The organism is Streptomyces sp. NPDC020422 (assembly GCF_044386705.1).
GTDB lineage: Bacteria > Actinomycetota > Actinomycetes > Streptomycetales > Streptomycetaceae > Streptomyces.
Genome location: NZ_JBIRVJ010000016.1, coordinates 57,672 through 160,326, shown reverse-complemented (window position 1 = coordinate 160,326; position 102,655 = coordinate 57,672). Strand labels below are relative to the sequence as shown.

At 67.8% G+C, this 102,655-nt stretch carries 83 protein-coding genes and 5 pseudogenes (1 of these 88 running past the window's edge); 47 read left to right on the top strand and 41 right to left on the bottom strand.

Annotated features, from left to right (window positions below):
- Nucleotides 1-189: 189 nt before the first annotated feature.
- The gene (locus ACH414_RS33335; RefSeq protein WP_391768440.1) at nucleotides 190-381 is read right to left on the bottom strand and encodes a hypothetical protein; all 192 of its coding nucleotides are present in this window, start codon (nucleotides 379-381) and stop codon (nucleotides 190-192) included.
- Between the two features lie 643 nt (nucleotides 382-1,024).
- Here ACH414_RS33335 and ACH414_RS33330 point away from each other — a divergent pair.
- The 3 genes and pseudogenes from ACH414_RS33330 to ACH414_RS33320 form a co-directional block, all read left to right on the top strand.
- Nucleotides 1,025-1,897: a hypothetical protein gene (locus ACH414_RS33330; RefSeq protein ID WP_398944773.1), complete on the top strand. Its 873-nt coding sequence runs from the start codon at nucleotides 1,025-1,027 to the stop codon at nucleotides 1,895-1,897.
- Between the two features lie 1,011 nt (nucleotides 1,898-2,908).
- Nucleotides 2,909-3,649, top strand: a complete 741-nt coding sequence (locus ACH414_RS33325) for a hypothetical protein (protein ID WP_398944771.1) — start codon at nucleotides 2,909-2,911, stop codon at nucleotides 3,647-3,649.
- Between the two features lie 287 nt (nucleotides 3,650-3,936).
- Nucleotides 3,937-4,056, top strand: a pseudogene (locus ACH414_RS33320) (AAA family ATPase); the annotation flags it as partial.
- Between the two features lie 445 nt (nucleotides 4,057-4,501).
- Here ACH414_RS33320 and ACH414_RS33315 read toward each other — a convergent pair.
- Nucleotides 4,502-5,062 carry a YrhB domain-containing protein gene (locus ACH414_RS33315; protein WP_386567144.1) on the bottom strand — a complete coding sequence of 187 codons (561 nt, stop codon included), beginning with the start codon at nucleotides 5,060-5,062 and terminating at the stop codon, nucleotides 4,502-4,504.
- Nucleotides 5,063-5,288: 226 nt separating this feature from the next.
- Between ACH414_RS33315 and ACH414_RS33310 the strand changes: the two genes are divergently transcribed.
- Nucleotides 5,289-5,642, top strand: coding sequence for a DUF6896 domain-containing protein (locus ACH414_RS33310; protein WP_398944769.1), 354 nt, complete (start codon nucleotides 5,289-5,291; stop codon nucleotides 5,640-5,642).
- A 185-nt stretch (nucleotides 5,643-5,827) separates the two neighbouring features.
- On the opposite strand, the gene ACH414_RS33305 is transcribed toward ACH414_RS33310, so the two are convergent.
- Nucleotides 5,828-6,400 (bottom strand): DUF4240 domain-containing protein, encoded by a 573-nt coding sequence (locus ACH414_RS33305; RefSeq protein ID WP_398944767.1) that lies wholly within the window; start codon nucleotides 6,398-6,400, stop codon nucleotides 5,828-5,830.
- A gap of 489 nt (nucleotides 6,401-6,889) precedes the next feature.
- On the opposite strand from ACH414_RS33305, the gene ACH414_RS33300 reads away from it, so the two are divergent.
- The gene (locus ACH414_RS33300) at nucleotides 6,890-7,135 is read left to right on the top strand and encodes an alpha/beta fold hydrolase (protein ID WP_398944765.1); all 246 of its coding nucleotides are present in this window, start codon (nucleotides 6,890-6,892) and stop codon (nucleotides 7,133-7,135) included.
- Nucleotides 7,136-7,149: 14 nt separating this feature from the next.
- A complete protein-coding gene (locus ACH414_RS33295) occupies nucleotides 7,150-7,674 on the top strand; it encodes an alpha/beta fold hydrolase (protein WP_398944764.1) in 525 nt (174 codons plus the stop codon).
- 164 nt (nucleotides 7,675-7,838) lie between these two features.
- Here the strand turns inward: ACH414_RS33295 and ACH414_RS33290 are convergent, their stop codons facing one another.
- The 4 genes from ACH414_RS33290 to ACH414_RS33275 form a co-directional block, all read right to left on the bottom strand.
- Nucleotides 7,839-8,054: a hypothetical protein gene (locus tag ACH414_RS33290; RefSeq protein WP_398944763.1), complete on the bottom strand. Its 216-nt coding sequence runs from the start codon at nucleotides 8,052-8,054 to the stop codon at nucleotides 7,839-7,841.
- Between the two features lie 577 nt (nucleotides 8,055-8,631).
- Nucleotides 8,632-9,003 carry an ankyrin repeat domain-containing protein gene (locus ACH414_RS33285; protein ID WP_398944762.1) on the bottom strand — a complete coding sequence of 124 codons (372 nt, stop codon included), beginning with the start codon at nucleotides 9,001-9,003 and terminating at the stop codon, nucleotides 8,632-8,634.
- 959 nt (nucleotides 9,004-9,962) lie between these two features.
- Nucleotides 9,963-11,081 (bottom strand): VanZ family protein, encoded by a 1,119-nt coding sequence (locus ACH414_RS33280; protein ID WP_398944760.1) that lies wholly within the window; start codon nucleotides 11,079-11,081, stop codon nucleotides 9,963-9,965.
- Nucleotides 11,082-11,174: 93 nt separating this feature from the next.
- The gene (locus ACH414_RS33275) at nucleotides 11,175-11,426 is read right to left on the bottom strand and encodes a hypothetical protein (protein ID WP_398944758.1); all 252 of its coding nucleotides are present in this window, start codon (nucleotides 11,424-11,426) and stop codon (nucleotides 11,175-11,177) included.
- 313 nt (nucleotides 11,427-11,739) lie between these two features.
- On the opposite strand from ACH414_RS33275, the pseudogene ACH414_RS33270 reads away from it, so the two are divergent.
- A pseudogene (locus ACH414_RS33270) lies at nucleotides 11,740-12,068 on the top strand (transposase); the annotation flags it as partial.
- 365 nt (nucleotides 12,069-12,433) lie between these two features.
- Here ACH414_RS33270 and ACH414_RS33265 read toward each other — a convergent pair.
- Nucleotides 12,434-12,712 (bottom strand): hypothetical protein, encoded by a 279-nt coding sequence (locus tag ACH414_RS33265; RefSeq protein WP_398944756.1) that lies wholly within the window; start codon nucleotides 12,710-12,712, stop codon nucleotides 12,434-12,436.
- A 402-nt stretch (nucleotides 12,713-13,114) separates the two neighbouring features.
- Here ACH414_RS33265 and ACH414_RS33260 point away from each other — a divergent pair, with 402 nt between their 5' ends.
- From ACH414_RS33260 to ACH414_RS33250, 3 genes are all read left to right on the top strand, one after another.
- Nucleotides 13,115-13,867: a hypothetical protein gene (locus ACH414_RS33260; RefSeq protein WP_398944754.1), complete on the top strand. Its 753-nt coding sequence runs from the start codon at nucleotides 13,115-13,117 to the stop codon at nucleotides 13,865-13,867.
- Nucleotides 13,868-14,229: 362 nt separating this feature from the next.
- Nucleotides 14,230-14,364 carry a hypothetical protein gene (locus ACH414_RS33255; RefSeq protein ID WP_398944752.1) on the top strand — a complete coding sequence of 45 codons (135 nt, stop codon included), beginning with the start codon at nucleotides 14,230-14,232 and terminating at the stop codon, nucleotides 14,362-14,364.
- 317 nt (nucleotides 14,365-14,681) lie between these two features.
- Nucleotides 14,682-15,356, top strand: a complete 675-nt coding sequence (locus tag ACH414_RS33250; protein ID WP_398944750.1) for a DUF1963 domain-containing protein — start codon at nucleotides 14,682-14,684, stop codon at nucleotides 15,354-15,356.
- Nucleotides 15,357-16,107: 751 nt separating this feature from the next.
- On the opposite strand, the gene ACH414_RS33245 is transcribed toward ACH414_RS33250, so the two are convergent.
- Nucleotides 16,108-16,317 carry an SMI1/KNR4 family protein gene (locus tag ACH414_RS33245; RefSeq protein ID WP_398944748.1) on the bottom strand — a complete coding sequence of 70 codons (210 nt, stop codon included), beginning with the start codon at nucleotides 16,315-16,317 and terminating at the stop codon, nucleotides 16,108-16,110.
- 293 nt (nucleotides 16,318-16,610) lie between these two features.
- Between ACH414_RS33245 and ACH414_RS33240 the strand changes: the two genes are divergently transcribed.
- Nucleotides 16,611-17,006, top strand: coding sequence for a hypothetical protein (locus ACH414_RS33240; RefSeq protein ID WP_398944747.1), 396 nt, complete (start codon nucleotides 16,611-16,613; stop codon nucleotides 17,004-17,006).
- Here ACH414_RS33240 and ACH414_RS33235 read toward each other — a convergent pair.
- Together ACH414_RS33235 and ACH414_RS33230 are read right to left on the bottom strand one after the other, a co-directional pair.
- Nucleotides 17,003-17,590, bottom strand: coding sequence for an SMI1/KNR4 family protein (locus tag ACH414_RS33235; RefSeq protein ID WP_398944745.1), 588 nt, complete (start codon nucleotides 17,588-17,590; stop codon nucleotides 17,003-17,005). The genes ACH414_RS33240 and ACH414_RS33235 overlap by 4 nt on opposite strands.
- A gap of 43 nt (nucleotides 17,591-17,633) precedes the next feature.
- The gene (locus ACH414_RS33230; RefSeq protein ID WP_398944744.1) at nucleotides 17,634-19,238 is read right to left on the bottom strand and encodes an ISL3 family transposase; all 1,605 of its coding nucleotides are present in this window, start codon (nucleotides 19,236-19,238) and stop codon (nucleotides 17,634-17,636) included.
- A gap of 220 nt (nucleotides 19,239-19,458) precedes the next feature.
- Between ACH414_RS33230 and ACH414_RS33225 the strand changes: the two genes are divergently transcribed.
- Nucleotides 19,459-19,629 carry a hypothetical protein gene (locus ACH414_RS33225; RefSeq protein ID WP_398944742.1) on the top strand — a complete coding sequence of 57 codons (171 nt, stop codon included), beginning with the start codon at nucleotides 19,459-19,461 and terminating at the stop codon, nucleotides 19,627-19,629.
- 72 nt (nucleotides 19,630-19,701) lie between these two features.
- On the opposite strand, the gene ACH414_RS33220 is transcribed toward ACH414_RS33225, so the two are convergent.
- Nucleotides 19,702-21,729, bottom strand: a complete 2,028-nt coding sequence (locus ACH414_RS33220; protein ID WP_398944740.1) for a tetratricopeptide repeat protein — start codon at nucleotides 21,727-21,729, stop codon at nucleotides 19,702-19,704.
- Between the two features lie 163 nt (nucleotides 21,730-21,892).
- Here ACH414_RS33220 and ACH414_RS33215 point away from each other — a divergent pair, with 163 nt between their 5' ends.
- Nucleotides 21,893-22,018: a hypothetical protein gene (locus ACH414_RS33215; protein ID WP_398944738.1), complete on the top strand. Its 126-nt coding sequence runs from the start codon at nucleotides 21,893-21,895 to the stop codon at nucleotides 22,016-22,018.
- 350 nt (nucleotides 22,019-22,368) lie between these two features.
- On the opposite strand, the gene ACH414_RS33210 is transcribed toward ACH414_RS33215, so the two are convergent.
- The 3 genes from ACH414_RS33210 to ACH414_RS33200 form a co-directional block, all read right to left on the bottom strand.
- Complete coding sequence (locus ACH414_RS33210; protein WP_398944736.1) at nucleotides 22,369-22,500, bottom strand: hypothetical protein; 132 nt, start codon at nucleotides 22,498-22,500, stop codon at nucleotides 22,369-22,371.
- Between the two features lie 89 nt (nucleotides 22,501-22,589).
- Entirely contained in the window at nucleotides 22,590-23,078 is a 489-nt protein-coding gene (locus ACH414_RS33205) for a helix-turn-helix domain-containing protein (RefSeq protein WP_398944735.1), read from the bottom strand.
- 276 nt (nucleotides 23,079-23,354) lie between these two features.
- Nucleotides 23,355-23,690 carry a hypothetical protein gene (locus tag ACH414_RS33200; RefSeq protein WP_398944733.1) on the bottom strand — a complete coding sequence of 112 codons (336 nt, stop codon included), beginning with the start codon at nucleotides 23,688-23,690 and terminating at the stop codon, nucleotides 23,355-23,357.
- A gap of 486 nt (nucleotides 23,691-24,176) precedes the next feature.
- Here ACH414_RS33200 and ACH414_RS33195 point away from each other — a divergent pair, with 486 nt between their 5' ends.
- From ACH414_RS33195 to ACH414_RS33180, 4 genes are all read left to right on the top strand, one after another.
- Nucleotides 24,177-24,461 (top strand): hypothetical protein, encoded by a 285-nt coding sequence (locus ACH414_RS33195; RefSeq protein ID WP_398944732.1) that lies wholly within the window; start codon nucleotides 24,177-24,179, stop codon nucleotides 24,459-24,461.
- Between the two features lie 272 nt (nucleotides 24,462-24,733).
- A complete protein-coding gene (locus tag ACH414_RS33190; RefSeq protein ID WP_398944730.1) occupies nucleotides 24,734-25,063 on the top strand; it encodes a hypothetical protein in 330 nt (109 codons plus the stop codon).
- 46 nt (nucleotides 25,064-25,109) lie between these two features.
- Nucleotides 25,110-25,871, top strand: coding sequence for a hypothetical protein (locus ACH414_RS33185; RefSeq protein WP_398944728.1), 762 nt, complete (start codon nucleotides 25,110-25,112; stop codon nucleotides 25,869-25,871).
- Between the two features lie 87 nt (nucleotides 25,872-25,958).
- Nucleotides 25,959-26,186 (top strand): hypothetical protein, encoded by a 228-nt coding sequence (locus tag ACH414_RS33180; RefSeq protein WP_398944726.1) that lies wholly within the window; start codon nucleotides 25,959-25,961, stop codon nucleotides 26,184-26,186.
- Between the two features lie 111 nt (nucleotides 26,187-26,297).
- Here ACH414_RS33180 and ACH414_RS33175 read toward each other — a convergent pair whose 3' ends face one another.
- Nucleotides 26,298-27,530: a hypothetical protein gene (locus ACH414_RS33175; RefSeq protein ID WP_398944725.1), complete on the bottom strand. Its 1,233-nt coding sequence runs from the start codon at nucleotides 27,528-27,530 to the stop codon at nucleotides 26,298-26,300.
- 37 nt (nucleotides 27,531-27,567) lie between these two features.
- Nucleotides 27,568-28,425, bottom strand: coding sequence for a hypothetical protein (locus tag ACH414_RS33170; RefSeq protein ID WP_398944723.1), 858 nt, complete (start codon nucleotides 28,423-28,425; stop codon nucleotides 27,568-27,570).
- Between the two features lie 796 nt (nucleotides 28,426-29,221).
- Here ACH414_RS33170 and ACH414_RS33165 point away from each other — a divergent pair.
- Complete coding sequence (locus ACH414_RS33165; RefSeq protein WP_398944721.1) at nucleotides 29,222-30,559, top strand: HEAT repeat domain-containing protein; 1,338 nt, start codon at nucleotides 29,222-29,224, stop codon at nucleotides 30,557-30,559.
- A 623-nt stretch (nucleotides 30,560-31,182) separates the two neighbouring features.
- Here the strand turns inward: ACH414_RS33165 and ACH414_RS33160 are convergent.
- The gene (locus tag ACH414_RS33160; protein WP_398944719.1) at nucleotides 31,183-31,470 is read right to left on the bottom strand and encodes a barstar family protein; all 288 of its coding nucleotides are present in this window, start codon (nucleotides 31,468-31,470) and stop codon (nucleotides 31,183-31,185) included.
- Between the two features lie 595 nt (nucleotides 31,471-32,065).
- Here ACH414_RS33160 and ACH414_RS33155 point away from each other — a divergent pair.
- Nucleotides 32,066-32,458: a hypothetical protein gene (locus ACH414_RS33155; RefSeq protein ID WP_398944777.1), complete on the top strand. Its 393-nt coding sequence runs from the start codon at nucleotides 32,066-32,068 to the stop codon at nucleotides 32,456-32,458.
- A 74-nt stretch (nucleotides 32,459-32,532) separates the two neighbouring features.
- Here the strand turns inward: ACH414_RS33155 and ACH414_RS33150 are convergent.
- Nucleotides 32,533-32,664 (bottom strand): annotated as a pseudogene (locus tag ACH414_RS33150) (CsbD family protein); the annotation flags it as partial.
- A 350-nt stretch (nucleotides 32,665-33,014) separates the two neighbouring features.
- On the opposite strand from ACH414_RS33150, the gene ACH414_RS33145 reads away from it, so the two are divergent.
- Both ACH414_RS33145 and ACH414_RS33140 read left to right on the top strand, forming a co-directional pair.
- Nucleotides 33,015-33,596, top strand: coding sequence for a Dps family protein (locus tag ACH414_RS33145; RefSeq protein WP_382542344.1), 582 nt, complete (start codon nucleotides 33,015-33,017; stop codon nucleotides 33,594-33,596).
- 2,327 nt (nucleotides 33,597-35,923) lie between these two features.
- Nucleotides 35,924-36,295, top strand: coding sequence for a hypothetical protein (locus ACH414_RS33140; protein WP_398944717.1), 372 nt, complete (start codon nucleotides 35,924-35,926; stop codon nucleotides 36,293-36,295).
- Between the two features lie 13 nt (nucleotides 36,296-36,308).
- Here the strand turns inward: ACH414_RS33140 and ACH414_RS33135 are convergent.
- Nucleotides 36,309-36,788 (bottom strand): annotated as a pseudogene (locus ACH414_RS33135) (IS5 family transposase); the annotation flags it as partial.
- 235 nt (nucleotides 36,789-37,023) lie between these two features.
- On the opposite strand from ACH414_RS33135, the gene tap reads away from it, so the two are divergent.
- The 9 genes from tap to ACH414_RS33090 all read left to right on the top strand — a co-directional run bounded on the left by tap (nucleotide 37,024) and on the right by ACH414_RS33090 (nucleotide 53,515).
- Nucleotides 37,024-39,288 (top strand): telomere-associated protein Tap, encoded by a 2,265-nt coding sequence (gene tap / locus ACH414_RS33130; RefSeq protein WP_398944715.1) that lies wholly within the window; start codon nucleotides 37,024-37,026, stop codon nucleotides 39,286-39,288.
- Between the two features lie 10 nt (nucleotides 39,289-39,298).
- A complete protein-coding gene (gene tpg / locus ACH414_RS33125) occupies nucleotides 39,299-39,859 on the top strand; it encodes a telomere-protecting terminal protein Tpg (protein WP_398944713.1) in 561 nt (186 codons plus the stop codon).
- A gap of 199 nt (nucleotides 39,860-40,058) precedes the next feature.
- The gene (locus ACH414_RS33120; RefSeq protein WP_398944712.1) at nucleotides 40,059-40,457 is read left to right on the top strand and encodes a hypothetical protein; all 399 of its coding nucleotides are present in this window, start codon (nucleotides 40,059-40,061) and stop codon (nucleotides 40,455-40,457) included.
- Nucleotides 40,458-40,550: 93 nt separating this feature from the next.
- Complete coding sequence (locus ACH414_RS33115; RefSeq protein WP_398944711.1) at nucleotides 40,551-40,913, top strand: DUF6009 family protein; 363 nt, start codon at nucleotides 40,551-40,553, stop codon at nucleotides 40,911-40,913.
- A gap of 458 nt (nucleotides 40,914-41,371) precedes the next feature.
- A complete protein-coding gene (locus ACH414_RS33110; RefSeq protein WP_398944710.1) occupies nucleotides 41,372-44,998 on the top strand; it encodes a LamG domain-containing protein in 3,627 nt (1,208 codons plus the stop codon).
- A gap of 192 nt (nucleotides 44,999-45,190) precedes the next feature.
- Nucleotides 45,191-51,547 (top strand): RHS repeat domain-containing protein, encoded by a 6,357-nt coding sequence (locus tag ACH414_RS33105; RefSeq protein ID WP_398944708.1) that lies wholly within the window; start codon nucleotides 45,191-45,193, stop codon nucleotides 51,545-51,547.
- A gap of 69 nt (nucleotides 51,548-51,616) precedes the next feature.
- Nucleotides 51,617-52,045 (top strand): hypothetical protein, encoded by a 429-nt coding sequence (locus tag ACH414_RS33100; RefSeq protein WP_398944706.1) that lies wholly within the window; start codon nucleotides 51,617-51,619, stop codon nucleotides 52,043-52,045.
- A gap of 424 nt (nucleotides 52,046-52,469) precedes the next feature.
- Complete coding sequence (locus ACH414_RS33095; RefSeq protein ID WP_398944705.1) at nucleotides 52,470-52,667, top strand: hypothetical protein; 198 nt, start codon at nucleotides 52,470-52,472, stop codon at nucleotides 52,665-52,667.
- A gap of 18 nt (nucleotides 52,668-52,685) precedes the next feature.
- A protein-coding gene (locus ACH414_RS33090) for an IS5 family transposase (RefSeq protein WP_398944703.1) occupies nucleotides 52,686-53,515 on the top strand; the annotation gives its coding sequence in 2 pieces (ribosomal slippage) (nucleotides 52,686-53,040 and nucleotides 53,040-53,515; 831 coding nt in all).
- Between the two features lie 14 nt (nucleotides 53,516-53,529).
- Here the strand turns inward: ACH414_RS33090 and ACH414_RS33085 are convergent.
- Complete coding sequence (locus ACH414_RS33085) at nucleotides 53,530-53,886, bottom strand: hypothetical protein (protein WP_386570599.1); 357 nt, start codon at nucleotides 53,884-53,886, stop codon at nucleotides 53,530-53,532.
- 41 nt (nucleotides 53,887-53,927) lie between these two features.
- Between ACH414_RS33085 and ACH414_RS33080 the strand changes: the two genes are divergently transcribed.
- The 8 genes and pseudogenes from ACH414_RS33080 (at nucleotide 53,928) to ACH414_RS33045 (ending at nucleotide 60,329) form a co-directional block, all read left to right on the top strand.
- Complete coding sequence (locus ACH414_RS33080) at nucleotides 53,928-54,395, top strand: hypothetical protein (protein WP_398944701.1); 468 nt, start codon at nucleotides 53,928-53,930, stop codon at nucleotides 54,393-54,395.
- A gap of 946 nt (nucleotides 54,396-55,341) precedes the next feature.
- Complete coding sequence (locus ACH414_RS33075; RefSeq protein WP_398944700.1) at nucleotides 55,342-55,797, top strand: hypothetical protein; 456 nt, start codon at nucleotides 55,342-55,344, stop codon at nucleotides 55,795-55,797.
- Between the two features lie 163 nt (nucleotides 55,798-55,960).
- Nucleotides 55,961-56,197 (top strand): hypothetical protein, encoded by a 237-nt coding sequence (locus ACH414_RS33070; RefSeq protein WP_398944698.1) that lies wholly within the window; start codon nucleotides 55,961-55,963, stop codon nucleotides 56,195-56,197.
- 239 nt (nucleotides 56,198-56,436) lie between these two features.
- Nucleotides 56,437-56,595: a hypothetical protein gene (locus ACH414_RS33065; protein WP_398944697.1), complete on the top strand. Its 159-nt coding sequence runs from the start codon at nucleotides 56,437-56,439 to the stop codon at nucleotides 56,593-56,595.
- A gap of 30 nt (nucleotides 56,596-56,625) precedes the next feature.
- Complete coding sequence (locus ACH414_RS33060) at nucleotides 56,626-57,090, top strand: DUF402 domain-containing protein (RefSeq protein WP_398944696.1); 465 nt, start codon at nucleotides 56,626-56,628, stop codon at nucleotides 57,088-57,090.
- Nucleotides 57,091-57,353: 263 nt separating this feature from the next.
- Nucleotides 57,354-58,211: a DUF4253 domain-containing protein gene (locus ACH414_RS33055; RefSeq protein ID WP_398944694.1), complete on the top strand. Its 858-nt coding sequence runs from the start codon at nucleotides 57,354-57,356 to the stop codon at nucleotides 58,209-58,211.
- A gap of 831 nt (nucleotides 58,212-59,042) precedes the next feature.
- Nucleotides 59,043-59,971: pseudogene (locus ACH414_RS33050) on the top strand (transposase).
- A 52-nt stretch (nucleotides 59,972-60,023) separates the two neighbouring features.
- On the top strand, nucleotides 60,024-60,329 hold the full coding sequence (locus ACH414_RS33045) for a hypothetical protein (RefSeq protein ID WP_386570645.1): 306 nt from the start codon (nucleotides 60,024-60,026) through the stop codon (nucleotides 60,327-60,329).
- 161 nt (nucleotides 60,330-60,490) lie between these two features.
- On the opposite strand, the gene ACH414_RS33040 is transcribed toward ACH414_RS33045, so the two are convergent.
- The 3 genes from ACH414_RS33040 to ACH414_RS33030 form a co-directional block, all read right to left on the bottom strand.
- A complete protein-coding gene (locus ACH414_RS33040; protein WP_398944693.1) occupies nucleotides 60,491-61,384 on the bottom strand; it encodes a hypothetical protein in 894 nt (297 codons plus the stop codon).
- Between the two features lie 145 nt (nucleotides 61,385-61,529).
- A complete protein-coding gene (locus tag ACH414_RS33035; protein ID WP_398944691.1) occupies nucleotides 61,530-62,393 on the bottom strand; it encodes a hypothetical protein in 864 nt (287 codons plus the stop codon).
- A 336-nt stretch (nucleotides 62,394-62,729) separates the two neighbouring features.
- Nucleotides 62,730-64,367: a Helicase associated domain protein gene (locus ACH414_RS33030; protein ID WP_398944690.1), complete on the bottom strand. Its 1,638-nt coding sequence runs from the start codon at nucleotides 64,365-64,367 to the stop codon at nucleotides 62,730-62,732.
- A gap of 473 nt (nucleotides 64,368-64,840) precedes the next feature.
- Between ACH414_RS33030 and ACH414_RS33025 the strand changes: the two genes are divergently transcribed.
- The gene (locus ACH414_RS33025) at nucleotides 64,841-65,482 is read left to right on the top strand and encodes a hypothetical protein (protein WP_152369432.1); all 642 of its coding nucleotides are present in this window, start codon (nucleotides 64,841-64,843) and stop codon (nucleotides 65,480-65,482) included.
- Between the two features lie 34 nt (nucleotides 65,483-65,516).
- Here the strand turns inward: ACH414_RS33025 and ACH414_RS33020 are convergent, their stop codons facing one another.
- The 8 genes from ACH414_RS33020 to ACH414_RS32985 form a co-directional block, all read right to left on the bottom strand.
- Nucleotides 65,517-67,886, bottom strand: coding sequence for a hypothetical protein (locus tag ACH414_RS33020; RefSeq protein ID WP_391098141.1), 2,370 nt, complete (start codon nucleotides 67,884-67,886; stop codon nucleotides 65,517-65,519).
- Nucleotides 67,887-68,055: 169 nt separating this feature from the next.
- Nucleotides 68,056-68,505, bottom strand: coding sequence for a hypothetical protein (locus ACH414_RS33015; RefSeq protein ID WP_382548725.1), 450 nt, complete (start codon nucleotides 68,503-68,505; stop codon nucleotides 68,056-68,058).
- A 55-nt stretch (nucleotides 68,506-68,560) separates the two neighbouring features.
- Nucleotides 68,561-69,301, bottom strand: a complete 741-nt coding sequence (locus tag ACH414_RS33010; RefSeq protein ID WP_382548723.1) for a hypothetical protein — start codon at nucleotides 69,299-69,301, stop codon at nucleotides 68,561-68,563.
- A gap of 438 nt (nucleotides 69,302-69,739) precedes the next feature.
- Entirely contained in the window at nucleotides 69,740-70,942 is a 1,203-nt protein-coding gene (locus ACH414_RS33005; protein ID WP_152369428.1) for a hypothetical protein, read from the bottom strand.
- Complete coding sequence (locus ACH414_RS33000; RefSeq protein WP_167309075.1) at nucleotides 70,939-71,478, bottom strand: DUF4365 domain-containing protein; 540 nt, start codon at nucleotides 71,476-71,478, stop codon at nucleotides 70,939-70,941. The genes ACH414_RS33005 and ACH414_RS33000 overlap by 4 nt, the downstream gene beginning before the upstream one ends.
- Before the next feature lie 570 nt (nucleotides 71,479-72,048).
- Nucleotides 72,049-72,669 carry a hypothetical protein gene (locus tag ACH414_RS32995; protein ID WP_152369426.1) on the bottom strand — a complete coding sequence of 207 codons (621 nt, stop codon included), beginning with the start codon at nucleotides 72,667-72,669 and terminating at the stop codon, nucleotides 72,049-72,051.
- A 388-nt stretch (nucleotides 72,670-73,057) separates the two neighbouring features.
- Nucleotides 73,058-74,194, bottom strand: a complete 1,137-nt coding sequence (locus tag ACH414_RS32990) for a hypothetical protein (RefSeq protein WP_382548717.1) — start codon at nucleotides 74,192-74,194, stop codon at nucleotides 73,058-73,060.
- Between the two features lie 531 nt (nucleotides 74,195-74,725).
- Nucleotides 74,726-74,875, bottom strand: coding sequence for a hypothetical protein (locus ACH414_RS32985; RefSeq protein ID WP_382548715.1), 150 nt, complete (start codon nucleotides 74,873-74,875; stop codon nucleotides 74,726-74,728).
- 1,255 nt (nucleotides 74,876-76,130) lie between these two features.
- Here ACH414_RS32985 and ACH414_RS32980 point away from each other — a divergent pair.
- Complete coding sequence (locus ACH414_RS32980) at nucleotides 76,131-77,363, top strand: DUF4041 domain-containing protein (RefSeq protein ID WP_398944687.1); 1,233 nt, start codon at nucleotides 76,131-76,133, stop codon at nucleotides 77,361-77,363.
- 119 nt (nucleotides 77,364-77,482) lie between these two features.
- Here the strand turns inward: ACH414_RS32980 and ACH414_RS32975 are convergent, their stop codons facing one another.
- Nucleotides 77,483-78,937, bottom strand: a complete 1,455-nt coding sequence (locus ACH414_RS32975; RefSeq protein ID WP_391115719.1) for a DUF2971 domain-containing protein — start codon at nucleotides 78,935-78,937, stop codon at nucleotides 77,483-77,485.
- A gap of 180 nt (nucleotides 78,938-79,117) precedes the next feature.
- Nucleotides 79,118-81,604, bottom strand: a complete 2,487-nt coding sequence (locus ACH414_RS32970) for a hypothetical protein (protein ID WP_398944685.1) — start codon at nucleotides 81,602-81,604, stop codon at nucleotides 79,118-79,120.
- Between the two features lie 668 nt (nucleotides 81,605-82,272).
- Here ACH414_RS32970 and ACH414_RS32965 point away from each other — a divergent pair.
- Nucleotides 82,273-82,449 carry a hypothetical protein gene (locus tag ACH414_RS32965; RefSeq protein WP_382548707.1) on the top strand — a complete coding sequence of 59 codons (177 nt, stop codon included), beginning with the start codon at nucleotides 82,273-82,275 and terminating at the stop codon, nucleotides 82,447-82,449.
- 188 nt (nucleotides 82,450-82,637) lie between these two features.
- Here the strand turns inward: ACH414_RS32965 and ACH414_RS32960 are convergent, their stop codons facing one another.
- Nucleotides 82,638-86,966 (bottom strand): AAA family ATPase, encoded by a 4,329-nt coding sequence (locus tag ACH414_RS32960; protein WP_391115721.1) that lies wholly within the window; start codon nucleotides 86,964-86,966, stop codon nucleotides 82,638-82,640.
- Nucleotides 86,967-87,119: 153 nt separating this feature from the next.
- Between ACH414_RS32960 and ACH414_RS32955 the strand changes: the two genes are divergently transcribed.
- The 5 genes from ACH414_RS32955 (at nucleotide 87,120) to ACH414_RS32935 (ending at nucleotide 92,962) form a co-directional block, all read left to right on the top strand.
- A complete protein-coding gene (locus ACH414_RS32955) occupies nucleotides 87,120-87,977 on the top strand; it encodes a hypothetical protein (RefSeq protein ID WP_391115722.1) in 858 nt (285 codons plus the stop codon).
- Nucleotides 87,978-88,784: 807 nt separating this feature from the next.
- Nucleotides 88,785-89,972 carry an ABC-three component system protein gene (locus ACH414_RS32950; RefSeq protein WP_391115723.1) on the top strand — a complete coding sequence of 396 codons (1,188 nt, stop codon included), beginning with the start codon at nucleotides 88,785-88,787 and terminating at the stop codon, nucleotides 89,970-89,972.
- Nucleotides 89,973-90,020: 48 nt separating this feature from the next.
- On the top strand, nucleotides 90,021-90,506 hold the full coding sequence (locus ACH414_RS32945) for a three component ABC system middle component (protein WP_391115724.1): 486 nt from the start codon (nucleotides 90,021-90,023) through the stop codon (nucleotides 90,504-90,506).
- 4 nt (nucleotides 90,507-90,510) lie between these two features.
- Nucleotides 90,511-92,463 (top strand): DUF3732 domain-containing protein, encoded by a 1,953-nt coding sequence (locus ACH414_RS32940; protein ID WP_391115725.1) that lies wholly within the window; start codon nucleotides 90,511-90,513, stop codon nucleotides 92,461-92,463.
- A 187-nt stretch (nucleotides 92,464-92,650) separates the two neighbouring features.
- The gene (locus tag ACH414_RS32935; protein ID WP_391115726.1) at nucleotides 92,651-92,962 is read left to right on the top strand and encodes a hypothetical protein; all 312 of its coding nucleotides are present in this window, start codon (nucleotides 92,651-92,653) and stop codon (nucleotides 92,960-92,962) included.
- 84 nt (nucleotides 92,963-93,046) lie between these two features.
- Here the strand turns inward: ACH414_RS32935 and ACH414_RS32930 are convergent, their stop codons facing one another.
- Nucleotides 93,047-93,673 (bottom strand): hypothetical protein, encoded by a 627-nt coding sequence (locus ACH414_RS32930; RefSeq protein WP_391115727.1) that lies wholly within the window; start codon nucleotides 93,671-93,673, stop codon nucleotides 93,047-93,049.
- Nucleotides 93,674-94,068: 395 nt separating this feature from the next.
- On the opposite strand from ACH414_RS32930, the gene ACH414_RS32925 reads away from it, so the two are divergent.
- Nucleotides 94,069-95,682: a DUF4041 domain-containing protein gene (locus ACH414_RS32925; RefSeq protein ID WP_398944681.1), complete on the top strand. Its 1,614-nt coding sequence runs from the start codon at nucleotides 94,069-94,071 to the stop codon at nucleotides 95,680-95,682.
- 316 nt (nucleotides 95,683-95,998) lie between these two features.
- Here the strand turns inward: ACH414_RS32925 and ACH414_RS32920 are convergent, their stop codons facing one another.
- From ACH414_RS32920 to ACH414_RS32900, 5 genes are all read right to left on the bottom strand, one after another.
- Nucleotides 95,999-96,280 (bottom strand): hypothetical protein, encoded by a 282-nt coding sequence (locus ACH414_RS32920; RefSeq protein WP_391115171.1) that lies wholly within the window; start codon nucleotides 96,278-96,280, stop codon nucleotides 95,999-96,001.
- Nucleotides 96,281-96,768: 488 nt separating this feature from the next.
- Entirely contained in the window at nucleotides 96,769-97,785 is a 1,017-nt protein-coding gene (locus tag ACH414_RS32915; protein ID WP_398944678.1) for a hypothetical protein, read from the bottom strand.
- Between the two features lie 154 nt (nucleotides 97,786-97,939).
- A complete protein-coding gene (locus ACH414_RS32910) occupies nucleotides 97,940-98,716 on the bottom strand; it encodes an AAA family ATPase (protein ID WP_398944676.1) in 777 nt (258 codons plus the stop codon).
- Nucleotides 98,713-100,233: a Mu transposase C-terminal domain-containing protein gene (locus ACH414_RS32905; RefSeq protein ID WP_398944775.1), complete on the bottom strand. Its 1,521-nt coding sequence runs from the start codon at nucleotides 100,231-100,233 to the stop codon at nucleotides 98,713-98,715. The genes ACH414_RS32910 and ACH414_RS32905 overlap by 4 nt, the downstream gene beginning before the upstream one ends.
- Before the next feature lie 543 nt (nucleotides 100,234-100,776).
- Nucleotides 100,777-102,655 carry the 3' portion of an AAA family ATPase gene (locus ACH414_RS32900; RefSeq protein ID WP_398944674.1) on the bottom strand. The gene runs 1,337 nt beyond the window's last position, so only the last 1,879 of its 3,216 coding nucleotides appear in the window; the start codon falls outside the window, past its right edge; the stop codon is at nucleotides 100,777-100,779.

The window sequence follows — 102,655 nt, the reverse complement described above, 5'->3', positions numbered from 1 at the left end:
CGCGCCCGCCCTCCGTCCCGTCCCCGCTCCCCGTCCCCCCGCCCCCTCCCCCCCGCGGCGGGGGCCGCCCCCCCCCCCCCCACGCCAGTCCAGGACGGGAGTCAGGGCGGTGGTGGCCTGGCCGCGCCGAGGAACCAGGCCAGGCGTCCGTGGACTTGGGCCAGGGCGATGGCAGGGGCGGCGAGTGCTTCACGCAGGGTGCCCCAGCCGCTCGACCGCGGACAGCTCCTCCTGCACCTGTGCAGCGCTGACGGCAACGTGCAGATCGGCAGCCGTCCTGGCGGCCCCAGCGCTCTCACCGGTGGTGGGGATCCACACCTGTTCACGGATCAGCCGTTCGGCTTCGTCGGCCAGCGCCGCGATGACCGTCTGCATACTCATGATCGCCCACCCTACGAGGTCGACGCGCTCACGGCCCCGGCGCAACCGCAGTGATCACACGGCGGAGCCGGCCTAGTACCAAGTCTGGCTCGGCGCCCCCGGGCCAGGTCCGCGCGATCCCGGGTATCGGCTACAGCTCGATGCCGGCAGCCCACCTGCCGAAGCCGTCCTCCATCAAGGAGGTCCTGGGGGAGCGGCGCCTGTCCTGCTGGGTCATGCAGGGCCGGGAGCATGACCAGAGCGGTCGTCCACGCACTGGACTGCGCTGAATCACCTGCCCGGGGCCGTCACGCTGCCCCGGGGGGGGGGACTGGTTACTGACGTTTGCGGTGCGGCCAGCGGTCCGCGGTCTGGGTGTGCTCGGTGTGCGGCGCCGCAGCGGAACCCCGTTCCTGCGCGGCTTCGACTGACCCGTCGTGTGCCCGTTGTCGGCGTTCGGGCTTGTTGCCCCAGCCCGGTACGCGCGAATCTCCTGGGCTGCCCGGCCGCAGCATGGCCGGGGCCGGCCGATGCCCGGCCGGTCTCGGGACGAGGCGGTCGGTTAAGGGCGGTCGGTCCGGGGGGCGAGTTGCGAGGCAGTCGGAGCTGCGGTGGAATCGGGCGGGCCTGTGCAGCTGCGGCCCGGGCGGGGAGGGGTCGGTTGATGGACACATCGACAGCGCTGGACAGCGTGTTGCGGCAGGCGTATGTGGTCCGGGTGAGTCCGGCGAGCGGGGCAGGCGTCGACGGAGAGATCCGGGTGGACCTCTCCGATCCGGCGGAGTCGGCCCGCCTCAGGGCGGCCATGGCCGTGGAGTCGCTGCCCGGGTTTGCCTGCATGTGCCTCGGGGACGTCCGGTTCGAGATGCTCGACCGGGCTGGTGGGCGGCTGGCGGTTGTTGTCCTGCACCACGGGGCGACCGTGAGGTGGGGGCGATGGGAGAGCGACGCCGTCCTCGCCGACGGACGCCTGCTCCTGGCGTGGTTGGACGAGCACGGCATGCCCGGCCCCATGCAGCAATTCGAGGCCGACCGGCAGCGAGCGGAGAAGGAGGCCGAGGAGGAGAGCGACTGGCTGGCCGCGATGCCCGCCGGCCTGGAGGGGCTTGCCGAGCGGATCCTCGCCCTGTCCCGTACGGCCGGCAGGCCCTCACCTGAATTGCTCGCGGAACTCACCGACCGGCTGCGGCTGACGCTGCCCGACCCGGTGGAGCGGGTGTTGGCCTTGCTCGCCTGGCACGGGTCCGGCAGCGGGCGCTGCTCCGGCTACCCCCTCCACGAGAGAGTCCCTGACGAACTGCTCGGCCGGGTGCCGATCGACGACCTGCTCGCCGCCCTGACCGGCCGGCAGGCCGAGGACCGGCACGATGCCGGGGCCGTGCGGCATCTGCTGGGCGGGAAGACCCGCCCGCGCCAGAAACAGGACATCGCCGGCCTGCCCGGACCACTGCGCGCCCGACTGCTGGCGCACGCCCGCCGCTCTGGAGACTCCGACAAACAGCGGCGCGCCGAACGGTGGTTCTCCCTGCGGGCCTGAGAAGCCGGGTGTCCCTGGCTCCCCGGCATGCGCACGGCCACCTTCAGGGTGGGGCGTATCGCTGTACGGCGCAGATCTGTCCGCTCCCGGTCGTCGGCTGCAGCTCGGTGCCGCCGGTCTACCTGCCGAAGCCGTCCTTCAGTAAGGAGGTCCTGGGGGAGCGGCGCCCGTCCGGCCGGGTCATGCAGGGCCGGGAGCATGACCAGGGCGTCGTCCACGCGCCGGACTGCGCCGAAGCACCTCCCGAGGCAAGCATGCTGCCCCTGGGACGGTGCGTTGACGCTTGCGGTGCTGCCCGCGGTCCGGCTGTGCTCGGTGTGCGGCGCCGCTGCCGAGCAACTCCGCTCCTGTGCGGCTTCGAGGACGGCTTCGACTGACCCGTCGCGCGCCCCTTGCTCGATCGGGCTGCGCCGGCGCGGCACCCAGGGCCTGTTGTGCTCGCCTGTGAACAGAAAGGACCCCGCACCTACGGCGCGGGCTCCTACCATTTGCGTCGCCGTGGGCGGCATCGGGCGCCGGGAACTCACCGCAGAATCGGTGCGCCTGCCCCAAGCCGCAATGACGCCCGAGGCTGCCACCTGTCCCCAGACCACCACGTGCTGAACCTCGGCTAGCAGAGACCGTCGTGGCCCAGCGCTCACGTTCGCTTCGGCTGCTCAGGGTATGGGGGTGGTCGGGGAGGTCGGGGTCGGCGGCCGGGTTGTCCGCCTGACCTGTGTAGTGCGCGGGGCTGCGGCGGCTGTTCAGGGCCCACGCGATCGCCCGTCCGTCCGCGAAGGGAACGGCCGGTGCATCAGTGATCTGCTGACGGCATTGGCCCAGCGGGCCGACCTGTCCGGCCTCTTTTCACCCGCGCCGCATCCTCGATGAGCCTTTCACCCGGCCGGCTGAGGGCGGGCGTGCCGGGCCACTGAGTGATGAGCGCCTCACGCTCTGTCGAGCAGATGGTCGGTTGCGCGCGCGTCCGGCGGGAATGGACAGGACATCTCAGCCACGAGCGAGTGGGGGGTCATGACGCAGGAACAGCAGGAACCGGACAGCGGCAGTCAGGCGGGAAGCACTGCACCAGAACCGGACGGCGGCAGTCAGGCGGGAAGCACTGCACCAGAACCGGCGGGGGAGACGGCCCTGGACCCGAGTCGGCGGCCGTGGTGGCGTAATCCGGCCCTGACCGTCCCGGCAGCCGCCACTGTACTGGCTGCGGTCATCGCCGGCGTCGTACCTGGCTTCCGCGACAAGCCTCCCACCCCGCCCGTCAGCAGCGCTCCGGCCGGGCCGACAGCGACCGCGCCGCACGTCGCCCCGACCACGCCCGCATCCGGTGTGCCCGACACACCGGCTCCGGCGCCCAGCTCCACTCCGCCCACGACCGCGCAACCCAGCGCGGATGCGCCGACCGTTCGACGCGCCCAGGACGGCCTGCTGATCCAGGGCGGCTACACGATCGACCTCGACGAGCTGCCCAAGGACGACCCCAGCTGGGGCTACAGGGAGAGCATCTTCACCAGCGACGTTCACCTGTCCACCGATGGGACCCTGTGGGCCGACTACCTGCAAGTGCCGACCGCGCCCACCAAGGCGGACTGCGAACAGCCCGGCTACCTCAACGACGGCCAGATCGCCGACGACGACATCACCGAAGGCATGGTCCTGTGCGTCAAAAGCAGCGAAGGACGCTACGCCCGGGTGACCGTCCGGCAGGTCAGCCGTAAGCCGCACAGCATCCGCATCGACGTACTCGTCTGGAAGTAGACGGCCCCAGGCCTGGCCCCCCTGCCGCGCCTGTCCTGGTCGGCACGCGCCGCGCCGTCTGCCGACGGCCGGTTCACCACCCGCCTGTATCGATGAGCGTCGTCAGGCGGCGCGGGTCGACACGGGGGTAACCGGCATGCCCACGGCGGCCGTGGGAGTTCTCCGGCAGAGACCGAAGATCGCGCCGTGGACACCTGCCTCCTTGTCTACCCGTGCCGTCTGCCGCTGCCCACGCGGACCGTCAACCACGTCGCCGATCAGCTGCGGCACCGCCGTGATGCCAGCCGGCGGTTCGCGAGAAGCAGCTGAACAAGTACATCGCCCGCTACGGCCGCGTCGACCTGCTCACCACCGTTGAACTCGGCTACATGGAACTCGACCGGCACGGCGCCGAACTCCTCTTCCAGAGAAGCGGACCTCTCTCAACCCGATCACGCCTCGGCCGCCGTCCCACCGAGTCGTTGCTGGCGGACCCTCCGGCGCCCCGAGCGTCTCCCGGACACCGATCATCTCCGGCTTAAGGCCGTCCTGGTCAACTGCCCCGAACTCGACGCCCTCACCACAAACGTCCGGCCCTTCGCGGAGATGCTCGCCGAGTGCCAGCGCGAGCGGCTGCCGCAGCGGCTCGACGCCGTCCGGCGCGATGATCTCCCACACTCTCGCCGCGGGCATCGACCGCCGCGATGACGCCGTCGTCGCCGGCCTGACCCTGCCTTGGAGCTCAGGCGCTGTCGAAGGCCATGGCAGCCGGATCAGAAGGCTCAAGCGTCAGATGTTCGGCCGCGCTGGCTTCTCGTTGCTGCGCCAGCGAGTTCTCCTCGCTTCGTGAGGACGGCCGCTGCTGTCAGTACCTCAACGATTCACCGCTCTGCGGATGGTCACCACGGACAAGATCGGGTCGGTAGGCGGCACCAGTTCTCTGGAGGAGATCTCTACAAGGTGCGCCGGAGCATCGCCATGTTGCAAGGCGGTCACGTACTCGATGATCTGAGTGTGGGACAGCACTGGCACTCTGTGGCGCAGGGTGTGCATGGCATGAACCCGCCCACGAGCGACTGCCGCCGCGCGTACCTCATCGTGCAGATCGTCCACTGCGGTCCGCATGACCTGCTTTCGAATGCGGACCCGATAGTCCGCCTCCCACGCGCCCATTACCGCGGAGACGACACTGACCTGATGCAGGCTTCCGTCGACGCGGTCAACAAGATACGGCCCATTCCCGGACAGCGAGAAGTCTGGGTTTCGTGTGCGCAGGTATTCCGCAGATGTCCAGGAAATAACCCATACCAGCTCATGCTGCTCTACATGCGACACAGTCATGCGTAGAGGGGCAAGCCCAAGCGACAGCTCTCGCTGGTAGTCGCGGTCCAGCTCTTCCTCAACGATCTGAACCGCGGCATCTCGTTCAATCACTGTGGCAGCATCTCGCACGGCTCGGCCGACTACCACCAAGTTTCCTGATGGCTTCACGCGTCGGCAGAACGCAGTGGACGCGGGTAGGGCAGCCCGACGTGGAGGCCGCTTTGTGGTGTACCAGGGCGAGGTTGACTTGCTGATCGTTTCAGATGACGTCCTGCGGCGACGCTGTCGGCCCGTGGAAACAATCCCATCAGTCACGGGCTCAGGGGGGTGACACATTATGGAACGGCTTGGTGCTGCGCGGGACCTCATTCCCGGTTATGTCGAGGCTCTGAGCGCGTTGGACGAGGCCGTGAGGGCAGCCATCCCCTCGCTCGAGCGACTTGCAGATGTCCTCGGCCTGGTCCGTTCGCGCCGGATCAGCAGCCGGAGTGGGCAGGTCGGCACCTACTCCTACAAGGTGCATGGGCCGGGTGCCTCTTCGTCAGCGACAACGGCACTGCGATCGATGTCGACTTCGCCGGCGGGAGCGGAAGTGTGGCGGCTGCGCTGGTACGGCCGGAGCCTGCCGGAGCCTGTTGACGTCACGGACGAGGACCTCCTGTCCCCGTTGCGGTCGCTGCCCCGCTTCTGACCGAGGTGAGGCAGCCGCCGCAGGCATGCCTGCCGGGGGCTGGGCTCGTCCTGCTGCATCATCCTTTGCCGGCCCTTGGGCTCCAAGAAGGCGCCCTCACCGACCTGGGATGATCTCGTTGTGGTTGGTGTGATCACGGCGTCGGAGCCGCCCTTCGCGGTATCCGGCGATTTTGTGCCTTTTGCTCAGTGAGTGGCGTTGCGCAGGTAGAGGGCGGAGAGCCGTGGGAGACGGCGCTGCATCTCTGCGGGATCCTTGAAGTCGAAGTCTTCTCCCATAGCGTCATCGCCCCGTCCGCACTCTTCTCGCGGGGCCGTGTATATATCCCAGGCCTGGTAGAAGGCGTGATCGTCGCCGGTGAGGCGCTCGAACGCATAGCTGGCCGCGTAGTTGGCGTCCTCATCGAAGATGGCCTGGCCGCTCTGCGCATGGGCTGCGTTGATCACGGAGGGGTGCTCGGCGAGGCTGTCCGGGCAGGTTGCTGCTTTCCCGTACCAGTCACGGCCCAGGGCGATCAGGCCGGCCCGAAAGTCCATGAAGCTGTCGTCGGAGCATCCGTCCCCGATCAGGTAGGCAGCGGCCCACATATCCCATCGGTACACCGCCCCGTGTACCTCGTCGAAGCGTTCCTGGTAGCCGAGGATGCCGCTTTGAGTACGGGTGCCCAACTCATCGGTCAGGGCCTGGGCAAAGGGCTTGTCTGCCGTAGCGGCCAAGCGTGCCGCTTCGATGACGCCCCAGAACTCGTGCATATCCATGGTCGGGAATCCTGCCACCCGGGTACGACACTCGTTCCTGCACTGCTGAACCTCGAGTCGGCCCTTTAGGTCTGCAGGGGACCGTTGGGGCGCCGCTGCCGGGAAGGTTCCTTGCGGAGAGCGAGAGCCTGAAGCGCAAAGTCGTCCTCGCCGGCTACCCCGAACTGGATGTCCTTATGGGGCATGTCCGCGCCTTCGGGCGGATGCTCATCCAGTTCCGGGGAGAATGGTTCCCTGTGTGGATCGCGGCGGTTCGGGTCGGTGATCTACCCAGAGTGCACACCTTCATCAACGGCCTCGAACGCGACCTCGCGGCCGTCACCGCCTGCCTCACACTGCCGGGTAGCTCAGGCGTTGTGGAAGGGCATGTCAACCGCATCAAGATGATGAAGCGGCATGTGTGCGGACGCGTCGGCTTCAGGCTCCTGCGTAAGCGAGTACGGCTCGCTTCGTGACTTTGGACCATGGGATCCCCGCATACTGGCGGCCATGATGTCGACGATCGTGCCCGAGCCGGTGCGCGCGTGCTTGTCGGTTGGAGGTCGTCGGCTGTCGTTCCTGGATTTCGGTGGTTCGGGTCGTCCTTTGCTTGCTCTGCATGGGCACTTTGGGGAGGGCCGTACTTTCGCGGACCTGGCCCGGGGGCTGGGGGACTCCTGGCGGATCGTCGCGCTCGATCGGCGTGGGCATGGCTTCTCCGGCAGGTCTCCTGATTTTCCCGTGCCGGTTATGTAGAGGATGCTGCGGCGGTGCTGCAATATCTGGGGTTGTGTCGGGTGACCGTTCTCGGCCACTCCCTGGGTGGTGTCAACGCCTGCCAGCTCGCGGCCTGGTTGCCCGGGCTTGTGGACGCACTCGTCGTCGAGGACATCGGTGCCGTGGTCGATGGCGATGTGTCTTTCAGCCTGGCCTGGCCGCACCGGGCACTGACCCGGGCCGGACTGTTGGAAGGACTGGGCACCTCGGCGCGATACCTCTTAGGCGCGGTCCGTGAGTATCCCGATGGGTGGGGCCTTGCCTTCGACCCGAAGGACATGAATGCCTCGCAGCGGGAGCTCAACGGGGATCACTGGAACGACTGGATCTCCAGCGACTGCCCGGCCTTGCTTGTCCGCGGCAGCCGGAGCGCGGTGCTCGGCGCGGAGCACGCGAGGGACATGGTGACGCGGCGCCCTCGTACCGAGCTCGTGGAGCTTCCCGCCGGACACACCGTCCACGAGACCGTCCCAGACGAGTTCGCCGCGGCTGTCGACGAGTTCCTCGGTTCGCTGTGAGCCTGCCGATAAGGCCTTCAGCCGGTAACTCACCGTTACGGAACGCGGCTGACCAGCAGGTCCGGCTTCGACCCATTTCGGTGCGTCGGCTCGATGCTTACAGGGCCTTGTCGGTGCCGCTGGCCTGCTGTCAGGCGAACGGCACCGACCTCACTCAATCGAGTTCAGGAGCGGGCGAGGGTCCAGTCCGTGAGGCGGTCCACGATGTCGAGAACCGACCTGCGTGCCCCGGCGGAGATGAACGCGAAGACGACGAACGAGGGGATGAGCGCCACGATCACGACCAGCGCGGGCAGCAGACGGACCACGATGGTGCAGAAGTCCAGCACGGCGCGGAGGGTCCGGGTGGGAGACAGAAGGTCGATCAAACGGTCCAGCAAGGTGCACTCCTCGGATACGCGAGCGGGGTCACCTGGTCTCCGGCTGAGGGCATACGTCTCCCTCAGGCGGTGCCTTGTCAGGGCAACCAAGTCAATGAAGAACCCCGCTGGCCCGCGTTTCACGAGTCAGCGGCAGGTTCGAAACCTGCCACGCATCCTGTCTCCCTGCATATCGACCTACGGCACCGGACAGCAGTCCGGCGGGTGGCTGAATTTACTGACTGCCACACTGTCACTCAAGGGCGAATTTTCGCCACTGTCCTAGAAGCGCTCGAAGCAACTGCCTGAGCTTGGACGCATGATGCGGTGAGTGTTGCTGGTGTTCCGGCCCATGTCGGGCGGTACCTCACCACCGCGCTTACCACGGCTGCTCCTCGCTCGCGCGGGATGGTCCCGGAGAGGACCTCGACCTGCTCTGCGGCGCCTGCCTCCCGCCCACGTGGGGATGGCCTTCCTGGTGCTCCGCTGGAAGGCGCCCGTGGCCGACTGCTCTCTGCCTGTGCGGGGGTGGCCCCGACGCTGAGTCGGCCCTGGATACCCGGCCTTGCTGTTCTCTTCGAATGAAAGGGGATGGTCCTCAAGGCCGGCGGTCAGATGGTGTCTGGTTGTGTGACTCGGCCGTGGTGGGGGTGAAGCGGTTGAGGAGTCGGATGGCCATGTTGTGGTTGTAGGAGTGGGCCAGGTCGTGGGCGGTGGTGCCGTTGATGGTTGTGGTGGGGGCGGCGCCGTAGGCGAGGACGATCGCGGTGAGCGCGCTGTCGACTGGTTGACCGGACTGGACAGCCGCGTCTGCCTCCAGGTCGATGGCGTGCATCAGAAGGGTGATCCCGCAGCAGACCTCGTTCACGTCGGCTCCCTCGTCGAGGAGGCGGGTGAGGGTGGCGTGGTCGCTGGACTCCACCGCTTGGTGGGCTGGTGTCCAGGGGCTCTTGATCTCGATGACGCTCACGAAGGCATCCTGCCTGACTGTTAGGAGTCGTGATCGGACGGCCCGCGCCCTTTTGAGGCTCTGCTCCGTGCGTACGTGAGGCTTCCGTCTTCATGTGCGTGCCGATCGGCTCGGCGAATTGCTCCCTGCCTGCGAGCCCGGGGGAGCCTGGGGGGCGGCGGCGCGTGAACATCGGCCGGGGATGGGGTCGGGTCCGTATTCGGGTTGTGGTTGCCAGGGAGGCGCGACTGCTTCCCGTGCGAGCCGGCCGGACATGGCGACCCGTCGGGCATCCTTGCTGCGCTGAGAGGAATGAGCAGTCCGGCCGCGACGCGGATACCGGCGGGCCAGGGCGGGGCCGGGGGATGGGCCCGCTCGGATGGTGGTTGGCCATGGCGGTTGCGGAAGGGCTGTCGAACGGGTTGGCCAAGTAACTGGGGGAGCGGTGCCTCCCGCTAGCCGGGTGGATACCGCGCGATGGCGTCGCGGACCGGGCAGGCAGCTCCTCGTTCCCCTCAGGGCACCGCCGTCGTCGCCAGGAGGCCAGCTCCGGACGGTGTTCGTCGTCGACGGCCGGTCCTGGCAGATCATCGACCTCTGGCTCGGCACCCGCGACGAGGCTGCAGCCCGGTCCCCCCTCGTTCCGCTGCGCTACCCGCCCCAGCCGGGCGTCCGGCGACGGCTAGGTGTGGCGGCCGCCGCTCAGGCGCAACTGTTGGACTCGGGAGTCGGGCGGCTGGAGGAAATGGCTGCGTGTTAGGTGCAAGCATCGCCCTATGGGGACTCGTCGAGCACGGTTCCCGTTATGGCGTTCACGGATCCTGTGACAGGCTGCTTGCCCTGCACGTCGATGCGCCAGGCGGGGATCCAGGTTTCCTTGCTTTCCATCGCCAGGAGCACTGCGGTAACGCGCAGCCTGGGCGCCTTCGCCCCGTCCTGCTTGCGTGCCGTCAGGAGCGCTGTGATGGCCTCCTCTTTCGTTACGCGGGGGAAGCCAGGTGCGGGTCTGGGATATCCGTCATGATGAGCTGGGACACCCGGCCAAGGTGATCGACCTGGACGTCGAGCCTCATGGGCATGAGGACGCCGTTCCGGTCGTGTCGACGCCAACTGGACATCCAGCCGAGTTCAGCGTTCTCGCCGACTTTGGTGGTCTTCGGTTGCGCGTTCCGTAGCCCCCATGCGGCATGGCGAGCGGCGTACTCCCTGGCGATATTTTGCGCCTGCTGCTCGTTGACCGGAGAGGTCTCCACGCCGGGGAGTGGATATCTGCTTGGCTCGCCGGTGCTCGACATAGCGAGGTACGCCTGGAACGTGTTGCGGGCAGGCCAGCGGAGTTCGGCGGACCCACCCCCGGAGAACTCGGCCATGATCGTGCCGGTGCCCTCGGGCCCGGACGCGAAGTCGACACGGCTCACCTCGTAGTGGCCATCGAAAGCCTCGTCCACAGCTGCCCGGATCGCTTCTTCCTGCTCGGTGTCGGCTCGTCCGATGCCGAGGGTGTGGTCCACGGCCTGCGGTTCAATGGCGAGGCCCCAGACGAGGACAAGGCCAGCGACCGCGGACACAGCAGCGTACGCGCTTCGAGCCCGCCAGGGGTGAAGGAATCCAGCCCGGGGCACCTCGAGGGCGGTGACCGCCCACCCGACGAGCGCGCCCGTCACCACGCCCAGGGAGTTCATCAGCACGTCGCTCGTGTCGCAGCCGCGCCCGAGGAAGGTGAGGGCGCCTTGGAGGGTCTCGATTGAGGAGGTCAGCAGTACACCGAACGCTATGGTGCCGACGATCTTTCGGGTCGCGAGTGCGCCCAGCAGTCCGACCGGCAGGAACAGACCGGCGTTGAGGAGACCTTGATCGGTGGTGAACGGCTCGATGAGATCGCGGTTGACGACGCACGTCCGCGGCTGCTGAACGGGAGAGCCGGTCGACCAGAGCGTCAGGCTCACCACGGCAGTCACTGATGCCGCGAACAAGCCCTTGAGGGCACGGCGCTCGCTTCCACGCGGAGACTGCTTGTAGACGACGATGCCAACCGTTGTTGACAGCAAGGTCGCCAGGATGATGAACATCCCATGCCCGTTGAAGACGGCGTACAGCACCTGATCACTCTCTGTGCGGTGAACGAGAACGTGAACGTGAACCGGCGGCGGGCCCGGCGCCGTCGCAGGTTGCGCGAGGCACCGGGTCGCCCATCAGCAGGGATCCGCGGCCGGAGTCTGGTAGGTCGCCCCACCGCTCGTATTGAGGAGCCCGTTGGTCGGAGAGCAGCCGTTGGAGAGGCCGCTCCAGTCGTTGCGGTACGTCATACCGGCGAACATGGACCGGAAACCGGCCCACGTGTTTACTCCGGCCCGGAGGAAGTCGAGCCGAGTGGTGATGGCGCTGCCACCCGACTTGTAGTACTGGACGTCGAGGGAGGTAGCGGGGTTCGATTCATTGATCAAGAGAACGCCGTTGCTCAAGGTTGTGCATTTGAGAGAGAACTGATCTCCTCGGTGGGGGGGCGATGGGATCTTGTTGCCGAGCGAAGCCTTGAGCAAGGGGCGCTGCCCTAGTCCGTCAGAACATGAGCCGAATGTCGTTGCGCCACGTCGGCTCACCTCCGTTCGCGCGGAGCGCACCCCAACGCCCCCATGCCCGACAACCTCCGCCACGGCTCACCTCCGCTCGAGCGGAGGTGAGCCGGCCGCGCTCCTTCAGCTCGTCGAGCGCGCGGGGTGCTCTCCGCGCGAGCGGAGGTGAACCGCACGTCGCCTGACAGGCCCGAATCCTGTCGACCGGGGCAAGTACGGCTCGAAGATCCACTTGATCACCGAGCGGACCGGTCCGCCCCTGTCGGTCGGAATCTCGGCGGCGAACCTGCATGACAGCCCGGCACTGATCCCCCTGGTGAAGGGCATACCGCTGATCCGCTCCCGCCGGGGACCCCGGCGACGCAGACCAGGCAAGCTGCACGCCGACTAGGGCTACGACTCTGCCACCTGCGGCAATGGTTACGCCAACGGGGCATCACCCACCGCATCGCCCGCAAGGGCGTCGAGTCTTCGCAGCGACTTGGCCGACACCGCTGGACCGTCGAACGCACTCCTTGCACCCGAGCCTTCTCCTGGCCGGGGATCGGTGCGACCACTCGGATGAAGTCGCCCAGTTCGAGTGTCGGATAAAGGCTGCACAGCAACTTAAAATCTGTTGGGACGGCCGTGCCCAGCTCAGTCTCCAGCACGCTCCAGTCCACGTTGGCCGGCGTAGGCAGCCGGTGCGCAGCAAGGCCGGGCACGGCCCGTTCCAGATGGGCAACCGCGTCAATCGCTTCGGTCAGTCGGATTCGCGGTGCCTGAGTCGGTCGTCCACCGACTCAGACTCTCAGACCAACCGCGCGTGACGCCTCAAGGTCCCGGGAGCCAAAAGAGACAGCTCTTAGCGCTGGCCTTACGCGGCACGTTGAAGTCCTTCAGGGCGTATCGTCGATGATTCCGAGGCCCTGCGGGAAGTCTTCAAGGAACCCACGGCGAGCGGGGTTGGTCTCGGCGGCTGCCATTTCCCCGAGCAGGGTGATCAGCTCCTGGCGCTGATCACTCGGCAGCGTGCTGACCATGTGTGCGACACCCTCTATGACCCTGACCGCTTCGTCCTGGTCCATCTGCTCATCTTCACTGCTGTCGATGAACCACAGGACATCGACCAAAGCCTCGGCCAAGGCACGGGTCAGGCACGGGTACGCAGACGTCACGACGGTCTCCCATCAGATCAACGGCAGAGTCCGGCCATCCTGCCAGCCACCACCGACATCACTTTCCGTAAGCCTCCAGAGAAAGCGAGCCAGAGCCCGTTCTCGTGGACAAAGCCAACAGACGGGAATTCAGTTCTCCATCCCACGCCTCGGCTCTGACGCTGCCGGCTATGGCGTCGTCGTGTCGAAGAAGGCCATGAAAAACAGCGGGGCATGAAGTCCCCCGACGAGCCGACGCCGTCCTCCTCGCCGTGTACGAGCCCGAGCCGCCGAATCAGCCGTGCCGCTGCGGCCTGCTCAGCCAAGCCGGCCTCGCCTGGCGCTGAATGTCCAGGCCAGAGCACTCGGGCCCGATCGAAACCCGGATGCGAACACCCGTGCGGTTACCCGTAGGATTCCCGCATGCACACGCTTTCTATCGACACCACCTCCCAGGCCTATGCCAACGGCCAGGCGGTGGGGGCGCTCCTTATCACGGCTGTCGTCATGGCGGTCATCTGGTTCGCCACCACGTCATGGCGCAGTGGCCCGGTCCCGAGGAGTGCAGTCGAGGCCGAGCGGGCTGTGCCGTCTGCCCTGCGCCGGCGCAACATCGTCGTCGGCGTACTGCTGGCCGTGGCGGTCGTGGGAGGGGTGCGTGCGCTGAGCTACGAGGGGGAGCCACCCAGCGCTGCCGCCACCCCTGCCGTCCCGGAGCGAACCATCGATGCCGCCTCCAACGTGGGCGCGTACCGGCTGCTCACCGGCGCGGAGGCTGCCGAGTTCGAGGAGATGGCCGCCGGGAAGGACGGTTCAGGCAAGTACTGGTTCTACGAGGGCCCCGGAGAGGGACCGATCGGGGCCGTCCTTCGTGTTAACGCGGTCGAATGGGATACGGAACTGGCCGAGGAGAAGAACTCCGACACCATGTCCCAGGAGATGCGTAACTTCTTCGGCGGGGCGAAGGCAACCGAGGTCACCGCGTTCGAGGCGGGACCGTGGGGTGGGCAGTTGAGCTGCGGTTTTCTCACGCCGCAGGGCGGTGGTCAGCCGATCTTGTGCGCATGGACCGATTCCGGCACGACCGGCAGTGTTGTGCTGATGGACGAGACGAGCCTTCCTGCAGCGAGCAAGATTGCTTTGCAGTTTCGGACCGCGTCGGAGAAGCGAGCCTGACACTCCGCTGCTCTGTGGGCCCCGATCAGACGCCACTGGCGCGGTGGGGGACAGACGGCCACGCGGATCCGTACCCTGTCGCTGACTCCACATGAGCATGCGGATACGGAATCCGAAGCTCACTGCGCGGACTCTCTCGTGAGCTCGATCGCACCCGCTCTGGCCGCGAGGGCGGCCACCCCACCCGCGGTCGCCCGTGTCGCCGTACCCGGGAGCTCCCCATGGCCTCCCCGGACGCGCACGGGCATCGGTCGTTCTTGGGGCCTGCGTGACGACGCCGCAGGCCTGAGCGTGTCCTGTCGGTCACCGGCGCCGGGCTCGAGGCCGTACGCGGTGGCATCTCAAGCGCGGACATCGACGAGTTGCAAGCCACCCTCCCCCGCCTCAAGCAGCGCGAAATCGAACTGACCCGCCAGATCGACGACCAGTGGGCTGAGCTCGACGCCGCCCGCGCGGCGAACCGGGAGCTCACGCGGGCGCTCAACCAGCGAGGCTGAACCCGGCGCCGGCGGCCAGGCTCGCACTCTCGACGGTGGTGGAGTCAGTGGCGTCTGGCAGGGTACGCCTGGTGACTGATCAGGCGATGGATTCGCATGCCCCGGCAAGTGGACGGATACGCCAGACGCCCCCGCGTCCGGTGGACGTGACCGGACTCGTACCGGGCCTGGCGGCGTTGGCTCGGAACACTATCCGTCTTCATCCCAGGCGGGGTACCCCGTCGGCCGGGCAGAGCTCCGTCGGCGGGCCTTTGCTGTGGCCGGCTGATGAGGCGTGGCCGGTGTGTACCCGACCGCACCAAGATTTTGGGATGGGCATGCCGAGCAGCATCCAGGTGCCGATGGTGCCGGTCGTGCAGGCTTTCCGTTCGGATCTGCCGACCGGTGTCGTGTCCTTTCCGCAGGGCAGGGACGTTCTGCAGGTGTTGTGGTGTCCGTTCCATCATGACTTTCCGGCGTCACCGTGGCCTGTGGTTTTCTGGCGTGACTCCGCAGCCGTCGGGGCTGTCCTGCCCACGCCCGCCCCCGATTCCGCGGCTGACGCCTGGCACGTGCCGGCACCGTGTGTCGTTCACCCTGAGCGGGTGGCGGAGTACCCGTCCTTGGATCTGCCGGAGGATCTGGCCGAAGCGTGGCAGGAGGACTTCCACCGGCTGGAGGAGGCAGCCCCGCTGCTGTCGTACGCGGCTCACCTTGCGGAGGCACCGAGCACCAAGCTCGGCGGGTACCCGGACTGGTTCACCGGATCGGGCGAGGCCGACTGCGAGCAATGCGGCCGGCCGATGAGTCATCTGGTGACCGTGGCCAGCTGGGAGTGCGACGGGGCTTCGTGGCGGACCTGGCTGCCCATTGAGGACCGGGACGAAGACGGTGGTCGTGCCATTCCTGTCGACCCGACCGGCCTCGACATCGGCGGCGTCGGCGCCATCTATGTCTTCGAATGTCTGGCCTGCCCGGACCGCCCGTTCACCCACTGGTACGACTCAGACTGACCAAGCGCACTCCCGTACGCGATCAGGCTGCTGCGATCCTGCACTGCCAGTTCGGCCCGTCAAAAAGTGCTGCAGAGAGCCTGCGTGTGCGGCCTGCGCCTCCACCGTCCGGCCCTGCAGAAGAAGTCTGCAGCAAGAGGCGAGGCTACCGCCCCAACGCAGAGCCGGGCATTCTTGTGGACGTCCCGTATTTCCCGGTCGGAAAATCCACGGTCTTCCCCAGGGAAGTCCCGGAGTCCGCACCCCCCGGCCGAAAACTCCGGTCGATCACAGGTCTCGTCCGCTCTCGAACACGGCCAGTTCTTCGGGCGCGCCGTCGAACGCGGGCCCGCAGTCGGGCGGCAGTCGCTCCCACGACCATCGCGATTGCCTCCTGCCGTATCAGCCGCCCAACCTTCTGAGTCCGCGAAGGTCCCTCGACGTAGTACGGCCCGGCGTTGCCCGGGCCCGCTGTTGTGGGGCCGACGTAGGGAACGTGCCATGTCCAACGCTGTTCAGTGCAGCGCTTGAAGTACACCTGACTGAGAACGACGGTGTCGGTCGGCCGTACGAGCTCAGGATCGTGGACTGCGGGAGCCTGTCCTTCGGCTGGGACATCGGCGGTACGGAGGAGCACCCGACGGTCTTCACCTGGATCGGTGAGCCGGATTCGGGTGAGCGGTACATCCTTACGCGGCAGCGGTAAGCCATGCGGTGCTGAGGTCTCGGGCCTGCCGGGGTGCATGTGCTTTGGAGTTACGCTTGTGCTGCGTTATCGGAGGCGGTGCCTACCGGGATGGAACTCGCCGGCCTCATTGACTTCGACGAGCTCCGCGATGGCATGGATCATGAGGAAGTCGTCCGCAGGAAGAACGAACTGGCTCATGCTCCCTTCCGTGGCCAGGAAGTGTCGATAGTCAGCGGGGAATCGGACTCCGAAGTGGCGCTCGGCCTGCACGATCTCGTCGTCGTTCGCACTCATGGGCCCGTTCTATCAAGGCCCGGGGCGGCCCTGGTGTCGACGCATGGGGGAAGAGGTCGCCCTGAAGCGAGGTCGTCCAGGGAAGCAGTCCGCCTGGTGAGGGATACGGGTACGACGGAACGGTGAGGTCTGCTTCCTCGCAGCACTCGGCGACGATCTCCAGATCGCCGCGAACGCCTTGCACCCAAGCCTCCTCCTGGCGGTGTTGTGTGAACTCTTGCTGAGCCGCTGAGCCGCTGAGCACCGGCGGCCCTTCTGACACCGCCTCCGCCAGCGAGAAGAAGGAGATCGTGATGGGTTGGCAGCGCGATGAGTTCGAGACGCACGTGGGCGAGGTCGGGGTGCTGCTGGCGGACGGCACCGAGTCGGGCCCGGTCTACTTCGACCTGGTGAGCGGCTCTTACTTCCACGAGTCGACCGACTGGTGGGCGTACGACGGCTCCCTGCGTCGCCCGACCGCGACGACGATGCGCGGCCGGTGCGCGTGCGGATGGCGCGGCGCCCGCACGTTCCCCCTCGACTGGCAGCAGGTCGATCGCCACGACCGAGACGCCTACGACACCTCCGGCCCCCTCAAAGAGTGGGAGGAGCACCTGGACGACGTCGCCGCCCGCACGCTTCCCCTGCCTGGCTTTGTTCACGAGAATGGGTTCTGGCTCAACTTTCGTGCAGCCGCTACGGAGAGTTAGATCTTCGGGGCCATGCGATGGCGGTCTGGATGAGCATGAAGGCGAGGTGACGTGAGTTCCAGGGCTCGGTTGTCGCGCCCGGCGCTCATGTGATTGAGCCAGCGTTCGTACCAGTCGAGGAAGTCGGTGGCGGAGGAGACGTTGGGGCCCCAGTACCCGTCGCTGTTACCGATGAGGACGCGGCCGGTGAGGGGTCCAGTTACCGCGATGACGCACACGTCAGTGCAGCCCATCTCGATGATGTGGAGGAAGAGGTCGCGTTCGTGTGCCCCGGGTTCTGCGCCATCGAAGCCGCGAGGTGTTCCCGGTTCTCCGCGCGGATTCATGACCAGCAGGGAACAGTGCTCCAGCGGCATAAGGCCGTAGAACGGTGCCGCCCCTGAGCCACCGATGTGCGTGAGGAACTGCCGGTAGGCACTGGGCAGGACGATGTCGTGTTCGGCCTCAAATGCAGCCACGCGCGCTTCCGCCACCTTTGGACCGAGGCGGAACTTGTGCTGCTCTTCCCCAAAGGAATGGCTGCGCAGTGGTTGGAACGGGATCGCGGCCAGCTTGCGGCGCAGGCGGGGTATGCGGGGATCCATGGTGCATCTTCTCTCGTCTCCGTCACCTTATGGGTGGCTGTCGTCAGCTGGCCAGAAGAACTCGCTTCCGCAGTAGAGCGAAGCCGGCCCGGCCGAACATCTGGCGCTTGAGCATCTTGATCCGGTTGACATGACCTTCGACGACGCCGGAGTTCCAGGGGAGGGTGAGGCCAGCTGTAACGGCGTCCCGGTCGCGGTCGATGCCGGCGGCGAGGGTGTGGAGGCTGGGCAGGTCGTCCTGGCGGACGGCGTCGAGCCATTCCGGGAGCCGCTGGCCCTGGCGCTCGGTGAGCATGACGGCGAAGGAGCGGACGTGCCGGGTCAGGGCGTCGAGTTCGGGGCACTGGGCCAGGACGGTCTTGAGCTGGAGTTGTTCGGCCTCGGACAGTGCCGTGGGGCGCCGGAGGATCCAGCCGGCGACGGTGCGGGGCGACGGCGGCTGCGCGGTCACCGGCCGGGGCGAGGTCCGTTTCTGTCGTAGGTAGGCGCTGACGCGCTGGTAGCTGCCCTTGTAGCCGAGCGGGACGATCTCCTCCCAGAGCTTCCAGGCGTTGGTGCAGCCGTCGTTCCAGCGGTCGTCCAGGTAGGGCTTGTACTCGTCCAGGACGGACGGGCGGCCCTGCCACTGGCCCCGAAAGATCTCCTCCGGGTTCGCGGCGTCGGCCAGGGCCTTGACCGTGCGCCAGGTCATGCCGAGCTGCCGCTGGACGGCGCGCCGGCTGTGCCCCGCGGCCAGCAGCGCGTGCACCTCGGCGTGCCGGGCCCGGGTCCGGTCGGCGAACCGGTGGCCTGTCGGCCAGGGCTGGTCCGCGTTCTCCTCCCGGTCGGCGGACTCGACGGTTACGGCCTGGCTGGCCAACGGAGTTGTGGCATTCAGGCACTGTCGGTGGCGGGTGACGGCGCGCTCGGCCGCTTCGCTGAGGTTGTGCCACAGGTGCCAGCGGTCCGCGACCTGGACGGCCTGCGGCGCCCCGGCGGTGGCGCCCTCGGCGAAAAACGGCGCGCGGTCGCGGCAGACGATCTCGATGCCCGGCCGCTCGGCCAGCCAGGCCGCCAGGCTCGAAGCCTCCCGGTCGGGCAGCAGGTCTACCGGCCGGCGGGTCTCGGCGTCGACCAGTACCGTCCCGTAGGCGCGTCCCTTGCGCGTCGCGTACTCGTCGACGCCCACCACTCGCGGGGCCGGCGCCTGCGGATCGGGATGCTCCTCGACCAGCCGCAGCACCGTGCTCCGGCTCACCGACACCCCGAACACTTCGGCCAGCCGGGCACCGGCCCGTCCGGCCAGCGCCAGGCCGACCGAGGCGAGCGTGGCCCGCAACTGCTCGGTCCACCGGCCGTGGCGCCGCGTCAGCCCTTTGATCTGCTCGACGAAGGTCCGCCGCGCGCACGATGAGTTGCGGCACACGAAGCGCCGCACCCGCAGGCTCAGCCGGACCCGTCGCCCTCCGATCGGACCGTCGACGGGAAACCGCAGGTAGGAGCTGTGCACCCGGGTCGACCATCTCCCGCACCCCGGGCAGCTGTGCCCCGCGGTCAAGGACTTGACCCTCACGTTCACCGACTCGATGTCCACGTCGACCGACAGCACCGCGATGTCCGCGACCGACGGAAACAGCAGCCCCTCCAGCCGGGGCACCAGATCGTCCACGGTCCCGCACTGTCAGCCACCACGAACCGGCCGCGGGCGAATTCCGGGCAACTTCCCGACGCCTACCGCACCGCCGCATCGTCACTCACCGTGTGCAGACCACGGAAGTTGAGCCAGAACCCATTCTTGTGAACAAAGCCACCTGCCCGACGACGTCACCGGCCTGCTGCGCCTGCTGCGTGAGCGCCTGGACGAGCTTGTCGACGACGAGCCGCTCGTCGTGCTGAAGGCGGCCGGGAAGCTGGAGGCGCTCGTCGCCGACTACGGCCCGCTCGCCGCCCGGTACATCGCCGGCGACAGCATCCCCCTGCCCCGCGTCGCCGAGGCCCTCGGCACGACCGAGAAGGCTGCCAGCTCCCGCCTGACGCACTACGAGTACCTCAACCGCTGAACGCAGGCAGCCGATGCGCCCACCTGCCCGTACCGCATGCCGGTCGGCGGCCGTTCGCCGGTGGGTGTGAGTTCAGGGAGTGTGCTGTTCGCCGTGCGGGGTGGCTGCCTGGGTGGCCCAGTTCTCGTACGCGCGTTGGCTGAGCAGGGTGTCGGGGTGGTCGGTCCCAAGGACGCGGGCTCGTGCGGTGGCGATGTCGACGAGCAGGTCGCGTGCCCCGGCCAGGTCTCCGGCGTTTCCGGTGTAGACCGCGTGGTCGTGACGGCTGGTCAGGGTGTCTGGGTGGTCGTAGCCGAGGTTGCGGATGTGGGCGGCGACGATGTCGACGAGCAGGTCGCGTGCCCCGGCGGGATCTCCGGCGTTTCCGGTGAAGATCGCGTGGTTACGGCGGCTGTCCAGGGTGTCCTTGTGGTCGTAGCCGAGGTCGCGGGCGCGGGCGCTGATGATGTCGCCGAGCAGGTAGCGCGCGCCGGTGGGGTCCCCCGTGGCGCCGGTGAAGACCGCGTGGTTGTGGCGGCATCCCAGCGTCTCGGGATGGTCGTAGCCGAGATCCCGGGCTCGGACGGCGACTATGTCGACGAGCAGGTCGCGTGCGCCAGCGGGGTCCCCCGCGGTTCCGGTGAAGACGGCGTGGACGTGACGGCTGAGTACGGTGTCCTTGTGGTCGTAGCCGAGGACGCGGGTGCGGTCGGTGATGATGCCGGAGAGCAGAGCGAGCGCCCCTGCCACCTCCCCCGCGAATGCCGTGCACCAGGCGTGGGTGTGGCGGCTGGCGAGGGTGTCGGGATGGTCCGCTCCGAGGACGCGTGTCTGGTCGGCCGTGAGGAGGGCGTACAGATCCCGTGCCGCAGCCGGGGCACCCACCGCGGTCCAGTACGCCTCCTCGCTGCGGCTGCGGAGAGTGGTCTCGTGGTCGGCTCCGAGGTACACGGCCGAGACCTCCGCCAGGGCGCCGTACAGCCTCGCGGCCTCGAGAGCGTCACCGCCCGCGGCGGCCGCGTCGGCTTCCTCCGACAGGAGTTGTGAGAGCAGGCCGAACAGCCGCATGGCGTCGGTGATGTCTCCCCGCGCGGCCGCGGCGTCAGCTTCTTCCCGTAGCCGACTGGCGGATTTGTTTGCCGTGTCCGGGCTGGTGGGGGAGTTGTCCGGCGTTGTCGGCAGCACTACGCCGGTGAGGACGCTGTCGCTGGTGAGCTCGGTGCTGATCCGGTCGATGGTGTCGGCGTCCTCGTCGTTGACCGCTGTCGCGCGGGCGAGCGCCGTGTCGATGTCGTCGGCCGCGGCATCGGCATCACGGTCCGGGCTGACCGGGGCAGGCCCGCCGAGTGCCGGGAGGCTGTCATGAGGAGAGGGCCCGTCACCACGGAGCCGGTCGAGATCGTCGGTGAGGGCTGTGATCTCCTGGCGGAGCTGGTCGGCGAGTTCCTCGGCCTGGCGCTGCTTCTCCTTCGCGCGGGCGAGCTCCGACCTCGCCCGCTTCCTTTGCTCCTCGGCCCGGCCGATCCGTTTCCTCGCGGCCTCCAGCTCGCCGTCGGCGGTCTGGGCAGCCAGCCGGTCGCGCTCCACGGTCAGGTCGCGTACTCGGTCGTCCAGGGTGTTCACCATGCCCAGCAGCACCAGGATCAGACGGGTCGACTTCTCGGCCGCCTCCTGGAGCTCGTTCACCTGCTCCAGCGCCCGTGTCAGCCGCTCGTACACCTGAATCTGCTCGGCCTGCGTCTGCGCCGCGCTCACGGCGGTGGTCTGCTCAGCGCTCACGGCGGTGGTCTGCTCCGTCGTGCGCGCGGGCGACGTGGCCGGGCGGCGCGGCGGATACAGGGCGTCCTGTAAGAGGCGCAGCGCATCGGCCGTGCGGCGTTCGCGCAGCAGCGGCGGCACGGTCACCTCGATGAGCCGGACGACGAACGCACGCGGCGGGATCTTCCCGCTCAGCAGCGTGCTGAGCTGGCTCGTGGAATAGCCGACCTCCCCCGACAACACCGCGAGGGTCTTGCCCGACTCATCGATCCGGGCCCGCAGAAACTGCGCCAGCAGCCCGGCCTCCGTATTGGCGGGACGAACCTCCGCCCACTGCCGTCCGCGCTTCTTCGGCTTCCCCACCACACCCCCCCGGTCGTCGCTGTCCTTGTCCGGCCCGTACTGGACAAGACCGCGTGCATCCGGAACTTACCTGCGATGTTCGGTCCTGGGGGTCCGTACAAATCAACTCTCCGCCATGGTCTGCCCACAGCCACCACCCACCCACCACGAAACGGGGCAGACCATGAACGACACCCTCTCCCTCGCCGCCGACATCCTCACGATCCTCGGCACCCTCCTGACCACCACCCTCGAACTGCACCGCGCCCGCCGCGCCGCCCGCCAGGACAACGAGCCCCCGCAGAAGTAACACCCACCAAGCCCCGCCCGCCTGCCCGCGCGGCGCGGCGCCCAGCCCCAGCGGCCGGAGCGCCCGCCGCCGCGGCAGGCCCACCGGCGCTCACACCCGAGCAAAGGAGACCCCGTGACCACGGCCGCGCTGCCCGCCTTCCTGCTCCCGGCGCACGCTCCCGCATACCTGGCGTGGCGAGCGGGACCGCCGCCGGCTCCACACACTCGAAGAGCTGTCAGGTGTCCAGGGCACATTGAAGGGGTTGCGCGGGCAACCACCCCCTCTGCCACCGTGCGGACCGCCGCATCACCCGGCCGGCATCCACACCTCACCCTGGGGGACTCATGTCCACGACCACCCTGCTCGTCCTACTGCTCCTGGTCGCCGTCGGCCTGCTGGTGGTGTCCGTCCCGGCCTACCTGCTGTGGCGTCACCCGGGCCTGCGCGCCCCACAACTGCGCGAAGTCGTCCGGTCGGGCACCTTCGATCACGTAGGCCATAGCGAATCTTCGTCGATCAGGGTTCCAGACCAGGTGGCCCCGGGTCGGCGTATCACCGACCCGGGGCCACCTTGTTCTGACGACCGGGCTCAGGCCCCGGCGTGATGCCGCCGTCGCCATGCACGCAGCAGGACCGCGGCCGGGCCAATCGTGAGGAACGCTCCGGCCGCCGTAGCGACGACCCGCGTCGAGTTCTCCGCCGCCTGCCGCAGCTCGCCCTCCTGCTCCAGAGCCCGGGTCAGACGCTCGTAGACCTGGATCTGCTCTGCCTGTACCTGCGCCAACGCGATGGCGGAGGCCTGCGCCGGCGCGGTGGGCTTGGCCGGATTGCGGGGCGGATGCTCGGCATCTCGCAAAAGCCCGAGGGCCTCGACCTCCCGGCGCTCGCGCAGCAGCGGCGGCACGGTAGCCGCGATCAGGCGGACAACGAAGACGCGCGGCGGGATCCGCCCGCTGAGGTAGGTGCTGATCTGGCTGGTGGAGTAGACGACCTCCTTAGACAGGACCGCGAGGGTCTTGCCGGACTCGTCGACACGCAGCCGCAGGAACTCCGCCAGCAACCCGGCATGCGTGTTCACGGGCCGTAACGGTGCCCATCCGCGGCCGCGCTTCTTCGTCTCTGCCACCCGTACAACCCCCGGTCGTCCGCCTGCGCTTGTCCGGCCGTTGTGAACAATGCGCCGGATATCCGGAACCTACCTGCGATGTCCGACCGGCAGGGGCCGTACAAATCAAGTTCCCTCCATGTTCTGCACCACGGCCACCTACCTGGAGCCCGCCCACCTGCTGAAAGGGCAGAACCGTGAACGACACCCTCCGCCCCCCACACTGAGTGGCCCGACGCACCGGCCCACTCAGAAGACGAGGCGTCCCGTCACCCGGGAGAGCCGCGTGAAGTGATCGACGATCACGTCGTAGTGCTGCTGCCAGCGCTCGAGCGCCGCCTGCGGCGGCGGGACATCATCCGCAGCGGCGAGCTGCGCCACGGCGTCCAAGGCATGACCGAGGTGCCGGCACAGCTCATCTGCAAGGCGTGCAGCCTCATCGTGGTTGAGGGGGATGACGTCACTGAGCAGACTCGTCCTTACCGCCCACATGTGGCGGCGCGCACCGTCGACCGACGGGCTGTCGCCGGCATGCGAAGCCCGGTTCTCCGCGAGAGCGATCAGATGGTCGAGCGCGAGCATCACGGTGCTACGGAATGTCGCGTAGCCAGATAAACGGGCATCCCGCACGACACGGCTGTGCTCTGCTGCAGCCCTCTGCCGCTCCAAGCCCAGAGCCGATGCCGCCGACTCCACAGCTGTACGGCCCGTGATCAAAGCACTCGACGTCACGCCAGCCGCGCTCAGCACACCAGCTGAAGCAGCGGCGAGCACCGCAGCAACCCCCGCATCCATAGCCCATCATTGTCCACGTCGCACATCCGCCACCTCAGGTCCCTTACTTGCTCTGACCGAAAGTCATCGCTGCCGCTCACCTGAGCAGCCCCGTGAACGCCACCATGGCGAGCACGGGCTTGCCGTTGCAGCGGGCTGAGGTGTCCTCGATCGTCGACTGCATTACTCGCCCCTCGTGGTTAGGCAGGAACTGTATACGGGTGTGTATGCAGGTTCCGAGACCGGCGGTAGCTCAGCCCCGGTTTCCGGCGTAGTGCCGGGGACCCGACGCCCAGGGTGCAGATACTGCGGGCGATTGCGGCGCAGGCGCCGGAGTGGACCATCACGCACGCTGAGTCCCTGAGAGATCAGGGCCTGGTGGTCACCGGCATGCTGGAGTCCGGTTACACCCCGCTGGAGATCCGGCACGCGCTGGTATCCCAGCGACTGCCCGACCCGCTGCGCACCACGGTCGCCGCGATTGTCTCCCGCCGTCTTCGCGATCTCCCTCGCGAGGGGTCCGGCCAGCGTCATTCCGCGGTGTGGACGATCGCGTTATTCCCCAGGGGTAAGTTCATGTAATTCCCCACCCTCGCGACTGATCGGGCCACCCAAGAGGTGGTTCCGGTGGGTGGCAGAACCAGGCATGTGATCACGCGGCTGAGTCGCGTGGCACTCTTGTCAGCAGACCTGACGGCCACAATGAAAGTTGAGTCGTGCGTTGATCCGTGTCGCGCGCGGAGCCACCGGGTTCTGGGGGGCATGGCGATGACCCGTTGCCGCGGGCGGACGTCGTGGCCCTCAGAACTGCCTGCCACGCTGTGGCCCGATCGATTCGGGGCACGGTCGGCGAAGTGACCCCGGCCGGAACCACGCCGAGCTTCCATACGGCTCTGATCACCACCTCATCCGGTCTGTCTGCGGTCTTGTGCCACGAGGCGCTCCCGGTCGTCGCCTTTGTGGCGAGCCCGCCGCAGGCTGGTGCGCCCTTGCCGGACTTCACACCCCCGCCGGCATGGGCGGCCGCGTTTGAGATGGCCGGCTTCCGACTGCTCGACGTCGATGAACTGAACATGCCGTTGGCCTCGGCTGACACCAGTGAGCTCGCCGAAGTAGAGCTGGAGCAGGTGGGCTACTGGCGCCCCGGCACGGTCGGCGAGCTGATGTTCAACTGGTCGGACTGAACAGGGTCATTTGCCCGGGGGCTTGTCGGTGGGATTCTTGGGGCGCTTGTTCGGGCGGATCGATGAACTTGAGGTGCAAGCCGCCGGGCCGTTGGCGCGGTGGCAGGTGCATTGGTGCGACCCGCGGCGGGGGGTGTCGTGGTATGCGGCCGATCCGGTGCTGGCGGGCCTGCCGATGCTGGCGGAGTGGGCGCACATGCACGGTACGCAGCCGGGGCAGCCGGTGCTGCTGCGGGCCGATGGTTGGTCGGTGCCGGAGGTCAACGGGTTCTTCGCCTCGGCGCGTATGCGTAACGCGAGGGCAGGCATGCGGAGGAAGTACGCCTTCGCGGTAGCCGTCTGGCTGGGGTTCCTTGACGCGGTGGGCCGGGCCTGGCACGACGCCGACGAAGAGGACGTCGCCGGCTTCAAGTTCTGGCGGATGACCGCCGAGGCTAATGTCCGGCGCGTGGCCGGCGGGACGGTGCTGGACGACCTGGTCGCGATCAGCGCGCTCTACCGCTGGGCCGGAGTCCGGTTCGGAGTGAGCGATCCGGTGGCCCGACGGCAGGTTCCCGGCCCTGACCCGGGCACGGTGACGGAATCGTTCGAGGCAGGCCCGCATCTCGTACGCAGCAAGGACGTGAAGTGGCTGGACCCGGCCGGCTACGCCCGCTGGGTCGACGTCGGGCTGCGCGGACTGGACCTGCGCGGTCGGGAGATCGACGGGTGGCGGGGGCGCAACAGCCAGCGCGACTGCGCATTCGTCGACGGGCTCTACGGCACCGGGCTGCGGTTGAGTGAGTGGGCCAGCGTCCTGCGCCTGTAGCTGCCCGCCGACGACGAGACCCGCACCTACTACACCTGTCGGCTGGCGGAGGCATGCGCCAAGGGCGGCCGTGGGCGCCGGTTCTGGATGCCGCGCAGCGTCCTGGCCGACGTCCTGGCCTATGTTCAACACCTGCACGCCCGCGCCATCGACGCCGAAGCCGCCGCCCAGGCCCTGCGGGAGGACAACGACCGGCTTCGCGAGCGTGTCGCCGTCTATGCCCAGGTCATCCACGAACTCCGGACCGAGCTGGACAGGCGCACCGACAGCACCACCCACCGCAGCCCCGTCCGGAGCATGCCCACCAGGGCCTGAAGGGCGAGGCGACATGGCTGTTGAGCGCGTCCTGCGAACGAGTCTTGTAGTCGACCCGTCCTGCCAGCTCCATGCTCAGCTTCAGTCTCTTCCGCCCTCACGCAGGCAGTTTCAGCTCAGGAGAGGATTGCCCCGGAGGTTCGCTTCCCCGCACGGCCAGGGGCCCTCGGCCAGGGACCCCAGCGGTGTACGGAAGACCAGGACCTCGTTGTCCAGGGAGACGACTACAGTGCCTTCGCTCAGCAGTAGCGCACGACCGATAACCGCTCTGCTGTCATCCATGGCGAACAGTTCGTGTCCGGCGAGATTCGTGTCCACAGCGAGCAGCTTGCCGTCTCGCCAGAACACCGCGGTTCCCTCGCAGTCCATCGCAGGGTAGGACGTGTAGTAACCCGCCAGGGGCGGCCCGTCCACAAGGCTGTTGTCCGGTGCGAGCCGCCGGAAGCGTGATCGCGAAGGCAGGCTGTTTTCGAGCTCCGGGCCGCAGACGCCGCCGTTCTTGTCGACGAGCATTGCCCCATGGCTGGCCCAGCGTGCGGTTTCGACACCGTCCCGGCCGAAACGGCCGGTCGTGAAGGCACCGTAACCCTGGGATCCGAGCAGGAACTGGCCAGGACCAGCTATCGCCTTTCGGCCTGCGGGAGCGGGAGCGGTGACCGAGATGGTCGCGCCACTGTCCAGGTCGAGGAAGAACGTCCTTCCGATGCCACCCCGTGTGTCGGTGAAACTGGCTGCGATCCGGTCGGCCGATACGAGCAGTGGCTCCCAGTGATCAATACCGATCTCCTCCGGGACCCAAGGTCTACGCGGCCGGATCTCCCATCCCGTCCGGTCTCCCATCTCCACCACACCCGGGAACGAGACCGCACCGAGCGTAATCGGCGTGGACCAGAGGCACTCCCCCTCTCTCGTGTACCGGGCCACGCGAGGCTCCGGTACAGAGGTGGGTCGGCTTCGTTCCCTACGGACCATGCGGGAGCCGCTGACCCAGGAAATGACGAACCCGTCGTCGAGGAGGACGAATGCGCCGATATCCTCATTGGCGCGGCACTCCGGGCGGGCGGTGGGCCCAGTGGAACCGTCCGGCAGAACACCTTCCAGGAGCTGACCGCCGCGGTCTGGGTAGGCGAGCCACAGCGTGCCGTCCGTGGCCAGACGGGATTGCGGCCTGCCTGTCCCGGGGTAGGTCCGCTGCCACTCCACCTTGCCTGAAAGGTCGACCCTCGTGATGACGGTCGCCAGCGGATTCGGGCCGTAGCCGGTCACGGTCAGTGGCCCAGAGGCGTCGGATGTGGCCACAGCCCGGACCTGGCCCGGCATGGTGAAACGCGATGAGAGGGGCATGCGTCCGCATCTTGCCGCATGTCTCTCCTTTCGGGGCTCAGCTGCTGAGGTCAACCACGCCCCACGCGGTGAACGGCTCGGCCTGGACGTAGATCCTGCTTCCTCGGCTGACGGCGCGGCGGCGACCGGGCAGGTGGCCGTCGGGCAGGGTGAGCAGGCCGACGTCCGTTGGCTCGACGGATGCTTCGGTGAGCTCTCCGCGGGTGAGCCGGTCCACCTCTTCGCCGTAGCCGCCGTAGAAGGCGACCCGCTCGCCGTGGATGGCCACTGCCTTGGCGCCCCGTACCTGGTTCGGCCACACCCTCACGGGCCGGTCGGGGCGTATCTCGACGAGCGGGAAGTCTGTGTACGTGCATGCCCAGGCGGTGGTGCCCGACACGTTCAGGGCGTAGCAGTCGAAGAGGCCAGGGATGCTTGCGCTGTCGGACGTCCAGTAGATGTGGCCTGTGGGGCTCCAGCGGCGGATTCCGACCGGGTTTTCGTCGAAGTGCCCGACCCAGATGTGGCCGGCCTCGTCCACGAGCAGGTGCTCGATGGCGTCCCCGACGGAGAAGGAGGAGGCCTCGCGGCCGAGCGCGTCGAAGACCTGGACCTGGTCCGCGTCCTCGTACCGGCGGGCGCGGGATGCTGCGACGACGAACCCGCCGTCAGGCAGGCGGTCCAGGTGCGGCCAGCGGGCCCGCACGGCGCTCAGCTCGGTGAGTTCGACCTCGCCGCCCGGATGTACGGAGACGACCAGCGCGTCGAAGGGCAGGGCATCGCCGCCGGGCTGCGGAGCGCGGTCGGCAAGCAGCCAGTGGGCGGTGCCGAAGACGTCGACGGTGCTGGTCAGGACGTGGTGGGCGTGGTGCGCTCGGGGAAGGTGGGCATAGGGAACGAGGGCAGTCTTCTGCACGGGCGGGCTCTCCTGGGCGGGCGGTCACGGCGTTCGGGCGCTGCGGTGAGCGGCGGCGGTGCGCGAGCGGTGGAGAGCGAAGCGGGCCTAGAAGGCATGGCCCTTTCTGGTGGTCATGAGGTGATCATCGTCGATGTGTGGCCCCCGTGCCAAACCCTTTCGGTCCAGCGCTCACGCCATCTGTGACCCCACCCGCTCAGCCTCGACGAGGGCCAACCCACCCGCCAACAGATGCAGTGCACGTCGCACGTCCCTAAACCGGCTTGGCGTGGGGGAGCTACAGACGACCCGTGATCGATTGATGTTCGGCAACAACTCGGAATAGGCGAGAGAAAGGGAGGACGTCACCGCAGCGTCGCTGTAGCCGAGGCGGTCGGACGTCTCGTCTGGGCGGCGTGGGGCGGCCGGTACGGGGTCGAGATCGAGCACCACCACATCGACCACCCCGTCTTTCCCCCCCGGCACCCCCGCCGGACCCGCCCGCCGTTCTAAAGGCCGTCGTGATGTTCGGTCGAGCCAGGAATCGAAGGTCGTGCGCTGGTGAGCTGCCGTGCGCGGCTGGTCGGACCGCCTGGGCGCAAGGCGCGCAGGTCCGCAGATCTGCGGCTGACCACCGGCTGGAACTCACACGCCGGGGTGTTACAGGTGGGACCGACGGGCTCCCCTCTGCGACGTCTACTGTCCCGTTCGGCCGAGCGCTGCCTCGCCGGTGAATAAGCCTCTGCACCCGCTGGTTGCTTCGGGTACGTTGCTGACCTGGGACACGCCATCAGGGGGAGCATTGACGGATCTGTCGTTGGACCTGGCCGACCGGATGGTCAGTGCCGTGACCGCCGGGGACACCGACACGGTGCGGACCTGTCTGGAACAGGGGGCAGATCCGGACACCATGGACTCTGACGGACTGCCCGTGCTCTGCACCGCAGTAGCGGGCTGCGATCACCTCACGGCTGAGGTCCTGGTCGACAGGGGAGCAGACCCGGACCACCAGCTTCCGGACGGCGGCACTCCTCTGCTGCGGGCCGTCGATACGGGCTCCCCCAGGCTGGTCTTCGCGGTGCTCGGACGCGACCCCCGGCTGCGTCTGCCGGAGGCGTCCCGGCGGGAACTGCTCGACCTGGCCCGGCACTGGTATGAGACGGGTGTGGTCGAGGAACTGCGCAGGCGGACCGGAAGCACGGAACCAGCGGTCGAACGTCGGATCGATGAGCCCGACGGCGACACGATCGATGAGTATTCCCTCAGTGGGTGCACCGTCCGCGACGGCCACGGGGCCATTCTCACCCACCTCGAATGGGCCTTCGGGGTGTTCCCGCCAATAGACGAAGTGATGGCACGCGCCCTACCGCACGCTCAGGATGGGGACAGCAACTGGTTCGCGGGCACCTACTTTCTGAGTCAGCGCCGCGGCCCGCGCGTCCGGTCCGAGCTCACCGCCCTGCGGCAGCACCCCGCCCCCGTACACCGCCGCTTTCTCGCCCAGGTCATCTGGCAGCGGATTTTCCTCGGGCCGGTACAGCGCTCATCGGACCTCGCCCAGGATGTCGACTTCCTGGCGTCCTGGGCGCAGGAGGAGCCCGACGGGCAGGTCCTCGCCATCATCCTGGACGTCTACACCGGTCATGGGCACCCGGATCAGGAAGCCATCGGCCTTCGGTACATCAGCCACGCCGATCCGCGCGTACGCAGCGCAGCCGTGTACTGCGTGAGCAGGGAACGGGCCGCATCGGCGCTCCTCGGGCTCGCCGATGACCCCGACCCCGAGGTCCGGGCCACCGTTGCCGAGGCGTTCTCCTCGCAGTACACACCTGACAGGCCACTCGAGCCGGCGGTCCGTGACGCCCTGCTCGTCCTGGTTCGCGACGAGTGCCTCTGGGTGCGACGCCCCGCCGCAGCGTCCCTCGCCGGATACGACGACCGGAGTGCCGCCGTCCTGGACGCCTTCCTCGCGCTCCTCGACGAGGAGGACAACGATCTGCGTCTGGAGGCAGCTTGGGCACTCGCCCGCCGTGACCACCCGCGGACCGAGGAGGCGTACGCGCGGGTCGGACCACTCGACGTGTTCTCGGAGTACGACCACAGGCCCTCCGGCCTGTGGTCGTATCGTGCGAACAACCGGAGCGATCACGCATAAAAGTGCGCCGCAGCGCAGCCGGCGGTACCGCCGGCTGCCCCATCGCCCCGCAGTGGTGCCCACGGGCCCCGAGGGGCTACCCCGGCCCGGCGAGGAGCTCCAGGGGCCGCCACAGGGCCGTTGCGGGGGGTCGCGCGCGTTCGGCGTGCACACGTGCACGAGCACACGCGTGCACACGAGGCGCCAGTAACACCGGCCCGCCGCACCAGCGTCATTCACACGCCCCAGCTGGTGGTCTGCGGGGGAGTGTCAGTGAAGATTCGTCATCAGAGTGTCAGTGGTCCAGAGGCTCTGACCTGCTAGTTAGCGCTGACAGGTAGTGACGGGTAGGCGCTGACATGAGTGACGAAGTAACGTGTCGTCTTCATGCCGACTCCGATGGCGGGTAGGGAGTTTGCAATGGTCAGAGGCGTGAGCTCTCCGGTTGGAAGCTCGCAGGGTCACGTGGTTTGAACCGCATCGGCACGCAGGGCGTGAGCGATATATGTACAGGTCAAGAGCTCTCGCCTTCCTGCTTGGAACGGACCTCCAGTGCTGCCTCAATGAGCGCCAGGTAGAGCTGCCGCATCTGATCAGTGCGTTCCCAGCCATCCTCGAAGTCGCAGAGGCTTCGTTCCGTGAGCTCATGGACTGGCGTGTCTGGCTGGAGCACACCGGTAAGCCGCCGTAGCGCAAGGTGCAGACGGCGGCCATGCTCGAAGATCTCCCAGAAGCCGGAGTTCCGGGACACGTTCCGCCAACGGCTTCCACCCCACGAAACGCACATGCTCGGGGATGAGAACAAGGCCGCTGATGGCGTCCCGGAAGGCAGCCCAGTTCCGACCGTAGAAGTCCGGAAAGTCGAACTCTCGCTGGAGCAGTCGGTGCAGCTCGTCCTCACTTGCGACTGAAGCTAGGTCGATGATCACCATGGCCCGCATCCTAGGCACCGTTCGCAACCTCACGGACAGTAGACCTAACGAAGCACTCCTAGGCCGCCGGCCAATCCTCAGCGGTCTCGCCGCACACAGGGCAGTCCCGCTCGTCGACCGAGTCCGTCACCACCGGATGACCACAGAAGTCACACGGCCGCATGCCTCGCCCGCCGAGTCTCGAACAGTCACGTCATCACTCATGACAGTCACACTGCCACCCGACCACCTTGGCCGAAGACATGGACGCCTCACGGTGCTAAAGAGGTCAAGACCGGGGTTGTGAGAGGTCGGTGTAGCCTGCTGGCTGTTTGATTTCGGATCGGGGGTGGGGACGCGATGGACGTAACTCGGGTCATGGAGGCGTTGGCGGAGCAGGGTGTGACGGTGTTGTTCAAGGTCGACGCCGAGCGCATGCGCGATGGGACGAAGCCCTGGACTGTCGTCGCGAACGGGGCTCCGTTCCGGGGTGATCTCTTGGTCCGCACGGACGCTGTCTCCTTGGAGGATTGCCTGAAGGCCTGCGTTCCGCGACTGCGTGAGCTTGGTGTGGTGATCCCCGATTGACGGCGCGGTCCAGGGCGGGCAACGAGCCGTGATCGAGCTTCCCGAAGGGTCATGGTGGGACTGGGACATCGTCTCCTGGGACCCCGGCCAGCTGTGCCTGGGCGCGGGGCACGACATTTCGTATGCCCACGGCCTGGAGCTGGTGTTCAGCGATCCGGTCTTCGTCACGTGCCCGGCCTTCTTCCAGGACCCGGTGTTTCGTGTGCCGACGCCTGGCGAGGTCCGACTGGTCGCTCGGCAGGTCGGTGAGACACCTCCCGTACTGATTGCCTTCGAGGCCGACGCGGGCGGGGCGAGTCTGGCCTCCGGCCTGGTCGCGGCCAGGCAGCTCGACATCGTCCAGGGAACCGTTTTCCGGTACTGGCGCGAGAATCTGGCAGTCGGGGAACGTCTGGCTCGCTGGGTGAAGCCCTCGGCTTGATCGGTATCCGGCCTATGCGGCTGAGGCGCCAAGGACTTCGCCGGCAGGCGGGAAGGCGGCGTGTTCATCGAAAGGCCCTTGGCCTGCTCGGCGTGGCCTTCTGCGGTCATGCGTTCGTTGCCGAGGGCGCGGGCCAGGGTCTCCTTGGCCTTGCCCTTGGCCTGCTCGGCGTGGGTCTTGGTCTTCTCGGTGTCCGGTGTGGGGATGTCCTTGTGAGGTAGCCGGTTTGGTCTTGGCCCGGGCCTGTTTACGTTGGCGAGGGGTAAAGCGCCACATGGCGTGGAGCCGCTGCGGTGAGTTCGCGGCTCCTCGGCGGCGGGGGCCGCGATCGTGTTCGGTCCGCGTGTCGTGCGCGGCTGACGGTTTCGTGTCTTTCGGCTCGTTGTCGCCTGCTGGCCCCCGTGCACCGTGTGGAGTGGTGGGGAGGTGGTCGGGGGGTGTGGGTTGTGTCTGGCGGGGCAGGCGGGGGGATGGCGGCGGGAGGGGCCCGTACGGTCTGTTCCGGGAGCCGCAGTGCCCGAACGATACAACGACAGCGATCAGGAGGAGTCCGTCCATGACTGACGCCACGCAGGCCACTGCACCGCATACCGTGCCCGGTCTGGACCCGGTGGAGGCCGAGCGGATGGTGGATGTTTTGCAGGTGCGGTTGCATGCTCTCAATGATCTGGCCCTCACCTTGAAGCATGTCCACTGGAATGTTGTCGGCCCTCACTTCATCGCCGTGCACGAGATGATCGACCCGCAGGTGGATGCTGTCCGGGAGATGGCTGACTCCACGGCGGAGCGCATGGCTGCCCTGGGCGGGGTGCCGATCGGCACGCCGGGCGCCCTCGTCGCGCGGCGTACCTGGGACGACTACGAAGTGGGACGCGCCGACGCCGTCGCGCACCTCGGCGCGCTGGACCTGGTCTATACCGGTGTCATCGAGGACCATCGGGCCGCCATGAAGATGGCCGGTGACATCGACCCGGTGACGGAGGACATGCTGATCGGGCAGGTGGCGAAGCTGGAGCAGTTCCAGTGGTTCGTCCGCGCTCACCTGGAGAGCGGTAGCGGCCGCCTCAGCACCTCCGGCGCGCGCACGCTCAGCGACGCCGCCGGCCAGGCCGTCCGAGCGTCGGCCGGGGGCGCATGACCGCGTCCTCCCCATCGGCGGTGCCTGCCGCGGCACTGGGAGGCTGGCCCGCTGCCCGTCGGGCCCTGCGGGCCGTTGCCTCGCTCGTGCCCGGGGTCTCGGCAGCGCGGGAAATCCCCAAGTCGCCGCGCTCAGGCCCGGTCGGTCATGCACGGGCCGTATGCCAGTGCGGGCCGGAGGTCTCCTCGATGGCGCTGGCGCCGCTGAGGTCCTCGCACACCCGCAAGTCCGGCGCGACGGCGGCCGCGTCGATCCGCGTCCACTGCCCGTCGGTGAGGTCGGGCAGGAGCGGGCCCGCGTAGGGTCGGCCTCCTGGGCGGGCCCAGCGGGCTGGTGGCCGTCTTTGGCCCGGGCATCGACGGTGACGGGCCGCACCTTACGGTGGCTGTCGCGCCCGGGGTACGTACTCGACGGGGCCCGGGTCCGTTGCAACTACCACTGCGTGTGGCGGGACGCCGAGGTCACCACCACGAAACCCACAGCCGTCCGCCTGCTCGTCAGCGAGACCCCCGCCACGACCTGGGCGATAGCCCTCGCCCCGGACGACGATCCCCGCCTGTCCATCGAGCAGCAGGTAGCCGGCTCGGCACCGACGGCGCCACCGGCTGCTTTGCCGACGCCGGGGCCTGGAAGCCGCTCCTCGCGCTCTTCGAGCGAGGCCTGATCCAGGGGGAGCGGCACCTGGACGGCTACGGGGACATCGACGACGGCTCCATGTTCATACAGCGCACCCGGGACGAGGCTTCCGGCGGCGAGCTCATGGCCTTCGCGACGACTGAGGACGGTACCCACCCCGGTGTGGGTGGGCCGTTTTGAGGCCGGCGAGGTATCCGGCGTCGTGGTGCTCGTGGAGGGGATGCCCGAACTGCTCCCGGAGCGGGACGGACCCCCCACCGATACGGCTGTGCAGCCAGAGCCCTCCAGATCCCCTGCCTGCGGGCGCCTCGGGAGCGGGCGGGAGCCACGTCTGGGGCCGTTGCAGGCCTCCGGTCCCGCCCCCCCCCGCTGCGCCAGTACGACGAGGAGGTCAAACAGGTCCGCACCCGGTCCTTCGCCACCGCTGTGCGCACGGGCGTGGTCGTTGCCTCGATCGAAGTCCAGCCTCCGCGCTGACGCCTGGGGCCCGTCTGCCGGCCTGGACGCGGCGGCCGCAAGCTACCCAGGCTCGGTCCCAAGGACAGCCCCGCCCCTGCAGCCCGCCCCGGACCAGCCTTTCACCGTCACGCGGCCTGTCACATGAGCAGTCACATGAGGGCGAGTCACCCACGCTGAACTGCGAGAAGGCTTCGAAACTCCCGCCCGTACCGCATGGGTGACTGCAGAGCGAGGCGGCCTGGATGCTGGCGCTCACTCCCATAAGCGCCGTGGGAACTCCGGTCTGCCTGGGCTGATCGTTCCGCCTCCTCGCGGCTGGCGTATCACCGGGTGGACAGACGACGCGGCCGAAGCCAGTCACAGGAGATGCCCCACAAAGGCGACCATGACGCAGATCAGGTACGCCGCTCCACGCTCGCGCGGGGATGGCCCCGACCCCGCGGCGCCGCCGGGTGAACGCGCCGGACTGCTCCCCGTGCCCCGCGGGGGAGGGCCCCGAGTCGCGGCCGGCATGCTGGTTCTCGAGTGCTGCTGCCCTTTGTTTGTGCGGGGTGGTTGGTGTTCTGGTCGCTTGGGTCGGTGTGTTTGCTTGCGGAGTGGTGAGTGTGCGCGCCGCTTGCCAACGTGCTCACTGTGGCTGTGCCTCGCGCATGGGGGGTTGGTCCCTGGCCCGGTGACCATGCGTCGACTTTGCTGGCTGCTTTTTGCTTGTGTCGGGATGGTGCATGCGGGTCCGGACGGACCCTATTCACTTTCGCGTCGCTGTTCTCTGCTCGTGGGGGAGCGAGTGTCTGGTTTGTCGGTTTCGGTGGAAGTGGTTCCGGCAAGCCTCGGTGTGCGGTAAAACTGCAGGTCACCCAGTCTGCTCCCCGCGCACGCGGGGATGTCCCCGTGAGCGAGTGCTATCTCGCCGCCCCGATCGACTGCTCCCCGCGCACGCGGGGATGTCCCCACCCGCCCCTGACCGCACCCCCGCGAGAGACTCTGCTCCCCGCGCACGCGGGGATGGTCCCACCATCAGGGGAGACGCCAGCCTGCACACGGCCTCATCCCCACGCCCGCGGGGATGATCCTTCTGGCCCCGGTTGTGGTTCGGCTAGCTTGCCTGGTCTCGCTTGCGTGGCAGGACGGGGATCGTGCGTGGGCGCGTCCCCCGGCCCCGACAGTCTGGCCTCGGCTGTTTCCTTCGGGGCACCTTCAACGGTCTTGTCCGGTCCGGATTCCGTGATGGCATGGCGACAATCCTGCGGCACCCCAGACCTGGATTCATGTGGGATTGGTGGGCAGTGGACGCTCAGGGCTTCCTCGTGCAGTTCAGTGGCGGGCCTGCTCCTGAGCGTCTCCTGGTCGATGTGGATCGTGTCGACGCCGCGGCTGCATGGGCTGAGGAGAGCTGTCCCGCGTGGTTCAACGATGCTCCCCCTTCGCTTCAGGCCTTCAACTGCAATGGCGAGCTGCCGGTCTACACCCGCAAGAGCGTCCCGGACTTCCCGTTGCGACTGTCCGACGCTCCGGCAGCCATCGCCGACGTTGCAGCCCTGAATGAACTGCACAAGGCAGTGGGAGATGCCTGGACGGTTTACCTCGACCAGGGATGGGTCTAGGCAGCCGCTGGGGTCATCTGGCTGACCAGATGAAGATGTCGGCGATGTGGAGTCCGGCGAGGTGGATGGTGGCGGTCCTGTCGTAGCGGGTCGCCAGACCGCGCCACTGCTTGATCTTGTTGATGCACCTCTCGACGGTGTTCCGCTGCTTGCAAGCCTCGCGGTCGAAGGGTGGCGGACTGCCTCCGAGCCGATCGCGCCGCTTGCGGTTCGCGACCTGGTCAGAAGGTTGCGGGATCACGGCCTGGATCCCGCGTCGGCGGAGATGAGCTCGGGTGGCGCGGGACGAGTAGGCCTTGTCGGCCAGGACCACATCCGGGGTGGTTCGGGGGCGGCCGATGGCTCGGGGTACCCGCAGGCCGGACATGACCTGGGTGAACGCGGGCGCGCCGCCGGCCTGGCCTGGCGTGAGGACGAAAGTCAACAGCCGGCATTGACTGTCCGCGGCGAAGTGGATCTTGGAGGTCGGTCTGCCGCGGGACCGTCCGAGGGCACCCGTCCGCAACCGCAGTGCGGGCTTTCGGTCAGTGAAACTGCACGGGACACTCGCCTGCGGGTTACCGGGCAACGTCGCAGCACCCGGGGTTCTCGCCGGGGGACCGCCGCTGCCAGCGCTCGGCGGTATGTGCTGGCGTTGTGCAGCCGGGGGGGGGCGTGCCCGCCTGGGTCACCCGGAAGGGGGTAAAGCAGAGGCTAAATCTGTAGGTAAATCTGTTAGGTTCTGGGGTATGCCGACTCAGGATGAGCTGTTCGATGCGGTGGATGCGTTGCTGGCGGGGGAGCCGGAGATGCCGCCGCCGGCGGAGCGGGCGCGGTTGCGTGAGGCGGCCGGGGTCACGCAGGCGCGGCTCGCGCAGGTCCTGGAGACCAGTACGCAGACGGTGAAGAACTGGGAGGCGGGCCGCAGCGAGCCGCGGCCCCCGCGCCGTGCGCCGTATCAGCGTCTGCTTGAGGGATGGGCGCAGAAGTATCCCGCCCCTGCCCCGGAGGCGTCCTCCGCCCTGGTTCCGTCCCCGGTGCCTGCTGTTCCGGTAGCCGAGCAGCCGCCAAGGCCCGGCGAACCGTGCGCCCGGGCGCCGGAGGCGCTCACGGCCCCAACCCCAACCCTGGCGCCTCCCGCTCCGGCCGTCGAGCAGCCCTTGAGGCGCGAGGGAGACCCCGCCCCGGTGGCCGCCGCTCGTCCGACGGCATTGCGGCGCCCGGGCGCGAAGAAGGCCGCCGCTTCGAAGCCCGTGACCGCCGCGCCCCCCGCCACCGGTCCGAGGTTTGTGCATGGCCCGCTGGCCGTCATCGACGTCGATGACGAGGGTCGGGTTCTCGCGTACTGCGTGGGCGGTCTGGTCCTGGACGTGCCCGCGAAGACACTGCCCTCGCTGGTGGAGTGGACACTGACCGAAGCACAGTTGGGTGCGCAGCGGCTGAACGGTTCGGGCAAGGACGCCGACCCGCTGCTCGTCCTCACGAAAACCGCCCTGGAGCGCTTCGGCCTGCCCGCCGAGCTCACCGACCAGGAGCGCCTGGCCGGCCGCCTGTCCGACGCCCACAAGGCGATCGCCCAGCTGACGCGGGCGCAGTGGCAGCTCACGAAACGCGGTCTCGGCCCGTGGGCACGGATCTACCGCCCCGCCCAGGGCGGCCGCCGTTCCTGCGTCCAGCTGTGCATCCCGTCCTGGAACGCGCTCGACACTCGCAGCTGGGGCCACGCCGCACACCTCCCCCCTGCCGAACTCGCCTCCGTTCTCGGTACATACGCCACCCGTGTCATGACTCCACGAGGATCCACCGCGGTGACCGGCCTGGAGCTGATGACCGCCCTGCACCCGCCGACCCGGGCCTCCGCCCCGGACGAGACCGGCAAGCGGCACAGGGAACACAACCCCGGATCCCTGGGCACCGAACCCATGGACCCGCCACCGTGCGAGGCGACCGACGGCCACCCCGTCCTCGCCCACCTGCCCCGCTTCCATATCCGCACCCCGGCAGAAAAACTCTTCGAGGAGGCCTACGACTGGGCCCGCCCGCTCACCGACGACGAATGCATGAAGCGCCATCTCGTCGGCATCGACGTCAACATGGCCTTCGCCGCCGGCGCCAACGGTGCGATTGTCGGCCTCGCCACCCCGCCCGTCCACGTCACCAACCCCGCCTTCGACGCGAAGACACCCGGCTCCTGGCTGGTCGACCTCTCCCACATCGACCCCTCCCGCGTGAAGCTCGGCAAACAGTGGCACACCCTCGACGGCGACCTGCTCCCCAGCCCCTTCACCCCAACCGGCAAGCGCCCCGAAGGGCCCGCCTGGTACGCGACCCCGACCGTCGCCTACGCCGCCGAACTCGGCTACGACGTCGCCCCCCTCGAAGCCTTCATCCGCACAGAATCGGGCCGCTACCTCGACGGCTGGTACAAGCGGCTGCGCGACGCCTACGTGTCGACGATGGCCGACCTCGGCGTCACCGAAAACCTGACACCCACCGAACTGCTCGCGGCGATGGACGGCTACAAGCAGCGCGACCCGCAGGCGGCGATCGTCCTGGACGCGATCAAGTCGACGGTGAAGAACGGCATCGGCAAGTTCCAGGAGAAGGCACGCGGAGGAGGCTGGCGGCCGGGACAGCCCTGGCCGGCTCTCACCCGCCCGACGTGGCGCCCCGACATCCGCGCCGCCGTGATCTCCCGCGCCCGGATCGGCATGCACCGCAAGATGGTGGCACTGGCCGCCGCCACCGGCCGCTACCCGGTCGCCGTGCTCTCCGACTGCGCCGTCTACGCCGCCGACGGACCCTCACCACTCGACGTCCTGCCCTACGACGACGCGGGCAAGACGGTACCCGGGTCGTTCCGGCTCGGAGTGTCACCCGGAATGGTCAAACACGAAGGCACCCAGACGACCCTGTGGGCCGAAGAGCTCCGCGAGCGCGTCCAGGCACCGGAGCTGAACCTGGCCCGCTACATCAAGACCGGCGACGTCACCACCACCGACACAGGGGAGTAGGACACCAAAGATGACCAAGTCGGTCGGCGAGGGACTCAGCAACGCACTGGAACAGGCCGTCACACGCCCAGCCCCCAAGAGCGCAGGCGCCCAGATGCGCTACCTGGTCAAGCAGCTGAAAGGAACCAAAGCCGCAGCCCAGGCCCTCGGGATCTCCCAGCGCACCGTCGAGCGCTACATCAAGAACCAGCTCAAAAAACCACGCCCGGACCTCGCTAGCCGCCTGTCCGGCGAGGTGAAAAAACGGTGGCAGCCCCGCGTGAAGGCGCAAGCGAAGAAAGCCGCCGGCACGAGCAGCGGCCTCGTCATCGACGTCCAGGGCCGCCTCGGCTACAGCGCACCCATCGGAACCACCGACGAGGCCCGCGAACGCCACCTCACCGTGGCGCTGCCACCGCGCTTCGCCGAGCGCCTCTTCCACGCCCAGGAGCAGGGCGCCTCTGAAAACCAGCTCCAGCAGATCGCTGCCGAAGGACTCAAGGAGACCTACTTCCAAAACCACGGGACGCGGGCCGGGAGCCTGGAGGAAGTGCGCCTGTCCGACATCCAGCACATCGAGTTCGGCCTCTAGCCCACACCTGCCCAGGGCGCGGCGCCCGCGCGGGTGTGACACATCGGACCGCGCCTCCTCCGCGCCTCCTCCGCGTCTGGTCCTGGGCTGAGCCAGGCCGCTCAAGGGCCTTCTGGCCGCCTCCTACGAGCTGAACCGGCCGGTGACGGAGATGGGCTCCACCGCGCGCGGCGCGGGCTCCTCAGGAGCCTCCCGCCCGGTGGCCGTCAACGAGACCGTGATCGCGATGCTGCGCCCGAAGCCGAACGTGGCCGGGCTCGCCAAGGACCCGGCCGAAGTCCGGGTCGCCGCCCAGGCCGCCGTCGACGGACCGGTCGGGACCGGCACGATCGCCTCGTTCTGGACCGAGGTCCCGCTCCCGGCGGCCGGCACGTGGAACGCGCCCGGCAAGGGCGGCGCCCAGGCCGGCATCGTGCTGCCGCCCCGCAGGACGGTGCGCCGCTGCTGTTCATCGAGGCGACAACTGCCACGGGACCGTAGAGGAGCTCGCCGACAAACCTGCGGTAGCGCGACGCCAGCCCGGGAAGCCGTCCCCCGGCTTCCCGGGCTGGCGCGGCCCCGTACCCCCCCACCGCACCTTCGCCGCCCGGGCCCGTGAACTCCTCGGCCTCGCCTCCCCGAAAGAGATGATCTTGCCGAATCCGAGGAAGTGCCACCCTGGCATCGGACTGCTCGCGAACGAGGAGACGGCATGAGTTCCCTCAGCGAGAACGATCTCAAGCACGAGAGCGAACTCGACCGGCTCGAGGACATCACCCGCCCCGACTATGTCCGCCAGAGCCTCGACCGCCTCCCCACCCGCACGGGCAAGCCGGCCTACCAGCGCGACGGCCGCATGGTCGGCTACGCCACCCCTGCCAACGACGCCAAGGCCTCGCGCGCTTCCGGTACCTTCCGCCGCCGCGTCTTCTGGCTCCTCCCACACGACCGCGACACCGAACCCGATGGCCTGTATGCCAGCTCCGCCCTGGCCGAGGCCGTCGATCCCGCCACCGCGGAACCACGCCCCAAGGGCAGGAAGACCGAATGCTCGGAGGGCTGCCCCCCCGTATAGCGCGATGCAGGCACTCGGGATAACGCTGGCACTCTGACCCAGTCCCGTCGCAGCGACCGAAGCGACTCAAGCGACAAGCGACTCAAGCGACTCAAGCGACCGTACTTCAGACATCACCGAACCGTTCTCCGCGCCACTTCCGCAGTGAATGTGACCGGCTGTGTCCCTGCAGTCCAGCGTGTTTGTGCGGTTGCAAGCTACGCGAGGCCCACGAAGTCCCCGATCACGGAGGCACGTGATCGCGGAAGGGGCAGAACGGCATCTAGTTCACGAACTGATGCGTGGACTTGCCAAACATTCCCGAGCTGCCTTGACGCGTTCGCGATCATGACCCTTAAGTTGCCCACTTGCTGTGAACTATGCGTCACATTGGGGTGGGGATTGTGAAGATGAGGGGGGCACCTTGGCGTGCCCGAGGTGTTGTCGCCGTCGCGTGGTCGGCGCTGGTTTTGGGGGCGGTGACGGTGGTGCCGGCCACCGCGCGGGCCGGTGAGCCGGCTGTGGACGCGACGGTGTCGGACGAGGGCCGCAGGGCGCTCGATCAGGCGCAGGCCTCGGGACAGCGGGTCGAGGTGACGGGGGAGCGTTCGGAGCGCACCACCGTGTTCGCGAACCCGGACGGCTTCACCTTCACGCTGGAGGAGTCATCGGTTCCGGTTCGCGTGGCGAAGCCGGACGGGGGCTGGCAGGCTCCCGATGCGACGCTCGAGCGCAAGGCGGACGGTTCCATCGCTCCCAAGGCTGCGTCTGCCGAGATGACGTTCTCCGGCGGAGGCAATGCCGAGCCCTTGGTGGAACTGAGTCGCAAAGGGCGCTCCATGGAGCTGGACTGGCGAGGGACACTTCCGGCTCCCCAGCTCGACGGCCCCAGCGCCCTCTACCCTGAAGTGCTCCCGGGCGTCGACCTGAAGGTGACGGCGACCGTTGAGAGCTTCCGGCAGGTCCTCGTCGTCAAGACTGCCGAGGCAGCCGCGAACCCGGCGCTCAAGGAGCTGACCTTCGGGCTGAAGACGGATGGTGTGACGCTGCGCAAGGGGGCCGCCGGCAACCTCGCCGCGATCGATGGGGATGGCAACACGGTCTTCCAGGCTCCGCCCGCGCAGATGTGGGACTCGGCCGGCAAAGCTGCGGAATCGCAGCCCGCCCCCCAGCTGCACACGCGCACCCTATTCTCCGACGGGGAGGCCGGGCAGGAGGAGCCGTCCTCGGGGGCCGTGTCCGGTACGGCTGAGTCCGGCTCGGGCACAGAGCCGCGACAAGGCGACAACGTCGTCCGCATGGACGTGAACGTGACGGACACCGCTCTGTCGGTGATTCCGGACACGCAGATGCTGACCGGTACCGAGCCGGAGCATTTTCCGGTCTTCATCGACCCGACGGTGTCCTGGGGGGAGTCGACCCGCACCATGCTGCGGTCCGACGGCTACGCCTCCTACGGCTGGGACAACGGCTCGGACAACCTCGGTGAGGGCGTGGGCAAGTGCGGGAGCTGGGGCGGCGAATACTGCGGTCCCGGCTACGTGAAGCGGTTGTACTTCCAGTTCGCGCCCGACGGGCTGACGGGCAAGCGCGTCCTGGACGCAACGTTCCGGGTGACCGAGCCATGGGCGTTCCAGTGCAGTCCGCGCGTGGTCCAGCTGGTGCGCACCAACAACATCTCCACCTCAACTACCTGGGCCACGCGTCCGGCGGAACTGGACTGGCTGACCGAGAAGAACGTCTCAGCTGGACGGGGCTCCGCATGCGACCCGTACTCGGCAACAGCACCGATCGAGTTTCATGACGACTCGAGCCAGAGCTGGCAGAACCTGACCTCGACCGTGCGGGACTTCGCCGCAGGAGAATTCTCCCGCCTCACTTTTGAGATCCGGGCGAAGGACGAGAACGACGCGAGCGCCTGGAAGCGCTTCAGGAACGACGCCACCCTGGCCGTCACGTACGTCGCCTATCCCGCGCTTGCGCAGGGCGTGGGGATCGTGACCGGCTCGGGAGCCGTGTGCAGCAAGGACCCGAACGCACCGACCACCATCGCCAGCCCCAACCCGGCACTGAACGCCACGCCTCGTGCAGCGTGGGGAGCGGGATCGGGCGCGAAGCTGCGGGCTTGGTTCCGTGTCGAGACCAAGGCTGCGGACGGAACGTGGTCCGGCTCCGGAACGGCTCGCCCGTCGAGTCCCAACTTCGGGGTCGACAACGTCAAGGTCACGTACACATGGGAGAACAAACTGACCGATGGGGCCCTGCACCGATATGCGGCCCTTACCCAGGTCTTTTACGACAACGGTTCCTACTCGCAGTCGTCCCCGTACGGCAGCTGGTGCTACTTCAAGGTCGATTCCCAGGCGCCCAAGAAGCCGACGATCACCTTCGACGGGCCGTACAAGGAGTGCGTGACCAATGACTGCCCCGCAGCGGGGGCTCCAGGAGTCTCCGGCGGTGTCACATTCCGTCCGGCAAGCGGCGACGTCAACAAGCGGTATGAGTACTATCTGGCACCCTCCACCTCCAACTCCACCCCCAGCACCTGGAACAAGCTCGCCGACGGGGTGGTGACGGCGAAGATAATTCCGCCGAAGGACGGACAGTACACGCTGTACGTGCGCGCTTACGACAGCCTTCAGCGCGCCGGAGACATCGCGGCTGCCGACTTCAAGGTCGCGATGGGCACGAGCCAGGTGGGCAACTGGAACTTCGCAGAAGACTCCGGCCAGGCCATGGACTCCGGTACCGGCAAGTCCGATGCCACGCTGTTCGGCGCCGCATCCCGCGACGACCGGGGACGCCGCGGCCTGGTCACTCATGACGCGAACGGCGTCAAGACGGAGCAGCCCGTCGAGGACAAGGGGCTCGTTCTCGACGGAACCAGCGGCTACGCCGCCACGGCCGGGCCCGTTGTGCAGACGGCCGCCTCGTACACAGTCGCCGCATGGGTGCGCCTGGAGGACGGCACGCGCAACTACACCGCCCTCAGCCAGGACCCGAGCCTGACACCCGACTGGTACAGCGCCTTCTACCTCGGCTACCGCTCGGAATCGAAGACCTGGGAACTGCGCACCTCACCGAAGAACACGACCGATGGGGATATCAGCACTCAGATCGTGAAGGCCGACCAGCCGGCGACCCTCAATGCCTGGACACACCTGGCCGCCACGTACGACGCCTCGTCCCGGCAGATCAGCCTCTACGTCAATGGCAAGTGGCAGAACTCGTATACCGTTTCGGGGGCCTGGTCCTCCACCGGGCGGTTGCAGATCGGCCGGGCCTGGTGGCGCGGCGCGTACTACGACCAGTGGAAGGGCTCCCTTGACGAGGTCGCGGCCTGGCAGCGGGCGCTGACGAGCGATGAGATCGCCGACATAGCAGCGCTGGTGATGCCCGGCGGGTGGACGGCGGCAGAGATGGTCGCCGACTGGTCCGCCACGGGAAGCTCCGGATCCATCGTCAAGGACGGTTCGCCGTATCACCGCGACCTGACGCTGGAAAACGGGGCCGCAGTCCAACAGGATGAGATCGTCTTCGACGGCGACAACGACGCCGCCACTACTACGGTCCGGGCTCCGGTGGTGGATGACACAGGGTCCTTCACGGTGTCGGCGATGGTCGCCTTGCAAGATGACAAGGTCATCGGCAAGGACGACGGCTACATCGGACAGGTGGTCGGTCAGCGGACCTCGGATGGTTCGGCCTGGGGCCTGTGGTTTGAAAAGGAAGGGAAAGCCACCGTCCTTGACCAGGTCCGCGGGGAGATCGAGGTTCCCGTCGGTACCTGGCATTTCGGCCGGCTCGGTGCGGACGGGAAGGCTTTCTCCTCCGTCAACTCGGCTAGCGACACGATCAATGGCGCGGTCCGAGTCACCGGCGTCTTCGACGCCCAAGAACAGGAGATCACGCTCCGTGTTGCCGCTGGACCGGTGAGCCAGCCGCAGGAATTCGTCGCTCAGGTCGGCTCGGGTGAGTTCGCTCTCGCCAAGGGATTCACCGCGGGTGGGTGGAAGCACTACCTGCCGGTGAACGTCGCCGGCGTACGTATGTGGGCGGGCGCGATCCGCAAGGAGGAGCAGGTCAGGGAGCAGGTCGGCTACTGACCGGACTGCCAGGGCGGGCCCGGCGGTGCCGTGTGTGCGCCGCCGGGTGCTGCCCGCTTTCTCGCGGCGGGCCGTCGGCTCGCCGCTGTTCAGGATCTTTCATGAGGGTGGGGAAAAGTCTCTGTGATATTCGGCAGAAGAACGTCTACGAGTTGGCGGGGCAGGGCGGGCCTCCGGCACCGCCGCGCACTGGTGGTGCTGCCACTGGCGGCGGCGCTGTCGGTGCCGATCGGCCTCACACCGGTCGCCGCCGCCGGCGGCGAAGGGGCACTGGGCCGTCCGGCCTTGCCCGCGCCGCGTGTGAGCAAGGTCGGGCCGGTCAACGACGCTGACGCGCGGAAGGCCCGTGCGCAGGTCGCCGAGGAACTGCGTGACAACGCGGCAGAAGCCGCCCGGGCCCGTACTGAGCGTCAGCGCGACGACTGGCCGAAGGCCGGTGCCGCTGACCTGACGCTCGCCAGGGGGGCCGTGAGCGCGACGCCCGGCGGTCTGCCGGTCGCCGTGACACCGGTGAAGGGCAAGGCCGGTGTCCCGGCGGGAGCTGCGGCGACCGTCACCGTCCTCGATCAGACGAGCGCTGGTCGGCTCGGCATCGCAGGCGTCGTGCTGACGGCCGAGGCGCAGCAGGGCGGAACCGCCGAGGTCACCATCGGCTACGACGCTTTCGCCTCGGCGATCGGCGGCGGCTGGTCCGGTCGTCTACACCTCGCTCAGCTTCCGGCTTGCGCATTGACCACTCCGCACAAGGCGGAGTGCCGGATCCAGAAGCCGCTCGCCTCACGTAACGACACCAAGCGGCGCACGGTGTCCGCACCCGTGGCGATCGCCAAGACCGACAGCGGGACCGCCACGCAGCTGGGCGCAGCCGGCCCGGACGCGACCGTGATCGCGCTGACAGCCTCGGGAGCGGGCACCCAGTCCCCGAAGGGCACCGGCGACTACGGTGCGACGCCGTTGTCCGCGTCCTCGTCCTGGGCCGCCGGCGGCAACTCCGGATCGTTCACCTGGTCATACGGCCTCACCGTGCCGCCGGTCGCGGCGGGACCGGTCCCGTCCTTGGGGATCTCCTACGACTCGGGCAGCATCGACGGCCGTACCGCCACCAGCAACAACCAGGGCACTTCCGTAGGTGAGGGCTTTGCCTTCACCGAGTCGTACATCGAGCGGTCGTACGCCACCTGTGACGACGAGGGGCACGACGGCGTTTTCGACCGGTGCTGGAAGTACGACAACGCCCGCCTCGTCCTGAACGGCAAGTCCTCCCGCCTGGTCAAGGTGTCCCAGGACACCTGGCGACTCGAGAACGACGACGCCTCCAAGGTGACCCGCTCCACCGGGGCCGACAACACCGACGCCGAAGGCGAGTACTGGACCGTCACCACCGGGGACGGCACCAAGTACGTCTTCGGCAAGGACAAGCTCGATGGCGCCACCACCGAGCGCACCAACTCGGCGTGGACCGTCCCGGTCTTCGGCGACAACGCCGGAGAGCCCGGCTACGACAAGGGCACGGCGTTCGCGGCCCGCTCCTTGAACAAGGCATGGCGTTGGAACCTCGACTACGTCGAGGACACCCGCGGTAACGCCGCCACGTACTGGTACGCCAAGGAAAGCAACTACTACAAGAAGAACAAGGCCACGAAAGCCGACGCCGCCTATACGCGCGGCGGCTATCTCACGGAGATCAAGTACGGGCTGCGCAAGGGCGCGCTTTTCAGCTCCGCCGGGGCGAAGGTGACGCTCGGGTACAAGGAGCGGTGCGACAGCGACGCAGACCTCTGCCCGGCGCTCGTGAAGGAAACCGCCGACCTGTGGCCGGACGTGCCGTTCGACGCCATCTGCGACAAGGACTCCACGGAGTGCATCAGCACCTCACCGGCCTTCTTCAGCCGTAAGCGCCTGACCAGCGTCAACACCCTCTCGTGGAACGCTTCCACCAACGGCTACGACCCGGTGGATTCCTGGGCTCTCGTCCAGGACTACGTAGCCAATGGCGACCTCGACGTCCCGTCGGACCAGACGCTGATCCTGAAGTCCATCACGAGGGCCGCGAACGCCGGGTCTACACCGCTGCCCATGAAGCCGGTCCTGTTCACCTACGACAAACTGCCCAACCGAGTGGACGGCAGTACAGACAACGTCCTGCCGCTGACCCGTCCACGGATTTCCACCATCACTTCCGAGACAGGCGGCCTTACCAAGGTGACGCTGTCCGCTGAGGAGTGCGTACGCAGCCTGCTTCCGGCGGAAGACGCAAACACCCGTAACTGCTACCCCCAGTACTGGCACGTCAATGGCGCGCCGGAGGCGAAGCTCGACTGGTTCCACAAGTACCGCGTCCTCGGCGTGACAACCGCCGGTTTTGCGGGCAACGACGCCGTCGAATACTCGTACGTCTACAGCGGTGCCGCGTGGCACTACAACGACGACCCCTTCACTCCGAAGGCCGAACGGACGTGGTCCGACTGGCGCGGCTATCGTGAAGTGACGTCGTACAAGGGAGCGGACAGCACCGTCTCCCCGCGGTCCAAGACCGTCTCGCAGTACATGCAGGGCATGCACGGCGACAAGAACAAGGACGGCACGGCCAAGGTCGTCTTCCTTGCGAAGCTTTCACAGCCGCCGGTCAACGTGCCCACTCTTCTTGACAGCGACGAGCACGCAGGCACCTTGCGCGAACAGGTCACGTACGACGGCGCGACACCCATCACGGTCACTGCCGGCAAACCGTGGTCGAAGGAAACCGCACGCCAGAAGGACATCCCCGACGCCGAGGATCACGTCGCACGGTTCGTCCGCACGGAGCGATCGACGACCTATACCTATCTCACGGCCCCCGGCACGTGGCGGTCCCGCGCCACGGCGACCCTGGCGTTCGACGACTACGGCATGCCGACCAAGGCCGTCGACCTGGGAGACGAGGCCAAGACCGGCGACGAGACCTGCACCGAAACCTGGTACGCCCGCAACGACAACGCCGGCCTCACCAACCTCGTTTCCCGCGTCCGCGAGGTCGCCGGGGACTGCAGCGTCACTGAGTCGAACCTGAGGCTCGCCAACGCTGATGGCACGCGGGGCAACGTCCTGTCGGACACCGCGATCTCGTACGACAACATCACCTGGTCCCCGACGATGACACCGGCCAAGGGACTGCCGACCTGGACGGGACGGGCCTCCACCTATCCGTCTCTCGGCACCGTGCGCTGGGACGACGTCACCAGCACCGCGTACGACGCGCTCGGGCGCCCGACCACGGTCACCGACGCTGGCGGGAACGCCACGACCACGACGTACACCCCGACTGACATGCGTCCGCTGACCAGCACGAGGGTCACCAACGCCAAGGGTCACAACGTCAATACGTTCTTCGATCCGCGGCGCGGCCTTCCGCTGCGTACCTACGACGCGAACGGGAGGAAGACCGAGTTCGCGTACGACGCGCTGGGTCGCCTGACCGATGTGTGGCTGCCCAACCGGATCAGCTCGACCGAGACGGCCAACATCAGGTACGCCTACTCGCTCAGCGACACCACCCAGTCCTGGGTCAGGACCTCGACCCTGAAGGCCGACGGCAGGACCTACAAGGACAGCTACACGATCTACGACTCTCTGCTGCGACCGCTCCAGACGCAGTCCCCGACGCCGCAGGGCGGCCGACTGCTGACCGACACGCGCTACAACAGCCGGGGCCTCGCGTACGAGACCTACGCGGACGTGTTCAACACGAGCAGTGGACCCACGGGCACGTATCAGCGGGCGGAGTACGGCGGGGCGCCCGTGCAGACCGAGACGCTCTTCGACGGTGCCGAGCGGGCCACGACGAGCACCCTGCGTGTCATCGGCGTGCAGAAGTGGAGCACGAGCACCAGTTATACCGGTGATTCCACTGCCACAACGGCGCTGCAGGGCGGTTCGGCGAAGCGGACCATCGTCGACGCCCTGGGTCGGACGGTGGAGACCCGTGAGTACGCGGGCCCCAACCCGGCCGACAACCAGTACGGGGCGACGCTGGGGTCCTCGTACACCTCGACGACGTTCGGCTACACGCTGGACGGCAAGCAGGCCACCATCGTCGGCCCGGACACGTCCGAGTGGAGGTACACCTACGACCAGTTCGGCCGGCAGAAGACGGCGGTGGACCCCGACAAGGGCACGACGTCGACGGAGTACGACGTGCTGGACCGTCCGACCAAGGTCACGACGGGCGGTAAGACCGTGGTGACGGCGTACGACGTCCTCAGCCGGCCCACCGAAACCTGGGCAGGCTCGGTGGCAGACGCCAACCTGCTGACCAGCCGCACGTACGACACGGTCTCCAAGGGGCTGGGGCTCCCCGCCAGCTCGACCCGCTACCTCAACGGCAAGACCGGCGACGCCTACACCAAGTCGGTCACCGCCTACGACGCTCTCTCACGTCCCACCAACACCCGCCTCACGCTGCCGACCACCGATGCGTTGTCCGGATCCCTCACGAACGGCACGCTCGACTTCGAAACCGTCTACCGCATCGACGGCACAGTCGACCGCACCACCGAGCCGGCGATGGGAGGTCTGGCGAGCGAAGCCATTGGCTACACCTACGGCAGCCTGGGACAGCTCCTCACGGTGAAGGGCGCCAGCGACTACCTCCAGAACGCCAACTACTCGGCGCTCGGCCAGGTCGAACAACTCACCCTCGGCCGTGGCGGCACCGGCGAGAAGAACCTCTACGTCAACAACCGCTATGAGACCGGCACCGGCCGTCTGGTCCACAGCTTCGTCGTGGACCAGACCAACCCGTACATGCCGCAGGACCTCACCTACACCTACGACCAGGCCGGCAACATCACCGCGATCGCCGACCCGGCCACCCTCGGAGGCAAGGGCAAGGCCGAAACCCAGTGCTTCAGCTACGACGGCTACCGCCGCCTGACCGAAGCCTGGACGCCGGAGTCCCAGAATTGCGCGGACACCAGGGACGCGACAAAGCTGTCCGGACCGGCTCCGTACTGGACCTCGTACACCTACAACCAGGGTGGCCAGCGGCAGACCGAAACCCAGCACGCCCCCGCGGGCGACAGCACGACGACCTACTGCTACGACGCGGCCAACCAGCCGCATGCCCTGCGGTACACCACGGCCCGCACCGAGTGCGGCACGGCCGACCAGACGAAGGACAAGCTCTACGACTACGACGCCACGGGCAACACGACCAAGCGCCCCGGCAACGCAGCACCCCAGGCGCTGACCTGGTCGGACGAGGGCCGGCTCGCCAAGCTCGTCGACAGCGCCACGTCCACGGACTACATCTACGACGCCGACGGCACCCTGCTCGTCCGCAACACCCGGGGGGGCGAGCGGGTCCTGTACGCCGGCGCCACTGAGCTCCACCGCCGCGCCAACGGCACCACCTGGGCCCAGCGGACCTACACCGCCGGCACCACCCCGATCGCCGTCCGCACCAACCAGACCGGCGTCGTCCAGGTCCAGTTCCTCGCCGGCGACCACCACGGCACCCAGACCCTCGCCGTCACCGCCGACACCACCCAGACCGCGACCAAGCGTTACATGACACCTTTCGGTGCCGAGCGCGGTGCAGCGATCGGCACGTGGCCGACGGACAAGGGTTTCCTGAACAAGACCACCGACAAAGCCACGGGTCTCACACACGTTGGCGCCCGCCAATATGACCCGTCGATTGGCCAATTCATTAGTGTCGACCCATTGCTTGAGGTCTACCGACCGCAGACCCTCAATGGTTACGGCTACGCCGGGAACAACCCCGCTTCCTACAGCGACCCGACGGGCTTGGGCCTTGATGATGGAACGGGCCACACTGAGCGCCCGGATAAGACATCCGGTGAGGGTACAGGAAAGCCGAGGGGGGCTGGAACCCCGCCGACCGGACCGGTGCCACCAGACGTACAGAAGCCGTCGCAGGGAAGCAATGATGCGACGCGGCCTGGCGCCGCTGTTGCGCCTAAAGTAGAGTCTGCGGAGCTTCAGAGGGTCTTGGATCTGATCTACATCAAACCGGGCGCCATTCCCGAAGCTGGGAATGGGAAAGTTTCTGCCGCGCTGATAAGTGAACTCGATACTGGATTGCCGACGAGGAATCTTTGGCACCTTCAGGATGCATCTGAACTGCTGATCCGACTTGTTGGCCTGCTGGAGCGAGACCGTAAACCCGGAAATTCGTTTCATCTCTCCGAGGCAGATCGGCTCGTAGCCTTGCAGGAGGTTGAGGAGATCTGGAGCGCCCTCAGGCATACGGATAGCGTGGGCAATGTGACACACCTGCTGGAGTCCAACCAGGCTATGGTGAACGCGGTGCGTGCGGCTAAGACTGCCATGCGTTCCCCATCGGTGAGCTCCATATCAGGCCTGGAGTTTACGCAATCTCATCCGAACGCGCCGCCACGGCCCGTTGGTAAACTACCAAAGATCATCGGAGGCCTGGGGATTGTGGGCGAGATCCTATTTATCGCCGACTCGGCCACTGCGCCATTCCGTCAGGAAGACTGCTCATTCGGCGGAAAGTGTGTGGTTGATCCGGAAAATATAGCCTGATTTCGCGGACGAGGTTTGGGGTGCCCGCTTCTCGGAGGGGCACCCCTTCTTGGAAAGGATGAATATATCGTGCCTGAAGAGACTTCGGATGGACTCTATGTCCGCCAGCTGATTTGGGGAAAATTCCCGAACCATAGGGGGGCGATACTGGCCCTGGAGCGCGATCATAGGGACCTGATGGGCGATAGTATTGACGCCGAGGTTGGCCCGTATTCTCTTGTTAGTCAAATCTTCATGGAGGGGATCCTGCTTCCAGCGCTCGAGGCGCCTGATGCGTTCATGCTGAGAGAGTCGGCCGATCTCATAGAAACGCTTTTGTCGAGTGACCGGGCGTTCGTCCTGGAAATGGTCAGCATTCGGGTTACTGATTACCTTCTTGGGTTCCCTGAAAATTGGTTTAAGTTTCGGGAATTCGCAGGCCGCAACCTCGTGGAGGAGGTTAGGCGGAGATCTCGCTACTATACTTTCGACCCCTTTATCCCGCTGGGGGGTGAATAGTCGCTTTTCGGTCCGCAGTATCTGGTAAGAGGCCACCGAAAAGCCTTCGCGCTTGGCGTGGATTCCGATTTCGGGTAAACGATCCGCTGCGCCGGCTACGGACGGCAACCGGTATCGGATGATCCGACCGGCGCTGCGCGGGTGCCCTTCTGCGTCCCGCGCTGTCGCAACGCTGCATGTCCCCCCCCCGCGGGCGTGGAGAGAACTTCAGCACGCCGTCAGCGATGGTGCGCGCACCGGCTGGACGCGGTGCGCGCACCACTGCACCGGGGCGCACCGGGTGGGTGCGCCCCACTCGGTGCGGTTGTGCGGTCAGCGGTACAGAGCCGCCACCTTCTCCACCACCGCGCAGGCCCGTGCCACCTGTTCGTCGCGCAGCTCCTGCAGAGCGCGGACGGGGTGGGTCGGGGGCTTCGGCGAGGACGTGGCCGACGAAGTGCGCGAGGGTGCGGGCGATCCCCGGCGCGGCCATCGCGGGGGCGTGCGTGACCCACTCGCGGATCGCCATCAGATAGATGACGCCGACCTCGTCGAAGGCCGACGAACGATCGAGCACGTCCGCAACCTCTCCAAACTGCCCCCCGAAGAGCAGCGCGCTAAGACGTCGTTTCTTATGGCGTGATCGTTCGTTGTTCCGTGCATGACGGATCTGGTTGAGCGGTTGGCACCGCAGGAGTTATGGGTGTTGTTTCGGCGGGTGGTGCCACCGACTGAGGTGCTACGTTCGCAGGGTGGCGGCCGGCGCCGGGCGGGTGACCGCGAGGTCCTGGCCGCGATCATCTTCGTGGCGACGTCGGGCTGTACCTGGCGTCAGTTGCCGCCGGTGTTCGGTCCGGCCTGGCAGACGGTCTACCGGCGGTTCGCCCAGTGGAGCCGGGACCGGGTCTGGGCCCGGTTGTATCGGGTCGTGCTCGATGAACTCGGTGCCCGGGGTGAGCTGGACTGGTCGAGGTGTGCGATCGACTCGGTCAGTCTGCGGGCGGCAAAAGGGGGCCTTTGACGGGACCGAATCCGACCGACCGCGGCAAGCTGGGATCGAAGATCCACCTGATCTGCGACCGGAACGGACTGCCCCTGTCTCTGGGCATCTCCGGGGCGAACATGCACGACAGCCAGGGCCTGGAGCCGCTCGTCCGCGGCATTCCGCCCAACCGCTCACGCCGCGGGCCCCGGCGCCGGAAGCCGGCGAAACTACATGCCGACAAGGGCTACGACTACGACCACCTGCGCCGATGGCTCCGCGAGCGCGGCATCCGCCACCGCATCGCCAGCAAGGGCATCGAGTCCTCACAGCGGCTGGGCCGACATCGATGGGTGGTCGAGCGCACTGTGTCCTGGCTGGCCGGCTGCCGACGGCTCCACCGACGCTACGAGCACAAGGCCGAACACTTTCTCGCCTTCGTCGGCATAGCCGCGGTTCTCATCTCCCACCGCCGCCTTCAGACAGTGAGCCCGAGCGGCACGAAGTGACACCTTGCCTGTGATCAGGAAGGCAGGGCGGTCTTGCGCGACGGTGGACGCCAGATGAAGGCGTTGGCGATCTCGTCCGCGAACGAACGGTGCTGCCATGTGTCGGTGACGTCGGTCCAGTTACGGAGGACAGCCCTGTCCTCCGCCTTCGGCATCTCTCGGTCGTAGACAAGATCGAACGAGTAGACACGGCCGTCCTCATCTATGCACTGGCCGAACTCATGGTCACCCCCGTCCGGGAAGAGGTTGACCAGCACGGTCGTCGCCGGGTCGAGTCCCTGGTCTTCGAGGAGGCTCCTGAGCCGCCTCCAGAGATCGAACGCGCTCGTGCGCAGGAGGTTCGTGTTCTGAACATATGCAGCCTGGGACATAGAACCCGATCTTGTGTCACCAGCATCGAAACCGCCAGCCCTTGCAGATGGACATCCCAAAAGAAACGACATCTAAAGCCGACGCTCGAGCGAAAGCCGCAGAACAGAAGGCCGCCGCCAAGCGCGACCTATCACGCCGTGATAACCCGCTCCCCGAGGACCGCGGCCCCATCACGGACGAGGTGCCCGCACCCCGAAGCTCGACGGAAGCGCCAGCGACCACCTCGGCGCAGAGCTCAACTCCGAATCTTGCAGCCGAGTCGCCCCAGGCCAGCAGGGGAGCTGCAAGCGCAAAGGTGCCCTTGCACGACGGCGCTGCCTTGATGGACCTGGCCTTCGACGGCTTGACCCCAGGACAGCGCAGCGCCTTCATCCAGCAGTACTTCAAGCGAAGCACGGGAGTAGGGGCGGTTGTGGCAGACCTGCGGGCCGACCTCGAACGGCCTGCGCGTGCCTCGCTGGCGGAGATCCTGCAGCAGGTTGCCGCAGGACTGCTCGAAGAGAGCTAGCCAGGTCGGCAGGGTCCCTGCCCCTGCCGAGGGCGGGGACCAGATGCCCGGCCCGTTCGATGCTCCCCGAGACGCTAGCCGTCGGAAACCGTACGGTCCGGTGTATCCAGCATCACGCTGACCCAGCGCGGCACCGAGCTGGTGCACACGGTGCCAGGTCAGACCGTGAGCGGCGAGTGCCTGGCGCAGCGCCGCGCTCGTCCCGGCCGCGCCTGTCCAGCGCGCTCGACGACGACCGCGGCGATCGGCACAACGGAGAGGCTCCCCGCGCACTCGGGATCGAGCTGGGCGAGTGCACCGGCCAGGACCTCGAGCCGGGGCCACGTCCTCCACCGCGTCCGCACTCCCGCGCGACGGGCCGGCGGCGTCGGCCAGCGTGCAGGCCCGACAGAAAAGGGGTCGTCGCAGCGCCGACACCCCTCATGTAGAGGTAGCACGGCGTCCTACCCACCGATAGAACTCGACGCACCGGACCGCCGCACGGGCCGGGGACAAGTCGGTATGCGGCCCGTGCCGCGCCGACGACGACGCCCGCCAGGACGCCGCAGCCGAAGCCGCTCGCCTCGAGGCCGTCATGCCGTCGAAGCCGGAACAGGGTCAGCCGGGCAAGTTTCGGCGGCTGTTCCGCCGCCGCGGTTGACCCCGCATGACGCCGCCCCTCCCTATCAGCATGGGAGGGGCGGCGTCGACGAGCGGTGGCTCGGTGAGGCCGACGCAGCCTGCTTCGCCAGCGCGGCGAGCGGGGAACGCCAACCCTTCTCCATCACCCGCCGGGAAAGTCGCGAAAGACCAGGCACGCAGGTTCGGGCATCTGCGCAGGGAGCCCTGGCAGGCGGAGATGAGCGGAGAGGTGCACTCTGAGGTAATGGACGGGTCTGGAGGGCCTCCTCCTGCAACGGCGTCGGGGAAGCTGGCGCGTGGGCGCCGGAACCTGCTCCTGGCCCTCGTGACAGAGATCGTCATCGGTGCGGGCGGGGTCGGCGTCATCTGGGCTCTGGCAGACCGCGGTGGGTCGTCTCCCGAGGCCGTCAGCCCTCCGCCGTCGCCGACCACACAGACACCGACCCCTTCCCCCGCACCGACCGACTTTCAGCTGACCGGCACATTCCTGCTCACCAGGAACGCGGTCAGCGACGGCGAGGGCGGCTGCAAGGGAAGCGAGGGTTTCGACGACATCGCCGAAGGAGCGGCGGTCACGGTCTACGACGCCTCCGGCACGGTCATCGCCACCGGAGCCCTGGGCGAGTCGACCAAGGCGGGGACCACGTGCAGCTTCGAGGTGATCGTCCCTGACGTGCCTGCGGGCGAAGGTTTCTACAAGGTGGAGATCACCCACCGCGGGACCCTGCAGATCAGCGAGTCCGAGGCGATGAGCGGGTCCTTCGGAGGCAGCCTGGGATGAACGAGCCGTCCTTCGCAGGACAACCACGTCGACGCCGGGCAACCGGCAGCGACACCGAACAGTAAACGAAGCGTGACGCGTCATGAGTAATGCACAACCTCAGCCCCAGTGGGGGACCCCTGCGCCGCCCGCGGCGGGACAGCCGCGCAGGCACAGACGGCGGATGTTCCTCTGGGCCTTCCTCGCCATCCAGGTGATCTTTCTGATCTGGATCATCGTCGCGGCCGCCTCGGGATCCGGGACTCCCGAGGACTGCGGAACGCTCGACCGCCAGACGTGCAACGACGCCGAAAGCGTCGGTACCGCGATCGGGGTCGGAGTGGTCATCATCCTGTGGGCTGCCGTGGACATCGTCCTCGGCGTCACCTACGCGATCTACCGCTTCACGCGACGCCCATGAACAACGGCCCCCGAAGGCTCCCTTCCACGCCTGCCGACATTTCACCGGAGCGGAGCAGGGGGAACGATGCCGCGAACCTGAGGTACACCAGAACCATGACGACCCAAGAAGCGTTCTGCGTGCGATGTGGCAGCGCAGATACCCGAGTCACCCGCCTCGACCGAACCAGCGCGGAAGGCACTTGCTTCCGCTGCAACAAGCCCTTCCAAGCCCGGCTGCGGCTGGTGGAGGAGGACGTGGTGGGGAGTTTCGAGACCGGCGAGACGGTCGTACGGCGCGACGTGCACCGTGGGGGCCAGGTGTGGAGCGAGCAGGCGTTACGGGTCCTCGAGGACACCGGCGAGGCGCTGGTGGCCGCCTGCGCGCCCGGGGCGGAGGCCCGCTGGCCTGCCCTGTAGGCGAAGGCCCGCGACGACAAGGACCGCTCCGTGCGCACGGAGGCGTTCGACGCGATGGCAACCGGCCGGTGGGAGCTCGCGGACGCGGTGTGGCAGGAGACCCACCTGCTGCTGTGGAAGCCGCCCGCGGCCTGTTTCAGCGTCAACGCCTTCTTCGTCCCCGACAACGCCGGCGGGCGCCAGCTGCGGAACTGGTACGTCAACTTCGAGCACCCCACCCGCCGCACCGAGGACGGGTTCGACACCTTCGACCTCACCGTGGACCTGGTCGTCGCGCCCGACCTCACCCACTGGGAGTGGAAGGACGAAGACGAGTACGCCCACGTACGCCGCCTCGGCATCGTCACCGACACTGAGCACCAGGCCGTCGACGACGCACGCGCCGAGGTCCCGGCGATGCTCGCCGAACGCCCGGGCTGTTCGCGCACGCGGAGCGATGGGCGGCCTGGCGGTGGGAGCCGGCCTGGCCCACGCCGCTGTGACCCGCAGCGATAGTTGTCACCGATGATGGCCGCCGATCAGGCGCGCTGTCCCGAGATCGCAGCGCCTTCTGTCACTGGATGCGCGCGGTAACTGTCGCTTCCGGGTGTTCTCAATCGTGTTGTCACGGCTCCGGAGAACCGTCGTTGCCAGCTCCTGTGCCTGCGTCGGCCCCATCCCCGGCGCCAGCTCCGCAGCGGAAGGCCAGCCCACGGCCCCGGCAGCGCGGGGATATCGGAGTGCGCGGCGTGCGGTCGTGGCCGTAGCGTTCTGGGCTTGTGAACAGCAGCTTCCTCCGCCAGCCGGAACTCCCCTCCGACGCGTTCCTCCGTGCCCTGCGCGCCCGCCTGCCCCACGAGGCCGTGGAGCGGGCCGTCATGCCCAGTGGCGTCGAGGTGATCGGGGTGTCCGTAGCGCGCGGCAAGGTGTTCGCCGTGTGGGACGAGTGGCGCAAGAGGCACGGAGAGACCGGCTGGTGGCCGTACGTCACGCTGCAGTCGCCGGACGACCTGGCCCGGTCCCGCCGACAAGAGGATGTCGACGAGGTCGTGGAGCGCTGGGTGGCCGAAGTGGCGTGCCAGGACCACGACGCCCGTGCGGCGTCCGTCGTGCTGTCGAGCTTCCGGTGGTCGATGGACTGCGCCGCCGGCGACGAGGAGGATCAGGAAGGCTGGCGCGACGACTACGACCCGGACCGGCTCGCACCGCAGCTGGCGCCTGCGCGGGCCGAACCGCTGCCAGGGGTGTCGCGCTGGGGGACCGGCGACCGGGACTCCTTCTGGGGCCAGAGCCAGCGGTGGATCAACTTCGTTCCCGTCAGAGGCGGCTACGAGGTACCAGCGGTCCTGCCCCACCTCTACGGGACGTGCAACTGGTTCGGGTACGACGGCCGTGTCCTCACTCCCGCCGACGATGCTGCCCTGCTCCGCCGCTGGCACGAGCAGTGGGGCGCCGAACTCTTCCTCGCCCAGGGCCCCTATCTGGAACTGGTCGTCGACAGACCACCCCTGGACCCCCGGGACGCCGCGCGAGCCACATCGGAATTGCAGGGGTACTGCAGCGACACGGTGCAGCGGCCCCAGCACGACGGCGACACCTGGCTCCGGTCGACGGTGTGGTCACTCTGGTGGGACTGAACCCCCGGGCGCAGCGAGCCCCGGCGCCGGGTGCACATCCCGTGCCCGCTCGGCCTGGGGAGACTGACGGAGGTACCAGGCCTGGAACGTCCTTCCCACTCCAGGTCGCCCTCTTGGCCCAGCGGCGCGACAAGAGCAATGACACGACCGCCGTGGAGATCATCACCATGCGCGGCGGCTTCCGAAGAGCCACTCGGTGACAATCGCCTCTGCGAAGTGCCAGCTATCGCTGCCAGGCACAGCCGCGACTGCCCCGGCCCCGGCGGCTGTGAAGAGGGTTGCACCGGAGGGAGGCTGAACCATTGCCTGGACGGTTGCATGCGGCGGGGGGCCGGAGGTGTGACCGGCGGTGGGAGCCCGTCAAATCGGACACCGCCCGTTGTCCCTGGTCAGCGCCGGTGGGCAAGCCTCCCCACGACGGCGACACCTCTAATTCGTTAGTAATTAGAGGTCCTGGATCTCTGATGGGCCCGGGGCGGCGTTGTCCAGCCCAGGGCAGGACGTGTGTGGTCCGGTCGGTGCCGTGGTGACCCCTACGACACCTCCGACCGTGCGAGGTCTGTTGAAAGACTGGTGGCGCTGGGCACCGGCCGGTCCTCGCACGTTCTGCCCCACGGGCCCGACGGGTTCGGGACCCTCGATGCATGAGCTGCCGCACGGTGACGCGTTCTTCCTCACGAGCCTTGAGCTCTGGACACGGCGTGCGCCCGTGCGGTCTGGCGGTGCCGCGCACGGCTGATGAGGTGGCGGACCTTGGAGTCCTGGAATTAGTGCGCCATGCGGCCCCGCGTGCTCGCGTTCGAGAACGGTGCCGGCGAAGGGGCGGGATCCATGGACGTGTTCTGCGGGATCGACTGGGCGGAGGGGCATCACGACGTCGCGCTCGTCGACGGCACCGGCAAGCTGCTGGCCAAGTGCCGCATCAGCGACGATCTGGACGGCTACCGTCTGCTGCTGGACCTCCTGGCCGAGCACGGCGACACCGCCGAGGCGCCGATTCCGGTGGCGATCGAGACCAGCCGCGGCTTGCTGGTCGCCACGCTGAGGCAGGGTCCCCGGAAGATCTACGCGGTCAACCCGATGGCGGCCTCCCGCTACCGCGACCGGCATGGAGTGAGCCGCAAGAAGTCCGATCCCGGTGACGCGCTCGTGCTCGCCAACATCATCCGCACGGACATGCCGATGCACCGGCCGCTGGCCGCTGACACCGACCTGGCCCAGGCGGTGGCTGTCCTGGCCCGAGCCCAGCAGGCCGCGGCCCTGCTCCTGCAGCTGGACGCCGCCTGCGAAGCAGTCGCCGATCTCGGCGAAGCCACGGAGGAAGCCTTCCGAGCCCATCCCGACGCCACGATCATGCTGAGCTCCCCCGGCATCGGCTCCCAGATCGGCGCACGGATCCTCGCGGAGATCGGCGACGATCGCACCCGGTTCGCCACCGCCGGAGGGCTGAAGGCATACGCGGGCGCGGCCCCCATCACCCGCGCCTCGGGCAAGCGCCACTACGTCGGACGCCGGTTCGTCAAGAACAACCGGCTCAACCACGTCGACCACCTCTGGGCCTTCGCCTCCCTCGGCGGCTCAGCCGGCGCAGACGCCCACTACCGGCGCCGACGGAGCACTGAGGACTGGCACATGCAGACTCTGCGGCACCTGTTCAACTGCTCGGCCAACTCCATCACTGCCTCTTGGCACGGGTCCTGTTTGATGACGCGATCGCTTTCCCGGCAGTGCCCCCACCAGTAGGAACAGCCACCGCGTGAAGCAGAACGGGGCAGCTTGTCCCGGGGCGGCGGGGGAGACGATCATTCGGTCATGAGACCCGAGGTGCAGACGTTCGTTGCCGACGGACCGCTTCCCGACTGGGACGCGAGCGAGGAAGAGATCGACCGGCGTGAACGCCAGCTGACGGCGATCTCCCGCCCTGTCACGTCCGAAGAGGCCGCCGCCTTGGCCACCTGCTTCGGGCCCGACGACTGCTACGGCGTTGCCTGGACGCTCGTGCACCTGATCGAGACGGCTCCCAATCCGGTGCCGCCGTGGGAGGATCCGGGTCCGGAAGCTGGCGACTGGGCCGAGGTTCTGCGCGGGCGATGGGGCGGCGGACCCCCTGCCGCTTGACGGCCTAACTACATGAGGTGTCTTTCCACGCGATAGCCGTGGGAAGAGGAAGGCGGACTGCAACGACGGCCGGGAGCGCGGGGGAGCGCAGGACTTCGGCGGACGAGACACGGGGCCGGACAGGATCACCCTGCCCGGCCCCGCTGCTGGTTGCCGGCTGCTCACCGGCTGAGGCGGATACGCGGCCCCCACGCGAACTCGAGGTCGTTCAGGAAGACGGTCTCCAGCTCCTTCTCCCACTCGCTGCGCAGACCGAACGGGTTGGCCTCCATCCGCTCCAGGACGACCAGGGTCTCCGGCTGCCCGATCAGCGCGTACCGGCCGTGGGAGGCGGGCCGACTGCCCGGCCCGTACGCCCGCAGCAGCTCCTCCAGGCGCTCGCGGTGCTGCTCCACGAACGCCTCCAGGCGCTCGATGTACCCCTGGCGTTCCTCGGGGCGCACCGCGCTCAGCGCGACGTCCAGGAACTCCCCGTCCGGCCAGTGCCGCGTTCCCGGTGCGGCCAGGGCCCACGGGAAGCGTTCCGCTGCCGCCAGGACGTCCTTCGTGTCCAGCTCCGCAGCCGGGCCCGGGTCCTCCGCCGGAGCCTCCTGCGGCGCGGGGGAGGCGGGCTGGTGGAGGTGGGCGAGGAGCATGGCGCTGGACGCGGCGCGACCCTGCCCGGTGGTGGCGGTGGTGTCGGCGATGCGCCGCAGGTGGCTGGCGACGTCGCGGACACCGGCGAACCAGCCGTCCTCGAACCGCGGCTCGGCTCCGTGCGGGGGGCTGCTCTCGGAGATCCAGGTGTGGGCGCCGGCGACCGCCCCGGCTTCCAGGGCCGCGACGATGTCGTCGGGCTGCTCGTGTCCGATGCCGACGGCGGCCAGGGCCTTGAAGACCACGAACCGCGCGCTTGTGGCTTCGGTCTGGTGGTGGCTGATGGCGGCCAGCTCCTGCCCGTACGCGACCGGGTCGTACTGCGGGGTGCCTCCCTGCTCTGTCCGGGTGCGGTTGGCGACCCGGTCCGGATCGCGTACGGGCACCGGCGTCTGGGTGTTGGTGGCCGGGGCGCGCATGATGCGCCAGCTGGTGCGCGGCGCGGTGACGGCGTGGACTAGGACGACGAGGGCCCACCGGGGGACGCCGCTGCAAACCCACGGTCCCGTGAAGCGGATCTGGTGGACCGCCCAGTCGCCAGGCCTCCGGCCAAGAAGACAGGCTCTACCAGTCGAGGCCGAGTTCTTGCCGCATCGAGGGAACCCGAGCCAGGGAGTCGCGTACAGCCATACCGTTCGTGTCGGACTGGCGTCCGACTGCCGCATACATGGCGGCGAGGTCACGCAGGTTCCGTTCGTACTCGTCAAGGCAGAGTCGGCCCGCGTCCGAAGTCGGCATCACTTGCCCTCTCCAGCCAGCGACGGTCCCGCACTGTTCCATGCGGCTCCGCAGTGCTGAAAGCATGGAGAAGGCGTTTATCCAGGCGGGATCGGCTCGGAGGAAGATCAGCTCGGACCGGGCTTCAGCGACACGGCCTGCGTTGTACTCGACGGTCAGGCGCGTCCGGAAGAAGGACTGGGGTGTGTCGACTGAAACCAGGAAGCGCTCGGTCTCTCCCGGTGGTAGTACCTGTGATACCCGTACCCTCTGGGATTCGTTCTCCAGGTAGGTCTTGTAGGTGTACGACGGCGGCATCCTCAATTCATGACCGATCTGGTCAAGGTGATGAACGACGTCTGGGAGTACGGGCCGGAAGCCGTTGACGATGTCTGACAGCTGCAGGTACAGCCCCGAGACGTAGGCGGTTTGGCCGCCGCGGTTGCGAAGTTTGATGTCCAGCACGACCCAGGTGCCGTAGTGGTCTCGCTGTTCTCGCTCGACCAGAGTGCGGCGTTCCTCTGGGTCGATGTCGTCGGACAAGACATAGAGGGCGTCGACGACTTCGACGTCGGCTTCGGTGGGCTCGGGAGATATCCGGGCTGCCTCAAGCGTTGTGCGGTGCGTTGACCGAGCGGACCTGAGCGTTGCCCAGGACCCCATTGCTGCACCTAACACTCCGGCCACTGCCGCGATGATGGCTTCGAGCATGGAGGGACCCTAGCGGTCGGGGTAAGCCGCTGTAAGCGGAGGTTGCGTCATTCCCTGTTGATGGACATGTTGGGTCCCCCGTGGCGGATACCGAGGGTTTCGGCGACCACAGCCATCCCGGTCCCGGTGAGGGAGGGGTGACGCACGACGATGGCACGCAAGCGGCCATCTCTCCACGGTGTCTCAGCCGACGGGGACCCGGCCCGCGTAGCGGGCCCGAGCAACATCCATACCCGTCCCGGCGGTGACGAAGGTCAATCACGGCTAGAGGGAGATCGTTTCCCCGGTGAATTCGCCCCGCGAGCACGGCGGCCGCGGTGGCGCCGGCGCCCACCATCAGGACCACCGCATGCCGATCGCGGACAGCAGCTCCACCCGCTCCGGCGACAGCGTCGCCGCCCGGGAGCGCTGGTTGCTGATCCACGCCCCGAGCCGGAGGTCTTGTTCCTCCTGGTCCTTGCCGACGATGATCCGTTCGATGTGCTTGCGAGGGACCCGCAGGTGGCCCTCGCGCTCGTAGAACTGGCGGGCGGCCTGGTAGTTGATCACCCATTTGTCGGCCTGTGTGCGGCGCGGGGGCGGCTTCTCCTCCTCGCTGGCGGGTGTGATGCCGAGGACTTGCCCACACATCCACTGCTGCACGGTCGTGAGCTTGTCCCAGCCGAGCCGCTGCGACCGCACCCACCGTCCGAGGTCTTCGCCCTGGTGCATCACCTCGCCGGGCTCGGTCGGCAGCGTGCCGCCGGCCTCTTCGAGGTGGAGCCGGACGAGGTGGAAGGCGCGCTGCCACTCCACCGGCCAGGCGGGGCACCAGGACGGGTCGATGTCCTCCAGCTGCTCGCGCCGCTCCGCCGACAGGGCGCCGGCCCACGACTCCACCGGCAGCCCTTCGGCCTGGCGCTGCTCGAGCTCCAGAGCGCGCCGGGCGGCGCCCCGCGCGTTCTTCAGCCAGGTACCTACCCTGTAGCCCTGGTGCGTGGCATCGAGCGGGGCCAGGAGGTGCCCGTTCACCTCGGCCCACCCGCGCGCCGCCGCGAGACCTTCCTTCCACGCGACGTCGAAGTGGCTCCACACCATGCCGAGCTTCTCCAGCTGGGCGACGCGGTCCTCGTCCATGTCCCCGCGGGCGTAGAAGCGCCGGCAGTCGGCGATCCACTGCCCGAGCGGGAAGCCTGCGAGCGAGGCCGGCCACCCGACCCCCTCCGCCTCTTCGCCCTCCGGCACGCGGTAGGTGAAGGGCACCTTCAGGTCTCCGTGCTCGCGCGCGAAGATGACGGCGGCCTCCACGCCGCGCCGCCAGTGCTCGTGCTCGGGGTTGAGGACCCGCAGGTTGATGAACGCGGCCAGCTGCGCCGGGTCGCGCGGTGTGCTGAACTTCAGCAGCTGCCGGGCGGGCGCCGACGGCCCGCCGGACCCGTTTCCCTCGCCCCGGCTCTCCTGGCCCCCGCTGCGGCTCTGAACGCCCCTGACACGGCTCTGCGCCTGCTGCTCGGCGAGCTGCTCGACCACCCGGGCGTCGTGCGCCCTGAGCGCCTCCAGCAGCTTCGCCAGCCCGCCGAACGCCCGCGAGGTGAGCATGTTGTCGACCGTCTCGCCGGGCCCGAGCAGCACCGGCACCACGAGCGAGGCGACCTTGCCCTCACCGGGTTGCATCCGCAGCGCGCGGCCGACGGCCTGGACGAGGTCGGGCATGGAGCCGCGGACGTCGGCCCAGAAGACGGAGTCACATTCCCGGGTGTCCACGCCCTCCCCGAGCACCTTCACCGAGCCCAGGAAGCCCTTCTCCACGACCGTGCCGTCCGTGGCGATCCCGGCCGCGAACTCCCCGAGGACCCGCCGCCGGTGCCCCGGCTTATGGTCGCCGCACAGCCAGTCCGCCCAGATCGTCTTCGGGTACAGCTCGGGGTCGCTGGCGTGCAGCTGCGCGGCGACGTCCGGAAGGCCGGCCGCGAATGCCTCGGCCTCCTTCACCACGTGGTGGAAGACGAGTGATGGTCTGCAGGGAAGTGTCAGTAGTGAGTCGTCACCTCGATGTCAGCGGCGTAGGCCTGGTGACCTGCTAGTTGTCATTGACAGGCCGTGACGCACTGGCGCTGACGCTAGTGACGAAAGGCCGTGTCATTTCCATGCCGACTCCAACGGCCCCTGTGGAGTTTATGCAGGTCAGAGGCTGTCCGCTTCTTCGTCTCGCATTCTGCGGACCGAAGAACCCTGGATTGCCCGGCGCAGTGCCACGAGAGTGGAGCCGTGCAACCTACTCACTACCGCGTACTGGTGGCTGTCTTGGTGGGGCTGCTCGCGGCTGCCGCAGCCGTGATCCTTGCCCAGGCTGACTCCGAGCCGGTCACGAAGGCAGTACGGGATGCCGCCGTGGCGTTCGGCGGGACGACAACTCTCGGCCTGTTGCTGATCGGTGCGCTCCGCAGCTCCCATGGCGAGGGAGCTGAGTGAACCGATACTGGGCGGAGGGTCTGATCGTCGAGCCCTCCAGTCTTCACGACGGAGACGAGTCCTGGTTCAAGGACCGTCCGGTCCAGGTGGCCGGCCACCTCTTCCCGCCCCGCTTCCGCATCTGGCTGAGCTGCAACGCTACCGGCGTGGACATGTGCGTCGCGCTCGAGGTCGACCGCGGAGGGTTCGTCGAGCAAGAGAACGCCACCACGGTTGGTGGCGTGTCTTCGGACCAGGAGAAGGACCGGATTCGCGCTGCCGCCCGGAGGCTCGCTCTGCCGCTGGCCCTGTCCATGATTCCCTACGGTCCCTTCCAAGCCACCGAAGAGGGCTGGGAGTGGATCGTTGATGGATGGGGGCCACCACGTATCAGGCGACTTGGCGATGTCATGCCCGATCCGCAGATCGTTCTCGTGAAGGAACTCCGGCGCCGTACGGGACCACGATGGTGGAGTACCTACCTGCCGCGCATCGAGAAGACCGCGCAGATCATCTGGGATGCACCAGCCGATCTCTCCACACGCCAGGTAATCGAGACCCTCGTCTGCCCCGGCATGCATGTCGGCCGGACCACGGCGTACGAGGACCTGGCCACTGCACGTGAACTGGGCCTGCTACCCGAGCGCCGCGTGCCGTAGCAGGCAGCTCTGCCGTATGCCGCGTGTAAGAGCGCTATGGCAGGCCAGAGTTTGTTCTTCCTGGTCCGTGTGAGGTGAGGTGTAGGCGGTGCAGGTCTTCGTGAAGCCAGGCGTAGGCATAGCCGATCGCGGGAGCGTCGTCGAAGATTTCGGGTTCGCTGATGACCGGTGTACTCGGGCGCGCCCATGGGGACCTTGCCGGCTCGTTTCCGGGTGAGAGAGGCGGGGCTGGAGCGTAGAGGTCATCCTCTGACGGCACGAGGTGGACGCTGACCGAGCTGCCCGTCGAGGGGCGGAGGGAAAGTCGCATGAGGGGCGGTTCATAGGAGTCACTGTCCTGGGGCGGGGCTACGTACAGGTCGGCGACCAATGTGGCGGGGCAGGCGCTGGCCAGGCCGAGAACCTGCTTGAGGTGGGGGAACCAGGTGTCGACGAGCGCGGTGTAGATCTCCATGGCGGCGGAGAGGACCTGCTCGGTACGCAGCCTGAGCTGTGAGGGACTGTATGTGTCCCAGACCCAGTGCACGTGGGGACCGTCTTCCTGGTCGGGCGCAGCGTAGGGGTAGTGAAGCATGCCGCTGTCGTCAGCCCATCGACCACCGCCGAGTTGCTCGTCAATCCGAAGCAACTCCACCTGCCGTCCGCTGAATTGGTGACCGTAGCTTGACCGGACAGGCAGCCTTCCCGCGGAGTAGAGACTTTGACGCAAGGCCTGATGTGCTTCGTCTGCCTGCAATGGTGCATAGCGCCGGCTTGCACGTCTCAGCAGGCCTGTGCTTGCCAGCCACAACCGCTCTTTCGTGTAGGCGTCGCAGTCAGCCAGGTCAAAATCTCTGCGCTCACACAGCATGTGCAGGCGCGAGGCAACTGTGCCCAGGGTTTCCTGCCAGGGCCAGGCGGCGTAATCTGCCGCAACTGGCCGGGCCGATGCTGCCAGGGGGCGCATTCCATGCGGCTCCGCCCAGCGATGGGAGACGGGGATAGCGAGTTCCGGAGTGTGGTCGGCGTGTCTCCGCAGGATGTGCAGTCCCAGTTTGTTGCCCTTCAGCCGGGCATCGACCGTGACGGGGCCAGACCATCTTGTGTAGAAGAAGATCAGGTCGCCTGCCGGGCCGAGCCCTTGCTGCCAGGCCTCAAGGGTCGCCTGCAGGCGCTGGCTGACCAGGCTGGCAGCCATATCCGGCCACGGACCTTCGCTCTCAGGTACAGCGCGGGGGACGGCCTCGTGGACGACCCATGCCGCGATGCCCGGCTGGGCGCGCAGCAGAGGTTCGATCACCGTTCGTGCCGCCTCCCAGCCTGCCGAGGCGACTGCCATGGCCAACCCGTAGCGCCAGCGGTCCAGCAGTTCCACGTTCTGCGTCACGTCGGCCGGTACTCCGCCGGCCAGCAGAGCCTGACCAGTGAAGTACTGCTCGAGCACGGGCAGAGCGAACGCCAGGTGTCGCTCGCCGACACGTACCACTAGCCGGGTACCCAGCAGCGCGTGCACGTCGCCAGGACTGCCCACATCAGCGGCTGCTGCCAGACCACCAGTGCTTGCACACTCCGTGGCCAGCTTCTGAAGCAACCGTTCGGCGCGTTCCTCCTTGGCCTCCTCCGCATCGCGCAGGGCCCGGGTCACCAGCGCCTGCAGGAAGGCCATCGGGCTGTGTGGCAGAGGACTCCGATCGCGCTGCAGCCCGGCTGCAATGATGGCGAACAACGGACGGCGCAGCACATGGCGCACCATGCTCGGCTGACTGCCCACGGCAGATCCGTTCCCGCCGAGCCGGTCGATCAGCAGGGCCGTCTCATCCTCACCCAAATCCGGCATGATCCGGCGAACAGAGTCGTTCAGCTCCAGGCCAGGGCGGACCGTGAACAGGATGTGCCAACGCTGCCCGGCCGTCGAAGCGGTCCAGCTGAGACCCTGATCCAACAGTTCCTTGCCGCGGATCGGGCCGGGCTCATCCAGTCCGTCCACCACTAGAGCAATCCCACGTGCTGCAGGATCACCGAAGGGACGTGCTGCCCGGATGGCTGCGTCGACCACACCACCCTGAATGTGCTTGGCGTGGAGGTGAACAGGAATGGGGGCCCGCGCATCTGTGCGGGCTGCGGTGATGTCCTGCTGGTGCTTCCGCTCCGCTGCCAGCGACTTACCCGCCCCAAAGCTACCCTCCAGGACCACTACACGGCCTTCGGGCGAGGTGACCATCGCAGAGGGAAGGGATCCCAGATGCGCAGTATCGGCGAACGTACACGCCACATCGAGCGGAACACCGACCGCATGCCAGCGCTGCACCATGCGGGCCCGGCCCGCGGCAGCCAGGTCATCCAGCGTTCTCGGCCCCCCGTATCCCGGAACCATGAGCACCGTGTTGTAGTGCCCATTCAGGATGAAGCCGGCATCCCCGCCCACCGCGACGGCCCCGTCCCCCGACGCCGACACCCCACGTGATTCAGCTGAACCTTCCTGGGAGCCACGGGACCACCTGTTCTCCCGCCCGATGCCGAAACGGCTCCGCCAGGACTTCACGTGCTGATCCCGTCCCCCATGCTCACCCCACCGATCGAGCTCCGGCTGTCTCTCACGTGTTGTTGTCGCCTGTCACAGCCTCACCGATCGAATCACCCGCCGCGACCGACTTCGATCCTGACGCCTCCACCGCTCCACCCAGCGCTGAACCACCCAGCGCTGAACCACCCAGCGCTGAACCACCCGGCGCGACGGCCGGGGCCGGCCCCGATACCTGATTACCATCGCCCGTTACGGCCCTGCCGATGCTACGACCGGCCGCAACCGCCCCCGGGCCCGACGCCGTAGTGTGATTCTGCTGCTGACCGGACTGAAGCAAGAGCGCCCGCACGGTCAGGACGACCATGATGATCGCGGCGGTATCAGCGACGAAGCCCGCCACCGTCCCTGCCGTCCCGAGATCATTCAGCCACAGCAGCAGCGTCAAGCCCACAACGATCAGACCAGCAGTCGTCGCCACCGTCCACAACACACCCCTGCGCCAACCCGTCAGCATCACCACTCCTGCTCATCTCTACTTCCAGACAACCTAGTTGCGAATCCTGGATTCGTCCGCATCATGTGTCGGCAGGAGGCTCACGACGTTCCACGCCCAGCGCGCCACGGAACCAGAAGTCCAGACTGGCAGCACCAGGCACCGTGTGCGTGAACGAAAGCCACAGCTGGGCCCCGCCGCAGTGCAAGCCATAAACCTCGGCATCAAAGGCGTCACGCGCGACCAACGCCACCACACCGACCGCGTCCCCGGCACCTGCGTCGTTCATCGCCGTGGTCCTGGAGTGCGACTGCAGGGCATCGACAAGTGACGGACTGCAGATGCCGGAGCCATCGAACTCCCCGAACCCGGCATGCAGCATCAGCCGTACCTGCGGCAGCAGGTAGCCCTCCTTGCGTGAGGCTCGCTGCCAGTCTGTCGCCATCAGCTGATCCAGCTCGCGCAGCAGGAGCGCGCCGAGCACGCGTACATCCTCGGCGCCCGTGAACAACAGCAGAGTGTCGCCGTTGTCGAGCTCCTGGCCGTAGGCGGCCACCCCCTCGGCACCTACCTGGCGCAGGGCGTGTTCGACATAAGCGCGCACCAGGCGTGGGCCGGGATGCAATGAGATGCCCTGGCCCACCCAGTTCACGATGCCCGCAAGTACGGGAACGAATACCTTCTCCCTGTTCGCTACCGAAGGTTGATCCACCACTGCCACCTCGCCCACCCCAGGTACCGAGTCCTTGGTGTTGCTGAAGATCATGTAGCAGTTGATGACATTCACATCGCCAGCTATGACGACGTTCCCGTCGCCGGTCACGGCTGTCGCGATACTGCCGGCGGCCGCGACGGACCTTTCACCGGCAGCCGTTGTTGAGGAGCGTTTCTGCGGGCCGAGAGACGACTTCGCCACGGGACCTCTGTTTCCGCTTCCATCTCCATGCCCAGCGACCGGGACGAAGCCTCATCGGGTCAAGACGTGATCAGCATAGGTCCAGCCTCGGACATCACCCGGGGCGTCGTAGAGGTACCGCCGAAGGGCGATCCAGAGGGTGAAGCCGCTACTGGTGTACGTCGGCCGCACCCCATGAAGCGTCTGCTCGCAGCCGTCGAGCGGGACGCCAACTTGACCTGGGGAGCGCCCCTCGTACAAGACGGTTGCGAGTATTGAGACCAGCGAGGCTGCCTTGCGTTCTCGGGTGCCTACCAGCTGCCTCCTGCAATGGCGGCGGTAGTCCCTTGGACGTGCCTATACGCCTTAAGGTCGACGGGGGAGCGAGGGAGTCTGGTCCCGGACCAGAGAGCCCTGGATCGTTCTCCCGTTCCCACGCATGGCGACTTCCCCTCTGGCGGTGACCCTCCGTCCGTCTCGACGCGCGCGGAGCGCGTAGTCATGCTCGTCATGGTTGACCGCCATGGTGTAGTCGTTCTCCCCGACACGGAGCACGATGAAGCAGGGGTTCTGCCCTCGGGCTGCATTGCGGTCATCTACACCGATGGCGACGATCTCGCCGGTGAGTTCTTGTTCCTGCGGCTGGCGGGTGATGGCGGAGGGAGACCGCAGAGCAGCCCTCTCCGGCTCCGGCAGATCATCCTCGATGCCGTGCGGCATGGTCGGCTGCTGGGTACGTCTGTGCAACGTACGTACGGCGGAGGCGTCGAAGGATAGGGGACTGTTTCGCATGTTCTCCATGGTGGGAGGATTCGCAGCCCACTGGAACGACAGTTCAAGCGACAGGTCTCCGGCTCGGGCAAGCGGACGCAGGGACTTTGCAACGGCGGTCTCGAACGGAGGCATGCCCTCACGTTCATCGGCGCCGGTACGGACCCAGCGATGGACACGGTCGAGCGCGGCGGCGAGGTTCATCATGACCTGCCGTCCGAATGGCGGCCGGGTTCCCTGCCATGGCCCGGTACGAGACATCACCGGGAAGACGAAGCTGCCCTGCCGGGTGTGGCCGAGCCGCACCCCGTCGCGCAGATAGGCCGCCACGCCGGCACTACGGCGGCTGCCCCATCCGGTCCTTTCGGGATTGTCCGTGTAGAGAGCCGCCAGCCTCAGCATTTCCGAGCCCACAGCGAGGACGCTCGCAGCCTCGGCAAGCGGCACGGACTCACCAGGCCCGGCAGGATTTATGCGGAACAACAGAGTGTCCCAGTCCACGGAACTGATTCGCTGCAGAAGCTGTGATGCGTCATCACCGAAGTAGTCGGCCAGTCCCGCGAGCAGCTCGGCCAGCCTACGGTCGTAGTCACGCATCCCTTCGTTCAGCGGCAGCAGGTAGGCCCCATCCTCCGATTCACCGGCTCCCGCCTGGGGGGAAAGCCAGTACTCCGCTAGTCCCTCACGTTCGTCGGCCAGCACCCAGCCAGCCTCATGAAGGAAGTCCGAGAGCATCGCGACGGAGACAGACGGAACCAGGGGCCGGAAGGCCCCAGAGTCCAGCTTTTCCAGTTTCACCGCCCACCTCCGTTGCCCAGGCGCTTGATCAGGTCTCTGACGTACTCCGGAGTGAACTCGTTCTCCCGCGGGAGAATCACTCTGCCGAACTTCCTCCCAGGCTCAAGCGCAGGCCAGTCCTCCGGGTCGGACCACAGCATGAAACCATCCAGGGCCCAGAAGGTCCCGTCGTTCCTGACCTGCGGAACCTCTACTCCTTCTGGGAGGATCATCGCTACCAGCCGCACCGGGACATAGCCCGGGGCTCGTAGCTTCAGGTACTGGTCGGCCGGCAGGTTCATCGAGTAGTCGCCATTGGCGAGCGGCCTTGCCGTATGGACGCTGCTTGTGCACTTCAGCTGGACATCGAACCGGGGGCCGCGCCGAGAGTGTGGACCCGAACCCAGCACTGTCGTGTCGAGACAGTCGTAGTCGAGCTGCGGATCCTGCAGCTGACAGCCTGCACTGTTGGCCACAAGCCCCAGGACGTGATAGCTCGCGCGTTCCTTGTGCGCGCTCGCGGGGATACCCGCTCGGCGAAACCCCGCCTCGTCCACCCGCCGATCACGCTCCCGCCCCAAGGGCCACCACCCGCACCGCTCGACCCTCGCCACACTCTATGCCTCACTCACCGTCCCCGAGTACGAAAGACCGCCGCGAACGCTGCGGGCGGATCCTAGCCCTGCAACGCCAGGCCGGGCAGCAAACTATGGACGCCCCGGGCAGGGGGCGATCTACGTCCGCGATGCCAGGTCCGCTAATCGATTGACGCTTCTCACGCAGCCCACCCTCTGAAGCCCATCAGTCTCAGCCAAGACCACAGCGCCGCTGGCCGTACCCTGCTGCGATTCAGTTACCGCAACCTCGAGCCCCGACCGGGCAAACACCTGCTCAACCTGTACGCCAGCTGAACGAGTCAGTCAGTGGCACCCTCCCGGCCAGCGCGGCCAGAGTCTGCCACCGGGCACCCGCACTTCCGAGAGCTGTCAGCCTCACGCAGGCGCAGGCGCGAGGTAGGGGCCAGGCAGGCGATCTCGAGCTCCCCCTGGCCGCCGACGTACAGTGCTCCCGACCGGGTGACAGATCCTGCATCGGCTCAGGCACCGTGCTGCCTCTACGGTCGCATGTCAGTCGCGCTGCTCGCTGCGGTACTCGCGCTCGGTATCCCAGACCACGACGTGAACGTCCCGGGGTTCGGCGGTGGTCAGAGCCCAGTGCGCCTCACGCCCGCGGACCGGACGAAGCACCCGAGCGGTGACGCTCACCCTGGTGCGGTCGATGACACCATGGGCAGCGTGGTCGAAGGCCTCGATCGTCACGCTCGCCTCCGGTGGAGCTCCCAGATCATGGTTGACGGTCCACTCGGCAACTTTCATCGGAGCGGCCCACTGAACGAGAGCTGACTGTCCGGGACGCAGGATGTGCATCCGGTGCAAATAGTCCTCTCCGAAGCCGGAGCCTGCAGCACTTCGCGGAGGGACAGACAGCCGCTCACCGGGCAGCAGGTGAGAATCACCTTCGATGAACTCGCCGTCTCCCATGATCCGGACACGAGCTGTCGAGGCACCCTCGTTCGTGAGAACACTACGGACGACGAACCACATCAGGTGTTCCGCACTCTCGGGGAAGATCAGCTCTTCCCGGCCCAGCTGCTCGGCACCATGCACGACGCCCGAGGAAAACAGACGATCTCCACGGGACGCGTGCCGGCTGATGAGCGGAGGCCACTGGGGCTCCTCGGACAGCACCGTGATCCTTGGCGCGAACGTGTCAGCACGTGTCCGAGCCGTTTCAGTGACGGCAGCCCGAGCAGCATCCGCAGCTTCCACAGCAGCGGCACTCGCCCTTTGACTGCTCCGGTTCTGCTCCCGTAGCAAGCGCAACTGGCGCAGTCCGAAAGCGACCATGACCAGGGCAGCGATGCCTGCCATAAGTGACGCGTAGGCGGCTATGTCTTCAGAACTCACATTGGAACGATGGCACACCTGGGCCTGTGAGGCTGTAGAGGGTTGATGCCGACCTGTCCCGCTGCGTGCCAGGGAACGGTACCTCCTGCACCCCGTTGAAGACTCAGCCGCAACGGCTTCGCTTCGGCTTGGCATCCGGCGCTTGGTGTTCTTGCAGTGAGCGAGGCCCCTATGCTTCGCCGGCCGAGGCGGCGATACAGCTCGCGAGCACCCGACGGCCAAGGCCTGGAATGTCGTTCAAGGCAGGATCCAGAGCCGTGACATCGTCCTGGAAAGTACTGAGGCGCCGTGGCGAAATGCAGACGTTCAGGAGAAGGCCGGTGAAGTCCTTCCAGGCCCGTTCCGTGGGGCAGCGGCTGATGTCCTCGGCCCGTCGCAGGTACTCATCTGTGCGCCGGTTCGCCGCCCGAACTGCCTCAACGTGCCGTACAGCCGGATCTTCGACCCCTGCTCTTCGCGCCAGCGCCAGCGCCAGCGCGGGGGAGGCTTCCACGAGTAGGGCCAGCGCATCGCGGATCCCGCAGAGCTGCGCGTACTCGACCTCTTCCACCCTTTGGATCCGGTCCTGAAGCGAGGGCCAGCGAGCACGGCGGGACCACGGGTTCGCGCCGTGACCTTCAGCCCCTCGCAGAGAGCTGCTCAGTTGGGCGAAGACCTGGTCCCCGTACTCGTCAGTTAGCTCGGGCAGCGACTGGTTCACTGCCTCCACAACGGCGTCGGCGCCGAAGACCTCGAAGCCGAGCACCGTTGCCACGGCGATGGTCGCGAGGCCATCGGCGTCGGCGAGGCTGTCGGGCACCGTCATACCCGGCGGTCGCCCCTTTTGTTTCGCCTGGCGGTACAGCTTGGGGAAGTACCGGTGAGCCGCCTCCAGAGCGGCATCCATGGCCTTGTCGGGGCAGCCGCCTGCGGATCTGGCGGCCATCTCGATGGCGGCAAAGGGATGGGAGCGATCCCGCGCCATGTACCAGGCCAGAGCGCGTCGAACCGCACGTTCGGGTAGCGGTACCGTCGCGGCCGCGAGGACTTGATCGAGCCGAGCGCCCGTGGTGAACACCTCGAGTACGGCCTGCTCCAGGGGCCGTTTCTTCGCGGTGGCCAGCGCCAGGGCTTGAGCAACAGCGAAAGTCTCCGGTAGGAGCCCCGAGCTCGACCCAGCCCCACGCCCCAGGCCTTCCCGCTTCTTCCAGGGCAGCGCACCGAACTCGCGCCATCGACGAATCTTCGCCCAGCTCACTGACAGCCCGTGCGCCGCAAGCTGCTCACACAATCGCTGCTCGGCTTCGCTGGGCTCTTTCCACACCACGAGGCGAGTCTAGTTAGAACCCCGCGATTCACACAGGGCCTCACTCTGGGACGGGTTGGCCTACTGAGCCATACGCCTGTCGCGCATCGTGCGCACGGCAGCCAGCTCAGAGGAGAGACGAAATGACGAGACGTTTTCGCAAAGGACCCCGACGCCTGCTTCGGGCCGCAGGGTTCGCCATGATTCGAGGCGCTGCGTACGCAGCCGGCAGCGCCGCGGTGACTGGGGGCATCTGGTGGTTTCAGTTGCGGTAGTTCACGCCCCCTGTGCAACCAGTTGGGGAAGCGTGGTCAGGCGCGGTGTCGGCTGTTGGAACGGGTGGTGATCGAGATGCTGCGGCGGCCTGGGCGGGGTGCGGCTCTGAACAGCCGGCGAACTCGACCACGACGCCGTAGCCCTCGTCGGACTGGCCCGCAACGAAGGGCAGCGGAGCCTCGCCGGGTCGATGTGCGGACAGAGATCACAAGGTGCCAGACTCCGTCAGCGAGGCCCCGGCGAGGAGGTGCCGGATGGCGATGACCTGCGACTGGATCAGCTGGCGGCAGCAGCCTGGTAGAGACCCCGGCCGGCGCGGGCGGCCCGCGAGGTGGCCACGAGGCGGTTGAGCGTGCTGCGGACGGAGTTCACGGCGCCCGTCGAGGAATCATGGCCGAGTGCCTGGGCGACGTCCCGCGCGCGCATCGCAGTCTCCGGTGAACGGGCGAGAATGCCGATCACCTGCTCGGTGAAGCCGGCAGGGTCCTTCGCGGCAGGAGCGGCGTTCCGCGACGCGGTCGCGACGCGAGGCTTCTTCGCAGGGGAACCGTTCCTTCCGCCCGTTGGCCTTGGCCGGCGTCGTCTTACGCTCGCCGGCCGCGCGTGTGGTGGCGGCCTTGCGGGGCGCGGGAACCGGACCCGCTTCCTGTATAGGCGCCGCCTCGACCGCCGTCTCGTCCTTTGCCACAGCCGGTTCAGGCGCGGCCTGCACCGCCCGAGGGGCAGGGGTCTCGGCCAGGGCCAGCAAGGCCGTCAGTGCCTTACGGACCGACAGGACGCGCTCCGAGACCGCGGCCAGCTCCTTCTCGAGTTCCTGCTGAAGCTGCTCCAGGCGAGGAAGCTCTTCCTGGAGTGCCGCGGTCGTGGCGTCGATGCTTTGGACGGGCGTAAGGGAAGCAGACACGAACAACTCCTCGGAAGTGGGGGACCGGAGGCATAGAAACCGGCCATCTGATGTGCAAGGTAAGGTGACTTGGGCACACACGAGTGGTATGTGCGATATCCCCCCGCGTGGCCGAGACACACTGACTGGCCCTGGGCGGAATGCCGGCCCTCTCGGCAGGCACGGTCCCACCCGGGACACAGGGCCGCGCAGAACGGCTGCTCAGTGCGGCAGCGTCACGCCATCCCGTCCGCGGGAGCCTGACAAACGTCGCCCAAACCGGCGGCAACACGCGCCGAGTATGGCTCTTTCGAAGCCGGAGCGCGACGACGCCCCTCCCGCGGCCTTCGGTGGCAGCCAGGGTGCCTTTTGCGCCGATCCTCGTGATCGGCCTTCCTCCCGGCAGCCTGCACGGCATGATCGCGCGGGAAATCGAGGGCGGGGCACCGGGCGGTGCCGGGGGAGGGGAGTGGACGGGTGAGTGTGGACAGGTTCCGATTCAATCCGCCGCCGAACTGGCCCCTGGTCCAGGGCTGGGTCCCTCCGGCGGGCTGGCAGCCCGACCCGTCCTGGCCGCCGCCCCCTCCCGGCTGGCAGATGTGGCTGCCCGACCCACCCCAAGACGCGCAGCCGGCGGCCGCTGTGCCTCAGCAGTACACGCCGGCGCCCGGCGTTCCCGCCGGGCGCAAGAAAGGCTTGTTCGGCCGTTGGCGGCGTGACGAGGCGAGCGAGCTGGAGGAACTCAGGCAGTGGATCGCGCATACCCAAGGCGCCGACGCTGCCCAGGTCGCCGGCCTCATGCAGCGGACACGCCAGGAGGCAGCCGCGCTACATGCGCAGGCACAGGCCGAGGCCGAATCCGTCGTGGCACAGGCCCGCCAGACTGCCAAGGACATCAAGGCCGACGCCAAGCAGGCCGCGAAGGAAACCGAACGGATCCGCAAGGAAGCCGACCAATACCGCGCAGAGATCTATCAGGCCGAGAGCCGCCTGACCGAGCTGCGCGCGCAGATCGTCACCACCGACGAGACCGTCCTGCTGCAACAGGCCGGCATCTACGCCTACCACCACCAGCTCCACGACGCGGTCGCCTACCGCAGCCGCCTGGACTCCCTCAAGGCCGAGATCAAGAACCTCGCCCGCAACAACCAGGCGGTTCTTGCCGCCACGGACTGGACCGTCAACGGCTCCGCCCGCGAGGGCCGAAAGATGATCCGCGACTTCTCCAAACTGATGCTCCGCGCCTACAACGCCGAGGCCGACTACGCCGTCCGCACCATGCGCCCCCACCGCCTGACCTCACTCGTCGACCGTCTCTACAAGAGCCGTGAGACCATCGCCAAGCTCGGCGCCACCATGCACATCCGCATCTCCGACGCCTACCACGACGCCCGGGTACGCGAACTGCAGCTGACCGCTGACTTCCTGCAGAAGAAGGACGAGGAGAAGGAAGCACAGCGCGAGGCACGGGCCCGTGAGCGCGAGGAGGCGGCCGCCCAGCGAGAGCTGGACCGCGAACGGGAGAAGCTGCACAAGGAACTCAACCACTACGAAGCCGCCATCGAGCGCCTGCGCGCCCAGGGCGACCACGACGCCGTGCGTGACATGGAGGCCAAACTCGCCGAGATCCAGCAGGCGCTGCAGGACGTCGACGCACGCGCCGCGAACGTCCGCACCGGCTACGTCTACGTCGTCTCCAACATCGGCGCCTTCGGGGACAGCATCGTCAAGATCGGCATGACCCGGCGCCTCGAACCCCTCGACCGCGTCTACGAGCTCAGCGGAGCCGCGGTCCCCTTCCGCTTCGACGTCCACGCCCTGATCTTCAGCAAGGACGCCGTCGGCCTCGAAACCCGCCTCCACCAGGAGTTCGCCGACCGCCGCGTCAACCGCGTCAACAGCAGGAAAGAGTTCTTCTACGTCACCCCCACCGAGGTACGCACTGCACTGGAACGCTTCGCGGGCGAGCACCTGGTGGAGTTCACCGAGACCCCGCAAGCCCTCGAATGGCGTGCCAGCAAGACAGGCTGACCCGGACGGGACGCGTCATGGCCGAGACAGCACCCGAGATCACGACGGTGATCCACGGGCCGTCCCCACGGCAGCCACGTGACGTCGGTCTTCCCAGATGCCGTCCTGGGAGGCACGCCTCAATGCGCGTCCTCGCCAGGTCCTTGCACTGTGTTGCCGTCCCGGGCCTGGTCGAACAGAGGGCGGGCGTCGCGTGTAGCAGCGCTCAGCGCACCCAGGAGAGCCTCCACCACGGCAGAGGCACCGGAGGCGTCCACCTCTTTCCGGTCGCACCAGACTTCGTAGGGGCGATCGTCCTCGAGGGTGACCAGGCCGTAGAGGCGCAGGCGCTCACCGTCGAGGACCTGGACGGCTGCCGACGCGGTCAAGATGGGCCGGTGCAGCGAAGGGGGCTTTACCCCGCAGTGGAAGCCGCGCTGGTAGTGGATGGTCTCTCCCGGTACACCGGGCTGGCGCGCTCGCTCGTCCTCGGGGATGGCTGCGACGCCCGGCGAGACGGGGCCGGCCTGCGTTCCGGGCCACAGTCCCAGCTCGGCTTCCAGCGCCGAGAGGCCTTCCTGGAGCTGCTCCAGCGGCGCGCGGGCGAGTACCACGGCATCTCGGTGTTGTGCCGCAGCTTCACTCTCTGCTTTTTGCAGGGCGAGGAAGCGCTCGGCCAGTGAGCCCTCTCGCCGGCCGGGAGGCATCTGGCCATGGCTCGGCCGGGAGGCGGGAGGGAAACCCTCGAAGGGGGCGAGGAAGAGTCTGCGGTGGTGGTAGCGCAGTTGCCGCACTTCAGCCCTCGGGTAGTTCTCAAGAGCCGCTTTGAGGGCCGGCATGTCTTCCTCGGAGAACCGGGGGCCCAGGATGACGCCGGTGACGGCATCGCGGATGTCGACGAAGTCGTAATCGCCGGACTGGTTGAGCAGGATGAGGCGGTACTCGGCTTCGTAGGACCAGGCGCTGTGCTTGCGGAAGTACAGCGGGCCCTTGTTGGCCTCGGCGTAGGCCAGCGCCACGGCGTCCGCACCGAACTCTGAGACCTGTCTGCGGTCGATGCTGCTGGTGGTGGAGGGCCCGGTTTGGCCGTTCAAGTACTGGACCGGGGCGTGGAAGGCGAGGGCTGCCGGACCTGCGTGGCGCAGAAAGGACTCGACGAGCTTGCCGTGGTCCAGTCTGAGGCAGACGCCCTTGTATCCGTCGCCGTAGTGTGACCACAGCGCGAGAAGGGCCCACCCGCGGCGTGCGTCAGGGTTGCCGATGTCTGCAGAGGTGGTGAAGTCCCTTGTCAGGCATCCGACTTTGGCGTTCAGACGGAGGTGCCGATCGAGTTCTTCCCACAGGGCGGAGCTTGCGCTGAAGTCATCCCCACCAGGGCCGCTGAGCGTCGGATGCAGCGGCTCCGTTTCCCACAGATCGTTGGTCCTGGGATAGGGCGAAAGGCGCAGCTTGCCGCCGGCCAGAATGATAGATGCAGCATGCGCGTTCGTGTAGTGGAAGAGGCTCTCGGTGGGGCTCCAAGGAGCCGTTGCCATCTCCAGTTCATCAAGGGACTCGAATGGAAACGTCGTGGCCAGGGGATGGTCCGCAGACATGACGGCTCCTTTCCTCATCATCGGATCTGGGAGACATCACCCTATCCCTGTTCTCGTCATCATGACGAGAACAGGGATAGGGTGATGTCTCCCAGTGGAGCTGACAAGGCGCACTGCCGCCGTAGCGAGGCGCGGCAAGCAGGCGGTGTGCACGAGCTCGCGGCTGCTGGCCCGCTCATCTCACCAGGGGGGTGCGGCGGTCCCCTGCGCGGTCAGGCCGTTGGCCAGCAGCGCCCTCCAGGTGCCGTCGGGATCGTCACATGCCCGTTTCCCGGCCAGAATCTCAAGAGGCTCCCTGTCGCCGGTGTCAGCGGCGATCCGGGCGAGGAATTCGGCCTGCGTGTGTTCTCCGGCGGCTTCCAGACGCATGGCGAGCATGCCGGGAGCCCAGGGCATGCCCGCTTCGTAGGCGCGCCACAGCAGCGGCAGCGCCATCTCGTCGCTGCGTCTTTCTGCCAGCTGCCGCACGACCGAGGTTCCGAGGGAGGCGGCCGCCTGCCAGGCCAGCCGTTCGGCCGTGTCGAAGCTGCCGGCCTTCTCCCGCTCCCTGATCAAGTTCCACAGCGGCTGTGTGTAAGCACCGGCGGCGGCGCGCAGCGTCCACTGGTCGGCTTCCTCCGTAAGGCCGGCGTTCTCCGCGTCCTCGACCAGGGCCGCATAAGCCTGCGCGATGCCCGCGGCAGCCGCGCTCTTCAGCAGGGCCTGCGCCTGGGCCCGGTCGGCGCTCGCATCGTGGCGGGCGCGGTGGGCCAGCGTCCACACAGCCCACAGCTCGCCCTCGGCTGCCTTCTCCCTGACCAGCGCCTCACCATCGCTTCCTTCTCCCCGCTTGTGCAGGCGGCGGATGAGCATCTCCAGGGCCCACCGGTTTCCGCCGTCAGCGGCGCTGCGCAGTTCGCTGTCACCCGTCTGCTCGCCCTCGACCGCGTCGAGGAGGGCCACGAGCTCACGCAGAGCCCATGTCTCACCCGCGGGCATCGGCAGCCTGCTGGGGCTGATGAGATCGGTGAGGCCCTGCAGCCGGGCCAGGAGATCGATGAGGCCGCTCTGCGGGGAACGGAGCCGGCGCCGGCGTTCCATCACGGCGACGGCATGACGGTAGTACCGGACTCCGTCCGCAGGCCGTGCCTCGGCGGCCGCCTTCTGGGCAAGCAGCTGCAGCGGCCGCGTCTCACCGCAGGCGAACGCTTCCATGGCGGCCTCCTCGGCTTCCGCCGCTGTACCGGACTCGGCGGCGAGAAAGGCGAGTTCGCGTGCTGCTTTGCAGTCTTTGGCCGCTTGCAGGATGCGACGGGCGCGGTCAAGGTCACCGCTGACCCGAAGGTCACTTGCATACGCATGCAGCACCTCCGTATCACCGCACCGGGCCACCTCGTCATACCAGCGGGCAGCCTCGTCAAGCTGTCCGTCCTCCGCCAACGCCCTGGCAAGAATGAGCTGAGCGGCCGGCATACCCTTGTCCGCTGCCTCTCGCAGCACCTGTTCGGCGCCTGCCAGGTCCGCTGCGTCTACCAGCTCCCGCAGGTATTCCTCGAGAGCTTCCACGTGTCCTGCGAGGGCTGCCTGCCGGCGCACGCGCGTAGCTTCCTCGGGTCTGGCGCGCTCCTGCCACAGCCACGCCAGTTTCAGAGCGGAACGCGTGTCACCGCTGTCGAGGACTTGCTGGTAGAGCAGCGCCGCGTCCTGGTCACGCCATCGTGCCTGAGCGGCCCTGGCCAGCGACGTCAGTGCCTGGGGATCGACCAGATGCCGGCGCGCCGCCTGCCAGAACGATGCCGGGGGAGCGGCGTACCGACGCTCCCTGCGACCGGCCTGGTCCAGGTAGTCGGCCAGCAGGAACCGGGTCGTGCCGTCGGAGGCACCCGGTCGGGCGTGGACCGGGCTGAGCATGCCCCGCACGCCGCGAAACGGCGTCGCCACGTAGGCAAGGGCCTGCTCGAACCAGTCCTCGCCCAAAGCCTCGTACTCGCTGTCGCTCAGGTACCCGTCTGCGGCGGCCTCCAGGAAACCCTGTGGTATCCGGGGCACCCCGCCGAGGCGGGAGAGGTCCATGGCGGCCCGGACCAGCGCGGCCGCACCAGGCGGAGCCATGCGATACCGGTCGGTCAAGGCAGGAGCACCAGCCAGATACTGGGTGATCTGGCCGTCCGCCGCCCGCTCCATCGCCTCGGTCAGCCGCGGATCGTGGGCACCGACCGCACGTATGTCGTCCCTGACGGCCTGGTCGAAGGAGGAAGGCACGTGGACGGCCCGGCCGACAAGCAGCTCACGCGCCTGCGGATAGCGGTCGGCACCGAAGGGACGGTCGGCCATCAGGGTCCAGTGCTCCGGCCAGACGGTCGCCAGGATGAGGACAGGCCCACGCTCTGGATCCTGAAGCAGCGCGCGCAGCCCCGCTGCCACCCGCTCCGCCTCCTCGCCGGCGCTTTCCCCGACGTACCGCTGAAGCTCGTTGAGCCAGATCGCGGTGCGCGGCGCAATGCCTTCTTCCAGGGCATCGACCAGCGCCTTGGCAGGCGTCGGGTCGAGCGGGTGCCACAACCGCCACCCTGCCGGAAGCTCCCGCACCGCCTCCCAGCATGCCCGGGTCTTGCCGGACGACGAACCCCCGACCAGAACCACCATCCCGCTCGACCCGGCCCCCGCCCGCGCCACCACCTGCCGCACCGCTGCATCGTGCGCCCTGCGCACGTACAACGGCAGCGCTCCTCCTCTGTCGGAAGCTGCCACGGCCGAGGGGTGTACTTCCCACTCGCTGCAAGCGTCGGCAGCCTGAAGGGCCGAAACGAGCGTTCCCCGTCCCCCAGAGGCGGCCAGGGACTCGGCTGTCACCACGCGGGGGCGAGGCGGACGCCCGCCGCGCAAAGCCCGCTTCTCCGCGCGGGCCTCCTCCCACAGCTTTGTCCATGAGACGTCGGGGACCGGCTCACCTCCCCTGCGGGCCAGTGCCGTGAGGTGTCCGAAGAGGAACCCGACGGCTGCCGGGTTCGAAGGAACGCTCTCTCCCTTCAGCCAGGCCCCCAACGAAGACGTGCTCAGCGCAACAGGCGGAGCCTGCTGCCGCCCAGCACGCACCAGTGCTTGGAGCGTCGGCTTGCCCGCCTTCAGATGAAGACCGTCCAGCACGCCCGCGAACTTCTGGGCCGCCGTCCGCCCCTGCATCCACCACCCCATCCGGCCCGCACACCGCCGGAAAACCTCTCATGCGGGCCCTGACCAGCGTAGACGCTCACCAGCGGCGCGAGCACACATCGCCGGAAACTCCCCGGACGAGGCCGAATCACCTCACCACACCCCGCCACGAACGGCGGGGTCAACCCGTGAGGAGACCCACCGTGCTCACCCTGCTCGAACTGATCAACGAGCCCATCAGCACCACTGTCATCGCCACCCACGGCCTGACCGTCGTCACCGTCGCCCTGCTGGCGGTTTTCGACCCGTCCGCCGAGCGCCGGAAGGAGGCCCGCCTGGTCCTGGCCCTGCTGCTGGGCCGCGACCGAGACGACCGGTGACGCAGAGCAGGTGCCGCCGATGCCCGGAGACGGACGTCGACGGCACCTGCGTCCGGCGGCCAAGATTCACCGCGTGGCGATCCGCCCTGCGCGGGTTAAGGACACCGAGCAGCTGACCGCTGGAAGTTCATCGGCGTGCTCCGTCATCGAGGCCGGCGCCTCACACCCGCCGAGACGAGGCAGGTCTTCTACGGCACGCCGTGTCCAGAGTTCCATTGGACAGAGGCATGCCCGGCAGGTCCGCTGATGTGCAGCATGTTGTCCGGCCCTGTCGTCTGTGTGATGTGCGTGACCGGTGCGGCGGTCAGCACGCAGTGCACCAGCTCACCGCTCGACGGTTCCCACAGGCGCAGGCCCGTACCGTTGCCGGTGGCCACCAGCCATGTTCCGTCGTCCTGACGTACCGGGATGATCGCTGTGGTCAGCGGGGTGTCGATCCGCCTGGCCGGCTTCCAGGTGCCCGGAGCGTACAGGGTCACCTCTTTGCCGCTGGCGACGGCCACCACGGGAGCGTCTCCCGCTACGGGAACGACGCAGGCGCCCCGGCCCGCGGGTGGGGTGAGTCTGGCTCTCGTGCCCGTAGAACTGTCGGCCGCATTCCATATGCTCATGTGTCTCTTGGTCACGCCGATGACTTGAACGCACGCCGTCGGTGACGGATATGCCGCCAGGTTGGTGATCTTGTCCTGTGCCGAAGGCTGCAGGAACCAGTGCTTCCCGGTGAGCAGGTCATGTCCCCACAGGGCGGTACCGTGCGCGATGAACAAAGCGGGCTGGCCGCTGTTGAGCCTGGCTCCCAAAAGCATCACGCCCCACATGGGTGTTCCCACGATTTTCTCAACGAGTTTTATCAGTGGCTGCCACAGCACCACGCCCTGCCCGTGCGCCACGGCCACCGCAGGCCCATTGCCCAGGTCCGGCACTCCTTCCACGCACCGCACCGGCGGCGGGCATTCCAGATGATCAAGCCGCTGACCGCTGACCGGATCCACCAGGGACACACCGCCGTCCTGTGCCACTGCCAGCCACTGCCTCCCGTCTGTCTCGCTGACGACCGCGCTGACCTGCGAGTGGACCTGGCCCCGGACTGCCGGCGAAGGGTGCGCCGGTGACACACCCTGCGCACGCAGCAGCGCAATCCCTGCGTCGCTGGTGGCCGCCAGCCCCCAGGAGCCGTCCTGCAGGGTCACGGCGGTGATACGAGATCCAGCAGGGCAGTCGAAACGTGCCAGCTCCAGAGGTGTGTCAGCGGCGGTGTCCCAGACCGTGACCGTGCCCGGACTCCTCAGCCCCAGTACACGGTGGCCTTCCGGCAGCGTCAGTATCACGGCCCCGTTTGCCCGTCCGGGAAGGTTGCCCCTCACTCTGCCCTCGAAGGGATCGAACAATTCGACCCTGTTCTGGCGCATCACGGCCAGCAGGTCATGACCGTCGGGCCCGGGCGCCGCGTCAATCCGAAGGGACACAGCCGACGGCAGCGCGACCGGCGTTGTCCTGCCGGTGAACGGGTCGTGCAGCATGAACTCGGCGCGATCCCTGAACAGCCGCACCATCCGGCTGGCAGGACTACGCAGCCAGGCAACCGTCTTTAGACTGCGAGAGGCAACAGCGCCGATTACCTCGCTCACGCCCTCCGAAGGACGCCACCGCACGATGTTGGATGCGCTCTCGACGGCCACCTGCCACCTGTAAGGCCCGTCCTGCAGGACCTGGACGTGGTGGGCGTCCACTCTCCGCAGAGAAGCAAGTTCCCGCCCCGACAGTGGATCGAACACGCCAGCCCCCTCCTGACCGCCGGCCACCAGGAACGAACGTCCGCTCGTTGCTTTGATGACGCTCAGGTCCCAGGTCAGCCCTGTGTCGATCTGCACGACCTTCTGTCCGCTCGAGGCGTCCCACACCGTGATCCCGCGGCGGGTGCCCGCGGCGATCAGACCGCGTCCCTCCGCGGTGGTGAGCGCGCACAGCGTGAAGACGTGCGAGTCTGCCGAAGCGACCACATTGGCGCGTGGCCGCCACTGCACCCTGACCGGAACCGTGCCGGGGCCGGCCTTCAGGCCGGCGACCGGAACGGTCGCCGGGTCCTCGACAACACCGTCCTGGCGCTCCCCGTTGCTGCAGGCCGCCAGCTGAAACCGCACAGAACTCAGCCGCGACACCGCATCGACCGACTCATCGATATAAGGCTCGATCAGCCCGGCCGCCGCCAGCACCCGGCGCTTGCCGTCCTCCACCGGCAAGGGCAGCCCCAGCCGTGCCCGCACCGTCCCCGAACTTTCCCGCGCAGCCAACGACACCGGCATGATCGAGTCGTCCAGGACGCCCCCGGCATCGGCGTGAGCCACCGTATAGCGGCGCACATAAGGATGCGGTGCCCCCGGAGCAGCCCTGCGCGCCAGCTCCGCGCAAGCCTCGGCGATCGCACGATGCCCCTGCACCAGTCCCGGCATCCCTCCGATGGCATCAGCCCAGTCCGCAGCCGTCTCCTTGTCCGGACCATAGGCAAGGTCGGCCGGGTTTCTCAGGAGAACCTCCGTCAGCCGTTGGTGGGCCGGCCGGTAGGTGACCCGGCCGTCCTCTTGGCCCGTGACGAGGTAACCCACCAGACGGCTGTGCCGCACCGTCCTGATGACGTCATCCAGCTCCTGTGCTCCCGGCGCTCCCGCGCCCAGCACCGCCGAGGCGACCGCCGGCCACACCTCCGCCCACGGCAGCCCGGAACCCTGCGCGAATGCGGTGGCACGCAGCACGGCCAGCAGCACGTCGATCCGCACCGACTGATCGAGAGCGACCTGCCGCAGGTCGCTGCTGAACAGCGCCAACGTCCCCTCCAGCAGACGCTCGCGCCACGCCTTTTCATCTGTGTCCTGCACCGCAGGCGCGCTCCGCAGCTGCGCTGCCGCCAGTCGTGCGTCAAGGAACGACGGCTCCACGGCCCGGGCGATGATGTCCGCCGCCTGTCCGGCCGCATCTTCAAGGCCGTGATAGGGGCTGCTCTCCGGCATCTGCAGCAGCGCCCGCACATAAGCGGTGATGTCCCCGACGACTCCCGGACCATCCGTACGCATCCGTGCCAGCGGGACTTCCTGCTCCACTGCGTTCGCCTGCAACAGCGTGTGCAGGACATCGAGCAGCTGATCAGCCGCCGCATCCCGCAGTTTGCCGTCCCCCGCTCCCAGAGCCGAACTGCGCATACCCAAGACCAGGCGGACAGCGGGGCTGCCATCTGCCCCCTTCAGTCTCGCCAGCGGCACCAGGACATCGGACAACACGGAACGAGGCTGCTGTGCCTCGTCGACACCGTCGACCACGACGGTGACGGGCCTTGCCAGGCGGATACCCGTATCGCCGAGCAGCGTCAGCAGCGCCTGCAGAGGGGGAGCGCTCGACACCGCCGCGCCGAACGCGGACAGCAGATCCTGCAGCAACTCCAAAGACGACTTTCCCCGGGCCACTACCGCCGCGTCCACCGATCCAAGCCCGGGACGCAGCTCCTCAGCGACCGTACTGACCACGTTCGCGAATCGGGACTCGACGGCAAAGAGAGGATCGCTGAAGGTCACCAGCCGGGCCAGCAGAGCAGACTTGCCCGACCCGGCTGCGCCCGTGACCGCCAGTACGCCCTCGCCGTCGGCGACGAACTCCACGAGCTGCCTCATCAGTGCCTGACGCCCGCTGAAGTACCAGCCCGGATCGCTCTCACCGGTGCGGCCGGAGGCCCGGTTGAGCCAGTACTGGTCCAAGGCCGGCGCCGACAGCGCCAACGGCTGCCGAGGCGCCTGCACCACCTGCTCCTCCGCAACGAAGTGCGGGTTGGGCAGACACAGGCTCGGAACATCATCGCGAGAGCGTGGCCATGCCCACACTGCCTCGATCAGACCGGGGTTCTCCCGCCCCACCGTCCTCAGCAGACTGTCCCACTCCTCGAAGGTCAGATGAGAAGCGGTAAATCCTGCGGACTCGTCTCCCGCCTTCGCCAGTGCCTTGCCCAGCAGCTCGGTGAACTCACCCACCCGCGGAGACTCGTGGAAATCCCCACTGACAACAACGGCCAGCGTCTTCAGTCGCCTTCGCGCGAGGGACAAGTCCTCCAGCAGTTTTCTCAGCTCACTGTCCAAGCTGCCGGCGAAGCAGGAGTCGACCAGCACCAGCACGTGCTCCGCCTCGCTGTCCAGCACCTGCGTGACCAGCTCGCTCGTAGGGAACGCCGTCCCCAAAAGTCGCCCGCTCGAAGTGTCCCCGAACGTCAGGTAGTGACGCCCCGAAGGGCCGCGCAGCCCGTGCCCGGTGATGTAGACGACGACCGCCTCATCCCACTCGGGCCGTGTCAGCTCCTGCTCCACCAGAAACGCCCGAAGGTCCTCGGCCGAGCCGAGCTTGGCTCGCGCAGTCTCGAACCGCCGCCCCGAATCCAGCGCCGGATCCGCCAGCCACCCGGTGACCACCTGCACCTGTTCACGGATTTTCGCGGCGAACGCCTCATCCCCGGTGAAGTAGTCATCCACCGAAACGATCACCAGCTGTCGAGGACCCCGCACCGCCACACCTGTCCCACGTTCTTGAAATCCCGCCCTTGTCCATGAACCTTAGCCACCGGCGCAGCGCCGTCTGGATACGATCGCCGCAACAAGTGGCCCTCGTGGGGCCGGGCTCGGGGGAGACACACCAGCATGCACATCGTCGGGATCCACGGCATCTGGCAGGGCAAGACCACCAGCACGACGCTCTCGGCCGAGTGGTCAGCAGCTCTCGCCAAGGGACTGCGTACCCATCACGGCCCCGCATGCCCGCTCCCGCCACTCACCGTGGCCTACTACGGGCACCTCTTCCGCCACCCAAGCCGGCACCTGAACGCAGACGAGAACACCCCCCTGGTCGACGACGACGAACCCTTCACCGGCGAAGAAGAAGCTTTCGTCCTGGGCACACTCGCCGAGTACATCCCCCCGGGAACCGACACCCAGGACATCGCGACCGAAACTCTCGGCCTGGGCATCCCCTACGCCCCCCGCCCGGTCGCCCAGGCGCTCGCCGCAGCCGACCGCACCCTGGGCCGGGGCGTGGGCCGGCACCTGCTCAAGCCCATACGGCAGGTCTACCGCTACCTCCACCACGACATCGGCGACCGCATCCGCGACGAAGTCCGCACCGAGCTCCACCGCCCCGGCCCCCGCCTGGTCATCGCCCACTCCCTCGGCAGCGTCATCGCCTACGACATGCTCACCCGGCAGGACACCGGCCCTGGCCCCGACGGCCTCACCACCCTGGTCACCTGCGGCTCCCCCCTGGGCTGGCTCACCGTGCGCCGCTCCCTGGGATGCGAAGACGGCCTCAGCCTTCCGGCAGGCATCGACTGGATCAACCTCCGAGCCGCAGGTGACATCGTCGCCCACGGCGGACTGGCATCCCTCGCCCCCGCCATCCAGGACGAAGTGGTCAACAACGGCATCGCAGAACCCCACGCCGCCCACCGCTACCTCAGCCAGCAGACCCTGGCCGGCGCCGTCACCAAAGCCGCATCCCTCTGACACCAGACGTCACAAGAACGCGGTCAAGACCGCCGAGCGGCGGCGCTGTCGGCGGCAGCCGGCCACCCGCCGCAGCGCAAGCAAGAAGCCAGCACACGCAAGCCATGACGACAGGCCTCCTGAATGGCGCAAGCAGCCGCACTCGGTGAGGCCTCTACCATCCGCCGCACTCCGCTGCTCTCCACTCTTCTGCCGTCCTCAGGGGCGACCGGACACACCCAGGCATGCACCGCGAGACGGACCTGCTGCCCGGAAAACCGCGTCAGCACCGCGAGCCGGAACAGACGCACGGACAGACCCTGCGTATCCACAGCGCCCCCAGTGACAGTCACCGCGCCACGTTGTGCACGGCATCCGCGGCCTGTCTGCTTCTCTTCCCCCCACAGCAGACAGGCAGCCAGGCGGAAACAGGAGAGCCGGATCCGGCCCGCGCGCGTATCCGCGACCCCGCCGGCCCAGACGGCCTGTGCAGGCAGTCGGCGTGCCGCGGCGGCAGAGCCTGCATGACCCATTCCACCTCGACCTGCCAGATCACGCAGTCGATGTCACCGCTGCCGCCGTCACTGCCGCCCAGGTCGTCCGGCTCCTCAGGCACGGCCTGAGCGGGAGGTTTGCGACGGCCACCGCGGAAGTGATCGGCGGTCGTGGTGGAGGCGAATCAGCACCGGTTTTTCGCGGCCCGAACATCACAGCACCGCCGCGAGATTGACGTAGCGTGCGCCCCATCGAGACAATCGTACGTAAGTTCGATCCGAGGGTGGGTATGGCGCCTGGACGCCGCGATCAAGTGGGGGGAGACTGCACGTCATGAGAAAGGGTTCGCACGGTGCTGCTCCGAACGCCATCGGCTACCAGCACCAGACCTGGTGGGCGCTGGTCGAACTGCTGCAGAGCGGTGCCGACCGGCCGGACGCGGCACTGAGTCTGGAGCTCTACGACGATGTGGCGTGGGAGGAGGAGGGGACGCCTACCGAACTCCTTCAGATCAAGCATCACATGGGGGAGCACCGGATGCTGACCGACTCCGCCACGGACGTCTGGCGCACCCTGAAGGTGTGGATGGACGAAGCCTCCCCAGCGGACGCCAACGGTCCTGCACTCGCTCTCGTCACCACCGAGACCGCCGCTGATGACACCGCCGTCGCGGCACTGCGCTCCTCCACCCGCAACGACAAAGAGGCGCTCAGGCTCCTCGAACAGGTCGCGCGCACCTCGAAGTCGCAGCTGACGCAGACTGCCCGCCAGCAGTTCCTCAGCCTTACCGGCTCCGAGCGCCTGACGTTCGTCTCCAGGATCCGGGTGATCGACCAGTCGCCTCACATCCAGGACATCGCCTCCCAGGTCAAACAGCGGCTGCACTGGGCACTGCCGCCCGGCCACGAAGACCTGTTCCTGGCCGGGATCTGGCGCTGGTGGGACGAGACAGCGCTCGCTCTTCTGCGGGGGACCCAGCGCCGCATCGACGTCGGAGACGCCCAAGCTGCGATCGCCGACATCAGAGACCAGTTCACCCGCGACAACCTGCCCACCCTCGTCGAACTCGGCGACGTCAACGCCGGCGAGCTGGAGCAGAAGTACCGCATGCACCCGTTCGTGCAGCAGATGCACTGGGTCGCCTTCCCGCCGCGCAACCTGCAAAAGGCCATCGTCGACTACTACCGCGCCTACACCCACTCAGTGCGCTGGCTCGAAGAGGACCTCATCGGCGCAGCCGAGCTGACCCGCTTCGAGAACGAACTCGTCGACGAATGGGACCGCGAGTTCGAGTGGATGCTCGACTCCCTTGACGAAGACGCCGGCGACGACGAGAAGAAAACCGCAGGAAAGGCACTACTGCGCCAGCTGCTCGGCCAGACAGGCCTGTGCGTGCGTTCGCGCTTCAACGACCCCTTCTTCGCCCGCGGACAGCGGCACATGCTGGCTGAGCTGGGTAAAGTCGGCTGGCACCCCGACTTCGAGACGCGTATCGCCCAACTCCTCAAGGTGAACGCATAACGGCGCTCTGCCCTCTAACCGACCGGCCGTACACCAGCAAGGACTCGCATGACCGTCTGGGCTGACCGCCACCCGATCTCCGCCGCGATGCTCAATCCTGCTCTCATCTCGGCGGTCCTGGCCACGGCCGCCCAGGGCTACGACAAGGAGAGCGACCAGGGCATGCCCTGGGCTCTGGGATTCATCGTGGCCCCCCTGGTGCTGCACCGCCCCACACGACAAGCCCTGCCGCCCTCGACACGAACCCACCTGGCAGCCTGGGCGGGCCAGCATCCGGTCATCCGGGCCGGCTTTCCTGCCCGAGCCCAGGCCCTGGCGGAAACGGTCAAGGAAGGCACACGATTCGGCCTCGCTCACGACGCCCTCGCCCTCGAACCCGAAGGGCGCGTGAGATCTACCTTCCGCAGGCCACGCGGCTTCAAGACCCCGCCCGAGCTTGACCAGATCCTGCGAAAGGCCAGTCTGACCGGCCGCTGGCTGTCCAAAGCGGAGAGTCCTGCAACTGTCTTTGCGGTCCTGGGCGTGGCACCCTGAGCCCGTGCAACTGCTCGCGATCATTCTGTACAGCAAGTCAGGCAACCGTCAGGTCCTGGACTTCACACCCGGCGCCCTGAACGTCGTGACGGGCGAGTCGAAGACGGGCAAGAGCGCTCTGCTCGAGATCGTCGAGTCCTGCCTGGGCCGAGACACCGTGCAGATGCCGGTCGGCCCCATCACCAGCACCATCTCCTGGTATGCAGCTCTCTTCCAGCTGGACGCCGGGCGCGTGTTCGTCGGCCGCCCCGCCCCCAAGCCCGGCAAAGCCTCCACCCAGCAGGCCATGATCGTCTTCGGAGCGGACCTCGAACCCCTCGAATACGACGAGCTCGAGGTCAACGCCGACACCAACGCTGTCCGCGAGCAACTCGGGCGGCGCATCGGCATCGAGGAGAACCTCCACGAACCGCCCACCGGGTCGAGTCGGCAGGCCGTGGAAGCCCACATCGGCCACGCAGCCCTGCTCTGCCTGCAACGCCAGAGCGAGATCGCCGACCCCGGCTTCCTCTTCCACCGCCAGGGCGAGCAGTTCATGGCGCAGACCCTGAAGGACACCATTCCGTACTTCCTCGGTGCCGTTCCTCGAGACCAGGCACTCAAGCGGGCCCAGCTCGCAGCCGCCAAACGCGACGTACGGGCCGCGGACACCGCCCACCAGCAAGCCCTTCAGGCCTCCCAGACAGCCGAAGCCGGCCTGGCCTCACTGTGGCGTGAAGCATTCACGCTCGGCATGGTCCAAGACGAACAGCAGCCGGACCGCGACACGGCACTGTCCCTGCTCTACCAAGCCGTCAACGCCGGACCCGTGCCGGCCGAAGCCGACCCCGAGACGGCCACCCGCAAAAATGCCCTGACCACGCAGCGCGACGAACTGCGTACCCGCCTGAAAGCGATCACGACAGACCGCGAGACGCTTCTGCAGCAGGACACCACCGCCACCGACTACACCGGCGCCGTCCGAACCCAGACCGCACGCCTCGCCAGCCTGAACCTCCTCGACGTACCGCCGGACGCAGACGCCCATACCTCCACCGCCTGCGCACTGTGCGGATCGCTCCTGCACGAGCCCGACCCGACCGCGGCCGAGCTGCACGCAAGCCTGGCCCGCCTGACCGTGCAGCTCGAAGACGTCGAAGCCGCCCGGCCGGCCAGACGGGCAGCCCTGACCGCACTCGACGAGCAGGCCGACACACTGCGCGCCCAGATCCGAGCCACCGACAGGGCGCTGCAGGCCCTCGCCTCCTCCTTCGCCGCCACCGAACGTCTCTCCGACACCTCCCGGCACGACTTCATGCGCGGCCGCATCCACGCCAGCCTCGCGGCCCTGCCCTCCAGCACCGACACCGAGGTAGCCCGCCTGCGCAGCCTCCTGGCCACCGCCCAGGCCCGAGTCGACGCCCTGACAGCGGAACTCGACCCCAACGAAGAACGCGAACAGCTCACTTCGCGTCTCGTCGCCATCAGCCAGGACATGACGGAGTGGGCCGACAGGCTCCAGCTCGAGCACAGCGGCCAGAACGTCCGCCTCGACCTCAGCCGCCTGACTGTCGTCACCGACACCGAGCAAGGGCCGGCCCCGCTCTTCCGCATCGGCAGCGGCGAGAACTGGATCGGCTACCACGTCATCGCCCACCTCGCCCTGCACCGCTACTTCACCCGCCAGCACCGGCCCGTCCCGCGCATCCTCATGCTCGACCAGCCCACCCAGGTCTGGTACCGCTCCGAAGTCGACCAGGCATCGGGAGCATTGGAGGACGACACCGACCGCGCCGCCGTAACGCGACTGTTCCGGCTGCTCTACGACGTGGTCCGCGAACTCGCCCCCGACCTGCAGATCATCGTCTCCGACCACGCCAACCTCGATGAGCCCTGGTTCCAGGACTCTGTGAGCCACAACTGGAGAGGCGGACGCAAACTGATCCCGCAGACCTGGATCGACGAAGCCGCTCGCTGACACCAAAGCCCGGGCAGGCGGCCAGCGAAAGGCAATACTCCTGCGACCCCAATCCAGGCGGGAAGGACCGCTGCCGTCCAGCCCCCGGAGTGCATCCGGCGGGCAGACGGTGTAGGACCATCTCCGTAGGGGCGGTATACCGAGTGTGCTGAGCCCTTCTTGGGAAAGTGTCGAGGAGTTCGTTCTGATGACCCTCACCAAGGACGAGGAACTCGGCGGACTCACCACTGGCCTCCACCGATGTCTGGAACTGTGGATCCGGGCACGCCGCGCGACCCGCGCGCCGTACGACGTTCACAAAGCGCCCGACCCCGCCTTCATCTTCTCCAGGGCAGATCTGAGCCGTGCCCTGCGCCGGCAACACATCTGGGCCGGTTATCTCCCGCCGGGGGAGAGGCAACGAATCGCGGGCTCGTGGTCACTGCCGTCAGCACCGCCTGCCGCGTCATCGCGGGCGACACCCTTCTCGTCGACCTTCACCAGACCGCTGCGTTCCTGAGGGTCTGCTACATACTCGAACTCGCGGAGCTGGAGCTCTGGCTTCACGCCACCGCCCGGGCACACGACTACGGGATGCGCTGGATCAGCTGGTGGCAGTGGCCTGATAGAGGCCGCGGCCGGCGCGGGCGGCCCGGGAGGTGGCCACGAGGCGGTCGAGGGTGCTGCGGACGGCGTTCACGGCACCCGTCGAGGAGTCACGGCCGAGTGCCTGAGCGACGTCCCGCGCGCGCATCGGCGTTTCCGGCGTGCGGGCGAGAACGGCGATCACCTGCTCGGTGAAGCCGGCAGAGTCCTTCGCAGCGGGTGCGGCCTTCCGTGACGCGGCCGTGACGCGAGGCTTCTTCGCGGAGGATCGTTCCTTCCTCCCGGTGGCCTTGGCGGGCGTCCCCTTACGTTCGCTGGCCGTGCGTGTGACCGCGGCCTTGCGGGGCGCGGGAACCGGACCGGCCTCCTGCACTGTCGTCGCCTGGACCGCGGTCTCGTCCTCCACCTCAGCCGGTTCAGGCGTGGCCCGCACCGCCTGAGGGGCGGGGGTCTCGGCCAGGGCGAGCAGGGCTGTCAGGGCCGTACGGACCGACAGGACGCGCTCCGAGACCGCGGCCAGCTCCTTCTCGAGTTCCAGCTGAAGCTGCTCCAGCTGAGGAAGCTCTTCCTGGAGCGCCGCGGTCGTCGCGTCGATGCTTTGGACGGGCGTAAGGGAAGAAGACACGAACAACTCCTTGAAAGTGGGGGGGACCGGAGGCACAGAAACCGGCCATCTGATGTGCAGGGTACGGGTTCCTGGGCAGCACACGAGTGGTACGTCCCGTACCCCCGCGTGGGCGAGACACACTGACCGGCCCTGGGCGCGACGCCGGCCGTCTCGGCAGGCACGGTTCCACCCGGAATGCTGGGCTGCATGAAGAGGCTCCTCCAGGCGGCGTAATACCAACGCCGCCTGGAGGAGCCTGACAGGAGAGGTCCCAACCGGCGGCAATACGTGCCGGGCACGGCTCTGCCGAAGCCGCAGTGCGACGGCCCTCGCCCGCAGGCCTTCGGTGGCAGCCAGGACGCCGTTTTGCGCCGAATCTTGAGATCGGTCTTCCTCCCGGCCACCTGCACGGCATGATCGCGCGGGACATCGAGGGCGGGGCACCAAATGGTGTCGGGGGAGGGGAGTGCACGGTGAGTGTGAGCGGGTTCCGGTTCAATCCGCCGCCGAACTGGCCACTGGCCCACGGCTGGGTCCCTCCGGCGGACTGGACGCCCGACCCGTCCTGGCCGCCGCCCCCTCCCGGCTGGCAGCTGTGGCTTCCCGACACATCCCATGGCGCGCCGGCGGCGGCCGCTGTGCCCCAGCAGTTCACGCCTGGGCCCGGCATTCCCGTCAGCCGCAAGAAAGGATTGTTCGGCCGCTGGCGGCGCGACGAGGCGAGCGAGGCGGAGGAACTCCGGCAGTGGATCGCGCAGACCCAAGGCGCCGACGCCGCCCAGGTCGCCGGCCTCATACAGCGGACACGCCAGGAGGCAGCCGCCCTGCACGCTCAGGCGCAGGCCGAGTTTGAGGCCCTCGTGGAACAGGCTCGCCAGGCGGCCAAGGACATCAAGGCAGACGCCAAGCAGGCTGCGAAGGAAACCGAGCGGATCCGCAAGGAGGCCGAGCAATACCGCGGGGAGATCTACCAGGCTGAGAGCCGTCTGACCGAGCTGCGCGCGCAGATCGTCACCACCGACGAGACCGTCCTGCTGCAGCAGGCCGGCATCTACGCCTATCACCACCAGCTCCACGACGCGGTCGCCTACCGCAGCCGCCTGGACTCCCTCAAGGCCGAGATCAAGAACCTCGCCCGCAACAACCAGGCGGTTCTTGCCGCCACGGACTGGACCGTCAACGGCTCCGCCCGCGAGGGCCGAAAGATGATCCGCGACTTCTCCAAACTGATGCTCCGCGCCTACAACGCCGAGGCCGACTACGCCGTCCGCACCATGCGCCCCCACCGCCTGACCTCACTCGTCGACCGTCTCTACAAGAGCCGCGAGACCATCGCGAAGCTTGGCGCCACCATGCACATCCGCATCTCTGACGCCTACCACGACGCCCGCGTCCGAGAACTGCAGCTGACCGCTGACTTCCTGCAGAAGAAGGACGAGGAGAAGGAAGCACAGCGCGAGGCAAGGGCCCGTGAACGCGAGGAAGCCGCCGCCCAGCGAGAGCTGGACCGCGAACGGGAGAAGCTGCACAAGGAACTCAACCACTACGAAGCCGCCATCGAGCGCCTACGCGCCCAGGGCGACCACGAAGCGGTGCGCGACATGGAAGCCAAACTCGCCGAGATCCACAACGCACTCCAGGACGTCGACGCACGCGCCGCAAACGTCCGCACCGGCTACGTCTACGTGGTCTCCAACATCGGCGCCTTCGGCGACAGCATCGTCAAGATCGGAATGACCCGCCGCCTCGAACCCCTCGACCGCGTCTATGAGCTCAGCGGCGCAGCAGTCCCGTTCCGATTCGACGTCCACGCACTCATCTTCAGCAAGGACGCCGTCGGACTCGAAACCCGCCTTCACCAGGAGTTCGCCGACCGCCGCGTCAACCGCGTCAACAACAGGAAGGAATTCTTCTACGTCACCCCCACCGAAGTACGCACAGCACTGGAACGCTTCGCGGGAGAGCACTTGGTGGAGTTCACCGAGACCCCTCAAGCACTCGAATGGCGTGCCAGCAGGACAGGCTGACCAGGACGGGACGCTTCATGGCCGAGGAACACCCGAGGTCACGGCTGTGATCCCAGCCGTCTCCACGGCAGCCACGTGACGTTGGTCGGCCCAGACGCTCTCCTGGGACGCGTGCCTCAGTGCGCGTCCTCGCCATGTCCTTGCGCCGTGTCGCCGTTCTGGGCCTGGTCGAACACAGGACGGGCGTTGCGCGAGCCGGCGCAGCACCACGATGGTTGGCCGAGGAGCCTGGCGCCGGGTGACGCCGCCCGCACTCTGTCCGCCCCGCTGGCGGGGTACAGAGCATGCCAATGGGCAGGCCGGAGCCGCTCGGCCTCTACTCGGGTGCTCTCTGGGATGGGTCGATCCACATAGGAAGCACGGTGAGCCCGTTGCCGTCGCGGTGCCGCTCCTGCTGCGTGGTGCGGAAACGCTTTGTGATCTCGTGGGCCACGTCCATCACGGCGCTGGTGTCGCTTGCACGTAGCTCGACGCTGACACTGCCTGCGTCTGCGGGGGCAAGTTCGACGGGATGGCTCCCTACCGTGACGGGCACGTGAGTGGCGTCGGCGCAGAAGAATCGGGTGTCCGGGTCTTCAGGATGATCGGGATCAGCCACGAAACCGGCTCCGTGCGTTGAGCATGCTGGGAACGTGTTCTGGACGGCCGTGCAGACGGCTTCGGCAGCTGCGGGGCTTCCGCTGAAGAGGCGAATGCCCACGTGTCTGCGGGGATCAGAGGCTGGGCGCGGCATGGTGACCTCCGGGTGCAGGAGCCCCATACATTCCAGCATCTGCTTGTGCTCGGATATCGGCATGTCGTGCCCCGCCATGGGCAGGCCGACCCCGGCCGACGGCACGCACAAGCCACACCGCCATGGCTCACAGGCCGTGATGGGGCCGGGGACATCGGAACGGACCAGGACCAGCGCCGGTGAAAGACACATCTGCTGTCGGCTCACGCTCGGCGTGCGCCGTGCGGTCTCTTCGCGGATCATGAGGCTATAGCCCGCCCGGCAAGCCGTCGCACGTTGCCCCGGGCGGGCGCCGTCCGACATGGAACGCCGCCAGGTCCGATCAGAGCACGGCGAGGCCTGCCCGCTCTGCTTCAAGGCAGAAGGGCGGCGACCGGCAGGGAAAGCCCAAGACAGGGGTGCCGTCCGGCATGCGCACGCAGATGCCGTGCTTCACAGCGCATCACCGGAGCGAACACACTTCCCTGAAGAGGACCGGACGCCAGCCGGTGATGCGCCCGGGCAGCGGCCAGCAGCGGCCGGGCCCAGTCCGGGACCACGTACACGACGCACGACCGGTGCGCGACGCCGTGAACCTTGATGGCAGACACGTCGCCGGTGATATCGAGATCGCGAGTCCAGCGCAGACTGCCGAGACCGACCCGGGTGAAGGCCAGCACGCTCAGCGCCCCGGCAGCGAGCGGATGCGCGAGAGCCGACACGACCGCTGAGCTTTGCCCACCGACGGCGATCGCAGGCATAACGTGCCCCAGATGCGCCGCCACGCCGCCGCAGTCAGCAGCCGGCCGCCCTCGCCCCGCCGACGCAGGCCCCCGTTCCGGCCCCGCAGACGACCGTCTGGAAACCCCCGCCCCCGCCGTGACACCAGGCCTGCACGCGAGCGGCTCTCCGGGAGGGAAGGACGGGCGTGCGGGGATCGGCCCCGGTTCGGCAAGGAGGGCCTCAAAGCTGTCCCTGCCGCGCAGACGGCGCTCCACCCGTCCCAGTACCGGCGGCAGCTTGCACTCCTTGCCCTGCCACAGCAGCGTCAGCTGCACCCCCGTTGCCAAGCGCCAGGCAAGCAGTTGGTCGATCCGCCGGGGCGTCAGCAGATGGACACGGGAGACCAGCACATGCCGTACCGCGGTGGCCTGCGCCCAGGCGGCTGCCGCACGCCATGCCGCGTCCACCGAGTCCATCCACACATCGGGGGAGTGGGGTCCCGGGGCCAGCCGCTTGCCCAGGGCATACAGCACGTCATGTGCCAGCGCGGCCGGGTGGCCGCTGGCCGTTGTCGGATGCACCACGATGCGGCCGGCGCCGGGACAGTGCGCATCGAGCGCCGCCTGCGTGTAGAACAGGTCATCCTGCTCATCCACCACCACGGCCACCTCTCCGTAGCCCGCCGCAATCACCCTGCTTTCGTTCCTTCCGCATCACGCCCGTCGGCCACGAGGCCGTTCACTGTCCCACCCACGGCGTCCTGCACGGCTGCCGGCGCCGGTCCGCCCCCGGAGGCAGACCGGCGCACACACCCGCTCGGCACTACATGCCGCCGAGTTTGCTGTAGACCCAGTTGATGAGTTCCTGGTTGATCTCGGTCAGTCCCTTGTGCTGCATGCCTCGCAACAGGTGCTGGGTGATGGTGGCCCAGTTACGGAAGTTGCCGTGCGCCGCGGCCCGGTCGATACCGACGATCGTCTTCTCGCCGACCCCCTCCCACAGAGAGTGGAACGCCGGGAGTGTGGCGACTACCTCGTCCTCGGGCATGCGCGTGAACTTCTGCCAGATGTAGATCCGCGACGACAGCATCGGCTCGCGCTTGAGGATCCTGTAGCAGCCGTCTCCGCCGGCGAAGACCAACGCCATGTCGGTGCGACGGTCATCCCACAGGTGACGCCAGTACTCGAAGGAGGAGCGTCCCATCCACTGGGCCTCGTCACACACCAGCACCCGGAACTTCTCCGACAGTGCGTCCTTCAGGAGGGTGTCGAACTCGATCGGGCGGGTGGGTGGTTCCCCGGGGAGTCCCAGGGCGTGGAAAAGTCCGTGCCGGATGTCGCGGGGGGTCGGGCCGGAGCGTAGTTCGAGACGGTAGGTGATGTTGGGGGCTACCTGCCGCAGCGCGGAGTTCACTGACATCGTCTTGCCGCAGCCGGCCGCTCCGTAGGCGACCATCATGCCCTTGACATCAATCGTCGCCTGGACGTTGTCGAGTGTCGTCATGAGCGTCTCGGTGGCCACCAGGTGCGCGTCCAGCCGGTGGAAGTGATCCTCCTGCTCCGAGGGCAGGGTGCCGTAGTAATCGAGGTTGTCGATCACTCGTCCTCCTCGGAAACGCCGTTCTCCGGCAGCGGCGTGTCCGGGGCGGCAGGGCGGGCCCAACCGTCGGGGACTGGCATGTGCGGGATGTAGCCGGGGTCGGCACGGCGCAGGGCCGTGGTGGATCCTCTGGCCAGCTCTGCTTCGGCTTCCGCCTCGGTCAGGGACCCAAGACGCTGGGGAGGGGTGGCTGAGGTTACGGCCTTGAACCGGTCACGCCGCAGCCGGGCGGCGGCCTTCAGGTCCGCGCGAAGCCGCCGTTCCTTGGCCTTGCGGGCATTGCGCACCGCACGGACCTGCTCCTGGCTTGCCTGCTCGGCCAGGACAGCACTTCCCAGATAGGTGCCGTCGAGGCCGAAGACCTCGATGGACGCGTCATGATGGGGGAGATGGCGCACCGAGACGCGGGTGCCGCCCATGCCGACCATCCAGGGGCCGATGTAGTCGTGGTTGCGCCACCGCACACCGCGTGTGGTGATGACGCGGGTGCTTCCGTCATCCTCGAGCCCGAAGTGAGCCAGCTGCGCGGCCGGCACGTCATACAGCGGAGTGGGGTCGGCCCGCCAAGCCTCCATGGGGGTGAGGCCCTCCAGTTTGTCGGGCTTGTGCTCGTAGTTCCACCCCCGCACCCACTCCTGCAGCAGCCCGACGAACCCCTCGAACGTAAGCGCAGGCTCATCGGGATCCGCCGTGCGCCCGCCGGTGAGCTTCTGCTGGCCGGTGTAGCGCGGCATGGAGACGAACAGCATCTCCTCGACCGAGTCGTTGAGCGCTTCGATGGTGCCCTTCAGGTGCGGGTTGTAGGCTGGCAGGTCGACGACCGGCACGGCGAAGGCACCCAACGCCAAGGTCACGGGCGCGCACAGGAACTCTTTACCGCGGTCCACCCGGACGAGACCGGGCAGCCCGCCGGCCGGTCCGAACGGCTCGCTGCGGTCCAGCGCTGTACGCAGGGCCGCCAGCACCGCGTCCCTGCTGGCCGCGTGGGGCGTCACGGCCCAGCCCATGATGACCTTCCTAGCGCAGTCGATGAACCACGTCAGGCACGGCTGTACGAGTTCGTCTTCGACCCACACCTTGACGGGAACGCACTTGTGGTCGCCCTCCCAGGCCTCGTTGCGGCTTCCGGGCGGGCGCTGCCCGAACACGTCGAAGGCCCGCCGGGCAGCCTCCCCTCTGGCCAAGCCGGCCCGGTCACCAGGTGTCAGGTCCCGCCGCAGCGCCCGGTGGAAGGTCGCAAGTGACGGGACCTTGGGCTGCTGGGGGTCGGCGCGGGCCCGCTGTTGCAGCTCGCGCAGGACGGCGGAGGCATTGCCTCCCCACAGAGCCAGCAGTCGGCGGATCTCGGGGGTGACAGTGAACCGTGGCCGGCGCTTTCCATCTGATCGACCGGTCGCGCGTGCCTCGGCGACCCAGCGCCAAACTGTCCGCTCCGATCGGCCGATGGCCGTGGCAACCAGTCGTACGTGCGCGCTGGTCAGCTGGCCGCGATGGTCCAGCACCATGAGCCGTGGCATCGAGGCCAGCCGTCCGGTACTCACGGTGAAGACGGGTGTGACGGCACCGTGTGTGCCGTCCGGGGAATCACTCACAGTTCTGCTTCTTTCGGATGAGGAAATAGGAGGGGAGTGGTCGGCAGCGATGTGCGCGTGACCGGTGTGACGTGGGTTTCGCTTGTGAGCGGCTCAGTTATGGCCTTGGCCGCAGCGTGAGGCGACGCCGCGCCTGTCGAGGCCGAAAGGGGGGGGCACGACGTCCCTATCGCTCGGATGCGTGCCGCCGCCGGGCCGCGCGCCCCGCGGAGCCCTGGCGGGGGAGTCTGGCGCCGGGGTGCCGAAGGTGCCACCGTCCGGGACCGCTGCTGGTGGTGGCATCGACGTGCGCGAAGGGTGTCTGTGGCTGGCGTACGGTCGCAGACGCCTAGCGGCAGTCCTTGGCAGACGGGCAGGGGAGGCGGGGTGGGCGGGGGTGCGGGATGGGGACGGCGTTCATAGGGGAGTGTTCGGTGCGTGCGGAGGTGCGGGCTCCTGGTGGCTGTGCTGGCGAGAGCCCGCTGGTGTTCAGATGTGGTGGAGCATTTTCTGCAGGCCGTCGTGGATGATGCGGGTGCGTTCTTCGGGCGAGAGCCATTCGGCCGAGGAGCCGGTGGCGGTCTTGGTGACGTGGAGGACGTCGTCGACCTCGTCGGCGACCGGATACATGTGGCTGACGACAGCGATCGCCGTGTCCGGGGTCGTCCTGTGTCCCAGGACGAACAGCGCCTGCTCCAGGCTGGCGGCGTCCAGCGAGCCGAATCCTTCGTCGAGAAACAGGGTTTTCAGCCGGCGGTGCCCGCGGCTACGGCTGTTCAGCTCGACGAGCGCCAGGGCAAGGGCGAGGGATGCCTGGAACGTCTCGCCGCCGGAGAGGGTCTCGGGGTGGCGGACGAGGCGGGTGGCGCAGTCCACGATCTCGAACTTCTCGGTGAATACGTAATTGCCGCTGGAGATCTCCTGGAGATTCCTGCTGGCGTGGCTGAGCAGTGCGTGGGTTCGCTGTTCGGTGAGGTAGGTGAGGAACTTTCCCTCCGTCAGGAGCCGTCGCACGCTGCGCCACTGTTCGGCCTGCTGTTTGCCAGCCTTGATGGCTGCCTCAAGGGCGTCGGCGTAGGGGATGCGTGACTGCGCGGTGTGCAGATCGGCCTTGGCCCGGTCGTAGGCCTCCTCTGCGTGGCTTGTCTTGCGGCTGAGCGGATCGAGAACGGAACGCTCGAGCAGATCGCCCTGTGACGGAACAGAGAACCCTGGGCTGGCGTCGATAGCATCGCCGCGGGCAGCGGCCTGGTGTGCGAGTTCCTTCTCGAACGCGAGGACGTCGTCGCGGGCATGCTGGGCTTCTTGCTGCAGTTGCGCGGCCAGTTTTTTGTCGAGCGAGGCGAGGGACAGGCGGTAGGAGGCGACGGCGGTCAGGTCCGTTCCGTCCAGGGCGGACGGCAGTGCGGCGGACGCTTCGTCGCCGACAATGCCTGCCGCATCGGCGACCGCGTCCGCCCAGCGCTCCAGCCGCTTGACGAGATTGCGCGTGGGGGTGTCGACGGTGCGCCTGCGGCGTTCGTCCAGGGCCTGTCGGCTCTCGGTGTGCTCGGCGAGCGCCTGCCTGGTCTCGTCTCGCTGCTGTGTCGCCTTCTCGAGCTCTTCGAGCATCCGGCCGGCCCTGTCGCGGGCGGAAGCGATGTCGGGAGGCAAAGGGAGCTCGCCCGGGCAGGGCTGAGCGGGGCGAACGGATGGCGGGAGTCCGGCGATGTCCGCCAGTAGAGCCTGCAGCTGTGTGTCGTACTGCAGCCTGAACCCGTCCAGCCACTTGCTTTCACGCTGCAGGCGGCCGCGCTGGCGCTTGATGTCGGCCTTGGCGGCTTCGTGTTCTGCCTGCGCTGCTGCCCGTGCAGCCTCGGCGCTCGCAAGGGCTGTGCGGGCTTCGCTCTCCGCATCGAGGAGCGGCTGGACGAGGCTGCCGGCCACACGGGCGACCTGCCGCCGATTGGCCGGCTCGCCCTGGGCGAGACGAAGGGCCTGCGCCGTCGTCTGCTCGAAGAGAGCGCCCACAGCGGTGGCCGTGACAGGGGAGCAGGCCGGCCGGACCGTGTCCGCCAGCTCGCGCAACTGGAGCAGGGCCGTCTGCATGCGCTGTGTGGCGGTCAGATGCGCACGGCGGTGCTTGGCCGCCGCCGCTTCCGCAGCCTTCAGCTGGCCGGATGCTTCCGCCTCGGCCACCACAGCATCCCTGACGGCCTTGTCGCGCCTGGTGACCGTGCGCTTGGCTTGGCCCAGGGCCTTGCTGTCCAGGGGCGAAGGGGGCGCGAAGCCGTCGGGCAGAGGCCGGGCGCAGACTGTGCAGGCATCGCCCGGGACCAGGCCGGACCCTGCCGTGTGGGCCGCTTCGCCACGTTCAACTGTGGCAAGG

What these genes read in the sequence shown, in the direction of transcription:
- ACH414_RS33335 (WP_391768440.1), bottom strand. Translation starts at nt 381, where the DNA reads ATGAGTATGCAGACGGTCATCGCGGCGCTGGCCGACGAAGCCGAACGG.
- ACH414_RS33330 (WP_398944773.1), top strand. Translation starts at nt 1,025, where the DNA reads ATGGACACATCGACAGCGCTGGACAGCGTGTTGCGGCAGGCGTATGTG.
- ACH414_RS33325 (WP_398944771.1), top strand. Translation starts at nt 2,909, where the DNA reads ATGACGCAGGAACAGCAGGAACCGGACAGCGGCAGTCAGGCGGGAAGC.
- ACH414_RS33310 (WP_398944769.1), top strand. Translation starts at nt 5,289, where the DNA reads ATGGAACGGCTTGGTGCTGCGCGGGACCTCATTCCCGGTTATGTCGAG.
- ACH414_RS33305 (WP_398944767.1), bottom strand. Translation starts at nt 6,400, where the DNA reads ATGGATATGCACGAGTTCTGGGGCGTCATCGAAGCGGCACGCTTGGCC.
- ACH414_RS33300 (WP_398944765.1), top strand. Translation starts at nt 6,890, where the DNA reads ATGATGTCGACGATCGTGCCCGAGCCGGTGCGCGCGTGCTTGTCGGTT.
- ACH414_RS33260 (WP_398944754.1), top strand. Translation starts at nt 13,115, where the DNA reads ATGCACACGCTTTCTATCGACACCACCTCCCAGGCCTATGCCAACGGC.
- ACH414_RS33250 (WP_398944750.1), top strand. Translation starts at nt 14,682, where the DNA reads ATGCCGAGCAGCATCCAGGTGCCGATGGTGCCGGTCGTGCAGGCTTTC.
- ACH414_RS33245 (WP_398944748.1), bottom strand. Translation starts at nt 16,317, where the DNA reads ATGAGTGCGAACGACGACGAGATCGTGCAGGCCGAGCGCCACTTCGGA.
- ACH414_RS33240 (WP_398944747.1), top strand. Translation starts at nt 16,611, where the DNA reads ATGGGTTGGCAGCGCGATGAGTTCGAGACGCACGTGGGCGAGGTCGGG.
- ACH414_RS33235 (WP_398944745.1), bottom strand. Translation starts at nt 17,590, where the DNA reads ATGGATCCCCGCATACCCCGCCTGCGCCGCAAGCTGGCCGCGATCCCG.
- ACH414_RS33215 (WP_398944738.1), top strand. Translation starts at nt 21,893, where the DNA reads ATGAACGACACCCTCTCCCTCGCCGCCGACATCCTCACGATCCTCGGC.
- ACH414_RS33210 (WP_398944736.1), bottom strand. Translation starts at nt 22,500, where the DNA reads ATGGCCTACGTGATCGAAGGTGCCCGACCGGACGACTTCGCGCAGTTG.
- ACH414_RS33180 (WP_398944726.1), top strand. Translation starts at nt 25,959, where the DNA reads ATGCCGCGCAGCGTCCTGGCCGACGTCCTGGCCTATGTTCAACACCTG.
- ACH414_RS33175 (WP_398944725.1), bottom strand. Translation starts at nt 27,530, where the DNA reads ATGCCCCTCTCATCGCGTTTCACCATGCCGGGCCAGGTCCGGGCTGTG.
- ACH414_RS33160 (WP_398944719.1), bottom strand. Translation starts at nt 31,470, where the DNA reads ATGGTGATCATCGACCTAGCTTCAGTCGCAAGTGAGGACGAGCTGCAC.
- ACH414_RS33145 (WP_382542344.1), top strand. Translation starts at nt 33,015, where the DNA reads ATGACTGACGCCACGCAGGCCACTGCACCGCATACCGTGCCCGGTCTG.
- ACH414_RS33140 (WP_398944717.1), top strand. Translation starts at nt 35,924, where the DNA reads ATGGCGACAATCCTGCGGCACCCCAGACCTGGATTCATGTGGGATTGG.
- tap (WP_398944715.1), top strand. Translation starts at nt 37,024, where the DNA reads ATGCCGACTCAGGATGAGCTGTTCGATGCGGTGGATGCGTTGCTGGCG.
- tpg (WP_398944713.1), top strand. Translation starts at nt 39,299, where the DNA reads ATGACCAAGTCGGTCGGCGAGGGACTCAGCAACGCACTGGAACAGGCC.
- ACH414_RS33115 (WP_398944711.1), top strand. Translation starts at nt 40,551, where the DNA reads ATGAGTTCCCTCAGCGAGAACGATCTCAAGCACGAGAGCGAACTCGAC.
- ACH414_RS33085 (WP_386570599.1), bottom strand. Translation starts at nt 53,886, where the DNA reads ATGTCCCAGGCTGCATATGTTCAGAACACGAACCTCCTGCGCACGAGC.
- ACH414_RS33070 (WP_398944698.1), top strand. Translation starts at nt 55,961, where the DNA reads ATGTTCCTCTGGGCCTTCCTCGCCATCCAGGTGATCTTTCTGATCTGG.
- ACH414_RS33045 (WP_386570645.1), top strand. Translation starts at nt 60,024, where the DNA reads ATGAGACCCGAGGTGCAGACGTTCGTTGCCGACGGACCGCTTCCCGAC.
- ACH414_RS33040 (WP_398944693.1), bottom strand. Translation starts at nt 61,384, where the DNA reads ATGCGCGCCCCGGCCACCAACACCCAGACGCCGGTGCCCGTACGCGAT.
- ACH414_RS33035 (WP_398944691.1), bottom strand. Translation starts at nt 62,393, where the DNA reads ATGCTCGAAGCCATCATCGCGGCAGTGGCCGGAGTGTTAGGTGCAGCA.
- ACH414_RS32985 (WP_382548715.1), bottom strand. Translation starts at nt 74,875, where the DNA reads ATGCGCGCGCGGGACGTCGCCCAGGCACTCGGCCATGATTCCTCGACG.
- ACH414_RS32980 (WP_398944687.1), top strand. Translation starts at nt 76,131, where the DNA reads ATGCAGCGGACACGCCAGGAGGCAGCCGCGCTACATGCGCAGGCACAG.
- ACH414_RS32975 (WP_391115719.1), bottom strand. Translation starts at nt 78,937, where the DNA reads ATGTCTGCGGACCATCCCCTGGCCACGACGTTTCCATTCGAGTCCCTT.
- ACH414_RS32955 (WP_391115722.1), top strand. Translation starts at nt 87,120, where the DNA reads ATGCACATCGTCGGGATCCACGGCATCTGGCAGGGCAAGACCACCAGC.
- ACH414_RS32950 (WP_391115723.1), top strand. Translation starts at nt 88,785, where the DNA reads ATGAGAAAGGGTTCGCACGGTGCTGCTCCGAACGCCATCGGCTACCAG.
- ACH414_RS32945 (WP_391115724.1), top strand. Translation starts at nt 90,021, where the DNA reads ATGACCGTCTGGGCTGACCGCCACCCGATCTCCGCCGCGATGCTCAAT.
- ACH414_RS32935 (WP_391115726.1), top strand. Translation starts at nt 92,651, where the DNA reads ATGACCCTCACCAAGGACGAGGAACTCGGCGGACTCACCACTGGCCTC.
- ACH414_RS32925 (WP_398944681.1), top strand. Translation starts at nt 94,069, where the DNA reads ATGATCGCGCGGGACATCGAGGGCGGGGCACCAAATGGTGTCGGGGGA.
- ACH414_RS32905 (WP_398944775.1), bottom strand. Translation starts at nt 100,233, where the DNA reads ATGCCACGGCTCATGGTGCTGGACCATCGCGGCCAGCTGACCAGCGCG.